This window comes from Ochrobactrum sp. A-1, assembly GCF_022488005.1.
Classification (GTDB): domain Bacteria; phylum Pseudomonadota; class Alphaproteobacteria; order Rhizobiales; family Rhizobiaceae; genus Brucella.
Window position 1 is genome coordinate 1 of record NZ_JAKVQC010000009.1, and the last position, 115,343, is coordinate 115,343.

The following is a 115,343-nucleotide window of genomic DNA, read 5'->3' on the forward strand; positions in this document are numbered from 1 at the left end:
AAAAATGTGCTACATTTTTTTCTGACCAATCGCGAAACACGTCCGTGATTGTCGATTGCTGCGCTGAATTGGAGCTAACAACGCCTATGAATGAAGCAATTTCAGAGGATATAAGGGTCGCAAAACCCAAGCCGCAAACCATTCATAGCCGTGTTTCGGCGGACGAATATGACGCGATCGACGCAGCCGCAAAGGCGGCCGACATGACGATGAGCGCATTTTTCAAGGCCGTTTTGCTGCAAGGCGCCGGGATAAAACCGATCTTCAACGACGAAGACAGGGCGCTTTTGTCTCTCCTGCTTGAGGATATGCGCATGATTGGCATCAATCTCAATCAGGTCGCTCGAGCGCTGAATAGCGGCAAATCGGTTTCAGATGGCGAAATCTGCATGGTGGTGGGTGACGTACAAAAGATGCAGGTTGCGGTTCTCAGTGAACTGAGACGCGTTACCAAGCGGTCAGGGTATAGGAACCGCAGCAAGGACTAGCGACCATGGAATTTTTTCTCGGGGCTTTTGAGAGTGAGTGGGAGCATCGCCGAGCGGCGTTGCTGCATGAGCTTTCACTTGGTTCGAGTGCTGCAGGAAGCGCCGAGGAAGAAATGCGCCGGAGGTTGCGCGAATTACAGATCGCAGGCGGTGGCGCAGCAGCAAGCGGTGTCTCAGTGCCCAAAACGCGGGCGCGAACATCAAGAGCGCTGGCGAGCGTTCATAGTGCGGCAAACAAGCCGATTGCCGCCCCCAGACCGATGGAAACACGTTTGGCCGCAGTCGCAGCGGGTAGTCAACCGGCGGTGGTGAAAATGGCGTCGTACGGTGGCGGTGCGCGGTTCGGTGCGATGGTCAATTACGTTTCGCGAAGCGGGGAAATACGCGTCGAAAAGGAAAACGGTGAGCGCCTTCAGGGTCGCGAGGAACTTGCCCAGTTGCGTGGAGATTGGGAACCATTGTTTCAAAATCGTGCCGAGAGCAGGGATATTGGAACGTTCCGGGTGACGATCGAAGCTGTCGGTTTCGCAACAGAAGAAGCTTTGCACCAACTCGTGCGGGATAGTCTGGCAAGCGCATTCGGTCATCGCAGCTTTGCTTATGCTGTTTCGCAGCCATCGCATGGCGTTTTAGACGTTGACGGGGTGTTGGTGTTGCGCAGCATGGAAGGGGAGCGGTTGACCGGCGACACGAAGGCGGCGGACATTATTCAGAGGCGTTACAACGAAAGCGCAGCGTCCGAGCTCGAGAGGGCGCGGTTCCGTTTTACCGGGTATGGAAATGGCGTTGAATATGGCGCCGCCAAGCTGAGAAGTCTGGTCGAGGATCATAAGGGCGACGTTCGTGATCATAAGGGGCGCGTTGTCTCAGATGCGCGTTCCGCCGGCGACCTGGTGCAAAAGCAGTGGCGTCGGGAATTGCATAGCCGTAAGGGCAGGGATGTGATGCATCTCATCATGTCTGCCAAAGCTGGCACCAATGTTCAGGCTTTCGAATGCGCTGTTCGGGATTTTCTGGCCGCGCAGTTCGAAGGGCATCGCTACATATTTGCGATGCATGATCCGTTCAGCGACCCGAAGGAGATGGGGCAGGGCGGAAAGCGACCGCATATACATGCTCATGCCATTATCGCTATGCGTTCGGATGCCGGTGATCGGGTGGAAACCTCGCCACAGGTTTTTCGTCAGTGGCGCGAGCTTATGGCCGAAAAGGCGCGCGAACACGGTATCGCAATGGAAATGACCGACAGGCGCGAGTTCGCAAATGCTCCAGCCTACACGCGCAATCAGGTTCGGCCGGTTAGTCGGGATGGAAGAACGCAACATGAAGGGACAAGCGAGGCGGCTCAGTCGCGCTATGACGCAAAGCGCTCAGGTCGGCGTAGCATGGCTCGAAGCATCCGAAGCCGTGAATATACCATAAAGGTAACACAGGGATGGGAGAAAGTAGCAATGGCGAGCGGCGATCGTCAGATTGCGGCGTATGCCATGCAACAAAGAGATATAGTTATATCAACCAGTTCGCTTCAATCTGAAGCTAAAACTTCTAACATCGTTCATGCAGATTTCGGGTCACATTACCGCATCAATTTGGTAAAGTTGCAAAACATCATATTGGAGGGTGACAAAGTGCGCGAAATGTCGAGAAGCGATTTTGAGGCATATGAGAAAGAAGTTGAAACAGCTTTGTTCCGGCTTGGCCGCAATCTCGGACCGGAGGAGAAAGCCGATCTGGATCAGGTAGCGCAGTATACGCGCGAGCATGTCAATCTAATGCGCGAGCATATGGAATTGACGGAACAGCGTGGATTGAGCGTCGAAACCCCATCGCGTGAAAGCGAGCAGGATAGCTCGTCGATGCAGATTGCTCGGGAACCCGATTCCGAAATTGCAAAGCCAGCGCATGTTGTCGCGGAAGCAGAGCCGGGTCGGCCATCTGCAGATTTTGCCAACGAACCTCGTTCGAGCATGGATGACGAGGAGAAAGCGGCGGCAGCATCTTATCAGGCCGAAATGGATCGTTCATTCCCGAGTGAAATCACGAGCCGATATTATATTCGTGAGGATCACGGGGGGACGCAGCGAGTCTTTGCCGATTCAAAGGGTGAGCGCGAAGTGTTCCAGGACAATGGAGAGAAGCTGCGCGCAAAATCGTTCGATGCTCAGGGCGTTCGATTGATGATCGAAACAGCAGCGCATCGAGGCTGGACGAGCATCGAGATAACGGGGAGCAAGGAGTTCCGCCGTGAAACTTGGCTGGAGGGCCAGGCGCACGGAATTTCGGTCAAGGGCTATCAGCCGACTGAACTGGATTGGCAAGATTTGGCTCGCCGGGAGCAGTCCTATTTGCGTAATGAAATTGTTCCGATCGAGGGAAGGGCACTTGATGCGGTTCACCGGGATCAGGAGCAATCTGCAGGTTCGGATCAGTCGAGCAAGGTCGATAAAGAGCAACAGAATGCAGATAATTCCGGAACGCCGCACATCAAAACCGTCGACTATAAGGAGGGTGTTCAGGGTATCCTCGTCGAGACAGGCGAGAAACCCTATCAGGATAATGAAAAGAACGAGCCTTCGCCGTTCGTCGTTATTGAAACCGCCAATGGCAATCGCACGGTCTGGGGTGTCGGATTACCCGATGCGTTGCATCGCGCCGGCGCTGATATCGGCGATGAAATTCATTTGCGGTCCACTGGTACGGAACGCGTCATGAAAACCGTCATACAGGAGATCGACGGACAGAAGCATCGCGTCGATCAAATGGTTGATCGCCGGGCATGGGAAGCGAACTTGCTTGAAGAACGGGATCGGACCGACGAGAAAGTTGAAGGTTCCAAACAACTCGATAATCGGGCGAATATGGAAACAAAGGCCGTCGTTCGGGACGGAGAGACTGCCCGTACAGATCCTCCTCAACAACAGGTTCCACGATTGCAGGAACTAGAGCAAGAACAAAAGAAGGAACGCGACGAACACGAGCGTTAGATGACGATGCGACACGATTACATCTATAATTCACCTCCCGATCCGAAGGCCGACGATGCTTTTGCAAAATTCTTTGCGGTTCTGTTCTGGCTCGTCCTGGGACTGGTTGCGATCGTGTACATCGCGACTATCATTCGGGACTGGTTCAACGCGGCCGTCGCATGGGCAACGGATGTGATCGCTTACATTGCGAGCTTTTTGCCGTTTTGAAGGCAATATATATTAAATATCTGTCGGGCGCTTTTGCTGCTCGGAAAGTTTGAAGTGGGATTGAGATTTAAACGGGTATGGGGTCAGTTACAGGAGCAAACTACATTATGGGGCGGGAATAAACGGGCTAAGTCGAATCCGATGCCCGAGTGTAAAACTCAATGTCTTTAATATATCTAATGCATAAATGACGACCCTATAGCTGGCCGCTGTAGGCGGTGGACTGTGGAGCTCCCCTAGCGTTCCTGACGTGGCCTCAACTCGATCGTTAAAGGGTCGATCTCTTTCATAGTCAGGAGGGCATTCACCCGCCGCGCCGCGTCGCCAGCGCGAAACCACTTTGATGCGGCGGCTATATTGAAACGCGGGCGCCGACGGCCCTCCTGAGGCTTAGATGCTTCTGTCACAACCTTAACGATCTCATCGATCCGGTAGAGTCCGCCTGCGACAGGAAGAGGCATTTTTCGTTGCTGGAGCGCCTGCCGCTGCACTTCAAGCTTCTCAGCGACGTCAGCCAGGCTTACCAGGTCAGGTCGAACCTCGTGAAGGGTCGTGCCTTCGGGAAGCGCTTTGATCAGCGCCCGTGCTGCATTAAGAATTACGTTCTCAGCGTCATCGCCTTCCGCTTCTAACTCGACACCGAGCAAGCCGGGTGTACCAGTGCCCACCAGGGCGTCTTCGAAGCCAGCTTCGAAGATGGCATCGGACAACACAAATGGATCGTGTTCCCCGTCAGGGAGCGCGAAAACTAATTCGAATTCGAATTCCTCAGCCATCGACATTTCCTTCGTCATTTTTCTTTAGTTGCACGCAAGCAAGGGCTTTCTGGCGGAGCTTCTTAGCATGTTGCTGAGGGTTTTTGGGTGTCGACCAGACCGACATCTGGCAAAACTCGCCACAGCGACAATCCTGATCATTGGCAGGGCAACGCAGGATACCCCAACAATGCCCTTTTCCCTCGATCAGGTTCCACCCGAGCTTTTCGAGCTCCTGGAGGACGCCTTCTATTTCCTTCGACGTGTGCCTCTTTCTAGGCAAAATATATACTCCGCCATATTAAATTGTCAATTGACAAGTTAGAATGCCGCATACTCTTAACCATAAGAATGAGTATGATGCCATGTCATCCTTCCTCGCGTGTGACTTGGTAAGTTATAGTGGTACACAATTACAAGCGAGAAGTTCAAAGGTCAGATCGCTGTCGCATATCGACGTAGGTTCTAGACGGTCACGGAAAACGCATGGACCGGCCAAAGTCGAGCGACATTCTCTAATTCTGCAATTTCACCACGTTTCGAATGAGTGCTTTCGGCCCTCTAGAGGTCGTTACGAAGGGCTCCGTTCCCACCCGCAACTCGCCGTTCATTCTGGATGAGATGCACGACGGAGTCGGGGCCGAGAACGGCCTGTCTGATTCTGGCGATCGTCAGGCGGTAAGGTGACGTTCTCCGTCCGACCAAATCGCTTGATCGATGAAATGGTTGGGATGATGCTAAACTTCGGCGACTACTTGGCGAGCCACTCAGCATATGCCCGAATGTCAATCATGGGTACGGTACCGCTAAACTGCAGCTGCGCGATCAATTCGAACAGGAATGCCGTCGCCGGCCGGTTCTCCGGCTGAATTTCGTATTCGCCGGGTGTTGGCTGATAGACGAAATTGCCGTGTGCAGCGACGCAACCCATATTGAGCCGCCGGTTTCCCGCGCCTTTATACAAGGCTGCCTGAAGAGGTTCGCCGAGCGGAGGTTTCCAATCGGACTCGAAGGTCAGCAGCCCGCCGATGATGGGCACCGGTGGCTTTGGCGGATACACTCCGCCTGCGTGCGGGATCGGCAGGCTGGTACGATGCAACTTGCGGACCGATTCGACCTTTGTTTGAGCATATTCGACCTGATCCGCATTGATCGATTGCTTCGCTTCGAAGACAGCATAAACCGCCTCTGCTGGAACGATCTTGCTTCCCTCAAATAGGAAGATGAAAGGCGAGTACTGGCGGTCAAAAATAACAATGTCGATCTGCTGGCTGAAGTGATCTGTGCTATCGACGACGAAAGCCGTCTCGGCTTGATACCGCTTCGGTAGATAGTTTTGGAGCATCGTCAGCCAGGCTGTCTCACTAGCGTCACCCTTAGCAACGGGGTGCCCCATCAGATTTCGCGCTTTGTTTAAGCGTTCCTGCATGTCGGTATGTAGACCTTCGAGAAGACGGGGCAATGACCATTCTGTCATGACGTTGCTCCATCTTGAAAAGGTGGTGTCTCGACCATGTGCATTGCGATCTCGATGGCGCGGGCTGGTGCGATTGCGTGTCGCGGATAGGCGTCGAGAACAATCGTCGGCAACAGACGCTGCATGATGTCCGAGAAGGTAAAGCCGTGGGGGCTGTCCTTCCTTGGTCCGGTCGCCTGCACCAATTTGCCGATATCCGAAGCGGAGAAGCCTATCTCCGACAGGGCATGACTGAGCAGCGCCTGACGCTGCTCAGGGTTTGGGCGCGCGAAAGACAGGATATCCGCGGCGCGGCGCTTAATCGCCGGATCGAGCGCACTGAGGCGATTAGTGCACATGATGACGGCGGCGGGGAGCGCAGCGTTTGCGATCCGATCGATACCACGAATGAACGCATTTACGCCGGCGCGATCTTCATGGTGCATCTGGGCGTTCTCGCGCGACTGCGCGAGCGCATCGGCTTCGTCGACCAGCAAGATGACACCTCCACGCGCCCGCCCATTTGCGCCCTTCAGCTTAGTTGCCTCAGAAATCGTGTAGTCGAAGGCGGTCGTCACCAGCTGCGTCATTTCACCCACGCGCCCCTGCCCTCGCGCCGACAAGCTGAGTGGCAACAGCGATATCTCGATATCCTCCTGTCTCGCGACAGCATCACCAACCGTCTCGGCGAGTTCGGTCTTCCCCGAGCCGACGTCACCGGCAAGCACGACGAGCGGCGGCCTCCGCAAGACGGAGGTCAGCAGCGTCTTCATCTGCGGATGATTCTTTTTCGCCCATGTCTCAAGGCTGGTAGGGTTGACCAGCAAACCCAGTACCTTCGTTATCCGAGAGATCTGATCGTCGAGACCGACCAACCGAGCCAGTCGATCGCGTGCGGCAAAATCCGGGTAGCTGATGCGGCGCTCGAAAACGCTTTCGGTCGGTTTCATCGCGTTCATGTCAGGACCTCACAGTAGACCGGTTCAGCGCGCGGCCACCGGCTGAGTACATTTGGTCGCTACTGAAATAGCCCGATACGCCGGGCTCCGGCGCGTCACCGCGCGTGAAGGGCAGCGTCTTGCCGAGCGTATCACGCTCAGCTTGGGTCAGCGCGTAATAGGCGGGAGTATAGGTCATATACGAATAGAAGCTCGCCCCGACTACACTCGCGCCAGGCTTGATCTTTCCGGGATCATCATCGCTATGGCCTGTGCCGGACAATTCCTGCGCAGTGTAGCGCAGGGTCGGTTCGATCCACTGCTCGTTACGCCGGAAACCGTAGGTGACAGTTTCGACGTATTTGCCTTTCAGCATCGCGATCAATTCGCGCTCATAATTGCCGATCCGTTCGTCGGTCGGGTGATTGTAGAAGCGCTGCACGCGCTTCAAATCGGTCGCGACCTTGGCAGCGATATGCTGCGCGTGGGTAACGGTAAAGATGGTGGTGTCGGTGTAGGTAAAGCTCTGAGTCATTAGATCATACCTGAAAAGCTGTGCCGAAGACTTTTTGCCAGTAGTAGACCGTCTCGCCCTTGGTCGGCGCTGCCAGCGCCGCATCAATGGCGTCGCCCGCGTCCAGTGCGGCCTCGACGATCATCTCGATATTCTTCACCGTGTAGAGGCGGCTGACATTGTTCTGCGCGTTAACGGGGTCGATGATTTTCATCGGCTCAGAAAATGTGCCGACGGTATATGCAGGATAGTAGTCAGAAAATAGGATCTGTTCGCGGAAGTTGCTGGTCGCAATGTAGGTGAAAAATTGCTGCAGTGCCTCTGGGTAGTTTGAGAAATCCGCACCTTTATCCTGCAGGTGGGCGAGGATTAACTCGACCATAAAGGACTTGAAGCGGAAGCCGTCGCGCTCGCGCTTCATAACGCGAGTCCAGAATTTGACGAGCCGCACCACCTGGGCAAAATGTGTTTGTTGGGCTGCCTTCCGTTTGCGTGCAAATTCCAGATGCAGTGGGATGCTCGTTTTCAGGAAGCTGCCATCTTCCTGACTAACGAGATTCCCATACCATCGCAGGTCGCCGTCGTAGAGGATCGGTACGACATCGACGTCGAGGCCTGAGCCGCGAAACGAAACTGTCACACTGTAGGTCTGTGGCTGAACCTGATCGGGACTGAAATTCGGAAACGCCTTACGCAGGCGTTCGGCGAGATATTGAAGCAGCGCCTGCACATCCTGCGGCGCGTTGGCGCCACTGATATAGCAGGCCACGTCAATGTCGTTTAGTGACCGCAGGGCGGTTCCTTTGGCAAGACTGCCGGAAAGCAGCATTTTCCGTAGCGTGAAATCCGGGTGTTCTTGTAAGTAGCCTTCCAGCTTTTCGCGTAGTCGGCGCGCTTGGGCGCGATACTCGTCCGCCTGCTCTTTCGGTAGATTCACCTTCTCGGCAGCGAAGCGGACCAGGTCGGCGTGATCGACGTGGAGCAGGCTCATTTGTCAGTTTTCCTTTCCATGTCGAGTTCGCCATGTTATATATGTCGAGATATAAGCGATCAATAAAAGATCGTCAAGTACAACATGCCGGAGTCGACATGGCCGATGCACAGCCGCCCTCAGTGATATTTCAACAGCGATTGCGCCGTGCGCGCGAAATCCGCGGCTGGAGCCAGAGTGACCTCGCCACCGAAGCCGGCATGCCGCCCAGTTCGATCGCGCATTTCGAGACGGGCACGCGCAAGCCGTCCTTCGATACGCTGCGCAGGCTGGCGAACGCGCTCGATATGACCACTGATTTTCTGCTCGGCCGCGTTGAGGAGCCCGGCCTTGCAGAAGCCGGCGATCCGCTTTTCCGGGATGTCGGTAAGCTAAGTGCAAACGATCGCGAGATCGCGCGCGATTTCCTGAAAGTGCTTGCCGATCGCAACGCTAAAAAGGGGAATAGCGGTGGGTAAATTCCGCCTTTTGTTGGCAAAGCAGGGTGCGGAACAGTTTCTGACCGACGAAGGAATCGACACGTTGCCGGTCGACCCATTCGCCATTGCCGAGAGCCGCGACATCATTGTTCAGGGGAAGCCGCCAGAAGTTGAAGGCGTGTCCGGCATGCTGCACCGCTACGGCAACACCTTTGGCATCATGTATGCCACCAGTATCGCGTCGCCAGGCTTTCAGCGCTTTTCCGTCAGCCACGAGCTGGGCCACTACTTTTTGCCCGGACATATCGATCATGTCTTGCCGGTCGATGGCGTGCATGTCTCGCGAGCAGGATTCGTCACGGAGAATTCCTACGAGCTGGAAGCCGACCATTTCGCAGCCGGCCTGTTGATGCCGCGGAAACCATTTAAGAAGGCGCTTGCCGATCGCGTTCCAGACCTTTCTGTTATCAGAGAGATGGCCGAGCTGTGTGACACGTCCCTCACAGCCACTGCAATTCGCGTCGCAGAGTTGAGTGATGCCGCCGTGGCAGTGATCCTGAGTACGGGGACCACAGTTGACTATTGCTTCCGATCTGACGCGATGAAATCGCTGCCTAAGCTCGACTGGGTGCATAAGGATTCACCTGTGCCGGTTGGAACACCCACTTCACGTCTCGCGGCCGATGTCGGTCGCGTTCGTGCGGGTGGGGTGATCGAAGATGAGATCGATATCCGCGATTGGTTTGGTGGCACGCAGAAGGCTTTTGTTTCTGCCGAATCCATCGGTCTGGGTAATTATGGAAAGGTGCTCACCATTCTCAGTTCGCCGCATATCGGCCGGGAAGACGAGCCTTCTGACGAACAGGAAGAAGCGGATCTGATCGACAGCTGGAAGCCTAAGTTTCGTCGGTAGGGAAGTCGACGAATGTAGGAGCTGGAAACAGTTTCTCATTGCGTGCGGAGCGGCGGGTACGCAGATCTTGTGCAGTTAAACGTACACACCGACCTCCCTCGTCGGCACACCTAAGCAAGAACCCGAATTCGGCGAGCACAAGCGCAAAGTGCAACAAATCGACTTGAGAACGCAAGCCGACAAGCACCGAGAAGGTCGGCAACGTCTACTTTCGAACTAGGATAAGGTTTGCGTAAACGGCTGCAATGAAGGCGCAAAGCTGCCGGAATTCGGCGACCTATTGAGTGGCAGCTTTTTCAATTTGGCCGGTCAGAAGCGTCGAGGCAAGTTATACCCAATTGTGCTGCTGAGCTCGGCGCGATTGCTGAGTCTCACTCAACACCTCTTTCGAGTGCCGCAGTTATTTTCACAATGTGACATTGGTTATCAGCCCAATATCTTCCGGGTCTGGCACAGTAGCATTGAATATGTCTAGATAACTTTTCCGCTTTCGAGGCGATGCGCCCGAGGCTTCGACTTTTTCGTTCACAGCCTTCAATAATCGTTCTGCGCTCGGTTTAAGCTGCGCTTCGACTTCTTCAATCCGATCATGGATGTCAGTGGGAGGAGCTGCCGACTTCGTGTCACTCCCTGTTGAAGCTAATTTGACGTTCAGATTGACCGTCCTGCTATTTGTTTTTTTCCTGTCATCAGCGTTAGGAATTGACGGAGAATTGTTTGGGCCCGATTTATGCAGAGGTTCCTCATGCTTTTCAGGACGGGCGGGCAGGGGGCTAATTGTCTGCTCAACGGCCTGTTGCCCATCACTCGCGTATTCGCTCGTCAGTGCTGGAACTGCCCTATGAGGTAGATATTCAATCGTCGGCACATCAGGAACATGCGATTGCGAATAAGCTTCAGCGGCCTTGAAGGGCATGGTGTTGAAAAATCGCAGCTTGTCGCCATAGATCGGTCGTTGTCCTTCAACGAGCAAGATCATCTTGTTTTCTGGCATTTGCCGCACCTCTTGGGCCATCATTAGATCGCGTTCGCGGATTTGCTCAACTTTTGTTCGCCGAGGTAAACCCAGAATCTCGATCGTGCGGGATTCCGACTTGTAGCGGATAGTTCTTTTTCCAAGTGCACGCGATGCATATTCCGCTGTGGCCTGATCGTTGGCACCTAGCACAAGTTGATAACCACAGTTGCCGAGAAGGGAGTGTCGCGAAGTTTCCCCATAAATCTCGTCTAGATTTTTGAGATCCTGAATAATGATAGCTAGCTTGATATTATAACCAGCAACATAGGGAAGCTTCGTCATAATCTCATCCATCTTTTTAAGCTGTCGAAATTCATCCAGCAAAAAATAAACGGGAAGGGAATTGGGATCGTGTTCGAGTGTCAGAATGTTCATGACCTGCTGCACGAACAAAGTGAGAAGTGGGCGCAGGATCGTTATATCGGTAATATTTGGTGCGAGATAAATCGAGATAGACCGCCGTTTCATGGCGCTAATATCCATGTCGGTTATTTCTGTCGCGGCTACAATACGTTCATTTCGGAAGGGTCTAAACGCGTTCTGGATATCCAGTAGCGCAGATGCTGCCGCCCGCTCTGACAAAGCAAGAAATGCGTTAAAGCTTTCGACCGTATATTTTGAAAGGTTAGGCTCTTTTTCCTTGATGAACTTGATCTGCGCCTGAAGATCAACACCACTGTTCACGAAGGAAACGACTTCGCCGAGGTTGCGCCGTCCGTGATAATAGGGGCTCTCCAGAACATAGCTGATAATCCCGGCTACGACTTGTTGTGCCAAGCCCTGCCAGACTGAATTTTCAGAGCCTAGATTCTCAGGCACGAGAATGCTGGCGATATTTTGTATATCCGTGGTGCGATTACCGCGCTCGGGGCGCACAAAATCGAGAGGGTTATATCGATTTGTCGTTTCAGAGCCGGGGGCGAAGAGGAAAACCTGGCTACCGTTCTTCTTGCGATACCCTGCTGTCGCTTTGAAAATTTCGCCCTTCAAGTCGGATACGATCATTGACCCTTCATGCATGAGAGCGTTTGGAATGACATAACCCGCTCCTTTTCCCGATCGTGTAGGGCCGATAATCAGATGATGGCGACTGTCGGCCGCTCGCAGCACATTTCGGCCGAACCGACCGAATATATGCCCTTTCTTGCGGAACCACTTGCCGCGACGAAGGCCCATGACGTCTTGAAAAGCTGCATCGCCCAAGGGGTTTTCGTAGCTTCTGAGACCAAGATAGCCCGCAAAGACCGCGGCTGCGATGGCAGGCAATAGGGCCCCGATGGCAATGCGCTGCAGAGTTGAGTTGGACGCATAGGCCCAGACTTGCTGAAGCGGAGCAAAAGGATTCTCGGTGATGGTAATATTCAAAATTCGGCTGTCTTGATAAATGACTCCGAGTACGACTCCGTAAGCCGAGGTCCAGACCAAGAATGCGATGCCAGCACAGAATATTAGATAAACCGCTTTGTATCCCTTGCTCATGGCTCCTCGTTTCGCGCAAAAAATATCTCCGATACGCCTCGTTTTCCGCCGTCTCGGCGCAACTGGATGACAATGGGGATGACCATTCGAATGTACGACATGAGGTCATGCTTCGAGTAGCCGCCCGATAGCCCGGCTTGTTGCATCATCATGGCGAGCTGTTCGTATGCTCCTTGCGGAGTATCGGCATGAACGGTCGACATAGAACCTGGATGACCGGTGTTGATGGCGCGAAGAAATGAAAACGCTTCAGCACCACGGATCTCGCCAACGAATAACCGGTCAGGACGCATACGAAGGGACGATTCAAGCAAGTGCTGAATTGTAACGTCAGCCGTGCCCTGTCCGCCTTTCGAGGCTACCAGATGAACGCGGTTCTCCTGGGGCGGTAACAGCTCGCGGGTGTCTTCCAGCGTGATAATTCGTTCCTTTGGATGGACAGATTTCAGGCAGGCATTCAGAAAGGTAGTCTTTCCCGATGATGTACCGCCGCTAATCAGGATCGAAACCCGTTGCGTAATGGCCGTGTTGAGAAAATCGAAAATTCTGTTTTGCTTCAGATGCTCGATCAGCAGTCGGTCAATATCACTAAGCCCACCAACAGCCACGGAAACCTTGTCCAGCGAACCGCTATCCCTGTATTCTTCCAAGCTGAAATTGCTAACGACCTGCTTGCGGATCGATATCGAGCCGCCATCCGGTGCAGCAGGTGGAAGAACCACCTGAATGCGCTCGCCAGTCGGAAGCGCTGCGCTCAGGATTGGCGCGGATTTACTGATAAACTGATCAGTCGCACCCGCAACGCGCTCACCGATATTCTGAATCTCCGCCGATGAAAGCGCATGAACCTCGCGGAACTCCATGTGATCGGCACCAAGTCGCTCGATATAGACGTGACCTGGTTTGTTGACGGCTATTTCCACGACCTTTGGATCGTTGAGAAATGGCCGCAGTGGCTCAAGTGCTCGATCTAAAAAGTAATATCTGCTTTGTGTGGCTGCTGCCGCACTATTTGCCCCTGCGTTCACGTTGAATTTCCTTCATCGCTTCTGTTACGGGATCGTCGTACATGGCCGAAAAATCGAGGTCCTGACGCACAAATATGAAAATGCGTTCGCCTTGATGGACGCTGATTGTCGGCTTGATGCGCAAGTTCTCGCTCAGTGCGGTATTTGCCATTTGGGAGAAAGTGTCGGCGATCGTCTCGCGGGCTAGTTCTTCACTCCGTTTCGCATCATCGTTGTTACGACCGAAGGCTTCACCGCTGCCGAAACCTGTCAGATAGCTTGCGCCGGCGCCGACCATGGACAACATGATGGAAGCCCCGAACCGTTCACGCCATTTTTTATCGACGATACCGGTCAGACCCGATCGGCCAAGGCTGTCAGTTCCCATGGAATTCAGTCGTACGCTTACACCATCATCCCTAAGCAAGCGGGTCCAGACTACGAAAACGCGGGTCTGGCCTGTCATGACGTCGCTTTGATATTCACCAATGAGGCGGGTGCCGGTCGGAATCAGAATGCGACGACCATCAAAACTGTAGACGTCTTCAGAGGTGATTGCGCGAACCTGGCCCGGCAGATCGCTTACGATCGATGTTTCGAGGATACCGGGTATCATCGTTCCTTCCGGCACAACTGCATCGATGCGCTTGATTTTCGTAGCCTTGGCATTACGGTCGGCCATTGCCGAGGCCGTCGCCAGAAACTTGCTGTTTCTGTCTTCGCCAGCAACAGTCGGTGTTCCTTCGCCACTATCGCCACCAAGTCCCCCATTTGCTCCGCCTGATCGCGCTTGATCCATCTGAATAAGTTTGGATTTGAACCGGTCTGGAAATTCTTCAACGATCTCCGGCGTGGGTGCCTGATCGGGTTCCTTCACCGCGACTGTCGGCGGGGGCGGGGGAGGGACATTAAATGTCGTGGTGTCGACTTTCTCCGGCTCCGGTGGCGGTGGAGGCGGCGGGATATTGATGATGTTGGGTTCGGGCGCAGCAGGAGGCTGATCCTGGTCGCGCACGAAAGACGGCGGTCTGAACGACGTGGTGCTGAACTCCTCGTCACCGCGCACGAGATCGCGCGGCTTCTGCGAAGGTTGTTTGAGAACAAAATAAGCCATAGCTACACCTGCAAGCAGAAATACCGCCATCGCAGCCGTCTGATTCCGCTTTGCATTCTTGTTGCTGACTCCGGCGTCATCTGCAGACGCCAGTGCTTCCAGTTCGGGAGACTGTTTCATCAGTTGCCGCTCCTTCTCCGCTTGGTTGCCACTTGATCAGGCGCAGGACCCATGATGTCGGGATCGGGTGCGCCAAAATCCAGCTTTCTAAGGTTGAAGATGCAGATCCACTGATCACCGTCGCGGAGGGTGTATTGAGTTGCCGTGCCATCCACGACCAGATATTCGCCTTCCTTGCGGAAGTTACGCAATGTTTCGGAAAAATCGCTGTTCACAGCAAGGCGTCACGACACGAAAGTGGCGAATCTGTCCGACTTTTAAGAACGTATCCGGAACTCAGGTTGGTTTGACCGTGGTTGTCGTTGCTTTTTCGGCCTTGAGAGCTTCGTAGAGGGCGGTTTTCCCTATTTTCACGCGGGCCGCGGCTTCCCGGACGTTCAAACCGGCCGCCAGATGCTGGCGGGCTTTGGCAAGTTTGTCCGGGGTTACGACGACTTGTCGGCCACCGCGTCGGCCGCGTTCCTCTGCGGCTTGCAGACCGGCACGTGTTCGTTCCCGGATCAGATCGCGCTCGAACTGTGCCAGCGCGCCGAACAGGTGGAAGACCAGGCGACCGCCGGATGTCGTGGTGTCGATGTTTTCGGTGATGGATCGGAAGCCGACGCCTTTGGCCTCCAGTTCGGTGATGATCTCGATGAGGTGCTTCATCGACCGGCCGAGGCGGTCGAGCTTCCAGACTGTGAGCGTGTCGCCGTCGCGAACGTAGCGGATCGCCTCAGCCAATCCGGGGCGGTCAGTCTTCACGCCGGATGCCTTATCCTCGAACAGCCTTTCACAACCTGCTTTGCGCAAAGCGTCGAGTTGCAGGGCGGTGTCCTGCTCGCCGGTGGAGACCCTTGCATAGCCGATAGAGGTCATGAGACGTGGTTTGTCCGTTTTTCCGTTGAATTCGGACATTGTCCGATTTGCCGTTTCATGACAAGGTTTGCGGACAAGAACTGTGGATGCCGCGAAACGTTCGTTTGTCGGACACGCATTTTCCGTTTCGCTGCACTCTCCGCGGCGAAACGGGAAGATCAGAGAATGGCGCGAAGAGCATTACTGAGCGAGGCATGGTGGCAACAGGCGACGATCATCCCGGATAACGAAAGGGAGATCGCCAAACATTACACGCTGGATCGATCGGATCTCGACCTGATCATGCGACAGAACAAGGCCTCGAACAGACTGGGCCTCGCCTGTGTTCTGGCCACGCTACGATACCCTGGCCGACCGCTTGCGGATGGCGAGGTCCTGCCGGCTGGCGTCTTACGATTTCTGGCGCGGCAGATCGGCGTCGATCACCATGAGATCGATCGTTATTTCGAGCGCCCACAGACGCGGCGCGAGCATCTGGCCCTGCTTTTCTACAGAATGCAGATGCGTCCGTTTGTGCCTTCGGACGTGCGGGCACTCACAGGCTGGCTGACACCTGCCGCGCAAACCCTGCGCCAGGCCGATGTATTGGCGGATATGGTCGTGGAAGAACTGCGACGCAGGAGAATTCTTTTGCCAGCGCGGCCAGCGCTCGAAGCCATCATTCATGTGGCAATCAGGCGCGGCATTCGTATTGCTCATCGGGCCTTGGCCGGCGGGATCTCAGAAGGCCAAAAGCTCGATCTGGACAAGCTTCTCGATCCGCGTGAGGGGACAAGCGTGACCATTCTTGCCTGGGCGAGAACGCCGGCATTGTCGCCAGCCGCCGTCAACCTCGACAGAATTGCCGAGCGCATTCGTTTTCTCCGGTCTCTGAACCTGCCGACGACGTTGATGGATCGAATTCCGGCCAAGGTCTTTGACGAATTTGCTGCAGAGGGGACGCGAATGAGCGCGCAGCATCTGCGCGACCTTAACACCGAACGCCGACATGCTGTCCTGGCTGCAACAGTGCTCCACCTTTCCCGCCATCTCACCGATTGCGCGATCGACATGTTCAAGAAACTCATGGGCATCCTGACGCGGCGAGCCAATAACCAGGCGGCTGCTCGCGTCACCCGATCCGTTCGGGAAGTGCAGACGCCGTTGAAGGACGTTTCAAAAGTCTGCCATGCGATCATCAAGGCCAGAGAGAAGGGTGAGGACATGGCCAAAGCGCTTGATCTGGTCATCCAATGGCCAGCTTTTGCAACCAGTGTCCAGGCGGTTGATACGCTGATCGCGCCGGATGTTATCGACGGTAAAATCGAAATGCTCCAGCGCTATCCGACGATCAGGAAACTGGCGCCACAGTTTCTCTCCACTCTCGTGTTCCGCGGTCACGCAGTGGCGGCGAACCTCTTGCGGGCGCTATCCGTGGTCGCGGGTCTATATCGTACGGGCAAAAGGACCATACCCGACAAGGCACCGATCTCCTTTGCGCCGAAGGGCTGGATGCCTCTCATACTCAAAGATGGAAAGATTGATCGCAGGGCTTATGAGCTTTGCCTTTTCAGCGAATTGAAGCGCCGGCTCGATGCGGGCGATATCTGGGTGGAAGGAGCCAAACGCTTCCAGTCTTTCGAAAGCTTTCTCATTCCCACGCCGACATTCGAGCTGATGCGTGAGGAAGGAGCGCTTCCAATCGCCGTTGATACCGATGTCGAGACTTATCTTCGCCAACAGCGCCAGCTGCTGAACGATGGACTGGCTGACCTCTCGCGTCTGGCCGCAGCCGGCGAGCTCGACGATGTAGAACTGACCGGGGCGGGGTTTAGCGTCACGCCGCACAAGGCTATGTTTCCGGATATCGCCAAGTCGCTGAAGCTAAAGGTGGAAAGCCGTCTGCCTGCGATCCGCATCACTGACCTTTTGCTCGAGGTTGACGCCCGAACGGAATTTTCGAACGCCTTTACCCATTTGCGCAGCGGTCGGACGGCCGACAACAAGCTTGCGCTCCTCACCGCCATCCTGGCGGACGGCATCAATCTCGGTCTCACGAGAATGGCGGACGTTTCCCCCGGCATTACGATGCGCCAACTCGCCTGGGCGCACGACTGGCATATTCGCGAGGAAGGTTACACGGCCGCGCACGCCATTCTCGTCAACGCCCAGAGGCAATTGCCTCTGGCAAGCTTGTGGGGCGATGGAACAACGTCATCCTCCGATGGCCAGTATTTTCCGGCGGGCGGACACGCCGAGGCGATCGGCGACCTCAACGGCCGCTATGGTCCCAACCCCGGCGCCAAATTCTACCGGTTCACCTCTGACCAGTACGGCGCTTTCTACATCATCGCCATGAATGCCAATGCGAGCGAAGCCATCTATGTCCTCGATGGACTGCTCTATCATGGCAGCGATCTCGCCATCGAAACCCACTATGTCGATACCGGCGGGGTAAGCGATATGAGCTTCGCCCTTTGCCATCTCGTTGGTTTCCAGATTGTGCCTCGGCTGCGCGGTCTCAAGGATCGCAAGCTCTATCTCTTCCCGGGCGACGCGCCTCCCGAAAACCTGGCGCCGCTCGTTGGCGAGCACATCAACGTCGAGCGGATCAAGGCAAACTGGAACGACATCCTGCGGCTGGTCACGACGATCCGTTCCGGGCAGGTTCGGCCTTCGACCCTGTTGGCAAAGCTGTCCGCATTCCCACGCCAGAACGGACTGGCGTTGGCGCTACGCGATCTCGGTCGCATCAATCGGTCCATCTTTCTGCCCCAGTGGTGGCAGAACCCCGAAATGCGCAGGAACGCGACGGCCGGCCTCAACAAGAGCGAATCCCAGAACACCTTGGCCCGCGCACTGTTCTTCAATCGCCTCGGAGAATTGCGCGACCGGACTTTCGAGAGCCAGTTCTACCGAGCATCTGGACTGAACCTGCTAATCAACGCCATCGTCTACTGGAACACACTCTATCTCGAACCGGCGTTCGCCGAGCTCAACCGCGAGGGCATTCCCACGCCGCTTGACATCATCAAACACATTACCCCACTCGGCTGGCAGCACATCAGTCTCACCGGCGATTACATCTGGACCCCAACAGACGGCGTTGATCTCAGGCCATTGCGGCGCGAAACATCTATCCTCGCAGCGTGATCACCATACGTTCTCAAAAGTCGGACAGATCCAACACTTTCGTGTCGTGACGCCCTATCGTATCTAAAGTCTCGGTGCGTTTTTCAATCGAACCTGACGACGAGCTGCTCATTTCGGCAGTCCGTTCTCGTCATATAGTTCATCGTGGTTCGAAGTCTGGTGCGTGTTTGCAGGCCTTCCCTTAAGCGCCAGCGCCCAGACTTCATCCCATGTGCCCTGGCCGTTCTGCGAAATTGGCACGATCGCGGCAATAGGATCGTCAGCTCGACAGATGACAACCTCGTCATCGCGCAAAACGAAGTCAATCAGTTCGTCAAATCGCTCCGCTGCCTCGGCAATGTCCACGAATACCTTCACCACCACTGCCCTTACCAGACGCGCTCATGCAGAATCGCGTCGAACGCCAGATCCGTCGAGATGAAAGTGCAGTGCTCAAGCCGCGCCTGAGCGGCAAGAATCCGGTCCCACGGATCGCGATGTTCCCAATCAAAATTTGCTGCAAGTTCGGCATGCAGATCGGTGATGGCTAGTGTTTGCAGGCCGCTTTCCGTGACGGCTGCCCGCAGTTCCTGGGGCTTGAGATCAAGCTTGTTCAGGCGCATCTTGTTGTCCAGCTCATAGAACGTGACCGCACTGACGAGGATAGCATTTGCCTTGTCCTCGATCAGCGATCGTGCCTTCGTGGACAGGCGATCACTACCGATTGTCCACCAGTAGACGGCGTGGCTGTCGAGCAGGATTTTCATTGCGTGTTTTCGCTATTGTTGGATTTGCCTTGCCAGACGCCGGTATCATCATTCCAGTCTCCGGCATCGATCGCCGCCTGCTCTGCATCAACTGTATCGAACAGGTTGTCGGGCAGGCCACGATGGCGCAACAGGCCAAAAGGGCGCTTGCCACCGTCCGCTGCTGGACCGATGCGGGCGTAAACTTCGTTGCCACGCATGATGACGATCTCTTCGCCCTGGTTGGCGCGATCGAGGACTTCGGCGAAATTCTTGCGGGCTTCGCTGATCTTGTAGCTTGTCTGGGGCATCGGGACCTCCGAAATTGGTCGTACGCCATTGATACCATTGTTTTACAGCGCGTACAAGTGCCTCGTACAAATAACCTCCGATAAGCTGTACTTATCAGATGTTAGAAACCCGTATGGTTAACGTCACAGTAACGAAAGCAAGAGCTATATTCGGTTTCGTATATCGATATTTGTATAATATATTAAATAGGTTAGCTTTTGAAAAGCCTTCCAATGCCGATAGAAATTCCAGGTAAGCGGGGCAGGTATGGTGGCAGTGCCATTTTACCGGGCAATTGCACGCAGTATCGCAATCTATCATAATCCGGTCTTTGACAGAAGATTGCTTACAATTGCATTTTGAAGAAGGCGCGGATGATAGAGCTCGATATTGATAGTTTGGATGAAGACATGTTGACGGCACTGAACCGTCGCATCGTTGAGCGATTGCAGTTTCTCCATCAACAAAAGACAGCCGCTGTGCTGCAGGAGATCAAGCTCGGCAGTGGCGTGATGTTTGAAGGGCCAGATGGTACGATGGTTCGAGGCTTTGTTATTCGTCGCAATCGCAAGACAGTGACGGTGCACACGGATGACGACAAACAGTGGAATGTTTCACCGTCGTTACTGAGCTTAACGGGCGGTCATATTATGGTAAAGCACCAACAAGAGCAGGGCAGGTGGTCCCATTCTCAAAGCCTGGCCGTCGTAAGTAAGTAGGATCAGGCTTTTGCGATAATGAGAGCTGCAAGCTCCGGGGTCGTTGGCCGTTGAGTGGGCACGCCAAGCCGGTCGCCGAGGTAGTGCCAGAAGGAAAGCCCGAGTTTCTTGCAGGTCTTCATAAGACCCAGCATGGTATCGCGGGCGATACGTCCATCCCGGCTCATGGTGCCGCCGGAGATTTTTCGTTTAGTGACGCAGCTGCGCAGATCATTCTCGGAAGCATTGGTGTGCAACGGGATTTCTGGTCGTTCGAGAACTTTCAGCAATTCCTGTTTACGACGCAGTAAGCGTGCCAGAAGCTTATCCAGATCAGTATATCCGGTGCGGATGGAAAAGATCCGATCGAACCTGACTTCAAGGGCCTGAGCTGCACGTCGGCTGGGACTTCGGGCAAAGTCTTTCAAAAGCTTGTAAAAGAGCCAGATGAGTTTGCGCAGCATTTCGACATGTTCCATCTGCTGTGGTTTTGCTGGCATCAGCTTGTGCAACAAGCGTTCAGCATGCACCCAGCACAGGGCATGGTCTCCCACCCGGAACTGCCCCGCATCGTCAGAGACAATCACCGTATTGCCCATAAGCCCGTGATATCGGATAGCTCCCCATAGACCAGCTTCGCTGACAATTCGAAGTACATCTTTGTCGAAGATATCAACGCCGTTGCTGAGCAGATGCTCAAGAAACGGCACCTGATTGGGAAAGTGCTGTGGTTTGCGGGTTCGCAAGAGCGCTATGATTGCAGGATCGGTGTTACGGGCCAGCAAATAATCAAAAGCCGCATCGTTGAGAACATAATCCCGGTAATTACCGCGTAGCAGAGCGAGAAAGTTCAGCCGTGATTTCGTCTTTGTGGTTCGAAAGACGCTAAAATGCGCGTTGCCGATATGAGTAGTATAGAAGCTATCGCGGGCATGTCGGGCACCGGTGTCGTCGACCGTCACATAGGCGGCTGACACCAGACCAGCATATAGAACTGCCGCATCTTCAGCCACAAACCCATCCATCTTCTTTGTCAGCAGACGAACAACCTGTCGTTTCGAGATGTCCACGCCGATATCGTTCAACAGCGTCGATAGTCGTTCCATCGTCACCTGGCCCTGTGCGTGCAGCATGAAACAGAGCCGCCGCAGATTAGGTCCGTAACCTCCGACGATTCCTGTAGGCAGCGGCGCAAGAATTGTTTTACCGTCCGGTGTCACCCAACATTCGCGCCGGTAATGAATAATCTCAGCGCGCAAAACCACATCCCGAACGTAACAGCTTTTGTAACCTTTAAAGCGTGATCCAGCCGGAGCATTGGCATGAAGAACAACATCACGGTCAACGCGTTCGACATCCCGTTTTGGTCCACGTGGTTTCTTTTTGCTTGGCTGTTTATCCTGCGCCTTCGCGTCTGTGGCCTTGTCCATGCCTGACGGTTTGAACGGTGGTCGTGGTGGCAGGTTTTTCAGCCGCGCAATTTCATCGCGAAGCAGTTGATTCTCGACTTTAAGCTGGGTGTTTTCCAGACGAAGCTCGGCATTCTCCTTACGGAGTGCTGCATTCTCAGCTTCCAGTCTCTCAAGCCGAGCCTCTGCATGTTCTGCTTTCTCAACCAGACCTGTGACCAGACTGCGCAACGCATTCAGTGAAAGCGTATCAGCATGCTTGGGCGAGGGAAGCGTTCTCTTCGGCATCTCAACAGAGAATCATGATTTGCCAAAATCAGGAATCCCATAGGCATGAAATATCGATGCGAAACTCGCGATATGCACAGTGTTTGATATTTCTGACTTCGACTCAAAATCAAAAGAACTGCCAACAAATATGCCCCGGTTACAAATTCCAATCGGAGCCACCGAAAGGCTCTGCCGAACCAGAACTGCGCTGCGTTTGCGGATCGGAATCTCATACAGGCCGCTCTGATGGCACGCCGGAAGAATAGCAGGGTGCGCGTCGAGCGAAATGGCGGCGTCAGCTTGTCAACAGATCATCGCACCGCCAAGGCGGACCGGCGAGGGGAGGCGGGAGTTTCCGACGGCGAATGGGGCAGCTGCTTCCCTGTCTGAAGTCCTCAAGGCCTTTGCCCGATCCGGGAATTACTGCTGGAATTTGTTGTTCGTCGCTCGATCAAGCCGGAGCCCCAATGCGAAGGCACGCGGTGCGGCATGGCTTCGTCAGGATCGACGCGGTGTTATTTCCCGCGCATCAAAGCTAGACTGAAGGCGTTTAAAGTTCAGGGAGGAATACCGGTGCCGAAATTTCTTGCCGTGTATACGATGAAGCCTGAAGACCTCGCATCCTTTCGACGCCTGTCAAAAGCGGAGCAGGATGCGGTCGATGCGAAGGGAATAGCACAGTGGATGGCATGGGAAGAACGCCATGCCGCTGTCATCCTTGATCGCGGCGGCATGGTGAGGAAGACAACCCGTGTGACAAAACATGGCATAACGGAAGCCAAGAATCCGTTTTGCGGTTATCTGGTGGTGGAAGCTGCAACAGCGGAGGCTGCGGCAAAGCTGTTTCAAGACCATCCGCATATCACGGTGTTTCCAGGCGACGGCGTCGATATCATGCCCTTTGTGACGTGATTTACTGCGCCCATCCTCGGCGGCCTGGCCGCATTGCCTGCTGCCAACTCTGACCGATCAAGCGGGGCGTTCGGTCACGAGAGCGCTTCATGTTAGGCTGACTCCCTCAAATGACATTTCCATTTGCGGAGAAGACGAAAGTCACAGCACAAAAACCGATGGCTTTTGCTGTGAGGGGATGCGTCTCCGGTCATCCCGACGGATGAGAGTCGAATTCATACTAATCTGTTAAGTGGAGGCAGCGGCGATAACGTATGTCCAAACGCTGTTTGCCATTGATCTGTCGTCTATGTCCAATCGAGCATGCTTAAACAATAAGCAGCTTGACAAAAAACAGTCAAAAACCACAATATCAACACGGAGTTTGACCGGAGTACCGGAGATTTCCGTCTGGCACGGTTCTTGCCTTTGACTGTTTTGACCGTTCTGGCAAACTTCGTATAAAAAAATAAAGGGGAATACCATGAATTCAGAACTTAGCCGTCGTCGCTTTCTGCAAGGGCTGACTGGAGCTGCGGCCCTTGGCTATATGCAGGTCAATCCCGAGTTCTTCATCTCGTCGGCTTATGCCCAGACCGGAAAAGCGATGACTTTTCTGTCCGCTGAAAACATCACGGGAAACTGGGATCCCACTGCTCATACGACGCTGTCACAGAAGAATATCGAAGGCTTTGTCATGGGCTTTCTGACCCGCACACCCATGACGCTCGATAATCCGGGCGAAGTTGTGTATGAACTGGCCACTGACGTTAAGCTGCTGGAACCGACCAAGCTGCAGATCAAACTGCGCGAAGGTATCGTCTTTCACGATGGCAAACCGTTCAAGTCCGAGGACGTCAAGGCCACGTTCGAGTACGGGTCGCATCCTGACCGCCCGGCGCAATGGTATCCCGGCCCGACCGAAACACTGACTATTGAAACACCGGATGATTATACTGTCATCGTCGATACGTCGAAGGGCGGCTATCCGGCCCATCTCTTCATTTTCCTCGCATCCTTCCTGCCTATCATGTCGGCCAAGGATATCGCCGGTGGTCCCGGCGGCGTTCTTTCTCAACGCCTTAACGGTACGGGCCCGTTCAAATTCGTCGAACAGCGTGGCAATGACACGGTACTGGAAGCTTTCGATGGCTACTTCAAAGGCAAGCCGGCCATTCCGGGCATCAACTTTACCTTTACCGGCGATTCCACCACGCGCATGTTGTCGCTCATGAATGGCCAGGCATCGATTGTCGAGCGGCTGGAACCGGAACAGGTGGCTTCCATCAAGGACAATCCCGCGATCTATATCAACGAGGTTGTCTCGGTCGAAAACAAATATCTCTGGTTCCGCTGCTCCAAGGAACCTTTCAGCGATGCGCGCATCCGGCTTGCTGCCTGCCACGCTATCGATCGCGAGATGATCCTTGAAGTGCTGGGTTCTGCCGGTCACGCCTCGTCGAACTTCGTCTCGCCGGTTAAGTTTGGTTATGTCGATCTCGAAAACTATCCGAAGTTCGACCCGGACAAGTGCCAGGCGCTACTGGCCGAAGCCGGCTTTCCGAAGGGCGAAGGCCTGCCGCCGCTCGAATATATCACCTCGGTGGGCTTCTACCCGAAGACCAAGGAGTATGGCGAGATCATTACCGCCATGCTCAACGAACAAGGCTTCAATGTCAGCCTGACCGTTCTCGAACCCGCAGCATGGAACGAGCAGCTCTATCATCGTCCCGGCGGCGGCCCCGGCCACATGGTGGATTGCGGATGGTCAACGGCTTCTCCGGAACCCGATCTTATCCTGCGCACCCATTTCCATTCGTCGTCACACCGAATTTGCGGCATTGAGGATAAGGAAATCGATGCGAGCCTGGATAAGGAACGCAGCGCGCCGTCTCTGGAGGAGCGTCAGAAGATTTTGCAGACAGAAACCATGCCGCTTATTGCATCCAAGATGCCAGCCTTGTCGCTCTTCACCTCGGTAATGATCCATGCAATGCAGAAAGAATTCAAGGGCATGTACATATATCCGGATGGATCGATGGACGCCTCCAAGCCTTCTGCTTGAATCCGATCGTCCGCACGCCGACCGTTGGACGGCGTGCGGTTTCCGAAGTTTCTGAAGCGGAGCGCATGCGATGTTCGCCGTCAATTTCCTGATGCGGCGCCTTGTTCAGGGCGTTGTCATCATTTTTCTCGTATCTCTGTTGATCTTCACCTTGTTGCGGGTCGTGCCGGGCGATCCCGTCCGCCTCATGGCCGGTGGTATGGCGCCGGAAGCCTTGATTGAAAAAATCGCTACCGATATGGGCTTGCGCGATCCGATCCTCGTGCAGTTCGGACGGTATATGACCGGCGTTGTGCAAGGTGACCTCGGCCAGTCCTTCGTGCGTCCCGCAAACGGAGCCGCGACCGGCGGAGCGACGTTCAACGATGCCACGCGCGGCGAACGCGCAAAGGTCTTCGACCTGATCTTCGAAGCTCTGCCCATGACGTTACAACTGGCGGCGGTAACACTGGTCATCGCGCTGGTCTTCTCGGCCGTTGTCGGGATAGCCGGAGGATTGGCACCGGGGCGATGGCCAGACAAGCTTGCCTTCTATATATCGTCGATCTTTATTTCCTTGCCTAATTTCTGGCTGGGCATTGTGCTTGCACTGTTGTTTTCGGTGAAGCTGGGTTGGTTGCCTGCCATCGGCTATCAAGGTTTCGCATATACGATTTTGCCGGCGATTGTGCTCGCAGTGGAACTCTCGCCTGTCCTTATCCGGACGCTTGTCAGTTCGGTTTCTGCACAGATGACAGAATCCTATGTGTCCGTGGGACGCGTTCGCGGATTGAGCCGCGGACGCATCATATCGAACCACGCTCTGCGGAATGCGTCCGTTCCATTGCTCAATCTGCTCGGCGTGCAGTTTTCAAGCCTGCTCGGCGGGGTCATCATCGTCGAATATATCTTCGATTATCCGGGGCTCGGCCTGCTGACGATCAACGCTGTTCTCCAGCGCGACTTTCCGCTCATTCAGGGTATCGCCATTGTCACGAGCGCGATCTTTGTCCTGATCAACATCGCCGTTGATTTCGTCGCCACCACAATTGATCCGAGGCTCGAATACTGATGTCTGTCACTTCCGCATTGGATACACCGGCTCCCGCCAGGATCACGTCCCGATCCATTCCTCGCCGCATCTTCGACCGTGCGGCTGCCGCACCGGGCTTTCGCATCGGATTGGCCATATTTATCATTCTTGTGCTAGCTGCTGCACTCTACCCCGAACTCAGTGGTATCGATCCGACCAAGATGAATGTGCGCGCACGCCTGCTGCCGCCGCTTTTCATGGGTGACAACTGGAGCTGGGGGCATCCGCTTGGCACCGACCAGATCGGCCGCGACATGCTCGTACGCTCGCTTGTGGGTTTGCGCTATTCCTTCCTTATCGGCATTTCATCTGTGGCCGTTACGCTGGTTATCGGTTGCGCGCTGGGCACGATTGCCGGGTATTTCGGCGGTCGAACCGATACGCTGATCATGCGGCTCACCGATGCGCAGCTCTCCATTCCGATGATCATTCTGGCCATTGCGGTATTGGGCGTATCCCGCCCCACCATTCCGGCCATCGTTCTGGTGCTCGGCCTGTCGAGCTGGCCCGTATATGCACGCATCATGCGCAGTATCGTCATGACCGAACGCCAGCGTGAATATGTACGCGCAGCCAAACTTGGTGGCGCGACGGATGTTCGTATCATTCTCACACTATTGCTGCCGTTGTTGCTGCCACCCGTCATCTTCACATCGGTGCTCGATGTGGCGCGCATGATGATTTTCGAGTCCATTCTCGGCTTTCTCGGTCTTGGTGTTCAGCCCCCTACACCGACATTCGGCAATATCATTGCCGATGGTCGCAAGTACCTTCTTAATGCCTGGTGGATTGCCACAATGCCGGGAGTCTTTCTCGGGCTGACACTGACCAGCATCAATCTCATCGGTGCGTCTTTCGAACGTGCCCGCAACACCATTCACGGAGGTTCGGAGTGATGAGCCAGGCGTTACTCGAACTTAAAAACCTGACCGTAACCGCTGGGCGTTCGCAGAAGCCTATTCTCAACGATATTTCCTTCGCTCTGAAACCGCGTGAAATCGTTGGCGTCGTGGGAGCCAGCGGCTCGGGTAAAACGGTTCTGTCCAAGGCCGTCGTCAACTGGCTGGAGCCACCACTTGGTGTTCGCAGCGGCGCGGTGCTGTTCGAGGGCCAGGATATCTACAAGCTCGGCGAAACGCAGATGCGTTCGCTTCGCCGCCGCATTGCCTATGTCGGCGCAAATCCGATGGGTGCCCTTGATCCCACGCTGCCGGTAGGGTTGCAGATCGTCGAAAAATTGCGGGCTGTCGTGCCCGATACATCCAGAGACGACGCCCGCGAACGGGTGATTGAGTTGCTGGAGGCCGTGCGTATTCCCGCACCCCGCAACCGCTTTCACGACTATCCGTCCCAGTTTTCCGGCGGCATGATGCAGCGCGCCTTGATCGTGGATGCGCTTGTCACCAATCCGGCACTGCTGGTCGCCGATAATGTGACCCAGCCTCTGGATGTCACGGTTGCGGCACAGGTCATCCGTCTGATGAAAGAACTGAGCGACAGCTTCAACACCGCTGTTCTTTTTGTGTCTTCGTCCTTGCCGGTCGCGCGCGAAGCTTGCAGCCGCATCTTGGTCATGGAAGAGGGGCGAATAGTCGAGGAGCAGGAAACCGAAAAGCTGATCGCCGCTCCCAATTATCCCTATACGCGTGATCTTGTGGCCCAGACGCCAAAAATCTGGAACGAGAGCGGCGCCGTACCGGTACTCGCGGACAATCGTGACATCGTGCTTAGTCTGCGCGATGCTTCGCAGACATATATGGTCAAGAAGAAGACGGGCTTTGGCGGCTTCACGCCGGTACGAGCTGTGCGGAATGTAACATTCGATGTGCGGCGCGGCGACAGCTTCGCCATTGTCGGTGAATCCGGCTGTGGCAAGTCTACCTTGATGCGCCTGCTCAGCCGTCTTGAATTGCCAAGCTCCGGCCAGGTTCTTTGCTACGATGAGGACATCGCAAAGCTGTCCGGTAAAGCTTTGCTCGATTTCAGGGGCAGATTGCAGATGGTTCTGCAAGATCCGTACGGATCGTTGCCACCCCGGACGTCCATCGGCAAAATGCTTGAGGGTCCGCTTCGCACCCATGGATGGAAGGATGTCCGCAAAATTCGCGCGCGGGTTCTGAAAGTAATGGGAGATGTAGGTCTATCGCGGGATCTCTACGAAGAATTGCCGTTGGGCCTCAGTGCAGGTCAACGCCAGCGTATCAACGTGGCGCGCGCTCTGGTGCTTGAGCCGGAAATCCTGATCATGGACGAGACACTGTCCGCGCTGGATCAGGCCGAGCAGTTCAAGCTCATTGATCTCTTTCAGAAGCTGCAGAAAGAATACGATCTGACTTACATTTTCATTTCGCACGATCTCGCGATGGTACGAAAAGTCTGCAATCGCGTTGCGGTCATGTATCTGGGGGAGGTCTTCGAACTTGCCGACAACGAGCGCTTGTTCTTCGATCCCGGCCATCCCTACACGATGGCACTTCTCAGTGCGATGCCAACCCTTGAAGAACGCCGCTATCAACCGGGAGATTGTTTGCTGGAGGGGGAACCGGCCAGCCCGATCAACATTCCTCCCGGATGCAGCTTCAAGTCCCGTTGTCCGCGCGCAATGGAGCAGTGTGGCAGCCATCATCCCCATTTGACGGTTCGTGGTAATCAGGACTTTGCCGCTTGCCATCTAGTGGAGTCCGCCACCGCACCGTAACGATCTGTGCCGCAGGCCCGATTTATTGCTGTCATCAAGGAAAGCTCATGAGTTTCACGGAACACCGCCTTAAACTGATCCTGGACCGTCTCAAGCAAGAGCAACGCGTCAACGTCAATCAACTGGCGGAGCAATTGCAGGTCAGTCAGGAATCGATCCGTCGTGATCTGAAGGAGCTGGAAAGCCGTGGCCATGCACGCCGGGTGTATGGCGGGGCGGTTCTTGACCAGCAGGAAAGCGATCAGCCATTCGCCGAACGTCTCAGGGTTGGCGGACGGGAGAAGGCGCGGATCGGCGAGGCGGCGGCAGCGCTTGTTCAGGATGGCATGAAAGTGTTCATCGACACAGGCACGACGACCCTTGCTTGCCTCAGACATCTGGAAAATCGCAAGGATTTGACGATTGTCAGCAATTCCATTGCGGTTGCCGCGCATTTCTTCCATGTCCCTGAAGCAAGTGTGCGTGTGCTGGGTGGGCGCATGCGGTCCGATTATCAGGCCACTTACGGCCATGAAACCGTTGCTGCATTGAAGGAGCATTTCTTCGATCTGGCGATCATCGCCATCAGTGCCGTTCATATCGAACGCGGTTTCATGGATTTCGGCGAGGACGAAGCAATCCTGCGCCGGATTGCGCGTGCGCAGGCCAAACGATCGGTCATCGTCGCCGACAGTTCAAAGTTCGGCAGGCTCGGCTCCATCCATACGCTGGGCCTCAACGAGATCGATGCCGTCATTACGACCGATGGCATCGCCAGGGAATTCTCTGACAAATTCATTCAATCCAATGTGGAAATCATTCATGCCTGAAATCTCTTCATCTCCAAAAGCCCCGATTGACGCTCAACGTCTTGAAACGATGATGCAAACTGTGTCCGCTTACGGCGGCGGTCCCGACGGCTCGATGACGCGCCTTACCTTGTCCAGGCAGGATGGCCAGGCGCGCGACTGGCTTGGCAACTGGTTTGCCGAGAACGGTTTCAAACAGGAAGTCGATGCGATTGGGAACCAGTTCGGCAAGATGACGCTGGCCGGTGCGAATGCGCCCGTCATCATGGTCGGTTCCCACATTGACAGTCAGCCGAACGGCGGACGGTTCGATGGCGCGCTTGGTGTCATCTCCGCCTGCGAGGCGATCCTTGCGGTTTCGGAGCGTTTGAAGGCAGAAGGCCGTTTGTCGGCATGCAATTTCCAGGTCGTCAACTGGACCAATGAGGAAGGCGCACGGTTCCAGCCGAGCCTGCTCGGGAGCAGTGTCTTCACCGGTGCGTTGGACCTGGACTGGGCGCTTGAGAGGATTGACGGTGACGGTGTCAGTGTTCGCTCTTCGTTACGGGATATAGGCTATGCCGGAACTGACAAAGTGGGGGTTCCTGACGCATTGATCGAACTCCACATCGAGGGCGACAGCACTCTTTTCAATGCGGATGAAAGGTTTGGTATCTTCACCCGCTTCTGGGGTGCAACCAAGTACCGCCTGGCATTTTTGGGCAGACAGGCACATACCGGACCGACGCCCATGGCGCAGCGCAAGGATGCGTTGCTCGCTGCAGGCTATCTGATCGGCGATCTCAAGGAACTGGCCGGACAATACGGCCTTGATCTCCATACCTCGGTCGGCCGCCTTGAGGTTTTTCCGAATTCTCCCAACACGGTGCCGTCTGAGGCGGTCCTGTTCATAGAATTGCGTTCCGGCTCACCGGAGATTCTGGCCGAGGCCGAACACAAGATGAAAGAGAAGATCGATGAGGCCGCCGCTCGGGCAGATGTCACGTTCGAGATACGCTCGATCGACCGTCGCAAAGCAGGCGATTTTTCCTCTGGCCTGGTCCGGCTGGCGGAGAACGTGGCCGGTAGCTATGGCGAAACGGCACGCCATCTCGATACGGTGGGCGGACACGATGCCGTTGCTTTGTCGGATGTTTGTCCGTCTGTCGTCATGGCTGTGCGCAGCAAGGACGGTGTCATCCATCATCCGACCGAGTTCACAACACCGGAGGATCAGGCACTCGGAACGCAGATTCTCGCCGATATGCTCTACGATATTGCCTGCGAGGGATTGCATGCTGTAGCACTGCGCGAGGCTGCCGAATGAAGACAGCCGGCGTACCGCAAACCCCGCTGGAAATCCGTGTGGAAACTGCGTTGAGAAGCTTCCGCGCATTTCTTCCGAAGCAGCCGACTTATAAACCGGCCACGGCACCGGTTGCCTCGCCATCCTATCACGCGGTTGAATCGGATAATTTCGACATTGTGCTTCAGGATGCGCGTCCTGACTATTTCCTGCGCCTTGGGATCGATGAGGTGTCGGAGTTCGTCGATGACGATGTTGCCTTTGCGGCAGCCGTTCGCTTGCACGCGCTGGGACTATCGCCCGAGCCAGTTGCCCGTGACGCGGCCACGCGCAGTACGCTTTTTACCCGTCTCGGGGAGGGTTGGCGGGCCGCGAAAATCGACGATCTGATGGGAGAAGTACCGGCCGCAAAACTTGTTGAAATGCAGAAACTGATCGCCCGCGGACCTGCATTCAGTCGTTCCTGGTCGGTTTTCGAGGACATTGATGTCCTGTGGAATATCGTCGTCAAAGCTGGAGCTTCCCTGCCTGACGATGCCGAATGGATGCTTGCATGGATGAACTCGATCCGCGAAGCCGTCGAGGCTTCCGGCGTCGATCTTAAACCGGCACATGGCGATCCGCATTCTTCCAACGTCATGCTGGGACCTGATGGGGCCATCCAGTTGGTCGATTTCGATATGGCGGGCGATATGGACCCCTATTATCAACTTGGGGTGCAGATGAATGAGCTTTATCAGTTTGAAGGTCACATGAAGCCTTTGCTGGAAATGCACGACGGAGTGTTCGACGAGAGGATGTTCAATAGATGCCGCGTCTATGCGGCGGCCGACGATCTCTACTGGGCACTGCGCAGCCTGTTGCTCGAAATGCGGTCACCGCGGCGAAGCGTCGAATTCCTCAAATATACCGGATGGCGCTTCCTGCGCTGCCGCATGCTGTTGGGTCATCCCGACTTTGAGGGGCGTCTGCGATCTGTCTAATATGCGTTGCTCAAATAACAATAAGTGGGAACAGCGACATGAACGAAATGGGTATGGCACAATCCGATGCCGAACGGGCGCTCGAAGCGGCTGTGGTTCTGGTGGAACCCTGGAAAGGGCATCGTCTTCGCTACAAGCCGGTTCTGGGTGGCATCAGCAACACCAATTTTCGTATTGAGGTGGAGGGTGATCCTCTCGGTTATTTCCTCAAGATTCCGGGTCGTGGAACTGAAATGTTTATCGACCGCAAGGCTGCAACGGCTGCAAGCAAACAGGCTGAAGCGATTGGCGTGGGGCCGAAGACCTTCGACTATCTCGAACACCTGGACATCGAAATCGCCGAGTTCATCGAAGGGCGGCGTGCTTCGACGCATCGCGATTTTGCCGATCCTGTTATTCGCGCCGAAGCTGTCCGCGTTTATCGCCGTTTCCACGAGGCCGATGCCTTGCCGTTGAACAAGACCGTGTTCGACATGATCGACGAGCATTATCAGCAAGTCCGCGACCTCGGCGGACACTGGCCGGTTGATCATGATTGGCTGTATCGCCAATATCGGCAGGCCCGTGCCGCGCTCGAAGCTTCGGGTCTGGATATTGTTCCGTGTTTCAATGACCCGATGCCCGGCAATTTTCTGATTGGTGAAGACAAGTCCATCAAGCTCATCGACTTCGAATATGCTTCGAACAACGAGCGACTTTACGATCTGGCGATCTGGAGCGGGGAGATGTTTTTTTCCGAGGATATCGACCGGGAAATTATCGAGGAATATTTCGGGTGCTATGACAGCAGGCAACATGCGCGCTTCATCGTGCACAAAGCACTGGCCGATATAAAATGGAGCACCTGGGCCATGGTGCAGAACCGGATTTCGACGCTCGACTTCGATTTCTACAAATACGGCATCTGGAAACACATGCGTGCCCGTTCGATCATTCACGATCCCCGCTGGCCACTCTTTCTGAAAGCACTTTAATGCCCGCGACAGACATAACGGCGTGCGACGCCGACACCTATCTTGCTTTTGCCGGAGAATTGGCCGATGCGGTGAGGCCAATTGCTCTATCCTATTTCCGTACGCCGCTCGACGTCATTTCCAAGCTCGATGAAAGTCCGGTGACCGTTGCCGACCGGACCATCGAGCAGCATTTGCGCGCAATGATCGAAGCGCGGTTTCCCGAACATGGAATCTACGGCGAGGAGATGGGCGTCAAGGAGGGAAACGCCTTTACATGGGTTGTCGATCCGATCGATGGAACGAAAAGCTTCATCACCGGATTCCCGCTTTTCGGGACGTTGATTTCACTAGCTTTCGAGGAAAAGCCCTTCTGCGGACTGATCGATATTCCTGCGACCGGCGAACGATGGCGCGCAAAACCCGGCACAGCTTTCTTTGCAGACAAGCCAGCCAGCACCAGTGGCTGCGATAGTATTGCCGAGGCCCGTTTTTATACGACATCTCCGGATATGTTCATTGGAGATGACAGGGAAAGCTTCGAACGCTTGTCGCAATCGATCAGGCTTCGACGCTTCGGCGGAGATTGTTATATTTATGGGCTGCTCGCATGCGGCCATTGCGATTTAGTGCTTGAAACCGGATTGCAACCATATGACTATATGGCATTGGTGCCTGTGGTGCTGGGAGCTGGAGGCTGCATCACGGACTGGGAGGGAAACGAGCTTTCGATTCACTCGAATGGCCGGGTTTTGGCATCCGCTACGCCACAACTTCACGCAGAGGCGTTGGTCATCCTCAACCGGTAAGGGCATCGCATGTCTTATACGACGACGATTGAGCGAACGACTTTTCGGTTCGCCGATCTCAAGGAGCTTTTGGCCAAGGCGACGCCGGAGCGCTCGGGCGATCAACTCGCCGGAATTGCTGCCGAAGGTCCTGTCGAACGTCTGGCGGCGCAAATGGCGCTTGCCGATCTGCCGCTCAAAGCATTTCTGTCTGAGGAGCTGATCCCTTCGCAAGAAGATGAGGTTTCTCAACTCATTGCCGACCGGCACGATGCTTCTGCTTTTGTGCCCATATCGTCAATGACGGTCGGTGAGTTGCGCGAATGGTTGCTGAAACCGGAAACCGGGCAGCGTCAACTGGAGGCCGTGACTTTCGGCCTGACACCGGAAATGGTCGCCGCCGTTTCCAAACTCATGCGCTTGCAGGACCTCATCTCGGTTGCGGCCAAGCGCGAAGTGGTAACCCGCTTTCGCAATACGATCGGTCTTGCCGGGCGCCTTTCGACCCGCAATCAGCCCAATCATCCCACGGACGACAGTCGTGGTATCGCGGCCTCTGCCATCGATGGCCTCTTGATGGGATCGGGCGATGCCGTGATCGGTGTCAACCCGGCAACCGACAGCACGCAGGACTATATCCGCATTGTCACATTGCTCAACGAATTGCGGGAAAGGCTGGCAATACCGACCCAGACCTGCTGTCTGGGACACGTGACAACAACGATCAAGGCTATCGAGGCGGGCGCGCCGGTCGATCTGGTTTTCCAATCCATTGCGGGATCGCAGAAAGCCAATGAAGGTTTCGGGATCGATCTCAATCTGTTGCGCGAGGCCCATGATGCCGGGCGCTCGTTGCAGCGTGGGATGCCGGGTGCGAATGTCATGTATTTTGAAACCGGACAGGGGGCGGCGCTTTCGGCCGATGCACATTTCGGTGTGGATCAACAGACCATGGAAGTGCGTGCTTATGCGGTCGCTCGCGAATTCAGTCCGCTTCTGGTTAATACGGTCGTCGGTTTCATAGGGCCGGAATATCTCTTCAATGGCAAGCAGATCATTCGCGCCGGTCTGGAAGATCATTTCTGCGGCAAGCTCCTCGGTCTGCCGATGGGCGTCGATGTTTGCTATACCAACCATGCCGATGCGGATCAGGAGGACATGGATGCCCTTTTGACCCTGCTCTGCGCAGCCAATGTCAATTTCGTCATTACCGTTCCCGGTGCCGACGACATCATGCTGAACTATCAGTCGCTATCGCATCATGACGCCGTTTATTGCCGCGAAACGCTGGGCCGCAGGCCCGCGCCCGAATTCGAACGCTGGCTGATGGATATAGGTCTCACCGATGCGACGGGAAAACTGGCAGGTGCGCCAGCAAAGCTGACCGGCTATCTTTCGCGCTCGAATCTGCTTGGAAATGCCGCATGACCGACAATATGATCGAACTTGAGAGCAAGCGCCCGCTCGAGTTGAAAGAAATGACCGATGCACGGGTTGCACTCGGGCGTTTCGGGGCCGGGCAACCGACAAAAGCAGCTCTCACTTTCCTGCTCGACCATGCCCGTGCACGCGAAGCCGTGTGGTCGGAAGTGGACCGTGCTTCCATGGAAACCCGCCTGTCATCCCAAGGATTCGAGACGTTGCGCGTTGATAGCGAGGCGGGGGACCGCAGCACTTATGTGCGGCGCCCCGATCTCGGGCGCCGTTTGTCGGCTATCTCTATGCAGCGATTGCAGGCGCGCGCCGAAATTCAGTCGGCCCCCGACGTGGTTATCGTCATCGCCGACGGCCTTTCGTCAAGTGCGGTCGAAATCAATGCGCCGCGTCTTGTCGAGGAACTGGCTTGGCGATTGCGCGCTCAGGGCCTTTCCATCGGCCCGATAGCGCTTGCCGGACAGGCCCGCGTCGCGTTGGGCGATCCTGTCGGGGAGATTTTGGGCGCGCGGTTGACGATCATGCTGATCGGCGAGCGTCCTGGTCTGTCGGCGGCAGACAGTCTTGGTGCCTACGTCACTTATGGCCCCCGTCGTGGAACGCCGGATTCCAGACGCAATTGCATCTCGAATATCCGGGATGGGGGATTGGACTGTCTTTCGGCTGCGAGTGCGATCAGCGATCTGGTGGCATCTATCTGCAAAATCGGAACAAGCGGCGTCGCGCTGAAGGATGCTTCGGCTCAAGTTGATCGGTTGCGCTTCGGTATGGAATGTCAGTAACAGCCAGGGTTTTTATGGATCAAAGCCCCCCCCTGACAGCGAAAGACGGCATGGCTGTGTCGCAAAATTTTCAGTCAGTTAAAAGCGTGCTGTTCCGTGGGCACACTTATGCTGCGAGGTCCGCAGAGACCTGAAATGGCGAACGATTGTCGTTGGCGAATTGGTTCTTGCGGATCATGTGGGCTACTTCGATCCCTGCGATGGTGGTCGAGGCGGAATGGAATGCCTTGAAGCCCATAGACTGGATCAGCGAGTTGTCTGGTCTCGTATCGAAAGGCGAGATGGATGTTCGCGTCGAGGGCAACACGCATCTCGGTGCAGGCAAGATCGTATCCGAAAGCGGCGATTTGACGCTCGCTACTGGTACGATCACTCTTGAGAATTTCTCCGGCTCGGAAAAATATGAAGGCTTCGATATTCAGGCCAATGTCGCCTGACGCCGAAGAATGTAGACGGCAACAAGCAGCAGCCAGATCAGACGTCCCAGCCGCGAACAACATGGCACGTGTTCGCTCGACAATACACGTCCGGAAATGCGTGCCACCGTTGGGACGGGCGAGATCATCATCCGTGACAAGGACAAACAGACCGAGCTTGAAGCCTGCGGCCAGACCGAAAACTTGCCGCGCTCAGCCGCGATCCTGACAAGGCTTACGAGATCACCAAGGATAGGCCAAAGTTCTTGGCTCGCAATCAAACCTCCCTCCGACCGCTTTGCGTCTTATTGCAGTCATTCACATAGCATACCCGTGCTACCCAAAAACAGTCACTCCAGAGATCATGTCGGCAAGTCCGTGAAGGAGTTGAAAACAGACCGGCAACGAACGGCTCGCTATGCGAAATAGCCGCCGTTCGTGCTTCGACCGGCTTTGCTAACGGATCAGACCTGAGCCATGCCGCCGTCCGCGAACACCTCGCTTCCGGTCATCACGGCGCTATCGTCTGATGCAAGGAAAAGACCGACTGCAGCGATGTCGTCGGGATCGGCGATCCGCCCCAAAGGGGTCTGGGCGATCAACTGCTCATAGATCGCGTCTTTCCCGCCGGCCACCGCAACGCCGTGCAGACCTGGAGTTGCGGTGGCCCCAGGCGACAGGACGTTCACGCGAATGCCCGTGCCTTTTAGGTCCAACGCCCAGCTGCGCGCCAAATTGCGGATCGCGGCTTTCGTTGCGCTGTAGATGCTGAAGGCCGGCGTTCCCATCGTTCCGGTGGTTGAGCCGGTGAGGATGATGGAAGTTCCGTCGCCCATGAGCGGCAGGGCCTTCTGCACGGTGAAAACAACGCCCTTAACGTTCACGCCGAACGTCCGATCAAAGGATGCTTCCGTAATTTGTCCTAGCGGCTCCAGCTCGCCCCCGCCCGCGTTGGCGAACAGCACGTCAATGCGCCCGTGTTGGGCGCGCACCGTCCCGAAAAGGCGATCCAGATCCTCAAGCCGAGACACGTCACCCTGCACCGCCGTCACGTCGGAGCCGATCTCCGCGACCGCTTTGTCGAGGTCCTTCTGCCGGCGACCCGTGATATAGACGTGAGCGCCTTCGGCCACGAACCGCTTGGCAGCAGCGAGGCCGATGCCGCTATTGGCGCCGGTGATGACAGCGATCTTTCCTTCTAGTTTGCCCATGACAACCTCGTTCTCCTTTATTGTGGAGAGCTTGAACTAAGGGCACACCGTCTGTTATTCTAGTATGCACCATTTGGTAAGTACCAAAATTTGATGGAGCGCGTGCGATGACAAGTCCCTTCACCTGCGGTTTGGATGCGGTCCTGTTTGTGATGGGCGGCAAGTGGAAACCGCTGATCCTCTATCACCTCATGCACGGCGCATTGCGCTACGGCGAACTGCGCCGCGCGGTCGGGAAGGTCAGCGACAAGGTGTTGATCCAGCAGCTCAAGGAGTTGCAGGCGGATGGGATCATCGACCGTCTCGACTTTGGCGAGATCCCGCCCAAGGTCGAGTATTCGCTCACCAGCTTCGGCAGCAGCCTCGCACAAGCCCTCGTCCAGCTTTGCGAATGGGGAACCCGACATACGGACGAATTGACGTCGATCGCCAAGCGGCGTGCCGATCCGTCATTGCACTCGAAAGCTTCCGGGGGCGCAGCGCCAGCTCTTGACCGGCATTGATGGGGCGCAAGCCGTCGAGCTGCCGAAAAGTTTGCTGAAAGCGGTCGTTCGCTTTTTATACTACTAACGACCGCGAAGGGGTGGGAAGGCGGATGGCTGCTTTTGAGATGCAATCTCGGAAACCAGACGTTCCTCGCCGCCAAATGTGTAAGCTTCGAGCCGAATCTTTGTCACCGGCCAGTCAGGCATTTGAACAAAGCGGCGCTTAGTCAAGCAACCAAAAACGCTCGAAGTCACTCGACCGTAACGTAGTAGGACGGCATGCCGTAGCTGGCGAAGAGGCGGACCCGCACCGCTCTCCTGGCACTACCATTCCACGTCATACGACCTACCTCAATCTCGTGCAGGTTCCCGGTCGTTCCATCCAGCTGCCGCCAAAGGCATCCCACATGCTCCAGGTAGTGCGGCGGCGGCGCCGCCTCTCTCGGAAAGTCGGTGCGAACGAATTCGGCCACGCGAGGGACGAACACCGACGATCTGAAGTGATGCATGGCGTAAACATGGGCGATTTTGGCGATCAATTGGGCGAAGCGAACCATATCAATCGCTTGAGACGAAAAAGCGTCTAGTGAGTAACGCTGCAGCAATGCCGCATCCGCATTTATGTTGTAGAGACGAAAGTTGAACGGCCCATCTGCGTTGACCGGTCGCCTGCTGTAGGTGGATGCCGGGTAGAGCACAGGCATAACTAGGATCGTCGGATAGTGGACCAACGGGATGTATTCGTGCTCAGTAGTTTCCCGACCAATATCGAGTGGAAAGTTTGACTTCTTCAGAACGCCTTCCTTTCCCACGAGCGCGAAGGCCTTTCGGACGGGGTCGAGCATTTCCTGCGCTACCGAAACCTCAAACTTGGAAGTAGCTTTCTGGCAATCGAAGCAAGAAGCTTCGCGAAGCTCGAGGCCTGCGCCGAGGAACTCAGGTATCACGTGTTCGCCGGTCAGCTTCAGTGCGTTCCCGTCACCGTCATGGCCACGGCCGCAGTATACGCAGTTGCCAAAGCCCGGGAGGTTCTTCCTGGTCTTGACGGCCGAAAACGCCTCCAAGTGCTCGCCAATGAACTTGCCTTCAGCGAACATTCGGAATGCACCCCTGTTCTTTGGCGCGTAATCCACTGCGCCTACGACGGGCAGTGCCGCCAGATCCGCCCAAGCGAACTTCCAGTATCTGCGAACAGGCCCTGGCGAGGGCGGATCTCCAAGCATTTCTCCTCCTTGCTATCGTTGCGACCTTGGCTCGAGACCTCGCTACAGTGTACCGCCGTATGGGATACGACCCGTTGCAATCATGTCATCCAACCGCGCTGCCTTGACCCGCAGGCGCGCGATCACTTCTTCCAGGCCGCGCTTGTAATGCCGGATTTTCGCCCGTTCTTTCTCGCCGGGTGCGGCCATTTCGGCGGCATCGTAGCCGGCGAGGGTAGTTTCCCGGTACCCTAGGCTGCGATCAACACTTGCCTTCCATTTGACCGGATCAAAGTCGAGGTTGATCAGCGCTGCAGGCGCATTGGCGAACGAAGGAAACGGATCAATCGCTGTATACGATCCGTCGCTGGCGGTCATCCGACCGAGCATCAATCGAACGCAGTCGTCCGCCTGTTCATTGGCATAGCGCACCACGGATGGGTCGAATTGGATGAATGGGGTTCCAGCCTCTGAGACGTCTGCCTTCTTAAAAGCGACAGATTTTTCGGCGTGGAACGCTTCCATATATCCAGTGCCGGCAAATTGTCCGGCGGCGTGGACGATGTTACCCATTGTGATCACCCCGCGGCAAAGGCCGCCTTTGGACACCACTCTCGCGGCTGCGGTATGGCAGTGGTGTACAACGGTGATCAAACCCGCTGGAGACACTTCTGCAGACGCGACCATACAGTCCGAGACCTGCGTTACCTCGAAGCGAACGCCTTTTTCGATGTAAGTCGCTTTTGGGCACACAAAATGTCCGTTTATTCGAACTTTCTCTGCATCGGTCGCACTGCCCAGCGCATTTGTCAGCTCAAGTGCCCGGGTCAGATCGCCTCCGCTGGCCTCTGCAGCTTCGACCATGCTAGTGAAACCGACGATATCCACGAAGGCTATGAACTTCTCACTGACTTTCACGTTCAAACTCCGGACGTCAATTGGACTGGGTATCAGGGCTGCGCGCACCTGCTCGAAGACGGCCGATGTCCTGCAGGCCGAAAAACGGATATGCCATATCCCTATATTTTCGAGAACCCCTCTCAAACTTCTTCGAGTAGCACGATGGCTTCGAGCACCGAGATGCTGCAGGCCAAAGACATTGCCGATCACGTAGCCTACATGCTCACCTCGCATGAACTTCACTCATTGGAGTGTAGGCGAATGCTAGCTTTTGGGATTCAACGTTTCAATCACGAACGACCGCAAGGCCGTCGAAAGTTACTGGTCAGTAACGCGCTTTATTTCGGTCGTTACAATCGAAGCTGTTGACCCCAAATGCGGTCATTCGTTCACATAGCCATTCAACACTTCGAATATCGACGGAAGCTAGAGACACGCCGAAAGCGCGCTCTGCAACGATTGCGGCACCCAACGCAACGCATGTGAAGATCGCGCGACGAAACAGTCTTGTAGCGCAACAAACAAGATTGAAATGCGCCAAAAATTAATATATACGCATCATAAGCTCATTATGACGCAACAAGTGCGCAGGGAATCGCTATGGATCATTTTTCAATTGTGCAGGCTCTATGTCGTGCAGCAATAGCTGACGCATCACCAGCAATGCGGAAGCAGATAGAACGGCTAAGAGACGCATTAGCGAAGGACGGAGACCCGAAGCAGGCCGCCGCGTTGACCAGCATCCTTACGAGCGCGGATCGCACAAAAGAGCTTTCACCAAGTCGGATTGAGCGCTCGAAGTCTCAAATCCTCGGGGAGACACTGACGCGGAACACTCCGGTTCCGGTAGATCGGGAAACCGCCGCTGCGCTCGCCGACATCATTTTTCCAAGTGATATCCAGTCGGCGGCTCCCCTATTCAATTCAACGGTTGCTCAAGCGGTCGAAACCATCATTGAAGAATGGGCGAATTTCGATGCCTTGGCAGAAATCGATATCAGGCCATCCAAGACATGTCTGATGTATGGCGCGCCCGGTACCGGCAAAACGCGGTTGGCTCTTTGGATCGCGAAGCAGCTTGATCTGCCTGTCGTACTTGTAAAGCTGGACGGGCTTGTCTCTTCGTTTTTGGGGACCACCGCTCGCAACATCGGTAACCTCTTCTCGTTCGCAAACCGCTATCGTTGCGTCTTGCTGCTGGACGAGTTCGATGCAATTGCCAAAGTTCGAGACGATCCTCAGGAAGTCGGGGAAATCAAACGCGTCGTCAACGCGCTTCTTCAAAATCTCGATATCCGCCGCGATATTGGTTTCACAATCGGAATCACCAATCATCAGAAACTGCTTGATCCAGCCGTCTGGCGGCGGTTTGAAGTTCAGTTGGAAATTCCGAAGCCTGACTTTGGGATGCGTCAGGCGATCGCTTCCCATTTCATGCCGCCCGTCGAAGCGCCTGACGTCCACTTGCGATTGATCGCCTGGTTCACTGAAGGATCGACCGGCGCAGAAATAGAGTCGCTCGTCCGGACCTACAAAAAGGCGACAACCGTCCGCGAGGAAGATAAGCGCGGACTGTTAGATACATTGCGCCAGTTCGCCACCTTGAATGCTGGAAGGGTACAGAGTGACCGTCGCGCCCTGCTGTTTGACGAACCCGCCAATCTCTTTCGAGCGATGCGCGATGATTCCGCTTTGGCCTTTTCTCTCGCCGACATCGGTGAGGTAGCAGGAAAAGACAAATCCACCGTCAGCCGACAGCTCGGCCGCACGCCGAAAACTGGCGAAAACGAGGTCATAAATGGCTAGCCCGATCCAGATCGTTCTGAATACCGATAATTACCAGGAGGCTCGCGAAACCAATCCTGGCGGAAGCCAGAAGGACTTTTTCGCGCATCAAGATTCGGAGTTCGTAGCCCATCAGAAGGCGCTTATAAGTCAGATCGATACGATATCTGGCATCTTGAGCGCCCAGTCACAGGGGGATGTCGGCTTTGTAAAAGTTATCCTTCGTCGTGAGGCCTGGGCGAAAAGCCACCGCCCCGTCGCCAGCCTCTTTCGTCCTGGCCGCACTCCCGTAGTAGGTGGCGGCGATCTCGGTGTCATGATTGTCGAAGCGCGACCAGACACTTTGCGCCAGGTGGCCGGCGAAATCGCACGATGCGAGAGACAGACCACAATTCGCCGGAACGAAAGAACTGGCAAGGATGAGGTTCGACCATCTACCAGGAGGAGCGAGACCGGAGCAGTCGACCGGTTGGAGATTTATGGCCCTTCTGATCGGCGTGATTTCTCCGCAGAGCAGGCGATCGCTTGGCTCTCGAACCCCATGACGGGTGGGGCCTATCAGGTAGAGCTGTTTGATGTTCCGCCACCGCGTGCAGATTGGGACCGCCTCGACGCCGGCCATCGCCGATTGGTCGAAACATTCATCGCAGGTTTCCAAGCTCTCAATCGTGGCCTGTCCGTCGAAAAGCTCAAAGACGGTCAGCATGGCCAACCATTGCTGTCTGTTCGCCTCGACGCATCGAACGATCAGCCAGTGTTGCGCATAAACGAAACGCCGTATGGTGAAGGACGGCGAGATTTGGCAGCTTTCAATCCTGATGTAAAGCGCCATGCTCAATTGCTCGCGTTCCTCGACACACATCCGCTCGTCCGACGAATCGAATTGCCCGGCATAGTGATCAGGGCATCCGGGTCGGCCAAAACATCCGCCCGCTCACGTCCAACCACCGCTGCGATCCCGGTTCGTGACAGCAAGCGTACCTACCCGCGAATGGGTATCATCGACGGGGGCATAAGCGCGGCCTTGTCCGACTGGGTCATCGATCGCTGGGATATTCTTGCTGAGGAAGATACCGATCAGGCCCACGGCACCTTTATTGGTGGTTTGGCTGCTGCAGGATCACTTCTAAATGGTCTCGAAACGTGTGCCGAGCCTGACGGCGTGGAAATGGTGGACGTAGCGGTATTCCCGAGCGAGACGGCGGGGGCATTCGCTTCCTATTACCCAGAAGGCCTTCCGCAATTCTTCGATGAAATGGAAGCGGCTGTCTCCGATGCACGCGCACGACATGATGTGCGGGTATTCAATATGAGCCTCAATATCCTTCAGGCTGCTGCGCCGGATAGATATAGCCCGCACGCGGCTAGGCTCGATCAAATCGCCGAGTCGAATAATGCGGTGATTTTCATCTCTGCTGGCAACATCCAGCCGCAAGACCTTCGCCCAGAATGGCCGACGGATGCGACTACGGCTCTCTCCAATCTTGTGAATGCCCGCAACGATGGTCTCCTGACACCTGCGGAAAGCGCGAGAAACGTCGCAGTAGCTGCTCTCAACCCGCCGGGCCACGATGGATGCACCCCATTTGCTCCAACTCGGTATAGTCGCCGAGGACCGGGATTGCGCGCGGGCGTAAAGCCTGACCTTGCCCATATCGGTGGTTCTGGAACAGTTCATTCCACGCTCGGTCATGGGCTGTTTTCAATTCTCCCTGACGGTACGATCATTGACGGCTGCGGCACCAGCTATGCGTCGCCGCTTGTCGCAAAGACGGCCGCTATGCTGGATCATTTGATTGAAGGAGAAGTGTCGCGGGAGACGCTGATCGGCTTGCTCGTCCACCACGCAGAAATACCGGCGCCATTGCGAGGTAAGCCGTTGGCACCAATAGCAAAGCATATGGTTGGCTTCGGAATGCCGCCTGCGGCTGATCGTATACTCGAAACCGGCGAGCACGCTATCACGCTTGTTTTCGCATCGCGGATCCAGCGGGATCAGCAGATCAGTTTCCGTTTTTCCTGGCCTCCGTCGCTTGTCGGTCCGGGTGGAAAATGCCGCGGGCACGCTAAGGTCACGTTGGTTTCCACTCCACCTCTTGATGCTCGGTTTGGCTCGGAATTTGTCCGCGTTAACATCAACGCCGCGCTTCAGCAGGAAGAGGCGAGCGGATGGAGGCAGCGCTTGGAGCCGTTGTATCTCCCTTCCGTTCGAGGCTCAGGGATCGAGGCCGAGCGTATCGAACACGATCTGAAGTGGAGCCCTGTGAAGGTTCTCGCGAAATCTTTTCCGCAGGGCAAAGGACCGTCTTCCAACTGGCGATTATTTGTGAACTATCTGACGCGCGCCGGAGAGGTTATGCCGGAAGAGGGGGTTCCGTTCACGGCAATTGTCACCATCAGCGATCCTGATGCCGAACAGCCGGTATTCAACGATATGCGTCAGAGCCTTCAAGCTTTGGGTACACAGATCGCGGATATCCGAACCGCAGCTCGCATCACGCCGCGTGTCTGATGACGATCAACTTGTCACCGATGTATGGCCCGTCGCCAGATCGATCCTCCGAGCTACCTTGGGAGGATCATCATGTGATTGCTGAAGAGTCTGCCAACAAACTTGGCGGCCGCATCAAACATTGTCTTCGAAGCGCTTTTGATCACTTGAGGCGATCATGGACACTTCATCCGATCGATAGTGAAATGTCTTTGTTTCGGGCCATCACGGCTGAGGAAGAGGCGGCAACGGCTTTGATGCTCGCGATGAAACAGCGTCAGTATCCTGGATCGGAGAAATTGAACCCATGGGAGCATCGGCATAAAGCAGCGGTATCCCCATTCCTTGATGCTGTCGGCAACCTGCTTGCCGAAACCGGCATGCCACCTCCGCGTCTCTCTATCAACCGCGGAGACCGCCCAATGCTATCGATCAGTCTCGATCTGGGCGCGTTGACAGGCAAGGTAACTGGAGAGTTTGCGGCCGTCGACCATCCGTTCAACTATATGCTCAGAATGAACCATGAAGAAAAAGCATATATGTTCGAAGCCCAGTTACAGCAGCTTGCGTCGTCGCGGGGCGAAGCATCGATCAGACAGCTTGTACAAAACGAAGCCAATCTGAGGAATAGGCTGCTATACGCAACCGACCAAGGCATTGCTGAAGTGAGATTTAATGACAGCGTAATTCTAAGAAAGCGTGACCGTGTTTATCGGTTGGCACTGCTCACCATCGGAATTCTGCAGACCAAACAGCATCAACTTTTTGCGGTTCAATGCCTGCAGGCTTACTGCGCTGTGATCGGGCAAATCGTGCAGGACCTGATCCCGGCCAAGTCCTTGAGCCAGCCGCAAGGCTTCTATATGAGTGTAGCACAACAACCGGACGGAACGTATCTTCAAACGACATTATATCGGATTTCCGCCGATATTAAAATTTCGTCCAGATGGCTCGATGAGATGAGGGTCAATATTCCCGCCCAATCCGTCGAATTCTCTCAGGACCCATAGTTTGGCACATATATTCAGTATGATTCTCTCATCAGCTTGCTCTGATTCTTCGGCCGCCTTGGCAGATCCATTAGAATCACGCCGCAATTCAATACACCTATCCACAGTGGAAACATCTCAGGCGGGATGCCAAAGTTGTCCGTTCCGGATCACCTCTCGCCCAAGAGCCGTCAGTCTTCTTCCGGCCCCATTCCCGTCGTTTGAATTCGATGATTTTCACTTGCAATCAAGTCAGCCGACGACTTTTGTGCGCTAGTATCCTATGGCTGCACCAGCGACGGCTCGACTATCGATTGCGCCATAATAGCGGTTGTCGCCGCCTTTTTCGATGGCTGCCATATCCTTGCCACCGACAAGAATACCGGCTGCCTCACCCCAGACCGGCCAGTCATGGTCCTCACCAACCGTATAGCCCATACCGGTCAGTAGCCTGATCGTATCCGGCGAAAGAGCGTTTGCTTCCATATAGACCCGGTCGGGCAGCCACTGGTGATGGATGCGCGGGGCGTCAATTGCCTCCTGAATGTCCATGCCGTGGTCGATGACATTCATGATCGCCTCGAGCGTGATCGTGATAATGCGCGAACCGCCGGGACTGCCAATAACCATGAACGGTTTGCCATCCTTCGATACAATGGTCGGGCTCATCGACGACAAAGGTGATTTGCGCGGTTCAATGGCATTTGCTTCGCCTTGTATGAGACCATAGAGATTGGCCACGCCCGGTTTGATGGTGAAGTCGTCCATCTCGTTGTTGAGAAGAATGCCGGTGCCTTCGGCCACCTTGGCCGTGCCGAACGATCCATTCAGCGTATAGGTCACCGCAACAGCATTGCCGTCCTTGTCCACGATGGAATAATGCGTGGTTTCGTTGGACTCCTTGAATTCAGCCGGTTTCAGCGACTCGCTGACACCTGCGCGATAAGGATCGATACGACTGCGGATTTCTGCGGCATAGGCCTTGCTGGTGAGTTTCTCGATTGGATTATCGATGAAATCAGGGTCGCCCAATGCCGTGTTGCGGTCCACATAGGCATGGCGCATCGCTTCCACCATCAAACGCGTGGTTTCCGCCGAGCCATAGCCGAGATAGGAAATCGGATAACCCTCCAGCACGTTAAGGATTTCGCAGATGATCAGCCCACCCGAAGACGGCGGTGGCGATGAAACGATGTCATAGCCGCGATAGCTGCACTTGACCGGTTCCAGCTCGCGGACGTTGTATTGCTCGAAATCGGCCTTGGCGAGAATACCGCCTTTTTCCTCGCTCGACTTGACGATCAGATCGGCGATTTCGCCCTGATAGAAGGCTGCCGGACCTTTTTCCGAAATGGCCGAAAGCGACTTTGCCAAATCTGGCTGGACAAGCTTTTCACCCAAGGAAAGCGGTTTTCCGTCTTTCAGGAAGATTCTCGCCGCTGCCGGGTCTTTCGCCAGTCTTTCATTGCCGTCGGCAAAGGAGAGAATATCGCCCAGCTCCAGCGTAAAGCCGTCCTTGGCGAGTTTTAGTGCTGGATCAATCAGCTCCTCGCGCTTGCGGGTGCCATATTTTACGCGTGCCTCCTCGAGGCCAGCCACCGTGCCTGGCACGCCGATGGCGAGATAGGTTTCAGTACTGGCGCCCTCGACCGGCTTGCCATCCTTGTCCAGATACATGGTCTCAGTGGCGGCGAGCGGCGCGCGCTCGCGAAAATCCAGAAAGGTGCTCTTGCCGTCCTTGAAGCGGATCGTCATGAATCCACCCCCGCCGAGATTACCGGCAGTCGGATAGACAACCGCCAGCGCATAGCCGACCGCGACTGCCGCATCGACGGCGTTGCCGCCGTTCTTCAGCACATCGATACCGACTTGCGAGGCAAGATGCTGGGCCGTAACCACCATGCCATTCTGGCCTTCCGCCGGGGCTGGCGATGCCGCTTGAGCCAGAGGTAGATGACTTGCAATGGCGATGACAGCGGCAAGGGAAAGCGATTTCAGTGCGTAATGCTGCATGTCTTTCCTCCCAAGAGTTCTCCCGGATGGGCATCCGGTAATATCGTCCGCAATATCGATTGCAAAAGCAAGCAGGAGAAAATTATCCTGATTGATGTTGTGAACAGGGCGTGGGCGAGCGTGGGCGATACCAACGGGCCAACTTTGCGGAATGACGTGGTGATTTATTGCTTCAGACTTTATTGCAATGTCTGCAATCTTCGGGAACTACGTCGGAGTGATTAGCGCCTTCCGCTCATTGCGTAGCTCTATCAATAGCTTAGAAAGGCCAAAGGCTCAGGTCACGGGTTCTTTTCCCTTCAAGGCGATTAGGGATTTAGACATCATATTCAAGTCGCTGCTTGATGAACCCATTCGGAAAACTGTACGCCGATGGTAGTGGGTTTAATCGACTGATGCCGTAACAGATAGTATGATTTGTCGCTTCTTATCTTCAAATCGGGCAGAGGCGGAATAAGATCACCACGCTGAACGGCGTTCTCAGTCAACTCCAGAGCGCAGAGAGCAATCCCATTGCCTTCGATAGCCGCCTGCTCCAATAAAGCGGTATCGCCAATTATATGTCCGTTTCGGAAGTCCCTGGCCGCCAGATTCAGGCTTCCAGCTAATCTTGTCCATTCGCTGTAATCTCGATCGTGAAGCAAAGGAAAGCGTGCCAAATTTTCTGCCGTTACTTGACCATGCTCGTTCAAAAATGAACGGGAACACATTGGGGTAAAAATCAGATCCATTAGTGGTTCGCAATAAAACCCAGGCCAGCTGTTCTCATGACCCCATTTAATCGCAATCTCTGTATTGCCAGAGAATTCCAGTTTCTTGTCTGAAAGGTTTATCTGAAGTATCAGGTCGGGATGCTCTAACAGAAATGATTTCAGGCGCGGTGCGAGCCACTTCGTTCCGAAAGCCGGTTCGACTTCGATTTCCAGACGCGTGTGGTTGGCATTTTGCCGAATTTTGCCGAATACATTTTCCAATGAGTTCAATGCTGAATGAATATCGCTGTACAGTCTGTCTCCCGCTTCGCTCGCGTTAACGTTACGCGGGGATCTATCAAATAGTACTACGTCAAGCTCGTCCTCGAGGCGTTTTATGCGGTGGCTCACAGCAGATTGAGTCAGATGCAGTTTCTCAGCCGCCGTCGAAAAGTTTCTGCATTGGAATACCGCGATGAACGTCTGAAGCAGCTCTATACTGGGAACTCTAAATGCCGTCATGATGATGTTCCGTCATGTTCATTATGTTGGTATTTCGTTTCCCGTGAGTTTGTGATGCGTCTAATCCTGTCTCCATCGACATTTCCTAGATTACATTTCGTTTGATCAACAGGACAAAGAGACATGACGTTAAACTCGAACTTCGGTAACGAATGGCAAAATAAGGATGAAGCGACTTTGCGAAAAGAGCTCGCTGCAGCGTTCCGTCTTGCGGTGCTGAATGACTGGCATGAAAGTGTGTCTAATCACTTCAGCGTGGCACTCTCTGACGATGGTCGACGATTTCTCATGAACCCTCGTTGGCGTCATTTTTCCAGGGTTAAGTCTTCTGATCTGCTAGTCCTCAACGTCGATGACGAGCAAACGATGGCGCGAAGTGATGCTCCGGATCCTTCGGCCTGGACGATCCATGGCTGCATACATGCCGCTCGCCCTGATGCTCGTTGCATCCTGCACGTTCATTCGACCTATGCGACTGCGCTTGCCGCTCTCGCTGATCCACAAATCAAACCAATCGACCAGAATACGGCACGCTTTTTCAATCGCGTCGCTATCGACAATGAATTCGGTGGAATTGCGGACGATCTCGAAGAGGGCAAGCGGCTTGTTCAGGCGTTGGGGAACAAACGATCGATGATAATGGGCAATCACGGCATATTGGTAACTGCGGCGACGGTCGCCGAAGCCTATGATGAACTTTATTTTCTGGAGAAGTCCTGCAAAACGTTGATCCTGGCTTACTCCACAAATCAGCCGCTTAATATCATGCCTGATGAACTGGCCGAAAAAACCGCCCTGGAATGGGAAGATTACCGGGAAATGCCATTTGCTCATTTCTCCGAGATGTGTCGGCTTCTTGACGAGCGGGATCCATCTTACGCCCATTGAACGGTTCTGACGGGTGTCCATTGGAATTCTGACGCTAGGCATCAGGCAACATTGCTTCAAGCCGACGCGGTTAGTCCAGCCCATCGCTGATACACTGAGCCAGCGATGGGTCGGAGATCTATGAATTCTGTTCATCTCCCAATTCGTTGATGCGAAAGTCGTGCAGTTCCGCACCACGAAGCTGCATCAGCTTGGCGAGCCGCTGTGCGGTGTCACTAATTGCCCGACAATGTTCATCGAAGTCCTCTTCGATGACTGCGCGATATGGTCCTGTTACGCCGACAGCGTAAACCACCGGGGCGCGTGCAAGACGAATAGGAAATGCTATAGTTCCCAGTCCCGCTACATGCTCTGCCAGATCAGTTGCAAAACCGCGTTCACGAATATCGGCATATTCCGCCAAAAGAGCTTCCGGGCCGATTTTCGTTTGATCTGTGAATTGCACCAGATTTCGAGTGAGGAGTTGCTGGATGGTTTCAGGTGACTGAAAGGCCATGATTGCTTTGCCTGATGCGGTCGCATTGATAGGCATAGCCATGCCCGGCATCACATAGGTACGAACTGGGGTGTCCGGCGCGACGCACGTTACCGAACGAATGTCCCTGCCATCGAACTTTGATATAAACGCCGACTGACCGGTTTTCTCAGCTAATATTTGAAGTGGTTTCTGCGCCAGCGTCACAAGCCAGCCCGTATCGGGGGAGGTGTGAAGTAGTTTCAGGAGTCGGTCGCCGAGCTTGAATGTTCGGTTCCGTGAATTCTGTGTACTGATCATTCCGCTTGAAATCAAAGTGTGAAGCAAGCGATTCACCGTTGTTTTGGGAAGATCGAGGGCCGTTTCCAACTCGACGGCTGTGAGCCCCTCGGCAAACGGTGCGACGGTTTCCATAATAGCAATATATCGTTCGAGCGGACTATCTTTTTGCGTAGTATCGGTCATTCGTTCAATCTTCTGTGCCCTGGGTGACGTGTCAATTTCGGTTCCGTTTAAGGCTAGGTAAATTTTGCTGGTGAGCAAAGTGAAGAAGCCCGTAAGATCGATAATACTGTTTAAAGACCGATTCTTGACAACAGGAAATTCATACTTCGGGTGGGATGCCCGCAAACTATGCTGATCAGGTGCTGAAATGTGTTGTCTCATCGAGACGAGAGCGTTTCGTTTTAGAATAAGGTTTCAGCTTTCGGCTGTAAAGGAACGCTCCTGCCAATGTGTATTGGGACCTGCAGCCGCAGAAGGAGCCACAGGTCCCGCTCATCAATATTCTTTGTTGTCGCCCACATCGGCCGCGGAAGTGGGAAGACCGTAACTCGTCAGTACTTCGGCAATAGCGCCAGCTTTGCGATAACTCTCGAGGCTTTCATTCACTGCACTCGCAAAGGGGGCATTGTTGTTGGACATCAAAAACGCAGTCTGAGTAGGTAGGGTGGTTGCCTTTACGCGCGGATCCGGTTGGTAAAGCTTAACTTTGACGTCGGTTCCTTTGGTTAGGTCAGCGGCGGCGCCAAAACCTTCAATGCCAGCATCAATACGCCCGGCCTGAACATCCTGCGCCAGATTGAGCGACGACGGATAGGTCTTTACATTTTCATAAAGCTTTTCCAGATCGCCGACCCAAGAATAGCCTTCTACGGTTCCCACTCTTTTGCCCTTGAGTTGGTCGACCGTCTCGAAACCTTCTTTGGACTCTACCGAAACCTGGTCGAGATAAACCGCGTTACTGAGCGCAACCACCTTTGCGCGAGCAGCGGTGCGGTAGAAACCTCCAATAGCAATGTCGGCGCGGCCTGTCTGCACCGCTGAAACTGCGGCAGGATAGCTGAAGATCTCGTACTCGATCTTCAGGCAATTATCTTTAGCAAATTTCTGAAGAAGGTCGCCGTCGATGCCGGAAACGCCATCCTTTTCTACCGAGTAGGGTGGGGTGTTCGTCAACGCCACAGTTAGGACACCTGCTTTGATCGGTTCGAAGTTGAACTTCGCTTCGCATGTGTCGGCCTTTGCTCCCGTCGAAGCCGTCACTAAGGCGATCGCTGCCGATGCTATCAAATAACGCATAGTTTTCATTACTTTAACCTCTGGATTGTCGTTTTATGAATTGTTGTGCACCTTCGACGGTGAAGTCGATTTTCTGTGAGTAGCTCCCTGTCTCGGAGCTCGTCCTATCCCTCCGATTTGATGTACCGAATATCGGTATTAATCTTCTAAAATGGAACTAATATCGATTATAAAACTTTGTCAAGCGGCTTGAAGTTCCGATAATAAGTTTTAATTTCGTTTAATGGGACTATTGACAATTGGAAATGTTCTACCACAATACGGGAATAATACCAATAAGTGGAACTTAACGATGACTCAGCCATTACCCCGCGTCACCTATTCGAATATCGGCGTCGATTTCTCACCCGTTCATGATCACCTGGATAAAATCCTGCCAATTTTCGAAGCAAACCAGTTGGGTCAGGCATGGTCCACGCCATTTGCGACGGGCGAGGCAAAAAGCGTTGCGAGCCCCATCGATCCCGCAATTACGTTAGGTGTTTTTCCCGTTTCAACGAAAAGCGACGTTAGTGCAGCTGTTGTTGCCGCTCGCAAAGGCGCATTAGTCTGGAATGCGGCCAGCCTGGATGAACGGCTCGCATTCGCTGCACGCTGGAAGGACGTACTCGCCGAAGAGAAATACCAGTTGGGACTAGCCGCTCTCTTCGAGGTCGGAAAGTCGCGTATGGAAGCTATAGGCGAGGCGGAAGAAGCGGTCGATATGCTCGACTATTATCCGTCAGAACTTAGGGCAAACAACGGCTTTGTGCGCCCTATGAACCAACTTGTGGACCACGAGACTGCGACGAGCATTTTGCGTCCCTATGGCGTTTTCGCGGTCGTTGCGCCGTTCAACTTTCCGCTCGCATTGTCTATCGGCATGATTACGGGCGCGTTGCTTGCCGGTAACGCTGTGGTATTTAAACCCTCGCCAGAATGCCAGCTTACCGGTCTTCTTATTGCCGAGTCCATACGTAAGGCAGGTCTGCCTGAAGGCGTTTTCAACGTGGTGCTCGGCGATGGTGATGTCGGTAAAAATCTTATCGAAGATAAGGGTATTGATGGCGTCGCATTTACAGGTTCGCACAAGACCGGAATGAGCATCTTCAGGCACATGGCACTATCGCCGTGGATGAAGCCCGTAATTGCCGAAATGGGCGGCAAGAACCCGGCCTATGTCACGGCAAACGCTGATATCGCTCGTGCTGCTCAAGGCGTTGTGCGCTCGGCTTTTGGTCTCCAAGGTCAGAAATGTTCCGCGTGCTCGGTGGTATATGTCGACAATAGCGTGAAAGACGAATTCATCGCGCGCTGCATCGAGTTTGCGAAGGCACTTGTCGTTGCCGATCCGCGCAAGCGTGATGTCTTCATGGGTCCACTTTACAATGATGCAACAGTCGACCGGTTTATCAATGCGGTTGCACAGGCAAAAGCAGAAGGCACCGTACATTTCGGAGGTGAACATATCGCGGGCTTGCCGAAGAACTACTTTGTTCCCGCTATTGTTGAAACGTCGGGTCCATCCAGTCTTACGCGCGATGAATTGTTTATGCCATTTGTGGTGGTGCGCGGTGTGAATTCCCTTGAAGCCGGTCTGAAGGAAGGCAACGACGTTTCCTATGGTCTTGCAGCAGGTATTTTCACCAACGACCAGAACGAGCTTCAACATTTCCTCAACAATGCAGAGGCGGGCGTATTATACGCTAACCGCGCAAGCGGCGCGACTACCGGCGCCTGGCCAGGCGCACAGCCTTTCTGTGGCTGGAAGGGAACCGGCGTCAGTGGCAAGGGCGGACTAGGTGCATATTTCCTGCCCCAGTTTATGCGCGAACAAAGTCACACGATCATGACACGTTGAGCCATTTGGTGCGGAGCGGAGAACGCTCCGCAGTTCCTCCTTTTCGAAGTTTTAGCCTCATGACACAATATCCAGAATCCTGTTCTCAGTCCCAAGCGCTCTTTGATCGTGCACAAAAGGTAATGCCAGGAGGCAATACGCGCACGACCGTCTACATAAACCCTTTTCCGATCTATGCGCAGAGCGGTGAGGGATGCCGAATGCGTGATGTCGACGGCAATATCTATTACGACTGTATCAACAACTTCACCTCCATGATACATGGCTATGCCCAGCCGGAAGCGATTAACGCGGTAAACGAGCAGCTTCCTCTTGGTACGGCTTTTGGCGCTCCGACGATCAGTGAGATCGAATTGGCCGAACTCTTGGTCGAGCGATTACCCTCTGTCGACCAAATTCGCTTCGCGAATTCCGGTACAGAAGGTGTCATGATGGCGATTAAAGCAGCGCGCGCTTTTACCAACCGTCCGAAGATTGTCAAAATCGAAGGTGCCTATCACGGATCCTATGATTTCGCTGAAGTTAGTCTAGACAGCACACCGGGCAACTGGGGTGATATGCCCGCATCGACCGCTTATGCAAAAGGGACCCCCCAAGGGGTTCTGGATGATGTCATTGCAGTTCCCTTCAATGACATTGAAGCAATAAAGGCTGTTTTCCGCGTGCATGGGCATGAAATTGCTGGTGTACTTATTGATCCGATGCCAAACCGGGCCGGGCTCATTCCGGCGCGAAAAGATTATCTCGAAGCTTTGGTCGAAACGGCACATCAATCGGGATCGCTTGTGATTTTCGACGAAGTGATTTCGTTTCGCCTGGGATACTCCGGCGCTCAAGGGCTTTGGGGCATTACGCCCGACCTGACCTCGCTTGGAAAAATCATCGGTGGTGGCTTTCCGGTGGGTGCCGTTGCCGGCCGCGCAGAGGTGATGGCTGTATTTGATCCGACGAAGGGGAAACCCGCTCTGCCGCACGGCGGCACTTTTACGGCAAATCCCGTGACGATGCGGGCTGGTCTGGCAGCCATGGAAGCACTGACCCCAGAAACTTTCAATCATCTGGATCGACTCGGCGAGATTTTGCGAGACGGAACAAACGAAATTTTCCGAAAATCTGGATTGTCGGGTCGTTGTGTGGGTCTCGGATCATTGTTCAAGATTCACTTCACCGACAATGACATCGTCGATTATCGTTCGGTCTATCCTTCCGCAGGTGACCGTCACAAGCTCAACCTTCTCCATAAGGGTCTCCTCGATAGAGGAGTGTTGTCTGCGAGCTACGGGCTTTTTGCCCTATCCACGCCCATGACTGAGGCCGATGCGTATACGATACTTGTCGCTATCGATGACACTTTCAAACACATCGCCTCGCAGTCCTGACAGGGTGTCACATTACGAAACGCAACCCGTCATATTGAGCGCGGCATGCAGAATGAACAGATCGGGTTCGTAACTTCTAACCCGATATCGGTTCAGCGAAAACAATAGCAGGAATTGAAATGACCACTTCTCCCCATGTCGTCATCATTGGCGCTGGCACTTTAGGAATGTGTTCGGCGGTTAACCTTATCCGGCAAGGCGCCCGCGTGACCGTCATCGATGCAAATGCCATCGCGTCCGGTTCAAGTGGACGATCAGTTGGCGTAATTGGCACCCAGTTTACCGATCCATTCGAGATCCTCCTGCGGCAACATTCAATGCGCCAGTTCCAGGAGTTTGAGCGCCAGGGATTGCGGATCAATCGCATCGGATATTTACGACTTGCCCGAACTGACGAGCAAATGGAACTCTTTCGTCAGTCAGTTGAGATGCAGAAAAAGGCCGGCTTCCGTTCCAAAGTTTATCAAGCTGGCGAACTGAACAATCTTATCCCTCATCTCAACCCGGACGGCCTCGCCGGCGCAATTTTCGGACCTGATGACGGTTTCATCGATCCGCACGAGCTGTGCACACTGCTGGCTGAGAAAGTGCGCGAAGCCGGTGGTGCGGTCAGGCAGTTCTGCAAGCTTGAAGGCGTAGCGAGGATCGCCGGAGGATATCGGCTCGAAACCACTAAAGGCCAGATTGAGTGCGATATGGTGATCAATGCAGCAGGCGCCTGGGCATCCCAGGTAGCGGCACTCTTCGGGCAGACGCTTCAGGTCAAACCTGAGCGGCACGAAGCCATTACCATCCTTCTAGACCAGCCGCTCGATTACACGATGCCCATGGTGATGGATCTCGTTAACGGGGAGGGCACCGGGCTTAACTTCAGGCACGAGAAAGCAGGCGAGCTGATCGCTGAAGTTCACAAAGTGACAAATTCGGAGCCGGAAAATCCAGATCTTTATAATGATCAGTGCGAAGAACAATCGCGTATCGAGCTCGCGGAACTCCTCTTGGAACGAGTTCCCGATCTGCCCGGTGCACGCCTTGGACGGGGCTGGGCTGGGCTTTATCCTATGACCTACGACAAGCGTCCATTAGTCGGTCCTGTTGATCCGTCCGAGCCGACTCTCGTCACGGCAGCTGGCGCAGGCGGTTACGGCATCCAGCTTTCGCCCGTGATCGGTCAGATTGCCACCGATTGGGCGCTTCATGGTGCACCGGTATCTGCTCGGGGAACCGAACAATTGCGGCCGACAGCTGCGCGATATGCTCCGGCGGCATAAAACTTGGGAAAGGTGCTGTCTTTCCCTGAGGGGAACGCCGGGTAGTCAAGAACAGAACACCGTCATCAACACGGGGTGAAAGATGTCTCAGAATAAGCCAATTGTCCGCTTGCAGGACGTGAATGTTCGTTACGGTAATTATCATGCTGTCAGGAACGTCACGCTTGACATTAAAAAGGGTGAGGTTGTTGCCATTGTTGGCCCGAGTGGCGCGGGGAAAAGTACTTTCCTGCGCACGATCAATATGCTCGAACAACCAGTATCTGGCACACTGCAAGTGGGGGCGTTTCAATTTGACCTCGACAGCAAGCTGACGAATGATCAATTGCTGAAGCTGCGACGTTCGACCGGCATGGTTTTCCAGTCATTCAATCTCTTTCCCCATATGTCGGTGCGTAAGAATATTACTTTGCCTCAGATGCGCGTGTTGGGACGAAGCAAAAATGACGCCGATGCCCGCACTACACAGTTGCTAGAGCGGGTGCATCTGGCAGACAAGGGCGATGCCTATCCTGCTCGGCTTTCGGGCGGTCAACAACAACGTATCGCGATAGCACGAGCTTTGGCGCTTGATCCCGAAGTTATGCTTTTCGATGAGCCTACCTCAGCGCTTGATCCTGAACTCGGTCTGGAGGTTCTCGCTGTGATGCGCGAGCTGGCTCAGGACGGTATGACAATGATCGTTGTCACGCATGAAATTGCCTTCGCTACGGAAGTCGCTGATCGGCTCATCGTGATGGCGGACGGTCAGATCATTGAAGAAGGAAAACCGTCGGAAGTTATCCGTCATCCGTCTTCTCCGCGGACGCAAAAATTCTTCCGAGCCATTGTGGATCGACACTGATGACGGATTTACTTCTCAATCTGCTCAAAGGTCTTCCCGCAACAATTGCTTTAACGGTTGGCGGCTTTGCCGTGGGAGCGGTACTCGGAATGCCGTTGGTATTGTTACGTCGTTCAAAATCTCGACTGGTTAGCGGTCTGGCGCGGATTTTTATCGACGTTGCTCGCGGAATTCCACCTGTTGTCTGGCTCTTCATAATATTTTTTGGTTTGGGAACCGGCATCATCCGGCTGACATCGCTACAGGCCGGTATTATCGGACTGGGTTTGGTATCTTCAGCCTATCTGGCCGAGATTTATCGTGGGGGTTTTCTTTCGTTGCCAAGCGGGCAGACGGAAGCAGCAACTGCTCTCGGAATGCGGGGTAGTGACATTCTAAGGTTTGTATCCGCACCCCAAGTTTTGCGCGTATCAATACCTGCAATGGCCACGTTCTTTGTGAGCCTACTCAAAGATAGCACGGTGGCCTCAACAATCGGCGTCCGTGACATTATGATGTATACATCCCAGGCGGCACAAGCTCAGTCGGGAGGCTTTGCTCCCTTCCTTGTTGCTGCGCTCATCTACATTCTCTTGTCCATTCCTATCGCCTTTATGTCTCGTTTATTGGACGAAAGGCTTCGCAGGAGGCTCTCGCGATGAAGGAAACCCTCGCAAATTTTGTCGAATGGGCGCCTCAGCTCTTCGCGGGCCTCGTTGTAAGCCTGCAGCTAACTGGATTGGCCCTCCTCATGGGGCTTCCTCTTGGATTGCTGCTTGCCCTCCTTTCGATGACGAAAATGCGTTTGCCGCGTTATATGGCGATACTGCTAGTCGAGATTGGCCGCGGTGCTCCGGCACTGGTTGTGCTCCAAATGGTCTATTATGGACTGCCTTCGGCAGGCATCAACACCAGTGCCTTTATCGCAGCAGCTGTTGCTCTTGCCTTAACTACTGCCGCCTATACAAGTGAAATTCTGCGTGCAGGTTTGAACGCAGTTCCTCAAAGGGAATTCGAAGCGGGTCTAGCACTCGGCATGACAAACTCAGACATTATGCGATTTGTGGTAATCCCACAGGGCGTGCTTTTTGCTGTACCCGCACTTATGGGGTTTGCTATTCTGATCTTTCAGGCAAGTGCACTTGCATTTACCATCTCCGTGCCGGAACTCCTCGCGAGAGCCTATCGCGTTGGCGCCGCGACCTATCTTTACCTTGATGTGCTGATCCTCGCGGGTTTGTTTTATCTGGTCGTGACAATTCCATTTGGCTGGCTTGTGGCCGGAACAGAGCGGAGGCTTGGCAAACATCTTGGGTAAGACGCTTGCAAAACTGATTTACGTAAATTGCATATGAGAGAAATGATGAACAAAGTCCTTGTCGCAGTAAAACGTGTCGTCGATTACAATGTTAAGATCCGGGTTAAGGGCGACGGATCAGGCGTTGAGCTTTCGAATGTGAAGATGTCGATGAACCCGTTCGACGAGATTGCGGTTGAAGAGGCGATCCGTCTGAAGGAAGCTGGCAAGGTAACGGAGATTGTGGCTGTTTCGGTTGGCCCGGCACAGGCGCAGGAAACGCTGCGCACGGCGCTCGCCATGGGTGCGGACCGCGCCATTCTGGTCAAGACCGACGAGACGGTCGAGCCACTCGGCGTCGCCAAGGTGTTGAAGGGTGTGGTCGAGGCTGAACAGCCGGACCTCGTCTTCCTCGGCAAGCAGGCGATCGACGACGATGCCAACCAGACCGGTCAGATGCTGTCGGCGCTCCTCAACTGGAGCCAGGCAACCTTTGCCTCCAAGGTGGAACTGGCTGATGGTTCGGCCAAGGTCACGCGCGAAGTGGATGGCGGTCTGCAGACCATCGATGTGAAGCTTCCGGCGATTGTCACGGTTGATCTTCGTTTGAACCAGCCGCGTTATGCGTCGCTGCCCAATATCATGAAGGCGAAGAAGAAGCCGCTGGACGAGAAATCGCCTGCCGATTTCGGCGCCGACATTGCGCCGCGTCTCAAGGTGCTGAAGACCGAAGAGCCGGGTGGCCGCAAGGCTGGCGTCAAGGTTGGCTCGGTTGCCGAGCTGGTTGAGAAGCTCAAGGCTGACGGCATCATCTAAGAAATCGGAAGGGACGAGAAAAATGGCTATTCTTCTTATTGCCGAACACGACAATGCAACCCTTTCGGACCAGACGGCAAAGGCGCTGACGGCAGCTGCCCAGATCGGCGGCGATGTCGATATTCTGGTTGCAGGCAAGGGTGCAAAATCTGCAGCCGATGCAGCCGCCAAGCTCAAAGGCGTGCGCAAGGTTCTGCTGGCTGAAAGCGATGCGCTGGAAAACCGTCTGGCCGAGCCAACGGCAGCGCTCATCGTGGAACTCGCCGCCAATTACGACACGATCATCGCCCCGGCGACGACCTCGGCCAAGAACATCCTGCCGCGCGTTGCAGCGTTTCTCGATGTGATGCAGTTGTCCGACATCATGGAAGTGGTGTCAGCGGATAAGTTCAAGCGTCCGATCTATGCGGGCAATGCGATCCAGACAGTGCAGTCTACTGACGCCAAGAAGGTGATCACCGTTCGCACGGCCTCCTTCTCCGCAACGGGCGAGGGCGGTTCGGCTGCGGTTGAAAGTGCAACGGTGCCTGCCGATCCGGCGCTGTCGAGCTTTGTTGGCAATGCGCTGTCGGCTTCGGATCGTCCGGAACTGACCTCGGCCAAGATCATCATCTCAGGCGGTCGTGCACTTGGTTCGGCTGAAAAGTTCCAGGAAGTGATCCTTCCGGTTGCCGACAAGCTCGGTGCTGCCGTTGGCGCCAGCCGTGCGGCAGTCGATGCGGGCTATGCGCCAAACGACTGGCAGGTTGGCCAGACGGGCAAGGTGGTTGCACCGGAGCTTTACATCGCTGTCGGCATCTCCGGCGCGATCCAGCATCTGGCTGGCATGAAGGACAGCCGCGTCATCGTCGCCATCAACAAGGATGAAGAAGCGCCGATCTTCCAGGTTGCCGATTATGGGCTCGTCGGCGATCTATTTACGATCCTGCCGGAACTGCAAAAGGCTCTCTGATACGTTAGAAAATCATCTTTATCGCCTCAGTTATCCAGGCGATAACGATGATTTATTATTGCCAATCGAAGGAACAAAGCCACGGCGGCGATTCTTGACTGGCAATCAGATTAGCGATGCATGATAGATAGACTTACGTGCCGTTTTCGTCACTTTGGTGAGCGTATGCCAACATCGGTTCCCAACACGTCGAAATATCTTCCTCATTGAACCTTCTGTCAATGAATGGCCCTGAAACTGTTTAGCGCTTCCTATCACTTAGCATAGGATGTTTTCTCCGTTTAGAAGATAGTCCCCCATAGCCAATAGTGCGAAAATTATCTCTCTATTTTGTTTCTGAAAACAAAATCGCCAGGAGGACTGAAACGTGATCTTGCCGCTGCCGCGCGCGGCACTTCATAACAACCGGAGTAGCATACCAATCTCGGCATTGGTAATGGCCTTCCTGTTATTCGGGCTTGTTGCGTGTAGCTCCAAGCTAGAACGAAGCGCTACGAATTTGTCGTTTTCTCGAACCGACTGCAAACGCGTGACAGTATATGTTTCTACTGTCAGAGCCCCAGCAGATGATTCCGGGACAACGTTTACGAGTGGCTACTCACCGCACCTGAGATTCGTAAAGCATGTAATATCAATCCCACCTACTCACAAGGCTAACTTGGTTGAGTGGCCCAGTGCACCACCAGATCCGGCCAAGGAATTTGTTACACTGACATCCCGGAGCCTCACTGCAGACGAGTTTTATTCGGCTATAGTTTCTGCCAATCGTATCCCTTCTGTCAGACTATTTGTACATGGATATAACAACACTTATCAGGAATCGGTCTATCGGCTCGCGCAACTTACAGCAGATTCCCCAGATGGCCAAACCCCAGTGTTATTTGCCTGGCCGTCCCAGGGTAACGCGCTAAGCTACAGCACGGACAGGCGCGCTGCGCTAGCTTCGACCGACGGTCTTGCCGAGACAATTGAGATCCTCGTCCAGGGAGGAAAGATCAAGGTCGGCCTCCTTGCACATAGCATGGGAGCGTGGCTTGCGATGGGAACCCTAGCCGGGTTGAGCCGAACCTCTCGATTTCAGGTGGCTAGGCGTTTGGATAATATAGTATTAGCCGCCCCAGATATCGATACTAATGATATGATCCGTAAACTAAATGCGATCGGGCGACTTGCGCACCCATTGAATCTGCTGGTATCTGGTGACGATAAAGCGCTGGCAGTGTCCCGGATTATTACCGGTGGCCATCGAGTAGGGGCTGACGACGTTTATGATCCATGGGTCAAGACGGCCGCTATGCGATATGGGGCGCGGGTTATTGATATTTCCGAACTCAGCGCTTCTGACAGTTTTCGGCATTCTCGGTTCACCGCGATGGTATCACTCTATTCAAAGTTTCACGGTCAAATAGACGATCAATCTGCCGCGAAATATGCTGGACCGGGTACTTATGTTTTTCATGTTGCGACGGCTCAGTTGGAGCCCACTGATCAATGAGTACATGTTGCGTCCACCATGGGTGTGAAGTTCGTTAACTATTGTACATCACAATTTACGTTGACATTCGAGCATTACTTCGCCATCAAACCGGGCGCAAACTCGAAACCAATCTAGATAATTATCACAAGCCAGTTGGCAAATTTATAATGAACTTCGCTCCTTTCGGCTGGTTGGGTTCTGCCGTTAATCGTCCACCATGCCCTTCGACTATGGAACGGCAAATGGCAAGTCCCATGCCCATTCCGTTAATCTTCGCGGATACAAATGGTTCAAAGATGTTTTCAAACTCGGTGAGACCAATACCAAGATCGCTGATTTCGATGCGAACTCCTGCGTTTGTCGGTACCCCGTTTATTCTGAGGACCCTCCCATATTGAGAGCCTTCCATGGCTTCTATCGCGTTACGCATTAAATTCACTAGCACTTGGAGTATTTGTGTTCGATCTACCATCAACTGTGGCAAGCCAAACTCTCCTTCGACGAGTATTTCAACTCGGTGTCGTAATGCATCTCCAGCCAGCAGGGCTCGCGCTTCAGATATTATGTTTCCAATATCGGTGAGAATGCGCTCATCTGCTGAGTGTTTAAATAATGCTTTGATTCGATTAACTATATCACTGGCGGTGTTAGCATCTCGTATGAGGCGTTCAGCCGTTTGTTTTGCCCGCTCTAGATTCACCGGTGTTGCTGACAACCAACGATGACATGCATATGAATTTGCTACGACAGCAGCGAGTGGCTGATTAACCTCATGCGCAATTGACGCCGATAGCTCGGCGAGACTTGCTGTTTGGCTAGCGCGAAAAAGCCTTTCCTGAGCCAAGCGCAGGGCTTCCTGAGCCCGCACTTCGCTATCGATGTCAATGCATATAACGTTCCATTGTACTATTTCACTAGCAGTATTATGCATTGGCACTGCGCGAGTTTCGACCCAACGGTATTCGCCGTCGAAGCGCTGCAAACGGTGCTTATGCGCGTAGGGTTCGCCTGACGAAAGGCATTGCGAATATCTCTTCTTAACTACTGCTAAGTCATCAGGATGAACACTTGTATCAAGCGTGGCCGCAAGCCGTGATTTTCCTGAACTATCCAACTCCTCGAGCTCATATCCAAGAAATTCCCGAAGCTGTTGACTCCGGTAAACTGGCTCACCATTCGGCGCAGCACAGTCAACCATTGCCGGTAACGTCTCAACCAAGCGCGAAAGGAAACGTTCTTTTTCTCGCAATTCATTTTGAGAAACTTCTTGGTCATGAATGTCAATGTTGGCGCCATACCAACGGATTATATTGCCCTCCTCATCGCGAAGCGGGTTAGCATAACCCTGCGTCCATCGATATTCACCATCCCAGCGGCGATTTCGAAACTTGTGTTCAAATTTTTCGCCGGTTTCGACCGAATTGGTTATCTTGTCCAAGTAAAGCAGTCTGTCATTCGGGTGTACGCTGCTTTTCAACGTCTCTGCGAGTCCTGGCTCGTCACCGTTTTTTCTCGGGTGAAGCCCCATATAGTCCTTCATCGTCTTATTGATATATGCGGCGTGGCCTTCTGCCGAAACAGACCAGAGTTGGACAGGTACCGTATCTACTAGTTGTTCAAGTTCCCTCTCACGTTTGCGCAGTTCCAACTCTGCATGCTTACGTTCAGTTAAATCGAGGATATAGGCTACACCTTGTCTACGCTGACCTTCGAAACAAGCAGCACCAATCAGTACGGGTACTCGACCCCCGTCCTTCCTGAAAAACTCTTTCTCCCTTGGTTGCATTAGACCTGTATTGGCAAGTTCCTGAGCTTCTTGAAGTGCGTGCGCCTCCTGCCACTCCGGAGGAGTTAAATCTAGCCAGCTGAATCCTTTTTCAAATTCGTCACGACTATACTGGACCATGTTAAGAAAGGCGTCGTTCGCATCCAAAAGTTGTCCATTTAGATCCCAAGTGACAATTCCGATAATGTTGGAATCGACCAGCCGACGAAGCTGACTTTCGCTGCGTCTTAGCGCTTCTTCCATTATCACTTGATCATGTATGTCATGACATAAACCGTACCATTGGATTATACGTCCGTCCCGATCACGCATGGGCTCGGCCCGACTAGACATCCAATGAAAAGCCCCATCCGCCCGGCGTATGCGATAACGCATCGCGAATACCTCGCCAGTAGCGATACACCGGCGAAGCGTCGAACCGAATTCCTTGGCGTCATCTTCGTGTATACAGTCAATGAGCACGTCCAACTTTGAGCGGCCAGGGCTTTCTAGGTCATCAGCGCTGAAACCAATGAAATCGACCATACGCTTATTGAAAAAACTAGGTTCGCCTTCATCCGTTAAACGCCACAAATGACTTGGAACCATATCTACTAATAATGAAAGTTCTTCCTCACGCGACCAAAGTGCCCCGTTATCCACGGCGTCATTTTCTAAAGAGGTCCGATCTGCCATCGCCAATCTCCTGCCAATCTGTTAGATGCAGAAAACTCCCTTTGGCTATCATACCATATTTGAAATAAATCTGCCTTGTCCTCATCAAGCGCAGCGCAAACGTCTAGGAATAACAAAGGCCCATCACGAATACTATGCCTCATGATGGGCAAATTATCGTAGATAGTAACTTGTCGAATCGTCGTTTATCGACTGATAAATCTCAGTAAATCTTCATTTATAGTTTCGGCGTGGGTGGTTGCCATGCCATGCGGAAAACCTTTGTAGATTTTAAGTTCGGCATTCCTAAGCAGCTTCGCGGAGAGCAACGCCGAATTGGCATACGGAACCACTTGGTCGTCATCACCATGTAGCACCAGCGTGGGAACGGTTACGGCCTTCAGATCCTCGGTAAAATCTGTTTCCGAAAACGCTTTGATGCCTAGGTAATGCGCATTTGCCGCCCCCGTCATACCTTGCCGCCACCAGTTCTGGATCAAGGCTTCCGAGGGCACGGCGTTCTGTCGATTGAAGCCATAGAATGGTCCGCTCGCGACATCCTTATAAAACTGTGATCGATTAGCCGCCAAGGCGGTTCGGAATCCGTCAAACACTTCAATGGGTAATCCATCCGGATTCGATGATGTTTTTACCATAATCGGTGGGACGGCACCGATCAGTACTAGTTTGGCAACGCGTCCGTCGCCATATTTGGCTGTATAGCGGGTTGCTTCTCCACCGCCGGTAGAGTGTCCTACATGGATAGCATTTTGAAGATCAAGATGCGTGATGACCGCTGCGACGTCGGCCGCATAGTGGTCCATGTCATGCCCATCACTGACTTGGCTCGAGCGACCATGACCTCTGCGATCATGCGCTATTACGCGATATCCCTTCGCCAGGAAGAAGAGCATCTGGTTGTCCCAATCATCTCCGCTCAATGGCCATCCGTGATGGAAGACAATCGGTTGGGCGTCCTTTGGACCCCAGTCCTTGTAAAAAATCGCCACGCCGTCTTTTGTGACGACATATCCATGTCGGTCACTGAATTCCGTTCCGGAAGATTTCTCAGCTGAATTTGCGGGAGCTGGACCAAATGTGGCGCCGGCAGCTGCAAGACCAAGGGTACCGGACATGACTGCACGGCGGGTGGCCGTGATTGATAGCTGTTCCATATTATACTCCTATGAGCAGTCGAGACTGCATTTTCTGAATTTCATGAGCTGATCGGCTCACATGGGAACGCTAACAAAGTTGGCAGACGAAATGACCTATCCCCGGGCTTAGTTCCGCTCCATCTTTGGGAGCAATGTATCTGTCGCTTTGTTGAATGCGCAAAACCGCTTCCGCCCTGGCGACGAGCGGAGGTCTCCGATATGAAGTTGTGCCCAAGCAGACGGCGAAAGCTGAAGGACGAAGATTTCACCGGCCTTCGATCTAGTGATCAAATTGCTGCAATCATCGAACCCGCCGGGAGCGAGGCTTCATCGCAGGTGCAGCATGGTACATGCTTACCGATTACGAACATAGCTCAGGGAATAGAAATGTATCTACCATCGCATGAAACAATCAAAGCCTGGGGTGAATAGCGTCATGGGACAATGCTGTTCATGTTCTTCTGACGGCCTCAACAAAGGACGGTGAAGAATAACCCGGAAGGAAAGAACATGACAAATCATGTACCAAACAGAGGACTCGAATGGGCGAGTCTGACACTGGGTCTGGCCCTGGCTTATTGTATGTTTCCGTATATTGATCGACCGTTGGTTGCGTGGAATGCAGGCTTTGTGGGTACGATCATTATTTGTTGTTCGATTATGGCAATCTGCCATTATCGTAGCTGGACCGAATGGGTCAATTTTGTACTTGGCTGCTGGACAGTGATTTCACCTTATGCACTCGGTTTCGAGGCACTCCCCTCGGCTACTTTGGTTCATATAGCGCTCGGTATCTGCATCGCCGCGAATGCTGCTATTCAATTGATTTGCGAGCCAGGAACAAAGACCTCGGAGCAGCCACAAAACGAACCCTTTTGAAGAAAGGAAACCGGAAGGCAGCCAGGAGCTTGATTCAGTTCCAACATGACCGGATTGGGAGATTTTGTTGGATGCGCTGTGCGTTGCGTGTGGTCCTGCTGTAACGTTATTACCGCGATCGCACGCCATTGAGAAACAAAGTTACGGCGGAGGCCACCGTGGCCCGTGCCTCCCCTTCGGTGGGGGGAGGTCGTAATCCGAGCACAACCTGTAAATGAAGATTATCCCGGATCATTCCGACGAAATGCCCGGCAACAAGCAAAGGATCGCCTATCTGAATTTCTTTGCGGTCGGCTGCAGCCTGGAGAACTTTGGCGAGATGAGCCGTGGTGCGGCCCGGGCCCTTCTCATAAAACACGCGCGCAAGATCGGGAAACCGCCCGGCTTCAGTGATGATGATACGATAAATGCCCAGGACCGAAGGGCTCATGTAAACGTCCAGTAGGTGGTTACCAAAAGTCGTCAGCATATCGGGCAAGTCACTTTGGGTAGTGTAGTCCAGAGAGAGTGCAGAGATCGCGCGATCCGCATTATCGGCAACCAGAGCCAGGAACAATCCCTCCTTGCTGCCAAACTCACTATAGATCGTTCGCTTCGAGCCACCGGTACGCTCTATGATCGCATCGATGCTGGTGGTTGCGTAGCCCTGCTCGAAGAAAAGCTCCGCTGCAGCACGAAGAATAGTTTTCCGTCGAAGTTTTGTCCGTTCGCTTTTCGTATCGGTCACTTTATCGGCCTTCTTCAATAACTTCCGCTTGACCGGTAACCTACATTACCATAACCGTCAACGGTAACGACAATTACCCTTTGGTGCACAAGATGATGACCTGGAAGAAGAAAAAAATCGTTGGTCTGGTGTTTTGTCTCAGCGCGATTGCAACCGCTGCGGGAGGCTGGGCGTGGGCGCGCTCGAGCGAGCGGACGACAACGGACAATGCCTATGTTCGCGGTAATACGACTGCAATCGCATCGAAGGTGACCGGATATGTCACCGTGGTTGATGTAGCCGACAACCAGACTGTACGAGCAAATGATGTTCTGTTCAGAATCGATGACAGGGATTTCCGCGCACGTCTGGCGCAGGCTGAAGCAAATGTGCAGGCGGCACAGGCACATATCGAAAATGTTGAGGCGGAGATCCAGCTTCAGCATATTCTGGTCAAGCAGGCGACGGCACAGAAACGGGCAGCAGGGGCAGATCTTGCTCTCGCGGTCAAAGCGTCTCAGCGACAGCGTGAACTTGTTCGCACAAATTCGGTCAGCAGAGCTCAGGTCGATGAAAGTGACGCTGCGAGGTCAAAAGCAGAGGCTGGCTTATTAGGCGCTCAAGCCGCGCTGGAGGCACAAGAAACACGTATCAAGGTTCTCACCACACAAAAGGAAGCAGCCCTGGCTGCTGTGCTTCAAGCCAGGGCTGCGCGTGACCTGGCCCGAATTGATCTCGACAATACAGTCGTCCGTGCTCCCTTTGACGGCGTTATTGGTAACCGTCAGGTTCGCGTCGGACGCCTGGTATCCCCTGGAGCTTCACTGATCGATCTGGTCCCAATCAAGGACGTATGGATTGTCGCAAATTTCAAGGAAACACAGATTGAGAATATTCAACCCGGTCAGTGGGCCCAGGTAACGGTCGACGCCTATCCAGGAACAATTATCGAGGGAAAAGTTGACAGCTTTGCACCGGGTAGCGGATCGGCCTTCAGTCTCCTGCCCGCTGATAATGCTACTGGCAATTTCGTCCGCGTCGTGCAACGTGTTCCAGTCAAGATCAAACTTGTTCAGAATCCACTTCCCGGCCGTCTGGTTCCTGGACTTTCCGCGCGGGTCAAGATCGATTTGGGGAGTGAGAATTGATGCTCTCTCCCCCAAGCGTCTCGAGCCAAACCAGGCAGAATACAGGATGCCTCCTCCTCGCGGGCATTGTGATTGCCACTTTGACTGAGGCGATTGCGGGTACCGCTTTGACGCTTGGCAAAGGTCATATAATCGGTGATGTATACGCTACTCCCGACGAATTCGCCTGGCTCGACATCGGATATACGACACTGAAGATGATCGCGTTCCTTATGGCATCTTGGATTGCGACGACCGTTAATTTGCGGATTATCGTTGTTGCGGCGACTGTGATGATAACATTGGCAAGTGCGGCCACTGCCTTGACGACCCGATTGGATTTGCTGATTGTTCTGCGCGCATTTCAGGGGTTTTCGGGAGGTCTCCTACTGGTAATCGGACAAACCGTTATCTTTCGAGACTTTTCGCCTTCTCGCCAGCCTGTTCTACAAGCCTTGTTTGCAACAGGGGCTGTGGTTGCACCGGCGACCCTCGTACCGGCACTGCAAGGATGGCTATTGGACAGCTATTCTTGGAAGTGGATTTTTTTCTCAGTAGTTCCTATCGGATTGCTGGCAGCCGGGCTTGTTCTCCTATCAGAAGAAACCATCGGCACCTATATTCCCTATAGGCGCTTTGACTGGAGTGGCCTTCTACTGGCATCAATCACGCTTTTCTGCCTCGTCTATGTGCTCAACCAGGGCGACCGCTGGAACTGGTTCGATGAAGGTCGCATCCGGTGGCTGACCGGAATAGGTGTGGTGACGCTTTGCCTGTTTATTAGTCACCAAGCGAGCCGGCCTGAGGATGAAGGACTGCTCGAGCTCAGTGTTTTCAGGTCCGTCGATTTTACGTTCGCATTCATAGTAAGTTTTGTAGCTGGTGCGGCATTGTTTGGAAGCACTTATTTGATTCCGAGTTTTGCAATCTCGGTCCTGGCTTTCACGCCAACGGATACCGGTATTCTTTTGCTCGCCAGTAGTATACCTTTTGTATTTTCGCTTTTCTTGTCTGCCTTCGTATTCCAGGGCCTGGGCGTCTCTCCAATTGTCACCGTACCCTTCGGGATCGTGATGATCATGATCGCTATGTGGCTCCTGTCAGGCTCCGCAGGCGACAGCGGAATGGACGACATGTTGAACGCCGTTCTCCTGCGGGGCTTGAGCCTTGGCTTTCTATTTCTGTCTATTACGTTGATCGCATTCAGTAGGATGAGTGCACGTAGTCTCCCTGCCGCAATCGGCATCTTCAATACTGGCCGCCAGTTTGGCGGTCTTCTGGGAATAGCTTGTCTTCAGTCTCTTATGACGCGGAATATCGCAGGCAATGTATCTGTGCTCGCCAGCCATATCACAGCTGGATATTCTGCTGTAGGCGATCGGTTAGGAACAAGTGTGGCAGTTCTCGAGGCCCGCGGGATGACTACGGCTGCTGCAAATCAGGCGTCCAAGGCGTTATTGAGCAAGGCTGTCGCGTACCAGTCTACGGTAATCGCTTTCGATACGGCATTTTTCACGATTGCATTGCTTTTCGTTTTTGCTGCGCCGACACTGATCGTTACCAAGATTATCTTGACGCGAATGGCGAGCGCCAAAAAGGGCTCGCATTCAACTTCTGTGGATTATCAAGACAAGGACATATCCACCGCTAGCCCTGTCCAAGGTTACAAGAGCGCCACAAGCGTTGACAATTAGTGCGAGGGCAGGTTAAGCGCTCAATGAGCAAGCACGACCGCCACTATTCATAGCCCCGGCTGTTAACCGTTGTTACGTCTCAGGAGTAATTGTCAGTATTATCGCTGACGCATGGTCGGTGCAGTAAATTACTGAAATTACCTTTGCTCTATTGCCAAAGCAATCTTGCGCTTGGAGCGCCAAGTCGTTGCATCGGGCTGGATCGCCAAGCGGATTCGATACCGGTAACCGATGCGCGGCTTGATAGTCGAATTTCTTGAATAGCTCGTGTCGCGCTATTCTATTCGTTCGTTGTAATATTCTCCAGGCAACCGGCTGGAACATAACTCCTATACCTAGGTGTGGCGAGTATTAGACATAAAGTGTGTAATCGAGACACTTCCGATCAATAGCCATTCGTCGCCGTTCTCGTACATCATGGCCATGCAAGCGATAAGCACTCGATCGCTTTCGGAGGAAGATCGCATGCATGTTGATGCAGAATTGTATCGGCGGTCCTACGGCAAATTGCCATTGCAAGTGATCCTTGAACTGGCGAGATCGTGAATCTGTTCCAACATACAATGGCATATATGAGTGCACCTTTTCCAACAACGCCCGTCAAATGGGTGAAAACGGAGACACCTTATGAAACACGAAACCAACTTGAGCAAATCAGGACCCGACGAACTGGTGCCCTCCCGCTATGCATTGCGCATCGGTGAGATTGACGTTCTGGTCATCAGCGATGGTGTGCTGCCTCTTCCAACCGAAATGTTGGGGCACAACATTGACCCGGACGTACGAGCAGAATGGTTTGACGATATGTATCTGCCACCGGATTCGTTTGATTGGTCGCTGAACGTGGTCGTAGTGCGTAGCGGTAATCAGACGATCCTCGTCGACGCTGGATTGGGTCTCGATCCTGACCTCAACTTGCCGCGCGCGGGACAGTTGGTCAAGCGACTGGCCGGTGCCGGTATTGATCTTGCTTCGGTCACTGACGTGGTTCTCACCCATATGCATATGGATCATATCGGTGGTCTTCTTGTCGAGGGCGTAAAGGAAAGATTGCGTCCTGATCTGCGGATTCATGTGGCGGCCGCAGAAGTTGAGTTCTGGGAAGCACCGGATTTTACATACGCTCACATGCCCGATGGCTTTCCGGATGCGCTCAGGGCAACTGCCAAACGATTTGTCGAGCAGTATCGGGATCAACTGTGCCTGTTTGATGAGCAATGCGAAGTGGCAGCGGGTGTGATGGCCTATCGCACTGGTGGACATACCCCAGGACACTGTGTGGTTCGTCTTGCATCGGGTGAAGATCGACTGACCTTTGCTGGCGATGCCATCTTTGCTGTCGGATTTGACCACCCAGACTGGTATAACGGTTTTGAACATGACCCCGAGGAAGCAGCCCGCGTTCGTGTACGTCTTTTAACCGAGCTCGCCGAAACCGGTGAACAACTGGTGGCGACCCATCTACCGTTTCCATCCGTGGGACGCGTTGCGGTCGACGGTGACGCTTATCGTTGGGTCCCCGTTTTCTGGGATTACTGATTGCTTTTATGATGAGGATTTTCCGGGCACACTCTCGCCAGTGTGCCCGGTATTTTTTTATCGTGTCGGATATCAGCACATCTCGTGAAAGAAAATCTTCCTGGACACAACCAGCGACCTATCCAATGTATGGATAGGGGTTGCTCTGTGCTCAGTCGTTCAGGAGCCTGTTTGTCAAAGAACGGATGGTTTCCATTCATTCCAATATAGATAACGACCGCCAAGCTTTCGACGAAGTCCCTGCTCCTCAGCTTCCGGGGAGGATCCGGATTTGATCTGTGCCTGATATGCTGTCTGCTTATCTTTCCAAACGGCAAAACGACTTTCATGACCTGAAGAGTACGTGGATTATCGGTCAGCTGGGTAAGGGGACAATGCCTGCCGGAGGCATTGAGAGATAAATTAATCAGACAGAACACCAGCGCTTACCGGATGGATTATCTGTACATCTTGAATGCCGACGCTGATGGGCTCTCAGCCGTGATACAACGGAATGCGGATCGCTGCGCGGGAGGGACGCAGCGATCCGCCAATTGAGCGACAAACGTGGGAGGATATACGTTCCAGGCCCGACAGATAGTGTCAGGTAGTCGCTCAGACTGACGGCTGGGTGACCTGAACCGCGCGAGCGGCGATTTGCAGGCGGATCCACAGATTGATAGCACCAACCATCACCGTCAGATTGACAATTTCGTAATCCTTCAATTGCGTTTTGATCAGTTCTTGATCGCCTCGCAGTTCTTCACGTTTTTCACCATTGATGAGTGCTTCGGTCAATGCGAGGGCTGCTCGCTCCTTGACACTATAGAGAATTGATTTTCGCCAAGCGCTGACCATGAATAAACGCATCTCTGCTTCACCATTCGCGCGGGCTTCCACCACACTCGTTTTCACGCAGGATGCGCAGCCACTCATCTGTGAGACCCGCAACCGCACCAATCCGCTCAACGGATGCTGCCACACACTCACATTGATCATTCTTTCAACCACCAGCAGACCTTTAATCGCTTCTGGCCTGGTAGTGTATGAGGGAATAGGCGACATCGTATTTGCCTCCCTTTCTGGCTGAAGATGGCCTACTATGTTCAAAACCGGCATTCAGTTCCATTGTGCTGGGTAACGGGAACAGCAATACTTTGGTGCAATCACATGTGTACGGACGGTGGGTGTAACCTTTCTAAAAGCCAGATATGAATACTGATTTTGTTAAGTAGAAACGACTGCGTTTTAACGGATTTAGCGTATTAATTGAAACCGTTCTGTGAGGTCATGCTGAAGCGCGACTTTTACAGTTTGAGTTTACGTAGAACGATGTCTGTTTGCGATGAGTTTTTGTCGAAAGACTTCTGCTGGCGTTTTGTACCCCAAACATTTGCGCGGCGTATTGTTGAGGCGATGACAGATGAATACGAGATCTCGGTCACTCAACGTTAGTGGATCAAGGTCTCTGGGGAGCCATCGTCTTGTTCGCCTGTTGGTGTTTTCGACCGTTCCCTTTTGCCAGGGCGACTGCGGATCACAGAACCAAGTTTGTGATCCGATCCCGGCCTGCAGGTAAGCCCATTCCGTGAACTCAGTGCCGCGATCAAAAGTGATCGAGCGCCGGGCCATTTGGGGCAGGGGTTGCAGTACGCTAATCACCCCCTCCATCACCGCAAGTGACCGACGATCATTGTTGCGCAACAAAACTGTGAAACGGCTTACCCGCTCGACCAGAGACGTCACATTGGCTTTGCCGAACGTCTTGCGAAACTGGATCGTGTCGCATTCCCAATGTCCAAACTGCTTGCGCCTGGCGACCATGTCCGGGCGATGTAAGATGCTCAGTTCCGGCGGAAATCGACGTCCATGACGGCGCCGGGCATGACGTGGACGTCGTCTGGCACGACGTTCAGGCAGATATTTCCAAAGCCCTTCGTTTCGACCGTCGTCGGAATAAACAAACTGATACATCGTTTCATGACTGACAGAGATGGGGTGGCGCTCCAGTTGCATTCTCCCGGCAATTTGCTGCGGCGACCATCCATCGCTGATGTGCTTGATCACGGATTGACGCAAATGATCAAACCGGATGAGCTTGCGTCGTTTCGAGCGACGTTCACGTGCTTTCTGATCGGCAACCGTGCAGTAATAGCCAGTCAGGTCCGTGATCTGATCGTCGACAAATCCATTGCGTTTCAACTCGCGGAAAACGGTTGAGCGATGTCGTCCAAGCTTCTCGGCAATAACGTCAACGGAGAGGTTTGCAGCGCGCCAGCGGGCGATCTTGCGGCGTTCATCCAGATCAATATGCGCGTAGGTGCGTTCCATGACGGGTTCCTTGCTTAGGATAACTCATTGTTATCGTTTGCAAGTCGCACTTCAAGCTTGAACCCACCTTCCCAAAATGCAATACGGCGTAATCGCACCGTGCATATGATCGAGACTACGAAGTTAATAAATATAGGGTTCTCGACCACCCAGCTTTCCTACGGAATGATTTTGCGGCTCACCTCGTCCGGTTCTACAGCTTCAATCAGAAATCTGGTCATTTCCATTTCCAGGGACAACTCCAGTGGCGCTCGGCATTACTTGTTGTCGAAGTTGGAAGGGACGTGAATGTGTCAAACGAAACTGGTTTGGATCTACCAGTAATGTAGCTATTTCTAACAGCGCATCAGTTGCGGTAGGTCCGATCGTTCTTCAAGAAATGGTGGCGCTAGTTGCTTAGCCTTATTGATAAAAATTAGGATCGGCAATGCCGATCCTCAGTCTAATTATATTTTGTTGTTTTATCATTGGCCCCACAGCAACCGACCTGGTTCCTGGGTGGAGCTGATTGGTTTGTATACGGTCTTGGGAGCATCTGGGCCGTGGCCAGCACGCGCCTGCTTTACAGATGACGTTGGACGGCTATCGGTTCTCGTTGATGGATATTGCCAATCCGATCCGATATGGTCACTTTGGGCAAAGACACTTCCACTCGAAAGAAGAAGTGCTGCAGCGGTTAGAATTATCGCTTTCATTGTGGTTCTCCAATGTTTCCGTTGTGCGATCTGCACAATTCGACGGTAGGAGCTTATTAATCACTTGACGATCATCTAATCGAAAGGGTTGATCTATCATGATGCATAGTAACCAATCGGCGATTGAATAGCCGAGACAGTTCGTTACGGCATTAATCCATATGGTGTATGGTATTATCAAGGCTCGAAGCCGTACCGGATCTCTTGGAGTGGCCACAATTAATCGGATGATCATCGCAACGATGTGCTGAACCTAGACCTTGGTACAATCGGACAGATCCTACTGTTCGATAGGAGATGCTGGGAAGATGGAACATAGTTGACAACAACTTGTAAGAAGAAGTTGTTGGAGAAAGAGATGAAGAAACTGACAAAAATCCTGACCTTTGCAGTAATGTTTTTTTCTGTAACTATTGCACAGCCAGCGTTTGCCCAATCCAAACCCACCATAGTTCTTGTTCATGGTGCCTTTGCAGAGTCCTCGAGCTGGAACGAAGTTATCTCTCGGCTCAAGCGCGACGGTTATAAGGCGATAGCAGCCGCAAATCCGCTTCGGGGCGTCATGGCAGATGCGGCAACTGTCTCCGCAGTTATTCGATCAATATCGGGGCCGGTTGTCCTCGTCGGACATTCCTATGGTGGTCCCGTTATCACAGAAGCCGCTAACGGTAATCCCAACGTGACTGCGCTCGTCTATGTTTCTGCGTTCGCACCAGATCGAGGTGAAACTAGCCTTGGCCTTTCAAAAAAGTTTCCCGGCAGTACATTAGCGGATGCGATTTTTTCAGTAGAGCAGGAGCGGGGTGAACGTGATCTCTTCATTCGGTCGGACCGTTTCCATGATCAGTTTGCAGCGGATCTATCCGAAGATCGGTCCGTTTTGATGGCGGCCACCCAACGTCCGGTCGCACAAGCGGCACTGGAGGAGAAATCTGGTTTCCCCTCGTGGAAGAGGTTGCCGTCCTATTCGATCTATGGAACGCAGGATCGAAACATACCGCCGGCCGCAATGGAATTCATGGCCAAACGTGCGGGCACAGTAAAAACTGTTGTCGTAGATGGAGCTTCCCACGTGGTAATGATCTCGCATCCGGAAGAAGTCGCTGCGCTGATAGAGGAAGCAGCTTCCGTACATTAGGCGCTCGGGCAACTACCGCCGTAAATAAATCTCCTACAAGGAACTATGACCCTGGGACACGTTTGGCAGGCGGGGCCGGTTTGCGTGTCACTCCATTTCTTGCAGACATGACAGGAGCCCACCATGATCAAGACGTTTATCCGCATTGCGTTGGCAACCACTATTCCGATTTCGACGGGGTTTGCCCATGAACAGGCCAGTGAAACATCCACAGTAACGGTCATTTACGACCAGGTGCTTCCGAATGTGCCGGGAAAGAGCATGAAGGGCGTGCTCGTGGAATATGAACCGGGCGGTACTTCGCCTGCTCATACCCATCCTGCTTCTGCCTTCATTTACGCGACGGTTCTGGAAGGAGCTATCCGTAGCCAGGTCAATGATGGTCCGGTTATTACCTATCACGCAGGTCAGAGTTTCTCGGAATTTCCGGGTGATCGACACAATGTTAGTGAAAACGTTAGTCCGACCAAGCGTGCCCGCCTTTTGGCGATCTTCATCGTTGACACTGATGAAACCAACCTCACCACCAATGATTAGCGACTCTGACCTTAAGAGGAGGAGGAAGAATATGTATATCCCAGCAAAATCTTTCATGACTTCATCCAGGCAGCAGATGAAGGAGAGCGAGCAGTCCTCACGTCCCGGGGAAACTCGCTCCCGAATTCAATCGTCCTGCAGGGAAGGTGGTGTCATTGAAACGGCTCAAGAACGAACGGGTTGCCCACGCGGACTTAATCCAAGCTGCCCGTTCGCCTTGACTTGCAAGTCGGAAGGCCAAGTTTGCACTACTAAGACAAGGCGCTCCTTTGTATTTTGACCTCTTGCATTTTGATGTGTCAGGTTCTGGTTTCGATCGCAGGTTGCCAAACCGAATTGAAGAGGACGAAGAAGCACTTTCCCTCTTGGGGGCTATGTCAAAAAGGCAATGTTGCCCCGAGCTGGTACCAAGCCTTGTTATCGAAGATCTTGCCTGGTGTTCCAGGCGCTGCCTTAGTAGAAGTATCCGGTCAGCCTCACGCTTTCGGCCCACAATGCCTCTGCGATATCGGGATCGATTGCAAAAGGTCGAACGCCAAAACGCTCTTGTCTTTCTACCCGTGCGATATCGCAGTTTTCGCAATAAACCCCCCCAATACCCGCCAACTCGGGCGTGGTAGCGCACCAGATTGTCGTGGCAGCGCCTTGCTGTGGTGTCTTCATATCGCGATCCGGATCTATGACTGGTTGTCCGTTATTATCGATTGCGCCGAAGGAGTCGATTTCCTCCCGACTGAGGTGACGCGCTAATGGACCGAGTATCGAGCCGGGATGTACCGAAAATGCCCTCACACCATGATTGATACCACGTGCATCAACTGCAACGGCGAAGAGCGCATTGGCTGTCTTGGCTTGACCGTAGGCGAGCCATTTGTCGTAGGGGCGTTGCACGAAATCAAGATCTTCGAGCGCAAGTCCGCCCAACTGATGTCCCCGTGAGGACAGTACGATGACGCGCGCATTTTTGGCCGCGCAAAGAGCAGGCCACAAGGCCGCGGTCAGGCGAAAGTGACCAAGATGATTAGTCGCAAACTGGCCTTCATGGCCTTCTGCATCGCGAAATAGAGGAGTGGCCATCACTCCCGCGCTGAGGATCAGAATGTCCAGGGAGCCATGCTCAATGACAAACTTATCCGCAAAGCTGCGAACAGAGGCGGGATCAAGGAGATCCATCGTGAATAGTTCAACATTTGGAATATTGCATAGCATCTTGCCGGCGGTGCCAATGTCGCGCACCGGAACGATCACACGGGCCCCTCTCCATGCCAGAATACGCACCGTTTCAAGGCCGAGATTTGACGCGCCGCCTGTCACAACGGCAGTCTTACCTGTGAGGTCGATATCGCGAATAACCTCTTGGGCAGTAGTACATGGGCCGAATGGGGTGCCGAGCGGCGTTTGACCGTGCTGCATATTCTTCTCCTGATTGTGCCTTGAAAAGGTAGAAATCGATGACAGGAAAATCTATAGTCAAATGGCTTGTTTAATGTAGATATTGGCCGGTTGTGATGTTCAACGATCCCCTTTCCCAGCTGCTGAATTTGATTGAAGCCAGCGCGACTATGTCCGTCGGACTTGAGGCTTGCGGGCGTTGGGCAATCGACGTGCCTCCTGTAAGTGCCTTGAAATGCAACATCATCAGGCAAGGTAGTTGTTTTCTGGAAGTGCAAGGTGAGCGATTGATGCTTGCTGCAGGAGACTGTTTCCTGATCGGCCCGGATATCCCCTTTGTCATCGGGAGTGATCTGAATTGTCCGCCCATTCCAGCGGCTGAAGTCTTTTCGCAGAAAGCCTACAAGAACCATGCAAAGCTGGACGGTGGCGCGGGGCCGGGGTTCCTTTGCCATAGTGGTCGCATGGATCTGCCTTTAAACAGCGAACTTCTGCGAGAAATCTTACCATCGATCGTCGTGATTCGAGCGGAAAGCATTGTAGCGGAACGTCTTCACTGGCTCACCAACAGACTGGAAGAAGAGCTCGCCGGCGATGTTCCAGGTGGTGCAGCGATGGCTATTCCGATCATGCAGATGATTTTTATTGAACTGATACGTAGTCTGCCCGTTATGACTGATCGCAGTTGGCTCTCTGCCCTCTCAGATCCCAGAATTGGCGGTGCATTGATGGCGATCCATCGGGACCCAGGGCACAATTGGCGGCTGGATGAACTTGCAGGCATCAGCCATCTTTCACGGTCCCAGTTCTCGGCACGGTTCCGTGCCGCAGTCGGAAATAGTCCGATGGAGTATATTTTGCGCTGGCGTATGATGCAGGCGCACAAACTGCTGGCGCGACCGAATATGACAATTGCGTCTGTGGCTGCCCAACTGGGGTACGGCTCTGAAAGCGCCTTTATTTATGCTTTTCGTCGCATCCTTGGTACGACGCCACGCCGAATGCAGCAACAAATACGCTCTTCCGAGAATCCAGAAAAAGACAACAAATACAAAAAGTTGTAATAAATATACTAGCGTTACTGCATAGAATAAACACTCCATCGGAGTTCACTAGCCGGTCGATCGGCGATAAGGAGATTGCCTTGCCAATGTTTGGCAACCCTTAACCCGTCGGGTCAGTTCCATCAAAAATAAGTCAAGCTCCTATAGATTTCCATAGCATGCAGATCGAGAGAGTTCAGGTTAAACTGAGCATGATGATCATCGGTGAATGCTGAAAAGGCTGCGGCAAATGACGTTTACTTCTATATCGGATGAAGACGATCATATTTACGCTATTGAAGCTGCGCAAATTGTTGAACGTGTGGTGGGGATCGCCTGGGCGACCGATAAAGATGGCGCGGTTATTTATCTGACCGAAGAGCTGCTTTCCCTTGTCCAGTCTTCATTGGAGCAATCCAATAAACCGATTGGTAGGGCTTTATATGGCTGGTCAAAACTTATCCATCCCGATGACCTTGATGGTTTTGCGGCAATATGGCTTAGGTCATTGCGTACCGGTGAAAAATATAGTTACGAACATCGGCTTTTAAGTTCGAGCGGCGCTTATCGATGGTGTCGCAGTTCCGGACAAGCTTTGCGGGATAAGCAGGGTAAAATCCGTGGCTGGTATGGAACCATAATCAATGCCGATGTCCCATCAATTGACAGCGAGCGCTTCAACCTTGTAACGAACTTGGCGTTGGACAGAAAAGCGCGTTCCGATCAACCAGAAACACTTGATCTTACCCATCCGGACGACAGGATATCCGCATCTCATGCCGCCGCTCGTGCATTCTGGACCGGTGTTCCGCAAATCACCCGACACCGCCAACGCCAGGCCGATGGGACGTATCGCAGGATCGAGACCCGGTCGGAGCCAAGCTATAGCGTCAGCGTGGATATCGGAGACCTGGTCACCGAGCAAGACCCTCCTAAACAAACAGCGGCCGAGTTGCTTGGAAATGATGAGACAGAGCCGATGCGTTCGGCCAAGGTTGTGGAGAGCATTTTCGGCAATGGTTGGGCGTTTGACGCAGCAGGAAGATGGATATTCCTCCATCCATTCGCACAGAGTTCTCTCGGTGTCACCCTGGATTATCTTAATGCTGCTGTAGATGAAGGCCATACTGCGTGGAAACGAGTACTACATCCTGATGATTATGAAGAAGTTGCGGAAAAATGGCGTCACTGCCTGGCGACCGGAGATGACTTTAACGTAGAATTCCGCTTTCGACGGGCCAACGATGTGTATGTCTGGGCAAGAACCGCCGCCAGGCCCGTACGCGACGGCAATGGGCAAATCTCAGGCTGGTACGGTATTGCACTCGATAATGATCTATATAAGAAAACCGTAACTGCGTTACGCGAGCGGGAACAAAGCCTGCAACAGCTGATAGACACAGTCCCTGCACTCGTCTGGACGATTTCGGAAAAGGGGTCGCCAACTTATGTCAACAAGCGGTTTACCGAAGTAACAGGCGCGACGCTCGAGGATATCACCGCAGTCGACAAGTCTCCCAATCTCAGTGTCATCCATCCAGATGATATTCACAAGGCAAGAGATGCCATTCATCGTTCCCTGACGACGCATGAACCGTATGTTCAAAGATACCGACAGTTGCGTTCTGACGGCAATTATCGCTGGACCGAAACCCGCGCCGAACCGTTGCGAGACGAAACCGGCGCGATCGTCCAGTGGTATGGTGTCTGCGTCGATATCGACGATCTGGTAACTGCCCAAAAATCCCTGTCTGATCGGGAGCGCGAGCTTTCAATGCTCGTCGATATGGTGCCGAGCTTTATCTGGCGCCTTACCCCGGAAGGAGAGCCGAATTACTTCAACAGGCGTTTGATTGATTTCTTCGGTATGGATGTGGAGGACGCGGAAAAGATGGGGCCAAAACGTCTGGCAGCCATCATGGAAAGCACGACACACCCCGACGACGTGGGGCGGGTATCCCAGGCGCTCAACCACAGCATTGCCACTGGCGAACGCTTTTCGATGAGATACCGACTTCGCCGGGCTGACGGCGTATATCGCTGGGTTGCCGGACAGGCAGATCCACTGCGAGACGATGATGGACGCATAATCCAATGGTATGGTCTATCTACCGACATTGATGATCAGGTTAAAGCCGAGGACGCCCTCAGACACAGCGAGCGCCGTTATCGCGATCTTTTTCAGTACATGCCGATCGGCCTCACCCAGGTCGACGCCAAAAAACTTGTTCTTCTGTTCAATGAATTGCGGGCGCAAGGGGTGAACGACTTGCGCGACTATATAGACGAGCATCCAGAATTTCTAACACGGGCTGTCGAGGCTCTGGAAGTCGAAGAGGTTAATCAGCATATTCTCGAAATGTTTGGGGCCCAAAATGCCGACGAAATGCGTGGTTCCGCCACCCGTTATTGGCAGCCCGGCATGGACACGATTCGCCGTTCGATAGAGGCGCGCTATCGTGGAGAAGAGGTTTTTCAGGAAGAAACAAAAGTAATGCGCCTGGACGGTCGCGTCATCGATGTCCTCTTTACGACTGCACGACCTGATGCAGTGGCTGATAAAAGTCTGGTTGGATTCATCGATATAACCCAGAGGAAGCGCGCGGAGGAAGCATTACGGGAAAGGGAACGTTCACTTTGGCGTCTGGTGGAAGCCTTACCCGTCATGATCGACTGCGCTGATCCGAACGGCGAACCGGTCTATCGGAGCGACCGATTGAGCCAATTTCTCGGCTATGGTCTCGACAGGCTCGACGAAGACGGCAAGCTCAATGCAACGCTTGATGCAGGAGTGCATCCTGACGATTTGGCTGGAGTGAAAGAACATTACGCACATTCACTCGCTACAGGGGAGCCATATGCACGTAGACATCGTTTACGGCGTTTCGATGGGCAATATCGCTGGGTTGAGACACGGGCAGAAGCAATGCGCGACGGACAGGGTAATATCGTTCAGTGGAACGTTATATGTCTGGATATTGATCGCGAAGTCCGAGCGCAGGATGAACTTCGTCTCACACATGAGAAATTAGCTCGAGCGAGCCAGGCCTCAAGCCTTGCAGAGCTCTCGGCGTCGATCGCACACGAGGTCAACCAGCCTTTGGCGGCTATTGTAGCCAATTCCCATGCCTGTCGGCGCTGGCTCACCGCCGAACCGCCAAACACCGAACGAGCCCTTAAGACTGTTGAACGCATCACACGGGATGCCACATCTGCCGCCGACGTTGTCGGTCGAATTCGAGCTCTATTCAGGCAGTCGGCTGACGCAAAAAAGAAAATCACGCTGAACGACGTCATCGCGGAGGTGCGCGGGCTCATGACGGAGGAGCTGCTGCGCTGGCGTGTCCGCACCGTCGTCGAAATAGAGGCAGATTTACCGTATGTGATGGCGGATAGGGTCCAGATCCAGCAAGTCCTTTTGAATCTCATTCGAAATGCCATTGAAGCGATGGAAGCCATCACACGTGATCGCCACTTGACGATAAGGGTGGTTCGCGACGGAGGTTTCATTCAGACAAAGATCAGCGACCAGGGCGTGGGAATTACATCCCCGGAAAGAATATTCGAACCGTTTATTACGACGAAAGAACAGGGAATGGGCATGGGACTCGCGATTTCCCGTTCGATTGTCGAGGCACATGGTGGTTGCCTGTGGGCGGAAAAGAATGAGCCGTACGGAACGGCGCTAATTTTTACTCTCCCCGTGGAGGCGAAGGCGACAAGTGATGAGCATTAGCCAGTTGGTATTCATTGTAGACGACGACGAGCGCATCCGCGAAGCCCTGGAGGAACTTTTGGCTTCGTATGGCATGCGCACTATGTCATTTGGATCGGCAAGAGATTACGTCAATGCTCACAAGCCTGATGTTCCGTCTTGCCTCGTGCTCGATGTCGAACTTCCCGATATTAACGGTCTGGAACTGCAGAAACAGATTTCGGTGCAGGAACATCCGCCCATCGTCTTCATCACTGGACATGGCGATATTCCCAGTTCTGTTCGCGCAATGAAGCGGGGCGCTGTCGATTTTCTGACCAAGCCTTTCAGTGACGCAAAACTCCTTGCGGCAATCAATGCGGCAATCGAACAAGATCAACAGCTACGCAATAGTCGGGCGGAAATCGAATTGCTGAGACAGCGCTATGGAGAACTCACATCCCGAGAACGAGAGGTGATGCCGTTAGTCGTGAGCGGTCTCCTCAATAAGCAGGCAGCTGCCGAACTCGGCATAAGCGAAGTGACGTTGCAACTCCACAGAAGGAATGTCATGCAAAAAATGGCGGCAGCGTCGCTCCCTGATCTCGTACGCATCGCGGAGAGGTTGAAAATACCGATCACCCACTCGCGCAGATCAAAAGGGGAGGAACTATGATCGAGAGCAAGCTCGTAATTGCAGTTGTTGACGACGATTCACGGTTACTGGAATCAATGGAAGATCTGTTGGAGTCGACAGGGTACATGGCTCGCTGTTTTTCTTCTCCCGTCTCACTGTTAACGCGGGGGCTTGGAGGCATAGACCTCGTTATAACGGACATCGGCATGCCGGACATCAATGGCTTCGAATTGCGAGAAATAGTTCAGGAGGTTCGTCCTGATATTCCTGTATTTCTCATTACAGGAAGGCACGAAATAGCGGACCAGGAGCGAGCTCAGGGAATAACAGGTTTCTTCAGGAAGCCGTTCGATGGACAGGAATTGCTTGCAGCAATTGGTGAAGCATTAGACAAGCGTCGAATGGAGGGTGGACATGAGAACTGAACAGCAGTCACACAATTTGAAACCAGGGCAATCGTCAAAACGCGCAACGGATGCGGAGCAGCCATTCGTTGTGATCGTAGATGACGATGAGGCCATACGAGAGGCACTCTTCGAGTTGATCTTATCGGCAGGGCTCAGGCCCATAGCTTTTGCCTCTACACGCGAGTTGATTGGAACAGACCTGCTGGAAGCACCGGGTTGTCTAATCCTCGATGTGCGCATGCCGGGCACAAGTGGGTTGGATTTACAGCGGCAATTGGCACAAAGCGGCAATCCCAAACCGATCATTTTCCTGACGGGTCATGGTGATATTCCGATGACTGTCGAGGCAATGAAAGCTGGCGCAGTCGATTTCCTGACCAAGCCGGTGCGAGATCAAACATTGCTTGATGCGGTTACGTCAGCAATAGAAATGGATGCGCAGCGACGTTCCCACGCAGTCATCGTCAAACGCAATATCGAGCATCATGAGACATTGACCCCCAGAGAGCGAGAGGTCTTGCGAGAAGTGGCACGCGGGCGACTTAACAAGCAGATTGCTTTTGACTTGGGGATCAGTGAGGTAACTGTCAAGCTTCACCGGGGAAATGTCATGCGGAAGATGGAGGCATCTTCCATAGGGGAGTTGATCAGGATTTGGGAAACACTGCCATCGCAGATTCAGAATGCATGACACAAACCCTGCTGGAGATTGATCGTTTCAATTGGCGGAGTTCGGAAAAAAGAGCGCGACATCAATCCAAGGCTGGTTTGATGAAGAATCTGTCCTGATTGTCTGAAAACCTAAATATGGCCTCACGATGAAGCCAATGATTTTGCTCGGCTTTCGACCATATCGCAAAGAACGCGCACACGCATGGGAACCAGGCGCTTATAGGCATGCACAGCGTGAAACGGCATAGACGGAAGTGGTACCATTTTCGAAATTTCGACCAGAGTTCCTTTTTCGAGGTCGTCCTTAACCACACAACGCATCACAACAGCTGCACCGAGACCATGTCTGGCAGCGGCTTTCAATGCCTGGCCTGAATCGCAATCGACACGTCCTTGTGGGACGAAGTGAGTACCATCATCCAGCTTTACGTCGTTCGGGTATCCATTGCCCATATACCTTGCAAAGGGCAACCTGGCGGCTTCCTTTATCGTGCCAGGCAAACCATGATTGTTCGCAAAATCCGGAGAACCGACCATAATCATTTCAAAATCGGCCAGTCGGCGAATGATCAAATCACCATTCTCGATTGCTCCAACTCGAAATGCCACGTCATAGTCTTCGCGAATAATATCGACGTGACGATCGGTCAGGCCGATTTCAAGATGAATTCCCGGGTAACGCTTAGCAAAGCCGGACAATATGGTGTCAAGGAACAGCGGGGCAAGTTCGCTAGACATGGAGAAGCGGACACGACCTGATATCTCCTTGCGTGCATTGATTTCATCATCGGCAATATCGAGTTCGCGAAGCAGGGGAGACAAGCGCTCGAATAGCAAATGCCCGTCTGCGGTCAGTACGAGAGCACGCGTCGATCTTAGAAAGAGACGCGCTTCGATGAGCCTTTCAAGTCGTCCGACACTTCTGGAAACAACTGAAGGAGATGTCTTGAGCAGCCGAGCTGCTGCACTGAAGGAACCTGCTTCCACAGTGCGCACAAATGCCAGAAGGCCTGCGGTTTCATTCAAAAGGTTTGGCATTCGAACTCCGGAAGCAAAAGTGAAATACCCAGCCAAGGGCTAATGGAACACAGATCAAATCCATATTTTACCTTTAGATCAATATGGAGAAAGTATATGGGTCTTCTCAAAGGCAAGGTGGCCGTCATCACAGGCGGCAACAGTGGTATCGGAAAAGCAACTGCTAAACTATTCGTGGAGAACGGAGCACAGGTCGTCATAACTGCTCGCCGACAGGACACTTTAAACGCAGCACTGAAAGACATCGGCGGAAATGCCATTGGCATTTGCGGCGATGTCTCCGATCTTTCCCACCATAAACGGGTGGCAGATGAGATCTCCGATCGCTTCGGCGCTTTCGATATCTATTTTGCAAATGCCGGTGTCATTGACCTTAAAGCGTCTGAGGCAGTAACTGAAGATATTTATGATCGACATTTCAACATCAATACAAAAGGTGTCTTCTTCGGTGTCCAGACACTATCGCCACTCATAAATGACGATGGCACTATTATTGTCACCAGTTCTCTGGCGGCAACCAAGGTCCTTCCTGATCATACAGTCTATGCCGGTTCGAAGGCGGCTGCGGTGGCATTTGTGAAGAATTGGGCTCTCGAATTCAAGCACAGGCGTATCAGGGCAAATGTTATCAGCCCAGGACCCACAGATACTGAAATCCTGGGCAAACTAGGAATCTCAGATGTCGAACGCGAACCGTTTCTCAAATTGATGGCCGAAACCATTCCCGCAGGCAGACTGGGAACAACTGATGAACTGGCACGAGCCGCTCTGTTCCTGGCTTCACAGGCGAGCAGCTTCATCAATGGCATTGATCTCCACGTCGATGGCGGAATGTCGCTTGTTTGAAGGATCTGGCTTTATGACACAGAATAATTCTGAAATTGCTGCTTTTGTTGAAAAACTGGCAGAAGTGGGCAGCCATTATCGCATGGACGAAATGGAAGAGTTGTATTCGGAAGATCTGGCTTTCCTGGTGTTGACGCCAGATGGCGAAATCTCCCGCTTTTCGAAAGCGGGAATATTCGAGGAGTTCCGGTCACGACGAGACGCAGGGGAACTTCCTCTTCTTACCACAAAACGATTTCTTCATATTGAAGCGCAGGGAGATGAAGCCACTGTCATTCTCTTTCGCCAGATGAGTGAGAAAGCGACCCCTGCATTTTATGAACTACGCCTTAGAAAGCAGGAGGGCAACTGGAAGGTTTGCGGTGAAACAGTATTGCCGTGGCCTGACCTTTCTCAAGCTGGCAGCTTTCTTCCTCCGCGAGAAAAGCAATTACCAGATCAGACCGGAACTTGCGTGGAAGCGTTAGCTCTCAAGCGGGAATAGTCGTGCTTGAACGACCGTAGATATATGAAACCTCGGTGGCGAACAGTTGCCACCGGGATCATTCGAATCCTGTCAACAAGCATAGATTGCTCAGTAAATTGAACTCTGCAAAACTTCATGAGTCTTAATATGCGGGTCAGACGTTGTTCTCGTAACAAATTTCTCTCTGACACGTTTGCAAGTTGAATTTTTCAAAGGTGATCATTGTGACTGGGATGCAAAAAGCTGAAGCATTGAATGGTGTACGTTTCCAGAGGCGGGTCTGGAACTGGGTGATTGAGTGTTTCGGAAGAGATCTGGCGAACAATAGAGCGGAAAGAAATCGGCGGTTTCTCGAAGAAACTGTGGAACTGGCCCAGTCTCTGGGGTGTGATAAGGCTACCATACTTCAAATCGTTGAATATGTTTACGCTCGGGACCCTGGTATTCCTGAACAGGAAGTCGGCGGCGTTATGGTAACTTTTGCAGCGTTATGCGAGGCAAACAACATCGAAATGGCTGCTGCCGGACGAAACGAACTCTCGCGCATATCGTCAGCCGAGGTGATAAGAAAAATCCGGGCGAAGCATTCTTTGAAACCAGAACTTTGAGCCAAACCAGACATCAGGGATACGGCCGGCTCCGGAAGTTGGATGTGAATGTGGTTCCCGACCTTACACCAATACTTAGGACGTAAGTTTCCTCGTATGTCGTACAGGATGCTTCATTCCATCAGCCAATCGCCCCGCGTTGTCTGCCGAGATATTTTTAAAAGCGGTCTGGTAAAGCGGATCGAAAACAGAAACAGCGATCGCGGCTTCGGCATACTGTATCGAGTTGGGATATCGGGATCTCTTGAAAAAGGCACGAGATCGCGCATCAAGCAGGTGGGTTACATGTCTGTCTACCGTGTTCATTGTCTCGATACTGGAAACTAGCCAGCACGTCCGACACTCAGACGAGTGTCCAGGCCGAAATGCCCACCATTACCGGCATCTCGTAAACAGGAGAAATCATCATGTCCAAGCATATCCTCATTGTTGGCGCCGGTTTTGCCGGTGTTATGGCAGCATTGGCTGCCTCTCGGCTGAGGCACGAAAAGAGTGTGTCAGCTGAGGATTTGAAAATCACCGTCGTGTCCCCTGAACCTGAGCTGGTCATCCGCCCGAGACTCTATGAACCCGAGCCCGATAAGATGACAGCTCCTCTTGGGGATCTCTTCTCCGCTACTGAGATCAATTTCATTGCTGGTACAGTAGAAAAGATCGACGTTGCTGGTAGCCAAGTTGCGATCATTGATGGCAACGGTCGAAGCGTCCTACAATCCTATGACAGACTCGTGCTTGCTGCTGGCAGTCGCGGCTTTCAGCCACCAATCCCCGGGCTTGAGGAATACGGCTTTGCCTCCAACCATCTTGAAGAAGCTGTAATACTGGACCAGCATCTGCACAGGCTTGCTGATCATCCGGCAAGCCCCGCACGAGACACAGTTGTGGTAGGCGGAGCGGGTTTCACAGGATTGGAAGTCGCTACCGAACTCGAAACGCGTCTGCGTGGTATTCTGGGCTCCAAGACTCGTCCGCGCATCATCATTGTGGATCGGAATCCGCATGTCGCTCCGGCAATGGGAGAAAATCCACGTCCATATATTGAGCAGCGTCTCAAAGAACTTGGTATAGAGACCCGATTAAACACGGGAATTGCAAGACTCGACGAGAATTCAGTAACGCTTGATAACGGAGAACGGATCGAGACTGCGACAGTGATCTGGTCGGGAGGCATGCGCGCCTCTCCGCTCACAAGTCAGCTGGAGGCAGAAAGAGACCAGCTCGGACGTATAATAGTGGAACCGGATCTTCGCGTACCTGGTCACGCTCAGATTTTCGCGACTGGAGATACCGCAAAGGCGGCAACCGACAATGAGGGAAATTTTTCGCTGATGTCCTGTCAGCATGCACGTCGACTTGGCGCATTTGCAGGCCATAATGCAGCAGCGGAACTCTTAGGCGAGCCAACCTTGGCGTATAATCAGCCCGCATATGTTGTTTGCCTTGATCTCGGTGCTGACGCTGCAATTTTTACACGTGGATGGTCCGGCAAAGTTGAAATCACCGGCACCGACGCGAAGAAGGTGAAACAGGAGATCAATACGGTCTGGATTTATCCGCCAGCTCCAGACCGGGCCACGGCATATGAGAATGTTCATATAGCGCGGACCGTCGACTTCTAGTCCTTCCAATCAACTTGGTCAGTTATAAACTCAAACTTATTTGAAACTGGTCGTGCATGAGAAACGCACGACCAGCCTGAGACTTATTTGGCTCTGTTGCAAAAAAAATTGCCGATGTCCGAAAGAGTGCCGACAGTTTTCCGCGAGATTTTCGATGAGCGATTTCAAGTGGTTATGTCGCAAATTTATCATGATGTTAGAAGCGGCCAGATCTTCAGACGCAATTATGCTGCGAGCTCCGCAAAGACTTTAAATGGCGAGCGGTGTCATTTGCGAACTGCTTCTTACGGATCATATGCGCCACTTCTATGCCCGCGATTGTCGCTGCGGCTGAATGAAACGCCTTAAAGCCCATCATCGGTTTGGTAATTCGCTTGATAAACCGGTGATCCTGCTCAAGGATGTTGTTGAGATATTTAACCTGCAGGATTTCAATCATTTTGCTGTGACCGGTGATTTTCAGGATTGTGTTTACAGCTTGTGCTCCGGCCAGATTGGCTCCGCTTTTATCAATGACAATTTTGTCTGGAACACCGTTGGCTGCGATGGCTTTCTTGAAGAAACGCCGTGCTGCAGCCAGATTCCGGCGTTCGGAGAGCATGAAATCCAGTGTTTGGCCATCTCGGTCAACGGCTCGGTACAGATAGGTCCATTGACCACGAACCTTGATATAGGTCTCGTCAACACGCCAGGAACGGGCCGTGGGTCGCTTGCGCGATTGCGCCTGGGCAGCGATCAGCGGTGAGTACCGGACAACCCATCGGTTCAAGGTCGCATGATCCACAGCAATGCCGCGTTCTGCCAGAATTTCCTGAAGGTCACGATAGGAAACCGGGTAACGCACGTAAAAGAAGACTGCATGCAGGATGATACTTTTTGGAAAATGGGTACCTTTGAAAGCGACCGTCATTCGCATTCGCCTCACTCAATTATGCGCACTGACGCTCACATAGCTCAGCAGAAGTGTAAATTTTGCGACACAGCCGTTGCCGACTTCGTGTCACTGCCTGGTGAAGGTAATTTGACGCTCAGATCAACCGTCCTGCTATTTGTTTTTTTTCTGTCATCAGCGTTAGGAATTGACGGAGCATTGTTTGCACCCGCTTGATGCGGAGTTTCCTCATGCTTTTGAGATCGGGAGGGTAGAGGGAGTATGGTCTGCTCAACGGGCTGTTGCCCGCCATTCGCATATTCGTCTGTCAGAGCCGGAACCGGCTGATTGGGCAGATACTCGATCATCGGCACGTCAGGAACATGCGCTTGTGAATAAGCTTCAGCGGCTTTGAAGGGTTGGGTATTGAAAAATCGCAGCTTGTCGCCATAGATCGGTCGTTGTCCTTCAACGAGCAAGATCATCTTGTTTTCTGGCATTTGCCGCACTTCTTGCGGCATCATCAAATCGCGTTCCCGGATTTGCTCTACTTTTGTGCGCCGAGGTAAACCGAGAATCTCGATGGTGCGGGATTCCGACTTGTAGCGAATGGTTCTTTTTCCGAGTGCACGGGATGCATATTCCGCTGTGGCCTGATCGTTGGCACCTAACACCAGCTGATAACCACAGTTGCCGAGAAGGGAGTGACGCGAAGTCTCGCCATAAATCTCGTCGAGATTCTTGAGATCCTGAATGATGATAGCAAGCTTGATATTATAACCAGCCACATAGGGAAGCTTCGTCATAATCTCATCCATCTTTTTAAGCTGTCGAAATTCATCCAGCAAAAAATAAACGGGAAGGGAATTGGGATCGTGTTCCAGAGTCAGAATGTTCATGACCTGCTGCACGAACAAAGTGAGAAGTGGGCGCAGGATCGTTATATCGGTAATATTTGGTGCGAGATAAATCGAGATAGACCGCCGTTTCATGGCGCTAATATCCATGTCGGTTATTTCTGTCGCGGCTACAATACGTTCATTTCGGAAGGGTCTAAGCGCGTTCTGGATATCCAGTAGCGCGGATGCCGCCGCCCGCTCTGACAATGCCAGAAATGCGTTAAAGCTTTCGACCGTATATTTTGAAAGGTTCGGCTCTTTTTCCTTGATGAACTTGATCTGCGCCTGAAGATCAACACCACTGTTCACGAAGGAAACGACTTCGCCGAGGTTGCGCCGTCCGTGATAATAGGGGCTCTCCAGAACATAGCTGATAATCCCGGCTACGACTTGTTGTGCCAAGCCCTGCCAGACTGAATTTTCAGAGCCTAGATTCTCAGGGACGAGAATGCTGGCGATATTTTGTATATCCGTGGTGCGATTACCGCGCTCGGGGCGCACAAAATCGAGAGGATTATAACGATTTGTCGTTTCAGAGCCGGGGGCGAAGAGGAAAACCTGGCTACCGTTCTTCTTGCGATACCCTGCTGTCGCTTTGAAAATTTCGCCCTTCAAGTCGGATACGATCATTGACCCTTCATGCATGAGAGCGTTTGGAATGACATAACCCGCTCCTTTTCCCGATCGTGTAGGGCCGATAATCAGATGATGGCGACTGTCGGCCGCTCGCAGCACATTTCGGCCGAAACGACCGAATATATGCCCTTTCTTGCGGAACCACTTGCCGCGACGAAGGCCCATGACGTCCTGAAAAGCTGCATCACCCAAGGGGTTATCGTAGCTTCTGAGACCAAGATAGCCTGCAAAGATGGCGGCTGCGATGGCAGGCAACAGGGCCCCGATGGCAACGCGCTGCAGGGTAGAGTTCGATGCATAGGCCCAGACTTGCTGAAACGGAGCAAAAGGATTCTCGGTGATGGTAATATTCAAAATTCGGCTGTCTTTATAAATGACTCCGAGTACGACCCCATAAGCCAAGGTCCAGACCAAGAATGCGATGCCGGCACAGAATATCAGATATACCGCTTTGTATCCCTTGCTCATGGCTCCTCGTTTCGCGCAAAAAATATCTCCGATACGCCTCGTTTTCCGCCGTCACGACGCAACTGGATGACGATGGGGATGACCATCCGGATATACGACATGAGATCATGCTTCGAGTAGCCGCCCGATAGCCCGGCTTGTTGCATCATCATGGCGAGCTGTTCGTATGCTCCTTGCGGAGTATCGGCATGAACGGTCGACATAGAACCTGGATGACCGGTGTTGATGGCGCGAAGAAATGAAAACGCTTCAGCACCACGGATCTCGCCAACGAATAACCGGTCAGGACGCATACGTAACGAGGATTCAAGTAAGTGTTGAATTGTGACGTCAGCGGTGCCCTGTCCGCCTTTCGAAGCTAAAAGATGAACGCGGTTTTCTTGGGGTGGTAACAGCTCGCGGGTGTCTTCCAGCGTGATAATTCGCTCCTTTGGATGGACAGATTTCAGGCAGGCATTCAGAAAAGTTGTCTTTCCCGATGATGTGCCGCCGCTAATCAGGATCGAAACCCGTTGCGTAATGGCCGTGTTGATGAAATCGAAAATTCTGTTTTGCTTCAGATGCTCGATCAGCAGTCGGTCAATATCACTAAGCCCACCAACAGCCACGGAAACCTTGTCCAGCGAACCGCTATCCCTGTATTCTTCCAAGCTGAAATTGCTAACGACCTGCCTGCGGATCGATATCGAGCCGCCATCCGGTGCAGCAGGTGGAAGAACCACCTGAATGCGCTCGCCAGTCGGAAGCGCTGCGCTCAGGATTGGCGCGGATTTACTGATGAACTGATCAGTCGCACCCGCAACGCGCTCACCGATATTCTGAATCTCCGCTGATGAAAGCGCATGAACCTCGTGGAACTCCATGTGATCGGCACCAAGTCGCTCGATATAGACGTGACCTGGTTTGTTGACGGCTATTTCCACGACCTTTGGATCGTTGAGAAATGGCCGCAGTGGCTCAAGTGCTCGATCTAAAAAGTAATATCTGCTTTGTGTGGCTGTTGCCGCACTATTTGTCCCTGCGTTCACGTTGAATTTCCTTCATCGCTTCTGTTACGGGATCGTCGTACATGGCCGAAAAATCGAGGTCCTGACGCACGAATATGAAGATATGTTCGCCTTGATGGACGCTGATTGTTGGTTTGATACGCAAGTTCTCGCTCAGAGCGGTATTTGCCATTTGAGAGAATGTTTCGGCGATTGTTTCGCGGGCTAGTTCTTCACCCCGTTTCGCATCATCGTTGTTACGACCGAAGGCTTCCCCGCTGCCGAAACCAGTCAGATAGCTAGCGCCCGCGCCCACCACAGACAACATGATGGACGCGCCGAACCTTTCACGCCATTTTTTGTCGACGATGCCGGTCAGGCCGGAACGGCCAAGGCTGTCAGTTCCCACGGAGTTCAGGCGCACGCTTACACCATCATCCCTAAGCAAGCGGGTCCAGACTACGAAAACGCGGGTCTGGCCCGTCATGACGTCGCTTTGATATTCACCAATGAGGCGGGTGCCGGTCGGAATCAGAATGCGACGACCATCAAAACTGTAGACGTCTTCTGACGTGATGGCGCGAACCTGGCCTGGCAGATCGCTTACAATCGAGGTTTCGAGAATACCGGGTATCATCGTTCCTTCCGGCACAACCGCGTCGATGCGCTTGATTTTCGTAGCCTTGGCATTACGGTCGGCCATTGCCGAGGCCGTCGCCAGAAACTTGCTGTTTCTGTCTTCGCCAGCAACAGTCGGTGTTCTTTCGCCACTATCGCCACCAAGTCCCCCATTTGCTCCGCCTGATCGCGCTTGATCCATCTCAATCAGTTTTGATTTGAACCGGTCTGGAAATTCTTCAACGATCTCCGGCGTGGGTGCCTGATCGGGTTCCTTCACCGCGACTGTCGGCGGAGGCGGGGGAGGGACATTAAATGTCGTGGTGTCGACTTTCTCCGGCTCCGGTGGCGGTGGCGGCGGCGGGATATTGATGATGTTGGGCTCGATTGCTGTAGGAGGCTGACCCTGGTCGCGCACGAAAGACGGCGGTCTGAACGATGTGGTGCTGAACTCCTCGTCACCGCGCACGAGATCGCGCGGTTTCTCCGAAGGTTGTTTGAGAACAAAATAAGCCATAGCTACACCTGCAAGCAGAAATACCGCCATAGCGGCCGTCTGATTCCGCTTTGCATTCTTGTTGCTGACCCCGGGGTTATCGGCAGACGCCAGTGCTTCCAGTTCGGGAGACTGTTTCATCAGTTGCCGCTCCTTCTTCTCTTGGTTGCCGCTTCATCAGGCGCGGGACCCATGATGTCGGGATCGGATGCGCCAAAATCTGGCTTTCTAAGGTTGAAGATGCAGATCCACTGATCACCGTCGCGCAGCGTGTATTGAGTTGCCGTTCCATCCACGACCAGATATTCGCCTTCCTTGCGGAAGTTACGCAGTGTTTCTGAAAAATCGCTGTTTACTGCAAAGATTGCTGGCGTCCGACCAGTGAATTTGAAGAAGGTTTTCTTGCCGTCATCGAAAACCATTGACGGCTTCAGTTTCGTATCTCCCGTAAAGGAATAGTCGATATTGACGTTTGCCTTGTCGATTTTAGAGATATTCGGGTTGGCAGCGCGCATTTCGCTCTCCATATTCCCTTTTCCCGCGAAGCTGTCTTGCTCTTGCCCATGGGGCAGGAGCCCCGCTCCTGCTCCTGCTCCTGCGGCGTCGCAAGTCAGACCGGGAGAGAGGGGGCAAGCAGCGGCGAAGAGCGGGCAAAGCCCGCCCCGCCTGATGGTGCGCAACGCGGTTGCACCTGAAATGGTGCGACCGACTTGCTGCATCGAAAGGTCGAGGCGATGCTTGTAGGGAGAGAGGGCAGAGCCCTTTCTTCCCTCTATAAACAATGAACTCGAATGAGATCAGAATCGGATCGATTCTGTGAGACCACTGGCGACGTCTGTATCTAACAAAAAGATGTTTTGGCAAGTTAGGGATGCGACGTTTTTAGCAAGTTAGAGATGCGACAGGTGCTGACGTTCAGCCCCCATGCCGAGTGGCTGGTCAGGGTTGCAAGCGAGGAATGGGGGCGGGTCGATAGGTGCCCTTCGGCTTTAGCTTTCTTAGTAACAATCATTCCGTCGCTTTGGGTCATGCACGACATCACCCGCCAGCTGAAGCTTCTTCGCCGCTCTGGGCAGCTTGCCTGCAGCTGGAATCGGATACCCAAAGCGACATTGAGGTGCATTGACGATCATTATTCGGCTGCTGTCCGCCTCATCAGTGCCTTCTCCCGGCGCGCGATAACGTCAGGATCGTTCATGTAAGCGGTGCGCGATTTGCGCTCACGCTTCTGATACCCGTTCCCGACACTGCCATCAGGCACGCCAAACAGATGGTTCGTCTGACCTGTGCGACGGGGACCGCTCTTGCTGCGTTGCAATTCCCGGCCCGCCTGCATCTCGGCCACAATCGAAAGCATGTCATCCAGTCGCTTGTTCTCGACAACAGGCGACCGGTGAACAGAACGAAGCTTGTCGAACGTTGTATAGGGCAGGGTGTCCGTACCATGCATGATCTCCAGACGACCATCGGGATAGTCGCAGACAATCACCTTTTGTCGAGCCAGCCGCTTTGCAAGCTCCGTCGGCTCCAGGATGAACAGCACCTTGTCGTAACGCAGCGTCAGTGTTTGCGACAGTGTCCGCACTTCCTTCCGGCACATCGCACCATCGATGTTCTCATGTGCGGCCAGCGGTCGGTGCATATCTTTGGGATTGCGCGGATCCTTTCCAAAACGGGCATTGAAGTCTGCAATATATTCCGGCGCATAAGCATTGGCTGCTTCGATCGTATCAATGCCGCGCAGTCGCAATTCCTTGACCAAACGATCCTGCAAAGTTCTGTTTGCCCGCTCGACACGGCCTTTGGCCTGCGGGGTATTGGCACAGATAATGTCGATGTTGAGTTCATAAAGCGCCCGGCCAAACTGGGTCAGACCGATCGTGCGATCTTTCTGCGAACCATGGGTCGTGCGAAACACACCATGTTTGTCACTGTAAAAGGCCAGCGGCTTGCCCCATTGCTGCAGGTAGGCCTTCGTCGCATGAAAATAATCAAACGTGTTCTCTGATCCAGCGAAGCGCAAATGCAGGAGCTTGCCCGTGGCATCGTCAATATAAACGAGGAGGGCGCATTTGGGACCCCGCTCCTCAAACCACCAATGATGCGAACCATCGATCTGTACCAGCTCACCAAAGCAATCACGCCGACCGCGCGGCTGATGCAGTTGTCGCTTGCGTTCGCGCCGTGACGTCCACAAACCCGCCACCGTCATCCATTGCCGCAGCGTCTCCTTGCTGACCGAAAGCCGGTGGCGTTCGGCAAGCTTCTCACAGGCCAGTGTCGGTCCAAAATCCCGATAATAAGCCCGTACCAGATCCAGCACCGCATTCCGGAAATCCTCGCTGTAACGACGATTGCTCGGGCGTCCGCGTCGTCCCGAAATCAGACCCGAATGCCCAAGCTTGTCGTAAGCCTGTAAAAGACGATGGATCTGGCTGCGGCTGAGATCCAGCAATGCAGTCGCCTGGATAACCGTCAGACGACGATCTCGAATCTTCTGAATGACTTCCAATCTATTGAGTTCTTTCTGCGACATCGTAATCAAACAAGACATGGCAACTCTCTAAACGGATACGTGTGAAGAGCCGCCCAGTCTTCCTTTCCTCGTTCGATCTGAACAGGGCACGCGACCTAAAAATGTCGCATCTCTATCTTGCCCATCTGTCGCATCTGTATGTTGCTGTTATAAAAGAAAATCGCATAAGTTCTATTATGGAACTAAGTTATTGATATTTAACATTAATATATCATTTCACCATGAGCAATACGACTTCTCAGTTTGATAAACCTGATAACCGAGCCATAGTGCTCCGCCTATGGCGATGAGCGGGCCAAAGAAGAAATGTCCTGCAAGGGTGCCCACGACGAATTGTAACAGGAACATTAGCGAGCCGATAAAGATGGCTGTTTTCAGTGGAGAGTTCATTTTCCGCTCCTATTCATCTGAATGATAATGGATGCTTTTTTTCGCTCTGTGGCATCGCCACGGTCAGAAAATTGGGTCCGGTTTGTGGTCGCGACATGTCGCAAATATCTACAAAGCTTTGACTTTCGCACACGAATTTTGCGACAAGATCGGCCTTATTTTCCCGAAAGATAGTTTGAAAGCAATAAACGGGTGGCTGCGCCGTCTGCCCCTTCGCTAGACAGCCATGACGCAATGTTTAGGAGCGACACGTCATGGAACTGGAAAGTAAGACTATCATTGTCACCGGGGCGAGCAGCGGGATTGGTGCGGCGGCGGCACTGCTGTTCGCGTCCGAAGGGGCCAATGTGGTTCTCGGTGCGCGCCGATCCGGGGAGCTTGAAGCACTCGCGAAAACGATCAAGCAAGCCAATGGCAGAGCCGTGCTCTTAGTCGGCGACGTCAAGGATGAGGGCTACGCCGACGCCCTTGTCGATCTCGCCACAAAGGAGTTCGGCCGGTTGGACGGCGCGTTCAACAATGCCGGCATCGTGGGAACTATGGGTCCGGTCCCCGATATGGAAATCGGCAACTGGAATGATGTCATGGAGGTCAACTTGACGGCCGCCTTCTTCGCAGCGAAAGCTCAAATACCGGCCGTAAAGAAGCAGGGAGGTGGCTCGATCGTCTTCACCTCGTCCTTCGTCGGTTACAGCAATGGCGGTATGCCGGGCATGGGGGCCTATGCAGCATCCAAGGCCGGGTTGATCGGACTAGTGCAGTCGCTGGCGTCCGACCATGCGGTGGAAGGCATTCGTGTCAACGCGCTGTTGCCGGGAGGCACGATCACGCCGGCGGGAGGCGAAGGAAATCCGGGAGTCATGGAATTTATCGCGAACCTGCATCCCATGAAGCGAATGGCGAGCGCGAAGGAAATTGCTCAGGCTGCCCTTTTTCTGCTTTCCGATAGGTCAAGCTTCATGACGGGAAGCCCGATGATTGCGGATGGTGGTATCTCCGTTCGGTTGACCTAACGACGAATGGCCTCCGAATGGTCATGACCGCCATTCGGAGGCCAGCATAGAGCGCACATTATGCCGGTTATGTCGCAAATTTATCATGATGTTAGAAGCGGCCAGATCTTCAGACGCAATTATGCTGCGAGCTCCGCAAAGACTTTAAATGGCGAGCGGTGTCATTTGCGAACTGCTTCTTACGGATCATATGCGCCACTTCTATGCCCGCGATTGTCGCTGCGGCTGAATGAAACGCCTTAAAGCCCATCATCGGTTTGGTAATTCGCTTGATAAACCGGTGATCCTGCTCAAGGATGTTGTTGAGATATTTAACCTGCAGGATTTCAATCATTTTGCTGTGACCGGTGATTTTCAGGATTGTGTTTACAGCTTGTGCTCCGGCCAGATTGGCTCCGCTTTTATCAATGACAATTTTGTCTGGAACACCGTTGGCTGCGACGGCTTTCTTGAAGAAACGCCGTGCTGCAGCCAGATTCCGGCGTTCGGAGAGCATGAAATCCAGTGTTTGGCCATCTCGGTCAACGGCTCGGTACAGATAGGTCCATTGACCACGAACCTTGATATAGGTCTCGTCAACACGCCAGGAACGGGCCGTGGGTCGCTTGCGCGATTGCGCCTGGGCAGCGATCAGCGGTGAGTACCGGACAACCCATCGGTTCAAGGTCGCATGATCCACAGCAATGCCGCGTTCTGCCAGAATTTCCTGAAGGTCACGATAGGAAACCGGGTAACGCACGTAAAAGAAGACTGCATGCAGGATGATACTTTTTGGAAAATGGGTACCTTTGAAAGCGACCGTCATTCGCATTCGCCTCACTCAATTATGCGCACTGACGCTCACATAGCTCAGCAGAAGTGAAAATTTTGCGACACAGCCCTGCGAACTGCAAGGGCTTGTCGGCCTTTAACGACCTGTCGGATCGCTACGGCGACATTCTCCCCGGCAATCCCGATGACCTGTTCGACTGGCTGCGCGAGCAGCCGCAGAACATGCTTCTTTCGCTTCTGGCTTTTGCCGCCGCTCATTCGGTCAATGCGGTTATGCCGAAGTTCTGCCCGTGTAAGAATGATGTTGGACAGGCCGATCAATTGGCACGGGCGCTTGGCGTCGATATGTCGGAATGGTTCGAGGCGACCGGCGACAACTAGGCCGTAGACTCATTACGACTGACACCAGATGCGTGCCGCGACGAGTTTGACGGCGGCGAGATAGTTGGCGGGGTCTTTATCGTATCGTGTGGCGATACCCCTGAAGTGTTTGATGCGGTTGAAGAAACGCTCGACGAGGTTGCGCTGGCGATAGAGCCACGCCGAGAAGGCGAACGTGCCCTTGCGGTTTGCCTTGGGTGGGATGTTAGCCCAGGCCTTTCGCTCCCTTGCCTTGGCGCGGATGGCGTCGCTGTCGTAGCCCTTGTCGGCCAGAAGAATGTCGCCCTCGCCGAGAGCGTCGATCAGGGCTTCGGCCTCCCTGCAGTCGGCAACCTGCCCAGCCGTCAGGCGCAGGGTTACGGGGCGGCCTTCGGCATCGACGAGAGCATGGATCTTGCTGGTCAGGCCACCACGGGAACGTCCCATGCAGCCATCGTTTCCATCCCCCTTTTTGCCGTGGCTGCGTGCTGGTGGACACGGACACAGGAGGAATCGATCATGACGATGTCGCCGTCATAAGCCTCTGAAACCGCTGCAAGCAGGCGATCCCAGACCCCTGCCTTTCGCCAGCGAACGAAGCGATTGTAACAGGTGGTCGGCGGGCCGTAGCGTTCGGGAACCTCGGCCCACGGCGATCCCGTGCGAAATCGCCACAGGATGCCGTTCAAAACCCGCCGATCATCAACACGTGGCACACCACGAGGCTTGTTCGGCAACAGCGGCGCGATGATCAACCACTCACGATCAGTCAATTCGTAACGGCGACGAGACATCAAAAGCCTCCCTTTCGAGAGGCCTTTGAATCATCAGCTCATTCAAATGCCAAGCAGTTTTATGAGTTTACGGCCTAGTTCAATCACGTCAACAGGACGACGATTGAACTGGCAGTAGCCGAAGCCAAGGGCAAGGAGGCGGAATTGTCAGTCTGTGCGGCCAAGAAGAAAGCGAAGCGGTATCAATCGCAGAGCGCCTTGTTTTCGGTAGCAGATGGCTCCCTGTCCCCGTTCGGATCGCAGATGAAGCCGCAGCCGAAACCATGGATGACGAAGCCGACGAAGATACCGAAAGCGAGGACAACGCAGCGGAGTTTTCCCAAGCGGCTGAATAAGCCGCAGGCCGGTCGTGCGTTTCTCCCGCACGACCGGTTCCCCGTTGCGAATGTAGAGAAAAGTATCTACATTAAAGTGAAGAAGTATCTACATGGAGTGCCAGCCATGGCAATCAATGTCACAAACGAAACCGCCGACCAGTTGACGCGCAAGTTCGCAAAGATCGCGAAAGTAAGCATTTCCGACGCGATCGTCATTGCCATGCGCGAAGCGATCGAGCGCCGTCTGAACGTCGAAACTCCGGCCCAGACCGCAGCGCGTCTGCGAGAAAAATATCACGTTTCAGGCAAGGAAGCAGCAAAAAAGCCGTTACCGAAGGAAGCCTATGACGAAATGTGGGAATCGTGAGCGGCATGTTTATTGACGCTTGCGCCCTCGTCGCTGTTTTGTCCGACGAACCAGAAGCCGAACGCGTTTCCACCGCGATCATGAATGCTAAAAAGCGCTTTACATCACCGCTTGCCGTTCTGGAAACCGCCCTCGCCTTATCCCGGCCAGACAAGTTCGACCTTACAATCGATCAGGTTGAGCCAATTATCATGGAGTTTCTGGACGCACGCGCCATCGAACTTTGCGACCTGCCGCCAGCAAGGCGAACCACAACGCTTTCGCTCCACGCGGCCAATACCTACAGGAAAGGCCGTCATGGTCTGAATCTGGCAGATTGCGTTCATTACGCGTGCGCGAAGTATTATCGTGTGCCGATCCTGGCGACGGATAACGAGTTTCACGAAACGGATCTCGAAACAATCCCGTAGATAAGGGTGATCAACACTGCAGATCTTGGAGCTGATCGCCACCGGACACAAAATCAAACGCGCCCGTCAACGGTTCGCTTAATCCTTGGCGCTCTCGCGACCATATCTTCTACTTCTCAGATGCGTCTACTTTATCACGAGCGCCAGCCTCATAAAAGACGGTAGCGCCCCCTTTCCACACGAACGAAAAGAGCTTCTTCCTCAGGCAACTTGTCTGAACAATTGTAGGCTAGAAATGAGTGATAGCAGGTGTAGGTCCACCCTCGTGCAAAGCGACGAATGTCCTTGGCAGAAAACGGTTCGCTAAGGGTCTTTTCGATAAGAACCGCATAACGTATCCGCTGAAATACGGTGAATTTATCGTCACTACGGATCATTGTACCCACCCCCTGTTAGTACTGAACCCCCTAATGAGAAATTATTGAAGATAACAAACAGCGATGACAAAGGAAAGGAATAAATCGTCTGTTACTTCGCTTGCGGAATTTGATGAAATACTTACGATATTGTCTGGATCAACTATATTTTCCAATGAACGAAATTAATATCCATTCCGTGGAAGTTTGTAGGCGGCATTACAGGTTTCAAGCTCAGCCTGAAGGACGGCAATCGCGATGTCGATTGCCTTCGATCGATTGCCAATTGGTCCTTCTGCTCCCGACTGATGTCCAACTATGGGGAGTGCTTCGAACGGGACAGCTGAAAATCTCCCCACAAAGCGCACGGCCTGCGCTCCGCCTTTCTCACCGAAGCAGCCAATCGCGCCATCGCTCCGTGCCTAATATTTTTGCCGGATCGCCGAGCCTCAGAGCCTGTTCCAAAAAGGGTTGAGCGATTACAGTAGGTTATGATCCAATCGGATTGCTTACATTCGATGGAGATCACAATGGCCTGGACAGTAACCGCTCGCTGCCACTATGTACGTCGCAATTCGCGCTATGCAACTGATTTAACGGATGCGGAATGGTCAGTGATCGAACCGCTGATGCCTTCGCCCAGATACCTTGGTCGCCCTCGCAAAACGGATCTGCGTGAGGTGGTAAACGCGCTTCTTTATATCGCATCATCTGGCGGTGCGTGGCGGCTTCTGCCAACCGATTTCCCACCATTCTCGACGGTACAGAAATACTTCTACCGCTGGCGCGATGAAGGCTTGCTGCGTACCATCAACAACACGCTTGTGATGCTGGCGCGTGAGCAGGCTGACAGGCAGCCCAGTCCAACGGCTGGCGTCATCGACAGCCAGTCAGTTAGAACCACGGAAAGTGGCGGAATACGGGGCTTTGACGCGGGAAAGAAGATTAGCGGACGTAAGCGTCACATTGTCGTTGATACCCTTGGCTTGATGGTTGGTCTGGTGATCCATTCTGCGGGTATTCAGGATCGCGATGGCGCACCGGACGTCTTGAAAACCATACTCAAACGATGGCCGTGGCTGCGACATATCTTTGCTGACGGCGGATATGCAGGCCCCAAGCTCAGAGGCAGGCTGGAAAAGGTCGGAAAGTTTACACTGGAAATCGTCAAGCGCTCCGATCAGGCCAACGGTTTCGAAGCCCTGCCACGCCGATGGGTGGTCGAGCGAACATTTGCATGGCTGGGAAGGTGTCGCAGACTGGCCAAAGACTTCGAGAAAACTATCGCTTCTTCCGAAGCGTGGATATACATCGCAAATATCCGCTTCCTCACACGGCGTATCGCAAGAGCCTGATATCATTACATTCATTATGATTCAGGCTCTCAGTAATTCCAGTTTATTCTCTGGAATATCAGCGTCAGCAAGAACTCCCAAAGCTCAAATTGCGGCATGATGCGTGATTACGTCAATATCTCTGGTCATCAACGAAGCCCCGCAGACGTTCCCACTAATATTTCAATCACAAGTAGTCGATCTTGTCTAATTATATGGCTCATGAATTATGCTTAGCGGTTGAAACAGAGTGATACCGTGATAAGGTCAGTTTGACTGAAATGTTGTCCGGCGCGCCTTCGACCAGATACAGCATCGGATATTTTATATGGGTGACGATGGCCGCCTATTCCGGATTTTGTTGTTTGACGTCCATTTCGCACGAGTTTATTACAAACAAATGGAAAACTTCAAGAAGTTGCGCGGCTACCAAAGAATTGCAACGCGATGCCCGATCCGGTGTGAATATTTTGCATCCTAACGATACCTACACAGCGCTGCCTGTCTAACCGTGGGCAGTGTCAAATCTTGGAGTTGCCCCTTAAAAACCGGACATTTTCAGGTTTGAGCATTTCGGCTCAGGAACTCTCGTGGAGATTGATATCCTAAAGCCTTGTGCGGGTGAAGATTGTTATAGTGCTCGAACCATAATGGCAGTTGAGCCATGACGGTTTCGGCGTCCGGCGTCGGATTTATTCGGACATAATCGCGCTTGAATGTTTTAACGAAAGCCTCAGCCATTCCATTTGACTGCGGGCTGCGCACTGGTGTTCTGCACTGTTCCATACCGATATCCCGGAGCAGAGACGCGGTGTTTTTCGCAATGAAGCATGAACCATAGCACCTACGGAAGGAAGAGTTGGAGCCACCTCAAACGGTGCGCGCAGCTTTTTTGCTGCAAGCGCGCACCGTTTGAGGTGGCCATGGCCAGTCGAAGTAGCTCTAGAATGTGAGTGTTCACAACTCATTCCGGAGAGACCGACCATGACCAGTCAGAATTCTATACCTGCCGATGCCGTGTTGGTAGCCATCGACATCGCCAAGGTTCGCAATGAAGTGTTGATCGAAGCACCCGGCCATAAACGCCGCCGTCGGTTGTCTGTTCTCAATACGCGTGCAGAACATGACCATCTGATCGCGATTTTGCAATCATATGACCGACCGGTGGTCTGCGCCTTTGAGGCAACGGGTAACTATCATCGTCCGATTGCCTGGCGGTTGGTGGAAGCCGGCTTCGAAACGCGGTTAGTGTCGTCGCTAGCGCTTGCCCGCACGCGAGAAGCCTTGCACAACAGTTGGGACAAAAACGATCCCAAGGATGCCCAGGTGATCCTGCACATGTTGAGGATCCACTCGACTCAGGTCTACCATGATCCCTTGCGTGCTGGCATCAACGACGTTCAAGAATTGTCGAAGACACACGAAGCCATTGCTAACGCCAAGACCGAGATCCAACATCGCATCCTGACGCATTACCTGCCGCTGTATTTTCCAGAGATCGAGCGTTTCCGGGGTAACAGTCGGAGCGACTGGTTCTTCGCGTTCTTCGACGCCTTCCCCACACCATCGAGCATCACGACACTGACGAAGGAGAAGTTCGTCGAAGCGGCATGGGATGTTGTCGGCAGGAAAGTGAGCAAGTCACAGATTTTAATGGATATTTATGAGACTGCCCGCACCTCGATTGGCTTGCCATTGCCGCTGGATGCGCCTGCAATTCGCATGTTTCGGATGGTTGTCGCCGAAGCCCGCAGCCTGATCCGCCAACGCAACGAGATCGAAGCACAGGCCGATGATTTGCTGCGAAACAGCCGTGATTATCAGATCCTGCGGCAGATTCCTGGGATCGGTCCGATCAACGCGCTAACGATAATTGCGGAGGCTGGGGACCTGCGCCGCTTTCATCATCACCGTCAGTTTCTCAAATTCTGCGGGCTGGACCTGTCGACACAGCAATCGGGCCAGTATCGCGGCCAGACCCGACTTTCCAAATTCGGCAACGCGCGGCTGCGACGAACCCTGTGGATTGCTGGGCAAGTTGCCATCCGCCAGCGTGAGAACGGCTTCCGACATAAATTCGAACGCTACATCGCGAGAGATCGTGACAATCCTGATCTGCGCCGCAAGGCAATGACCGCTATTACCGCCAAGATGGCGCGTGTCGTACACGCCGTCGTCAAAAGCGGTTCAGACTACCGGCCCTTCGTTGAAGGACGGGTACCAGGTGGAAGAACCTCTGTCAGTTAGAGCCGTGAGGGCATCCTTCGGATGATCCTGTAGACAATGCTTGGGTCTTCCACCTGGATCAGAAGCTCGTGTTAAGGACGGTGAGGGCCAAAAGGATGGACCCTGTGTTTGCTATGGACGAGACCTTTTCCCATGCCAGTGGAAGCCGCCTGGTTCGACGATGTGACTTGACGAGCGTCATGCAGCGTGAGCATGCTGACGAGCAGAGAAACTTTGTCTGCCAAGCCCATTTTCTTCCGCACTTAGGACGTTGTCGGTAAGCCACTGGATGGGCTCTGCCAGCATATTGATGCGCCCGAAGCGGTTTTCTACCGCCGTGATGACAAGATCCTGCACATCTTCGCTCTTGATGCCTTCTGTCGTGGCCACATGAGCGATTGCTTCCCGATCACAGCAGTCGAGCGCAAATGCAACGCGGACCTTTTCCTTGTTGTCGCACGTGATCTCGAAGCCATCGGAACACCATCTGGTATTGGAGCGCTCGACGGTGACTTGCCCGTCGTGTCTGCGTTCACCGGCAGCTCCGGTATGGCGCTGAAGGAGCAGATCATGCCGCTTCATCACGCGATAAACACGTTTGGCGTTCGGCCATGAACGCCCCTGTTCACGGGCTTTGCGCCGCAGAATGGCATGAACGCGCCGATAGCCATAGGTCGACATTTCTTCAATGACCGCCTTGATCTGAGCAACCAGATCAGCGTCGGGAAGCGGAGGTCTCCCTCGGGCTCTGGAAAGGGTGCCTGTGGCGCGTGCAGCGATGTTCGACCGGGCAACGCCTAACGTCTCGCATAGCGCCTTCATCGCAAAACGTCCTTCGGCAGCGAGATTGAGTGCAGCAGTCGTTTTTTTGGGCCGTTGGCGATTTCGAGGGCCTCCTTGAGAATTTCCCCTTCCATTGTCTTCTTGCCCAGCAGGCGCTGTAATTCCTTCACCTGAGCCTGAAGCGCCCGGTATTCCGAGGCAGGGACAACCTCCTCTTCGGCTGCGGTGGCAACCAAGGCACCCTGCGATGCAAGTTTGCGCCACGCGAACAACTGGTTAGGCGCAATGCCATGACGACGGGCGACCAGACTGACTGTCGCGTCCGCCTCGTAGGTTTCGTGGACGATCGCAAGCTTCTCCGCTGTACTCCAACGTCGACGCCGCTCAGGGCCGGAAAGAATTTCCATCTTAATGCTATTACCAGTCATAATGTGAACAGTAGTCCTATCACTTATTTAAGTGTGAGCGCAACGAATAGCCCACGTCTTTCGTGATTGACGGAATGGGTTTCCGGCTGGCAGTCAAAACTTTTGCTTTGCCCGCTTCGGCATAAAATAGGTTCGGATATTGACGAGTGCTTCAGCGACGTCAGCGGCATCCTGGCGGGTGGCTTTGCGTTTTGTCTCGCCGAGCTTGCGAATTGGCGCAATGATATCGCCGGTGACGGCATGACCGCGAAGAACCGGCTGCCAAAGTCTCGGCGCGTATCCTGTTGCCAGCAAAAAGCAGAGGTCCCAATCGAACGGATCAAAGGTTTGATCATCGATCCTGGTGAACCTGGGCCGGTAGTCTTTCGGGGTTTCAGAGAGGCTCCCCGAGATACGGTTATATTCCGCAACGATCGTCTGCACGGCCCGATGTTCGGTTGTTTCCATCGGCAGGTTCAGGGCGTCCGGGCCAGTCAGTTCCGGGATCCATTTGCGTGGGTCGATGAACTTTGGGCCAATGATCAGAGCCGTAAGATAACCATCGAGACCGCTCATTGACCAGATTGGCGATGCCGGACGGCGTCCCCTGATAAAGGCTTCGAACGCCGCGTCATCAAGCTTCGGTCGATCCGTCGTCCCCTGGCTGTTGTGCATCATGCCGCCCGTCGCTCCTGCTGCGTCATCGCTTCACGCTCAGCCTTCCAGGCCCACGGCAGGAGACTTTCCATTTCGTTGGCTTTCACTTTGCCGGAGATGATGCGCTCCAGCACATCGGCAAGCCAGACCTCGGGGTCCACACCATTCAGTTTACAGGTGTTGACGAGCGATGCGAGGACAGCGAAAGTCTTTCCACCCCGCTCGTTGCCCACGAACAGCGAATTCTTCCTCGTCAGGGCCACGGATTTCATTGAACGCTCGACCACATTGGAATCGATCTCGACCCGGCCATCATCAAGGCAGGCTGTCAACCCGCTCCAATGGTTGAGCGTGTAGCTGACGGCCTTGCCAAGCGCCGATTTCGCCGACACCTCGTCGCGCAGTTCGGTGAGGTGGACTTTCAGCTCTCTCATGACTGGAGCAGCCTCGCGACGTCTCACGACGAGCCGGGTATCGGCGCTTTCGCCGCGCAGTTTTGCTTCGACCCGATAGACTTCCGCAATCCTGGCAAGGATCGACAAAGCCTCCGAAGAACCCGTCAGCTTGACGACATCGACGAACTTGCGCCGCGCATGAGCAAGGCAGAAGGCCAGCCGCATGGGTGCGACATTGCTCTTGCCCCGACGTTTGACCATGGTTTTATAGGCTTGGTATCCATCGACTTGAAGCACGCCGGTAAACGACGACAATTGCCCCTCGATCTCGCGGGCGCTGCGGCTTTCGGCAAAGATATAGGCCACGGCCGGCGGTGCCGGACCATTCCAGGGACGGTCGTCAACCGCCTGCGCCCATAACTGGCAGACCTTGGTTCGTTTGCGCCCCGGCTCGAGCCGCGGCAACGGCGTCTCGTCACAGAACACTCTCGGCTGCGAGCGGATAAAGGCGGTAAGCGCGTCATAGAGAAGCTCCAGCCACCAGGCGACCCGCATCACCCAGGCGCCAAGCGTACCGCGATCGATGATGACACCGCAGGAGGCCAGCATTTGCGCCTGTCGATTGAGCGGGAGATGCCAGGCAAACTTCGAAACAGCGACATGCGCGGCAAACGCCGTGGTCACCATGCCACCGTCCATCACGCGCGCCGGTGCAGGTGCTTGCACGATGGCACTCTCACAGGCCCGGCATGCATAGCGCGGCCGGATCGTCCGTTTGACCCGGACAACAGCAGGTACGATGTCGAGCGCCTCGCTGACGTCCGTGCCGATGCAATGCAGTTCGAACGAACAGCAGGGGCAAATCTTGCTCTCCGGCTCAATGATCTCTTCATAGCGCGGAAGATGCTTGGGCAAGCGGCCGATATTGCGGGCAGACGATCGCCGTGCCTGTGTTTTGTCTTCACCGGCCGGTGCGGCATCGTCATTGGCTGCAACGGGAATATCGCTTAGATCGCCCAGGTCGAGCGTTGCCTGGGCTGGATCGATGATCGTCATCTTCTCCGATTTCGTCCCGAAGAGCTGGCGCTCAAGGAAGGCAATACGCGCTTTGAGATCGGCATTCTCTTCGTCGAGTAAGAGAATGATCCGGGTCAATTGCGCAGCATCCTGGGGCAAGGGATCGGGTCGAAGCAGCATGACCGACCCTATCATATTAGCCTGAATCTTCAAGCAAAACCAATAGGATCAGCCTACTTTTGAGGGTCGTCTCACCGCGTTTCGCTTGACCCGCGTCCAGTCAATGCCAGCTAGCAAAAGCGAGAACTCCTGGGCACTCATCTGCATCGCACCATCGCGGATCGGGGGCCAAACAAACTTTCCGCTCTCCAACCACTTTGTCGCCAGGATCATGCCTGACCCATCCCAGTAAATGCAGCGAAGTCGATCCAGACGCTTGGCGCGGAAAACGAACACGTCGCCACAATAGGGATCGGCCGCGAGCGCTGACGCCACCAAAGCCACAAGGCCATTCATGCCGCGCCGGAAGTCGACCGGTTGCGTAGCCACCATGATCTTCACGCCACTCGGCGAAACTCCGATCACCGGCGACCTCGCAAGGCCGCCACCATCGCTTGCGCCAGTTCAGGTGCTACCGGGCCGATAACCGTCATGCGCGCGCCAGCAATCTCGATCTCAATTCGACCCGCGGCAAAGTGGGCGACATCTGACGGCGAGCCTGGAGCCGGCGTTCGATCGCCAACTACCGTCACCGGCACGAACATCGCCTGCTGCGCACTGGACCTCGCAGATCGTTGAGAGGTCAGCCCAGCGTCCCGGCGCCAGACGTTCAGCAAGCCGCGATTGACGCCCCAGCGCCGGGCAACGGCCGAGATGTTAACATCAGGTTCCGCGCTTTCCGCAAGGATCCGCGCCTTCTCCTCGTCAGTCCAATTCCGCCGCTGCCGCCGGCCGGTAATCACCTCGATCCGACGATACTTTCCCTCATGCCTGGCTTCATCCATGTCTTCAAGCATGGCATCAGCGCGATCTCCAATCATCCCGGTCCGCTCCTATCAATGAAGGAGCTTATCTCGCGGCATCATTCACAAAAGAAAAGGTGGGATGTTCGTCGCGCTCACATTTAAGTGGCAGAAAATGTCCGGGCAATTAGGGGGCTATTCCAAATCTAACGCAGATGCGGGCCGAAGAAATTGCGACCGTCATGAAACTTTTTGGCCAGAACAGCGCTCCGATTTGTCGGCTCAGATGTTATCTTAGATGGCACTCTCGCAGGGAATTGCGATGCCCACACCTTTGGTCTTGCTCGTTGAAGATGGACCTTTACTGGTGTTCAGCTTGAGGGGTTTCTGCACGAACGAGGCTTTGATGTGTTATTGGCGACTGATGGACAATTGGCAACCCCAGAGATCGATGCCGACATATTCCGATTTTGTGCACTGGTTACCGATACTCGACATGGACGTCGCCCGGACGGGTGGCAATTGGCGTGGCGAGCCAGAGAACTTGCGACGATAATACTAGTCATTTATATCACGGAGGCTCGCGCAACCGAGCGGTCGTTACATTGCGTTCCCGGCAGAGCTATCATTGCAAAACCATTTGTTCACGCACAAGTTTATTCGGCGCTCAACTCAGTTTTCAAACATGCGTTGGGCGAACCGTGGCAAGCGTCTACAGTTCCTGTCGGATATACTGGTTCATTGAGCTTATTGGGCAAGCCGCCGTTCTAACGGCACTACAAACAATGATATAAGTCAGAAAGAAGGAAAAATGTTTCCGGAGCGTTTGGTCGAAGGTTATAAAGCTTTCCTGGATAAGCGATTCAGTAACGAGCACGAGCGTTACAAGGATTTGGCCGAGAAAGGTCAACATCCAGAAATCATGGTCATTGGATGCGTTGACTCTCGCGTGTCTCCGGAGGTCATCTTCGATGCAGCCCCCGGCGAATTGTTGGTCGCTCGAAACGTTGCCAACATCGTTCCTCCTTTTGAGCCTCACGGCGGAACGCAGCACGGCACAAGCGCGGCACTGGAGTTCGGCGTGCAAGCCTTGCACGTAAAACACATCGTGGTGCTCGGTCACGCACAATGCGGTGGTATTCGTGCTTTCGCTGACAAACAGGCGCCGCTGTCTCCTGGCGATTTTATTGGTCGATGGATGTCCCAAATCGCCCCAGCCGCTGACACGCTTGGCGAAAAGCATCATCATGACCACGGTGAGTATCTTCGCAGACTTGAATTCGCCTCGGTCGAACTGAGCTTGCGGAATCTGATGACTTTTCCATGGGTGAAAAGACGCGTGGACGAAGACAAACTGAAACTACATGGCGCATTTTTCGGCGTTGCCGAAGGTCGTTTGCTCGTCCGTGACATTGCGTCAGGAGCCTTCGAGCCGATTATCGGGACAATTAAATCGGCGTTTAACTGCACCGGTTAATAAGCGAGAATGGTTTATCTGGAAGATTAGGAAATGTCATAAAGTTCGAGGCGGAGGTTGCCCCGGTGTTCACCATGTTTCCTGGTTAATAGCCCGTTGAGTAGCCAATCAGTCAACGCACGGGATATAGATGAGCGATCGAACCCCTTGAATGCATAACGACCAATTGTGGCGCCTTGGTTAAAGTTGCAAGCACAAGAATGAAATGGAAAGCAGATCGGATGAGCGAGCGTAATGCAAAAACTATTGCCGCAGCACACGGCGTAGCGTCAGATACCAGTTTTGGCGCTGTGACGCCGCCGCTTTATCTCAGTAGCACTTTTGCATTTACGGGCTTTGATGCGCATCGAGGTTATGAGTATAGCCGCACGGCCAACCCCGGACGGGATTTGCTCGCAGATACAATCGCAAAGCTGGAGAAAGGGGCCGGAGCGATTGTTGTGAGTTCGGGAATGGCGGCTGTCAATCTGATTTTATCCACTGTTGCTCCTGGCGATCTCGTTGTTGCGCCCCATGATTGTTACGGGGGCACATACAGATTGCTTACTATGCTGCGCGATAAAGGCTATTTCAAACTGGAACTTGTCGACCAGTCAGATGCACAGGCTGTGGCATCGACGCTTTCGCATCGACCAAAGTTGCTGATCGTTGAAACTCCCTCCAACCCGTTGATGCGAGTTGTTGATGTTGCGGCAATCGCAGATCAGGCAAAGAAGGTCGGTGCAAGAGTAGCCGTCGATAATACCTTTCTGTCACCTGCCTTGCAGAATCCGATTTCTCTAGGTGCGGATTTTGTCATCCATTCCACGACCAAATATCTCAACGGACATTCAGACGTGGTTGGCGGGGCAGTTGTCTGCGCGACATTGGCCGATACGGAGCAGCTACGGTTCTGGGCAAATCTGACCGGCGTGACTGCGTCTCCCTTTGATGCCTATCTTACATTGCGAGGTATTCGTACCCTTTTCCCTCGCATTGAACATCAGGTGAGAAACGCTATGGCTATTGCCGCGTTTCTCGCCGGGCATCCGGCTGTCAAGGAAGTGTATTATCCAGGCCTGGAACAACATCCTGGACATGAAATAGCGACACGCCAGCAAAAGGGTTATGGCGCGATGCTCAGTTTTGAACTGCACGGTGGCTTAACACGTGTCCGGTCTTTCCTGGAAGCGGTTCAGATTTTTACGCTTGCTGAATCATTAGGCGGCGTTGAGAGCCTGGTTGCGCATCCAGCAACCATGACCCATGCGGGAATGGGACAAGAAGCGAGATTGGCTGCAGGTATCCGTGATAATCTTGTGCGGGTGTCAGTTGGTATTGAAGCAGAATCTGATCTAATCGCGGATTTGAAGCAGGCGTTAGCCATCAGCCTATCCGACTAACTCGCTGTCAAGTTCCTCGATCCTTCTTGATGAAGCTCGCGAACATTTGTCGGCGAGCGGATAGGTAATGCTCGCTTGCCGACCGTTCGGAATAATACCTCTTACGCCACAGTTCGCACGGTTTGCGTCGCGGTGGTGCTCCAAGCGCATACCGCAAGCTTCTTTCAATTCCTGCATTCATATCGAGGCAGGTGCTGTTGTTGTGGCACAAAATTGAGGGACTATGGCCTGACGCCTTAATAGCTATCGCCAGCTTCATAACGACAATATTGGTTCACACGATTTTGATGATAGTTCTGCCGTCGAGATTATTAATCGACGCAAATTTCTTGCGTGCCTCCGCTCAAGCATATAGATGCATATTAGATACATGATTTTATTATGTAACGCGCATTCCGGCGACCTTACCGTCGAAATGCGCAACAAGGCCGGAGAATGATCGGGCCGCCTGACATGCATTTGATACGGAGACACACATGTCGCAGACACTGAAGGAAAACACGGTTGCTATCGTCAAGGCTACCGTTCCCGCGCTTAACGCCCATGGACTTGATATTGTTCATGAGATGTATTCGCGCATGTTCCAGAACTCTGAGATCAGGGATTTGTTCAACCAGTCTCACCATGGCGACGCCTCATCGCAGCCCAGGGCGCTGGCGGGAGCCATTCTTGCATATGCCGGTAATATCGACAATCTGGGTGCGCTGGCTCCGGCAGTGGAGCGGATCGCACAAAAGCATGTCGGCCTTCAGATCCTGCCGGAACACTACCCGCATGTGGGCGAGGCGCTGCTGGGTGCGATCAAAGCTGTTTTAGGCGACGCTGCAACGGATGAAGTTCTGGAAGCCTGGGGAGAAGCTTATTGGTTCCTGGCGAACATATTGATGGCGCGGGAAAATCGTATCTATGACGAGCAGAAAGTCGCCGATGGCGGTTGGAATGGTTGGCGGGATTTTCGTATCGAAGAAATTATTCGTGAGAGCAGCACCATATCGTCGTTCGTTCTCCGCCCCGTGGATGGCGGGCCGGTCATGGAGCACAAGCCGGGCCAGTATCTGACTTTCTGGTTTGAAATCGACAATCAGGCGCCAATCAAGCGAAACTACTCCATTTCAAGTGCAACCAACGGCAAGACCTATCGCATCTCGGTCAAGAAGGAGCCGGGTGGTGCAGCCTCGAGCTGGCTTCACGATCAGGCAAGCGTTGGTACCGTCATCAAGGTGGCAGCGCCAGCAGGTGAATTCTTCCTCGCCGAACAGCCGACCCGCCCGGTTGTCCTGTTATCTGGCGGCGTGGGGCTTACGCCAATGGTCGCTATGCTCGAAACCATTGCCGATCAACATCCCGCACTTCCAACGCAATATATTCACGGGACACATAACCGTGAGACCCACGCGATGCGCGATCATGTACGTGCGCTTGCGGCTAAGGGCAGCGATATTCGTGTGAGCGATTTTCATCAGACGCCACTTGCCGGTGAAAATGCGGGCGATGACTACGATTACGCGGGACTGATAACCGATGAATGGCTCATCAACCACACGCCAGTGACAAACGCCGACTACTATATTTGTGGACCGCGACTGTTTATGCGTGCCGCCGTGTCAGCGCTCTCGCTTGCTGGTGTGCCTTCCGAGCGAATTCACTATGAATTTTTCGGACCTGCCGACGAACTCCTGGCAGCGTGAGGTCGCCCTCGAACGTTGTGCGACGACAAAGTATGGAACGGGTGAAAGCCCGTTCCCCGGACTATTCCACCAGGTCAAAGCCCAGCGGCGGCTTGCGTTCAGTTAATCGGCGCATGACTATCTTGTCCGTCAGCAGGTCTTCAACCGTATAGCTATCGAAGACACGAAGCATCGCTTCAACCCCCTGAGCGAGCACGCCTGTGAGGCCGCAAGCGGGTGAAAGTGCGCATTCCGGGCAATCTGCCAGTTGATGGAGCCCTTCTTCAGTATGTCGGACAACGGCGCCGACCGATATCATCTTCGCAGCACGCGCCAGACGCAGGCCTCCGCTTCGGCCGCGAACAGTTTCAATGAAACCGCCGCTCACAAGACCATTGACGACTTTCATCAAATGGTTGTGGGAAATCGAATATGCGTTTGCAATTTCTCCAATCGAGCACAGGCGATCCTCGTGAAGTGCCAGATGGATCAAGACGCGAAGCGAAAAGTCCGTATAAAGCGTCAAGCGCATATGGTTAATCCGTCATCCTGTAATTTCTACGGTGGCGAGAGAATCCGATACTATTCACCAGGAAAATGAATATGCGGAACCCTGGAAGCGTCAGTGCCAAAAGAGTCAAGCCGAACATGATTTCGATACATATCTCATAAAGCGGCAAGATAATTGGATTAATTGCCGACGAAGCAGTGATCTATCACAATCTGAACAGTGAAGGTGTTCCAAAATCGTTCTGCCGATCTCGTCCGGTGCCAACTTTAAATGGTTAAATGTCGCCCCTTATCCACTTTGGATACGGCACAGATAATAAACGGAAATAACGAAATCAATGAATTTGCAAGATTTGCGAAGGGTTGATTTTCAAGGCTTCTGGTCCAGATTCAATTATAAGCAGTCGCAAGCATAGGTGCCTTGAGGGAAAGCCATGTCAAAATTTGCCGTTGGAGATCATGTGGGCTGGAACTCAGAAGCCGGTCGCGTGAGTGGGCATATTATTAAGGTCCATGTGGCGGATTTCAATTTTAAAGGTCATCGTCATCGCGCGTCGGAAGATGATCCGCAATATGAGATCAGGAGCGATAAGACTGATCATATCGCCGCTCACAAGGGAAACGCTTTGTCGAGACTGGAAGAATGATCGCACAATATACGACCATTGGACACTCGAACCGCAGCCTTTGTGTATTTCTCGATATGTTGAGCGAGAGCGGCACCGAGATCCTTGTCGACGTGAGATCATTTCCGCGTTCACGCACAAATCCAGTGTATAATATTGGCAATCTTCCGGGAGAGCTGCAGAAAATTGGCATTGAGTATGTCCACTGCGCTGCGTTAGGTGGACGAAGATCCAAGCAAACCAATGTCGATGAACAAGTAAACGCGTTCTGGCGGGTGCAAAGCTTTCACAATTATGCCGATTATGCATTGGGAGAAGAGTTTGACTTGGCATTTAAGAAGTTAACTCACCTCGGCAACAATCGTCGTTTGACACTAATGTGTTCAGAAGCGGTGTGGTGGCGGTGTCATCGGCGTATTATTACTGACTATTTGCTTCTAAAAGGTCATCCCGTCGATCATTTAATGGCTCCTGGGCATTTGGAACATGCAGTGCCAACGATTGGCGCAACCAGGAATTCCCTGGGCAAGGTAATTTACTCTGGCACACCGTAATCCGATTTCTGATAGATGGCGGTCTGCAGTGTCTGTTCGGACACGCAACAAATAGTTGGCTCACGAAATTGATATTAAACATGAATAAATTGGGAATGTTTAATCCTGTGGTGAAACTCCGGCTTAAGAGCCTGTTCCAAAAAGGGTTGAGCGATTACAGTAGGTTATGATCCAATCGGATTGCTTACATTCGATGGAGATCACAATGGCCTGGACAGTAACCGCTCGCCGCCACTATGTACGTCGCAATTCGCGCTATGCAACTGATTTAACGGATGCGGAATGGTCAGTGATCGAACCGCTGATGCCTTCGCCCAGATACCTTGGTCGCCCTCGCAAAACGGATCTGCGTGAGGTGGTAAACGCGCTTCTTTATATCGCATCATCTGGCGGTGCGTGGCGGCTTCTGCCAACCGATTTCCCACCATTCTCGACGGTACAGAAATACTTCTACCGCTGGCGCGATGAAGGCTTGCTGCGTACCATCAACAACACGCTTGTGATGCTGGCGCGTGAGCAGGCTGACAGGCAGCCCAGTCCAACGGCTGGCGTCATCGACAGCCAGTCAGTTAGAACCACGGAAAGTGGCGGAATACGGGGCTTTGACGCGGCAAAGAAGATTAGCGGACGTAAGCGTCACATTGTCGTTGATACCTGAACTGATGGGGTGGATGCCCCCTCCGGTCGGCATCGGAGTATGATGCCTGCCCAGCGCCATGGTGGCGCTCATGGAGGAAAGGCAGATGACACAGGTGCATATCCTTGCGATCGACCTCGCGAAGCGGAGCTTCCAAGTCTGTGGAACGGATCGCGGCGGGGCGTGTGTGGATGCCCCCGGTTTGGCAAGAAGATTTTTTGACGGTAGTCCGCGAAACGAGGAATTCTATCGGTCGTGTGTCAGGCCTCTCGATGTGGCCTGATTAGCCACGGGCCGGGATGCAGTTCGAAGAACAGGGACCACATCGGTTCAGAGAGCTTTGTGCTCGAGCGCCGGGACTGGTTTACCCCATTCTGAACATTGAAGTCCTTTCCGCATCGTTCCGTCAGTCGATCTTCCCACCGGAGCTTTTGGCCCCAGGCATCACCGCATCACCTTTCGAGAAAGGCAGCGGATTACGCCATTCTGTAATTCTGCTCCTTGGTCATCATTGCCCATATGATACGCGCCATCTTGTTGGCGAGCGCGACAGCCGCCACCATCCGAGGCTTTCGTCCAAGAATTGCTCCAAGCCAGTTGTCCGGTAACACGCCCTTGCGCACTATCCAGCGGATCAGGCTCATGGCTCCGACGATGAGGAGCTTTCGGATATCGGCCTGCCCCATCTTGCTGACACCGCCCAGTCTTGTCTTGCCACCCGTTGAGTGCTGCCTGGGCACAAGG

99 protein-coding genes and 12 pseudogenes (1 of these 111 running past the window's edge) are annotated in these 115,343 nt (G+C 53.5%); 61 read left to right on the plus strand and 50 right to left on the minus strand.

The annotated features are described in order from the left end of the window. Positions 1 to 86 precede the first annotated feature (86 nt). Genes MKS82_RS27320 through MKS82_RS27330 form a run of 3 tightly spaced genes read left to right on the plus strand, consistent with a single transcriptional unit; the run spans position 87 to position 3,682 of the window. Entirely contained in the window at positions 87 to 488 is a 402-nt protein-coding gene (locus MKS82_RS27320) for a plasmid mobilization protein (RefSeq protein ID WP_181394333.1), read from the plus strand. 5 nt (positions 489 to 493) lie between these two features. Continuing rightward, positions 494 to 3,472: an LPD7 domain-containing protein gene (locus tag MKS82_RS27325; protein ID WP_240578219.1), complete on the plus strand. Its 2,979-nt coding sequence runs from the start codon at positions 494 to 496 to the stop codon at positions 3,470 to 3,472. Further along, a complete protein-coding gene (locus tag MKS82_RS27330) occupies positions 3,473 to 3,682 on the plus strand; it encodes a hypothetical protein (protein ID WP_240578218.1) in 210 nt (69 codons plus the stop codon). 236 nt (positions 3,683 to 3,918) lie between these two features. On the opposite strand, the gene MKS82_RS27335 is transcribed toward MKS82_RS27330, so the two are convergent. From MKS82_RS27335 to MKS82_RS27355, 5 genes are all read right to left on the minus strand, one after another. After that, positions 3,919 to 4,458: a hypothetical protein gene (locus MKS82_RS27335; RefSeq protein ID WP_240578217.1), complete on the minus strand. Its 540-nt coding sequence runs from the start codon at positions 4,456 to 4,458 to the stop codon at positions 3,919 to 3,921. A 730-nt stretch (positions 4,459 to 5,188) separates the two neighbouring features. Continuing rightward, entirely contained in the window at positions 5,189 to 5,914 is a 726-nt protein-coding gene (locus MKS82_RS27340) for a DUF6602 domain-containing protein (RefSeq protein WP_140905777.1), read from the minus strand. Then, positions 5,911 to 6,852, minus strand: a complete 942-nt coding sequence (locus MKS82_RS27345) for an AAA family ATPase (protein WP_140905778.1) — start codon at positions 6,850 to 6,852, stop codon at positions 5,911 to 5,913. The genes MKS82_RS27340 and MKS82_RS27345 overlap by 4 nt, the downstream gene beginning before the upstream one ends. 1 nt (position 6,853) lies before the next feature. Next, the gene (locus MKS82_RS27350) at positions 6,854 to 7,366 is read right to left on the minus strand and encodes an HORMA-1 domain-containing protein (RefSeq protein WP_140905779.1); all 513 of its coding nucleotides are present in this window, start codon (positions 7,364 to 7,366) and stop codon (positions 6,854 to 6,856) included. A 4-nt stretch (positions 7,367 to 7,370) separates the two neighbouring features. Beyond that, on the minus strand, positions 7,371 to 8,336 hold the full coding sequence (locus MKS82_RS27355) for a CBASS oligonucleotide cyclase (protein WP_140905780.1): 966 nt from the start codon (positions 8,334 to 8,336) through the stop codon (positions 7,371 to 7,373). A gap of 98 nt (positions 8,337 to 8,434) precedes the next feature. On the opposite strand from MKS82_RS27355, the gene MKS82_RS27360 reads away from it, so the two are divergent. Continuing rightward, the gene (locus tag MKS82_RS27360; protein ID WP_240578216.1) at positions 8,435 to 8,794 is read left to right on the plus strand and encodes a helix-turn-helix domain-containing protein; all 360 of its coding nucleotides are present in this window, start codon (positions 8,435 to 8,437) and stop codon (positions 8,792 to 8,794) included. Continuing rightward, positions 8,787 to 9,668: an ImmA/IrrE family metallo-endopeptidase gene (locus tag MKS82_RS27365; protein ID WP_240578215.1), complete on the plus strand. Its 882-nt coding sequence runs from the start codon at positions 8,787 to 8,789 to the stop codon at positions 9,666 to 9,668. The genes MKS82_RS27360 and MKS82_RS27365 overlap by 8 nt, the downstream gene beginning before the upstream one ends. Positions 9,669 to 10,074: 406 nt before the next feature. Here MKS82_RS27365 and MKS82_RS27370 read toward each other — a convergent pair whose 3' ends face one another. The 5 genes and pseudogenes from MKS82_RS27370 to MKS82_RS27390 all read right to left on the minus strand — a co-directional run bounded on the left by MKS82_RS27370 (position 10,075) and on the right by MKS82_RS27390 (position 15,264). After that, positions 10,075 to 12,165, minus strand: a complete 2,091-nt coding sequence (locus tag MKS82_RS27370; protein ID WP_240578214.1) for a type IV secretory system conjugative DNA transfer family protein — start codon at positions 12,163 to 12,165, stop codon at positions 10,075 to 10,077. Further along, positions 12,162 to 13,193 (minus strand): P-type DNA transfer ATPase VirB11, encoded by a 1,032-nt coding sequence (gene virB11 / locus MKS82_RS27375; protein WP_240578213.1) that lies wholly within the window; start codon positions 13,191 to 13,193, stop codon positions 12,162 to 12,164. The genes MKS82_RS27370 and virB11 (MKS82_RS27375) overlap by 4 nt, the downstream gene beginning before the upstream one ends. Further along, the gene (virB10, locus tag MKS82_RS27380) at positions 13,174 to 14,406 is read right to left on the minus strand and encodes a type IV secretion system protein VirB10 (RefSeq protein ID WP_240578212.1); all 1,233 of its coding nucleotides are present in this window, start codon (positions 14,404 to 14,406) and stop codon (positions 13,174 to 13,176) included. The genes virB11 (MKS82_RS27375) and virB10 (MKS82_RS27380) overlap by 20 nt, the downstream gene beginning before the upstream one ends. Further along, positions 14,406 to 14,624 (minus strand): annotated as a pseudogene (locus MKS82_RS27385) (conjugal transfer protein TrbG); the annotation flags it as partial. The pseudogene MKS82_RS27385 and the gene virB10 (MKS82_RS27380), both read right to left, overlap by 1 nt. 58 nt (positions 14,625 to 14,682) lie before the next feature. Then, positions 14,683 to 15,264 (minus strand): recombinase family protein, encoded by a 582-nt coding sequence (locus MKS82_RS27390; RefSeq protein WP_109614887.1) that lies wholly within the window; start codon positions 15,262 to 15,264, stop codon positions 14,683 to 14,685. Positions 15,265 to 15,429: 165 nt separating this feature from the next. Between MKS82_RS27390 and MKS82_RS27395 the strand changes: the two genes are divergently transcribed. Next, positions 15,430 to 18,396: a Tn3 family transposase gene (locus tag MKS82_RS27395; protein ID WP_109614870.1), complete on the plus strand. Its 2,967-nt coding sequence runs from the start codon at positions 15,430 to 15,432 to the stop codon at positions 18,394 to 18,396. Positions 18,397 to 18,504: 108 nt separating this feature from the next. Here the strand turns inward: MKS82_RS27395 and MKS82_RS27400 are convergent, their stop codons facing one another. From MKS82_RS27400 to MKS82_RS27410, 3 genes are read right to left on the minus strand one after another with little or no spacing between them, the layout of a single operon-like run. Then, positions 18,505 to 18,753 carry a type II toxin-antitoxin system Phd/YefM family antitoxin gene (locus MKS82_RS27400; protein ID WP_235894976.1) on the minus strand — a complete coding sequence of 83 codons (249 nt, stop codon included), beginning with the start codon at positions 18,751 to 18,753 and terminating at the stop codon, positions 18,505 to 18,507. Between the two features lie 11 nt (positions 18,754 to 18,764). After that, complete coding sequence (locus MKS82_RS27405) at positions 18,765 to 19,142, minus strand: type II toxin-antitoxin system VapC family toxin (protein WP_006469785.1); 378 nt, start codon at positions 19,140 to 19,142, stop codon at positions 18,765 to 18,767. Next, entirely contained in the window at positions 19,139 to 19,432 is a 294-nt protein-coding gene (locus MKS82_RS27410) for a type II toxin-antitoxin system Phd/YefM family antitoxin (RefSeq protein WP_024897005.1), read from the minus strand. The genes MKS82_RS27405 and MKS82_RS27410 overlap by 4 nt, the downstream gene beginning before the upstream one ends. Before the next feature lie 354 nt (positions 19,433 to 19,786). Between MKS82_RS27410 and MKS82_RS27415 the strand changes: the two are divergent. Beyond that, positions 19,787 to 20,127 (plus strand): annotated as a pseudogene (locus MKS82_RS27415) (hypothetical protein). A gap of 6 nt (positions 20,128 to 20,133) precedes the next feature. On the opposite strand, the gene MKS82_RS27420 reads toward MKS82_RS27415, so the two are convergent. Then, on the minus strand, positions 20,134 to 21,807 hold the full coding sequence (locus MKS82_RS27420) for an IS66 family transposase (RefSeq protein WP_240578209.1): 1,674 nt from the start codon (positions 21,805 to 21,807) through the stop codon (positions 20,134 to 20,136). Between the two features lie 555 nt (positions 21,808 to 22,362). On the opposite strand from MKS82_RS27420, the gene MKS82_RS27425 reads away from it, so the two are divergent. The 12 genes from MKS82_RS27425 to eutC all read left to right on the plus strand — a co-directional run bounded on the left by MKS82_RS27425 (position 22,363) and on the right by eutC (position 35,528). Beyond that, positions 22,363 to 22,701, plus strand: coding sequence for a hypothetical protein (locus tag MKS82_RS27425; RefSeq protein WP_240579524.1), 339 nt, complete (start codon positions 22,363 to 22,365; stop codon positions 22,699 to 22,701). A gap of 463 nt (positions 22,702 to 23,164) precedes the next feature. Then, the gene (locus MKS82_RS27430) at positions 23,165 to 24,745 is read left to right on the plus strand and encodes an ABC transporter substrate-binding protein (protein ID WP_240579525.1); all 1,581 of its coding nucleotides are present in this window, start codon (positions 23,165 to 23,167) and stop codon (positions 24,743 to 24,745) included. A 70-nt stretch (positions 24,746 to 24,815) separates the two neighbouring features. Continuing rightward, a complete protein-coding gene (locus tag MKS82_RS27435; RefSeq protein ID WP_240579526.1) occupies positions 24,816 to 25,796 on the plus strand; it encodes an ABC transporter permease in 981 nt (326 codons plus the stop codon). Further along, positions 25,796 to 26,713 (plus strand): ABC transporter permease, encoded by a 918-nt coding sequence (locus MKS82_RS27440; RefSeq protein ID WP_240579527.1) that lies wholly within the window; start codon positions 25,796 to 25,798, stop codon positions 26,711 to 26,713. The genes MKS82_RS27435 and MKS82_RS27440 overlap by 1 nt, the downstream gene beginning before the upstream one ends. Beyond that, complete coding sequence (locus tag MKS82_RS27445) at positions 26,713 to 28,515, plus strand: ABC transporter ATP-binding protein (RefSeq protein ID WP_240579528.1); 1,803 nt, start codon at positions 26,713 to 26,715, stop codon at positions 28,513 to 28,515. Before MKS82_RS27440 ends, MKS82_RS27445 begins: the two co-directional genes overlap by 1 nt. A gap of 47 nt (positions 28,516 to 28,562) precedes the next feature. Next, complete coding sequence (locus tag MKS82_RS27450; RefSeq protein ID WP_240579529.1) at positions 28,563 to 29,324, plus strand: DeoR/GlpR family DNA-binding transcription regulator; 762 nt, start codon at positions 28,563 to 28,565, stop codon at positions 29,322 to 29,324. Next, positions 29,317 to 30,609: a Zn-dependent hydrolase gene (locus tag MKS82_RS27455; RefSeq protein ID WP_240579530.1), complete on the plus strand. Its 1,293-nt coding sequence runs from the start codon at positions 29,317 to 29,319 to the stop codon at positions 30,607 to 30,609. Before MKS82_RS27450 ends, MKS82_RS27455 begins: the two co-directional genes overlap by 8 nt. Next, complete coding sequence (locus tag MKS82_RS27460; protein WP_240579531.1) at positions 30,606 to 31,571, plus strand: phosphotransferase; 966 nt, start codon at positions 30,606 to 30,608, stop codon at positions 31,569 to 31,571. The genes MKS82_RS27455 and MKS82_RS27460 overlap by 4 nt, the downstream gene beginning before the upstream one ends. Before the next feature lie 38 nt (positions 31,572 to 31,609). Further along, entirely contained in the window at positions 31,610 to 32,545 is a 936-nt protein-coding gene (locus MKS82_RS27465) for a choline/ethanolamine kinase family protein (RefSeq protein WP_240579532.1), read from the plus strand. Next, entirely contained in the window at positions 32,545 to 33,333 is a 789-nt protein-coding gene (gene hisN / locus MKS82_RS27470; RefSeq protein ID WP_240579533.1) for a histidinol-phosphatase, read from the plus strand. Before MKS82_RS27465 ends, hisN begins: the two co-directional genes overlap by 1 nt. Before the next feature lie 9 nt (positions 33,334 to 33,342). Continuing rightward, entirely contained in the window at positions 33,343 to 34,740 is a 1,398-nt protein-coding gene (locus tag MKS82_RS27475; protein WP_240579534.1) for an ethanolamine ammonia-lyase subunit EutB, read from the plus strand. After that, a complete protein-coding gene (gene eutC, locus MKS82_RS27480) occupies positions 34,737 to 35,528 on the plus strand; it encodes an ethanolamine ammonia-lyase subunit EutC (RefSeq protein ID WP_240579535.1) in 792 nt (263 codons plus the stop codon). The genes MKS82_RS27475 and eutC overlap by 4 nt, the downstream gene beginning before the upstream one ends. 106 nt (positions 35,529 to 35,634) lie before the next feature. On the opposite strand, the pseudogene MKS82_RS27485 reads toward eutC, so the two are convergent. Further along, positions 35,635 to 35,766 (minus strand): annotated as a pseudogene (locus MKS82_RS27485) (IS6 family transposase); the annotation flags it as partial. On the opposite strand from MKS82_RS27485, the gene MKS82_RS27490 reads away from it, so the two are divergent. Beyond that, positions 35,756 to 35,965: a hypothetical protein gene (locus MKS82_RS27490; RefSeq protein WP_240579536.1), complete on the plus strand. Its 210-nt coding sequence runs from the start codon at positions 35,756 to 35,758 to the stop codon at positions 35,963 to 35,965. The pseudogene MKS82_RS27485 and the gene MKS82_RS27490 sit on opposite strands and share 11 nt — an antisense overlap. On the opposite strand, the gene MKS82_RS27495 is transcribed toward MKS82_RS27490, so the two are convergent. Beyond that, on the minus strand, positions 35,947 to 36,225 hold the full coding sequence (locus tag MKS82_RS27495; RefSeq protein ID WP_240579537.1) for a hypothetical protein: 279 nt from the start codon (positions 36,223 to 36,225) through the stop codon (positions 35,947 to 35,949). The two genes, MKS82_RS27490 and MKS82_RS27495, sit on opposite strands and share 19 nt — an antisense overlap. A 183-nt stretch (positions 36,226 to 36,408) precedes the next feature. Then, a complete protein-coding gene (locus MKS82_RS27500) occupies positions 36,409 to 37,155 on the minus strand; it encodes an SDR family oxidoreductase (protein ID WP_240579538.1) in 747 nt (248 codons plus the stop codon). A 107-nt stretch (positions 37,156 to 37,262) separates the two neighbouring features. Here MKS82_RS27500 and MKS82_RS27505 point away from each other — a divergent pair, with 107 nt between their 5' ends. Continuing rightward, the gene (locus MKS82_RS27505; RefSeq protein ID WP_240579539.1) at positions 37,263 to 37,658 is read left to right on the plus strand and encodes a winged helix-turn-helix transcriptional regulator; all 396 of its coding nucleotides are present in this window, start codon (positions 37,263 to 37,265) and stop codon (positions 37,656 to 37,658) included. A gap of 233 nt (positions 37,659 to 37,891) precedes the next feature. Here MKS82_RS27505 and MKS82_RS27510 read toward each other — a convergent pair whose 3' ends face one another. Together MKS82_RS27510 and MKS82_RS27515 are read right to left on the minus strand one after the other, a co-directional pair. Further along, positions 37,892 to 38,863 (minus strand): hypothetical protein, encoded by a 972-nt coding sequence (locus MKS82_RS27510; protein ID WP_240579540.1) that lies wholly within the window; start codon positions 38,861 to 38,863, stop codon positions 37,892 to 37,894. Between the two features lie 42 nt (positions 38,864 to 38,905). Then, positions 38,906 to 39,760: a hypothetical protein gene (locus MKS82_RS27515; RefSeq protein WP_240579541.1), complete on the minus strand. Its 855-nt coding sequence runs from the start codon at positions 39,758 to 39,760 to the stop codon at positions 38,906 to 38,908. 582 nt (positions 39,761 to 40,342) lie between these two features. On the opposite strand from MKS82_RS27515, the gene MKS82_RS27520 reads away from it, so the two are divergent. The 3 genes from MKS82_RS27520 to MKS82_RS27530 all read left to right on the plus strand — a co-directional run bounded on the left by MKS82_RS27520 (position 40,343) and on the right by MKS82_RS27530 (position 45,028). Then, a complete protein-coding gene (locus MKS82_RS27520) occupies positions 40,343 to 41,548 on the plus strand; it encodes an AAA family ATPase (RefSeq protein ID WP_445558103.1) in 1,206 nt (401 codons plus the stop codon). Further along, positions 41,541 to 44,039: a S8 family serine peptidase gene (locus tag MKS82_RS27525; protein WP_240579543.1), complete on the plus strand. Its 2,499-nt coding sequence runs from the start codon at positions 41,541 to 41,543 to the stop codon at positions 44,037 to 44,039. Before MKS82_RS27520 ends, MKS82_RS27525 begins: the two co-directional genes overlap by 8 nt. Before the next feature lie 74 nt (positions 44,040 to 44,113). Further along, positions 44,114 to 45,028 (plus strand): hypothetical protein, encoded by a 915-nt coding sequence (locus MKS82_RS27530; RefSeq protein ID WP_240579544.1) that lies wholly within the window; start codon positions 44,114 to 44,116, stop codon positions 45,026 to 45,028. A 252-nt stretch (positions 45,029 to 45,280) separates the two neighbouring features. On the opposite strand, the gene ggt is transcribed toward MKS82_RS27530, so the two are convergent. Together ggt and MKS82_RS27540 are read right to left on the minus strand one after the other, a co-directional pair. After that, positions 45,281 to 47,020 carry a gamma-glutamyltransferase gene (gene ggt / locus MKS82_RS27535; RefSeq protein ID WP_240579545.1) on the minus strand — a complete coding sequence of 580 codons (1,740 nt, stop codon included), beginning with the start codon at positions 47,018 to 47,020 and terminating at the stop codon, positions 45,281 to 45,283. 329 nt (positions 47,021 to 47,349) lie between these two features. After that, the gene (locus MKS82_RS27540; protein ID WP_240579546.1) at positions 47,350 to 48,234 is read right to left on the minus strand and encodes a LysR family transcriptional regulator; all 885 of its coding nucleotides are present in this window, start codon (positions 48,232 to 48,234) and stop codon (positions 47,350 to 47,352) included. 123 nt (positions 48,235 to 48,357) lie between these two features. On the opposite strand from MKS82_RS27540, the gene MKS82_RS27545 reads away from it, so the two are divergent. After that, positions 48,358 to 49,122: a class II aldolase/adducin family protein gene (locus MKS82_RS27545; RefSeq protein WP_240579547.1), complete on the plus strand. Its 765-nt coding sequence runs from the start codon at positions 48,358 to 48,360 to the stop codon at positions 49,120 to 49,122. Positions 49,123 to 49,240: 118 nt separating this feature from the next. Here the strand turns inward: MKS82_RS27545 and MKS82_RS27550 are convergent, their stop codons facing one another. Both MKS82_RS27550 and MKS82_RS27555 read right to left on the minus strand, forming a co-directional pair. Further along, positions 49,241 to 50,062 carry an IclR family transcriptional regulator gene (locus tag MKS82_RS27550; RefSeq protein WP_240579548.1) on the minus strand — a complete coding sequence of 274 codons (822 nt, stop codon included), beginning with the start codon at positions 50,060 to 50,062 and terminating at the stop codon, positions 49,241 to 49,243. Positions 50,063 to 50,377: 315 nt separating this feature from the next. Beyond that, positions 50,378 to 51,187 carry a substrate-binding periplasmic protein gene (locus MKS82_RS27555; protein WP_240579549.1) on the minus strand — a complete coding sequence of 270 codons (810 nt, stop codon included), beginning with the start codon at positions 51,185 to 51,187 and terminating at the stop codon, positions 50,378 to 50,380. A gap of 283 nt (positions 51,188 to 51,470) precedes the next feature. Here MKS82_RS27555 and MKS82_RS27560 point away from each other — a divergent pair, with 283 nt between their 5' ends. The 9 genes from MKS82_RS27560 (at position 51,471) to MKS82_RS27600 (ending at position 61,051) form a co-directional block, all read left to right on the plus strand. After that, the gene (locus MKS82_RS27560) at positions 51,471 to 53,018 is read left to right on the plus strand and encodes an aldehyde dehydrogenase family protein (protein WP_112701144.1); all 1,548 of its coding nucleotides are present in this window, start codon (positions 51,471 to 51,473) and stop codon (positions 53,016 to 53,018) included. Between the two features lie 122 nt (positions 53,019 to 53,140). Then, positions 53,141 to 54,397, plus strand: a complete 1,257-nt coding sequence (locus MKS82_RS27565) for an aspartate aminotransferase family protein (protein ID WP_445558107.1) — start codon at positions 53,141 to 53,143, stop codon at positions 54,395 to 54,397. Between the two features lie 119 nt (positions 54,398 to 54,516). Continuing rightward, entirely contained in the window at positions 54,517 to 55,668 is a 1,152-nt protein-coding gene (locus MKS82_RS27570; RefSeq protein WP_240579551.1) for an NAD(P)/FAD-dependent oxidoreductase, read from the plus strand. A 118-nt stretch (positions 55,669 to 55,786) separates the two neighbouring features. Next, on the plus strand, positions 55,787 to 56,512 hold the full coding sequence (locus MKS82_RS27575; protein ID WP_445558108.1) for an amino acid ABC transporter ATP-binding protein: 726 nt from the start codon (positions 55,787 to 55,789) through the stop codon (positions 56,510 to 56,512). Continuing rightward, positions 56,512 to 57,153, plus strand: a complete 642-nt coding sequence (locus MKS82_RS27580; protein ID WP_240579552.1) for an amino acid ABC transporter permease — start codon at positions 56,512 to 56,514, stop codon at positions 57,151 to 57,153. Before MKS82_RS27575 ends, MKS82_RS27580 begins: the two co-directional genes overlap by 1 nt. Beyond that, positions 57,150 to 57,809, plus strand: coding sequence for an amino acid ABC transporter permease (locus tag MKS82_RS27585; protein WP_112701139.1), 660 nt, complete (start codon positions 57,150 to 57,152; stop codon positions 57,807 to 57,809). The genes MKS82_RS27580 and MKS82_RS27585 overlap by 4 nt, the downstream gene beginning before the upstream one ends. Before the next feature lie 45 nt (positions 57,810 to 57,854). Continuing rightward, positions 57,855 to 58,604 carry an electron transfer flavoprotein subunit beta/FixA family protein gene (locus MKS82_RS27590; RefSeq protein WP_240579653.1) on the plus strand — a complete coding sequence of 250 codons (750 nt, stop codon included), beginning with the start codon at positions 57,855 to 57,857 and terminating at the stop codon, positions 58,602 to 58,604. Between the two features lie 22 nt (positions 58,605 to 58,626). Next, on the plus strand, positions 58,627 to 59,556 hold the full coding sequence (locus tag MKS82_RS27595) for an electron transfer flavoprotein subunit alpha/FixB family protein (RefSeq protein WP_240579553.1): 930 nt from the start codon (positions 58,627 to 58,629) through the stop codon (positions 59,554 to 59,556). Positions 59,557 to 59,992: 436 nt separating this feature from the next. Further along, the gene (locus MKS82_RS27600) at positions 59,993 to 61,051 is read left to right on the plus strand and encodes an alpha/beta hydrolase (protein ID WP_235994224.1); all 1,059 of its coding nucleotides are present in this window, start codon (positions 59,993 to 59,995) and stop codon (positions 61,049 to 61,051) included. Between the two features lie 124 nt (positions 61,052 to 61,175). Here the strand turns inward: MKS82_RS27600 and MKS82_RS29715 are convergent, their stop codons facing one another. From MKS82_RS29715 to MKS82_RS27610, 4 genes and pseudogenes are all read right to left on the minus strand, one after another. Next, on the minus strand, positions 61,176 to 62,282 hold the full coding sequence (locus MKS82_RS29715) for an ATP-binding protein (protein WP_445558109.1): 1,107 nt from the start codon (positions 62,280 to 62,282) through the stop codon (positions 61,176 to 61,178). Continuing rightward, positions 62,271 to 62,681, minus strand: a pseudogene (locus MKS82_RS29720) (PAS domain-containing protein); the annotation flags it as partial. The gene MKS82_RS29715 and the pseudogene MKS82_RS29720, both read right to left, overlap by 12 nt. 3 nt (positions 62,682 to 62,684) lie before the next feature. Then, positions 62,685 to 63,494, minus strand: a pseudogene (locus MKS82_RS29725) (PAS domain-containing protein); the annotation flags it as partial. A gap of 185 nt (positions 63,495 to 63,679) precedes the next feature. After that, complete coding sequence (locus tag MKS82_RS27610) at positions 63,680 to 64,648, minus strand: alpha/beta fold hydrolase (RefSeq protein WP_036588350.1); 969 nt, start codon at positions 64,646 to 64,648, stop codon at positions 63,680 to 63,682. 492 nt (positions 64,649 to 65,140) lie between these two features. Between MKS82_RS27610 and MKS82_RS27615 the strand changes: the two genes are divergently transcribed. Beyond that, positions 65,141 to 65,509, plus strand: a complete 369-nt coding sequence (locus tag MKS82_RS27615) for an SPW repeat protein (protein ID WP_080692093.1) — start codon at positions 65,141 to 65,143, stop codon at positions 65,507 to 65,509. A gap of 109 nt (positions 65,510 to 65,618) precedes the next feature. Here the strand turns inward: MKS82_RS27615 and MKS82_RS27620 are convergent, their stop codons facing one another. Continuing rightward, positions 65,619 to 66,254 (minus strand): TetR/AcrR family transcriptional regulator, encoded by a 636-nt coding sequence (locus MKS82_RS27620; RefSeq protein ID WP_240579555.1) that lies wholly within the window; start codon positions 66,252 to 66,254, stop codon positions 65,619 to 65,621. Between the two features lie 77 nt (positions 66,255 to 66,331). Between MKS82_RS27620 and MKS82_RS27625 the strand changes: the two genes are divergently transcribed. From MKS82_RS27625 to MKS82_RS27635, 3 genes are all read left to right on the plus strand, one after another. Beyond that, entirely contained in the window at positions 66,332 to 67,363 is a 1,032-nt protein-coding gene (locus MKS82_RS27625; protein WP_080692095.1) for an HlyD family secretion protein, read from the plus strand. Continuing rightward, a complete protein-coding gene (locus tag MKS82_RS27630) occupies positions 67,363 to 69,036 on the plus strand; it encodes a DHA2 family efflux MFS transporter permease subunit (RefSeq protein ID WP_151557839.1) in 1,674 nt (557 codons plus the stop codon). The genes MKS82_RS27625 and MKS82_RS27630 overlap by 1 nt, the downstream gene beginning before the upstream one ends. A 627-nt stretch (positions 69,037 to 69,663) precedes the next feature. Then, the gene (locus tag MKS82_RS27635; RefSeq protein ID WP_151557821.1) at positions 69,664 to 70,575 is read left to right on the plus strand and encodes an MBL fold metallo-hydrolase; all 912 of its coding nucleotides are present in this window, start codon (positions 69,664 to 69,666) and stop codon (positions 70,573 to 70,575) included. Between the two features lie 594 nt (positions 70,576 to 71,169). On the opposite strand, the gene MKS82_RS27640 is transcribed toward MKS82_RS27635, so the two are convergent. Together MKS82_RS27640 and MKS82_RS27645 are read right to left on the minus strand one after the other, a co-directional pair. Further along, the gene (locus MKS82_RS27640; RefSeq protein WP_036588363.1) at positions 71,170 to 71,619 is read right to left on the minus strand and encodes a carboxymuconolactone decarboxylase family protein; all 450 of its coding nucleotides are present in this window, start codon (positions 71,617 to 71,619) and stop codon (positions 71,170 to 71,172) included. Between the two features lie 255 nt (positions 71,620 to 71,874). Next, the gene (locus MKS82_RS27645; RefSeq protein WP_240579556.1) at positions 71,875 to 72,885 is read right to left on the minus strand and encodes an IS30 family transposase; all 1,011 of its coding nucleotides are present in this window, start codon (positions 72,883 to 72,885) and stop codon (positions 71,875 to 71,877) included. Between the two features lie 1,053 nt (positions 72,886 to 73,938). On the opposite strand from MKS82_RS27645, the gene MKS82_RS27650 reads away from it, so the two are divergent. Further along, positions 73,939 to 74,718 (plus strand): alpha/beta fold hydrolase, encoded by a 780-nt coding sequence (locus tag MKS82_RS27650; RefSeq protein ID WP_240579557.1) that lies wholly within the window; start codon positions 73,939 to 73,941, stop codon positions 74,716 to 74,718. Positions 74,719 to 74,841: 123 nt separating this feature from the next. Next, positions 74,842 to 75,255 carry a cupin domain-containing protein gene (locus tag MKS82_RS27655; protein ID WP_151557813.1) on the plus strand — a complete coding sequence of 138 codons (414 nt, stop codon included), beginning with the start codon at positions 74,842 to 74,844 and terminating at the stop codon, positions 75,253 to 75,255. Positions 75,256 to 75,708: 453 nt separating this feature from the next. Here MKS82_RS27655 and MKS82_RS27660 read toward each other — a convergent pair whose 3' ends face one another. Then, on the minus strand, positions 75,709 to 76,668 hold the full coding sequence (locus tag MKS82_RS27660; protein WP_240579558.1) for an SDR family NAD(P)-dependent oxidoreductase: 960 nt from the start codon (positions 76,666 to 76,668) through the stop codon (positions 75,709 to 75,711). 95 nt (positions 76,669 to 76,763) lie between these two features. Between MKS82_RS27660 and MKS82_RS27665 the strand changes: the two genes are divergently transcribed. The 5 genes from MKS82_RS27665 to MKS82_RS27685 all read left to right on the plus strand — a co-directional run bounded on the left by MKS82_RS27665 (position 76,764) and on the right by MKS82_RS27685 (position 83,119). Further along, entirely contained in the window at positions 76,764 to 77,711 is a 948-nt protein-coding gene (locus MKS82_RS27665) for an AraC family transcriptional regulator (protein ID WP_080692097.1), read from the plus strand. Positions 77,712 to 77,940: 229 nt separating this feature from the next. Further along, entirely contained in the window at positions 77,941 to 81,426 is a 3,486-nt protein-coding gene (locus MKS82_RS27670; RefSeq protein ID WP_151557811.1) for a PAS domain-containing protein, read from the plus strand. Next, on the plus strand, positions 81,416 to 82,060 hold the full coding sequence (locus MKS82_RS27675) for a response regulator transcription factor (protein ID WP_036588374.1): 645 nt from the start codon (positions 81,416 to 81,418) through the stop codon (positions 82,058 to 82,060). Before MKS82_RS27670 ends, MKS82_RS27675 begins: the two co-directional genes overlap by 11 nt. Then, the gene (locus MKS82_RS27680; RefSeq protein ID WP_151557809.1) at positions 82,057 to 82,446 is read left to right on the plus strand and encodes a response regulator; all 390 of its coding nucleotides are present in this window, start codon (positions 82,057 to 82,059) and stop codon (positions 82,444 to 82,446) included. The genes MKS82_RS27675 and MKS82_RS27680 overlap by 4 nt, the downstream gene beginning before the upstream one ends. Continuing rightward, positions 82,436 to 83,119, plus strand: a complete 684-nt coding sequence (locus MKS82_RS27685) for a response regulator transcription factor (RefSeq protein ID WP_036588380.1) — start codon at positions 82,436 to 82,438, stop codon at positions 83,117 to 83,119. The genes MKS82_RS27680 and MKS82_RS27685 overlap by 11 nt, the downstream gene beginning before the upstream one ends. Before the next feature lie 122 nt (positions 83,120 to 83,241). Here MKS82_RS27685 and MKS82_RS27690 read toward each other — a convergent pair whose 3' ends face one another. Beyond that, positions 83,242 to 84,138 (minus strand): LysR family transcriptional regulator, encoded by an 897-nt coding sequence (locus MKS82_RS27690; protein WP_151557807.1) that lies wholly within the window; start codon positions 84,136 to 84,138, stop codon positions 83,242 to 83,244. A 96-nt stretch (positions 84,139 to 84,234) separates the two neighbouring features. Here MKS82_RS27690 and MKS82_RS27695 point away from each other — a divergent pair, with 96 nt between their 5' ends. The 4 genes from MKS82_RS27695 to MKS82_RS27710 all read left to right on the plus strand — a co-directional run bounded on the left by MKS82_RS27695 (position 84,235) and on the right by MKS82_RS27710 (position 87,677). Beyond that, positions 84,235 to 84,984, plus strand: coding sequence for an SDR family oxidoreductase (locus MKS82_RS27695; RefSeq protein ID WP_151557805.1), 750 nt, complete (start codon positions 84,235 to 84,237; stop codon positions 84,982 to 84,984). A 13-nt stretch (positions 84,985 to 84,997) separates the two neighbouring features. Then, positions 84,998 to 85,468 (plus strand): hypothetical protein, encoded by a 471-nt coding sequence (locus MKS82_RS27700; protein ID WP_036588390.1) that lies wholly within the window; start codon positions 84,998 to 85,000, stop codon positions 85,466 to 85,468. A 215-nt stretch (positions 85,469 to 85,683) separates the two neighbouring features. Then, a complete protein-coding gene (locus tag MKS82_RS27705) occupies positions 85,684 to 86,058 on the plus strand; it encodes a hypothetical protein (protein ID WP_036588392.1) in 375 nt (124 codons plus the stop codon). Between the two features lie 407 nt (positions 86,059 to 86,465). Then, the gene (locus MKS82_RS27710; RefSeq protein ID WP_151557803.1) at positions 86,466 to 87,677 is read left to right on the plus strand and encodes an NAD(P)/FAD-dependent oxidoreductase; all 1,212 of its coding nucleotides are present in this window, start codon (positions 86,466 to 86,468) and stop codon (positions 87,675 to 87,677) included. A gap of 224 nt (positions 87,678 to 87,901) precedes the next feature. On the opposite strand, the pseudogene MKS82_RS27715 reads toward MKS82_RS27710, so the two are convergent. From MKS82_RS27715 to MKS82_RS27745, 7 genes and pseudogenes are all read right to left on the minus strand, one after another. Continuing rightward, positions 87,902 to 88,587: pseudogene (locus MKS82_RS27715) on the minus strand (IS6 family transposase). A gap of 44 nt (positions 88,588 to 88,631) precedes the next feature. Next, positions 88,632 to 90,551 carry a type IV secretory system conjugative DNA transfer family protein gene (locus MKS82_RS27720; protein WP_240579559.1) on the minus strand — a complete coding sequence of 640 codons (1,920 nt, stop codon included), beginning with the start codon at positions 90,549 to 90,551 and terminating at the stop codon, positions 88,632 to 88,634. Continuing rightward, a complete protein-coding gene (gene virB11, locus MKS82_RS27725) occupies positions 90,548 to 91,579 on the minus strand; it encodes a P-type DNA transfer ATPase VirB11 (RefSeq protein WP_240579560.1) in 1,032 nt (343 codons plus the stop codon). The genes MKS82_RS27720 and virB11 (MKS82_RS27725) overlap by 4 nt, the downstream gene beginning before the upstream one ends. Further along, positions 91,560 to 92,792, minus strand: a complete 1,233-nt coding sequence (virB10, locus tag MKS82_RS27730; protein WP_240579561.1) for a type IV secretion system protein VirB10 — start codon at positions 92,790 to 92,792, stop codon at positions 91,560 to 91,562. The genes virB11 (MKS82_RS27725) and virB10 (MKS82_RS27730) overlap by 20 nt, the downstream gene beginning before the upstream one ends. Then, positions 92,792 to 93,175, minus strand: a pseudogene (locus MKS82_RS27735) (TrbG/VirB9 family P-type conjugative transfer protein); the annotation flags it as partial. The gene virB10 (MKS82_RS27730) and the pseudogene MKS82_RS27735, both read right to left, overlap by 1 nt. 608 nt (positions 93,176 to 93,783) lie before the next feature. Further along, on the minus strand, positions 93,784 to 95,205 hold the full coding sequence (locus MKS82_RS27740) for an ISNCY family transposase (RefSeq protein ID WP_240578367.1): 1,422 nt from the start codon (positions 95,203 to 95,205) through the stop codon (positions 93,784 to 93,786). 198 nt (positions 95,206 to 95,403) lie between these two features. Beyond that, complete coding sequence (locus MKS82_RS27745) at positions 95,404 to 95,577, minus strand: hypothetical protein (RefSeq protein WP_161662561.1); 174 nt, start codon at positions 95,575 to 95,577, stop codon at positions 95,404 to 95,406. 254 nt (positions 95,578 to 95,831) lie between these two features. On the opposite strand from MKS82_RS27745, the gene MKS82_RS27750 reads away from it, so the two are divergent. Further along, a complete protein-coding gene (locus tag MKS82_RS27750; protein ID WP_151558853.1) occupies positions 95,832 to 96,590 on the plus strand; it encodes an SDR family oxidoreductase in 759 nt (252 codons plus the stop codon). Between the two features lie 119 nt (positions 96,591 to 96,709). Here the strand turns inward: MKS82_RS27750 and MKS82_RS27755 are convergent. Further along, positions 96,710 to 97,395 (minus strand): annotated as a pseudogene (locus MKS82_RS27755) (IS6 family transposase). A 62-nt stretch (positions 97,396 to 97,457) separates the two neighbouring features. Between MKS82_RS27755 and MKS82_RS27760 the strand changes: the two are divergent. Continuing rightward, positions 97,458 to 97,742: a hypothetical protein gene (locus MKS82_RS27760; protein ID WP_192799350.1), complete on the plus strand. Its 285-nt coding sequence runs from the start codon at positions 97,458 to 97,460 to the stop codon at positions 97,740 to 97,742. A gap of 12 nt (positions 97,743 to 97,754) precedes the next feature. On the opposite strand, the gene MKS82_RS27765 is transcribed toward MKS82_RS27760, so the two are convergent. Then, positions 97,755 to 98,515, minus strand: a protein-coding gene (locus MKS82_RS27765) for an IS5 family transposase (RefSeq protein ID WP_119038246.1) whose coding sequence is annotated in 2 segments (ribosomal slippage) — positions 97,755 to 98,200 and positions 98,200 to 98,515 — 762 coding nt in all. Because the reading frame shifts where the segments join, the coding sequence is not laid out codon by codon here. A 441-nt stretch (positions 98,516 to 98,956) separates the two neighbouring features. Between MKS82_RS27765 and MKS82_RS27770 the strand changes: the two genes are divergently transcribed. Together MKS82_RS27770 and MKS82_RS27775 are read left to right on the plus strand one after the other, a co-directional pair. Then, entirely contained in the window at positions 98,957 to 99,199 is a 243-nt protein-coding gene (locus MKS82_RS27770; protein WP_024899204.1) for a type II toxin-antitoxin system VapB family antitoxin, read from the plus strand. A 5-nt stretch (positions 99,200 to 99,204) separates the two neighbouring features. Then, entirely contained in the window at positions 99,205 to 99,609 is a 405-nt protein-coding gene (locus MKS82_RS27775; protein WP_151558905.1) for a type II toxin-antitoxin system VapC family toxin, read from the plus strand. A 149-nt stretch (positions 99,610 to 99,758) separates the two neighbouring features. Here the strand turns inward: MKS82_RS27775 and MKS82_RS27780 are convergent, their stop codons facing one another. Beyond that, positions 99,759 to 99,986, minus strand: coding sequence for a hypothetical protein (locus tag MKS82_RS27780; protein ID WP_084486910.1), 228 nt, complete (start codon positions 99,984 to 99,986; stop codon positions 99,759 to 99,761). A gap of 509 nt (positions 99,987 to 100,495) precedes the next feature. On the opposite strand from MKS82_RS27780, the gene MKS82_RS27785 reads away from it, so the two are divergent. Next, on the plus strand, positions 100,496 to 101,320 hold the full coding sequence (locus MKS82_RS27785) for an IS5 family transposase (RefSeq protein WP_024899206.1): 825 nt from the start codon (positions 100,496 to 100,498) through the stop codon (positions 101,318 to 101,320). Positions 101,321 to 101,857: 537 nt separating this feature from the next. Here MKS82_RS27785 and MKS82_RS27790 read toward each other — a convergent pair. Beyond that, positions 101,858 to 102,136: pseudogene (locus MKS82_RS27790) on the minus strand (integrase core domain-containing protein); the annotation flags it as partial. A gap of 147 nt (positions 102,137 to 102,283) precedes the next feature. On the opposite strand from MKS82_RS27790, the pseudogene MKS82_RS27795 reads away from it, so the two are divergent. Beyond that, positions 102,284 to 103,571: pseudogene (locus MKS82_RS27795) on the plus strand (IS110 family transposase). 224 nt (positions 103,572 to 103,795) lie between these two features. Here the strand turns inward: MKS82_RS27795 and MKS82_RS27800 are convergent. The 5 genes and pseudogenes from MKS82_RS27800 to tnpA form a co-directional block, all read right to left on the minus strand. Beyond that, positions 103,796 to 104,736, minus strand: a pseudogene (locus tag MKS82_RS27800) (IS3 family transposase); the annotation flags it as partial. Positions 104,737 to 104,829: 93 nt separating this feature from the next. Then, positions 104,830 to 105,393 (minus strand): UPF0149 family protein, encoded by a 564-nt coding sequence (locus MKS82_RS27805; protein WP_105528924.1) that lies wholly within the window; start codon positions 105,391 to 105,393, stop codon positions 104,830 to 104,832. Beyond that, a complete protein-coding gene (gene tnpC / locus MKS82_RS27810; RefSeq protein ID WP_240578979.1) occupies positions 105,390 to 106,964 on the minus strand; it encodes an IS66 family transposase in 1,575 nt (524 codons plus the stop codon). Before tnpC ends, MKS82_RS27805 begins: the two co-directional genes overlap by 4 nt. A gap of 48 nt (positions 106,965 to 107,012) precedes the next feature. After that, a complete protein-coding gene (tnpB, locus tag MKS82_RS27815; protein ID WP_105528926.1) occupies positions 107,013 to 107,369 on the minus strand; it encodes an IS66 family insertion sequence element accessory protein TnpB in 357 nt (118 codons plus the stop codon). Further along, positions 107,366 to 107,824: an IS66-like element accessory protein TnpA gene (gene tnpA / locus MKS82_RS27820; protein ID WP_168436537.1), complete on the minus strand. Its 459-nt coding sequence runs from the start codon at positions 107,822 to 107,824 to the stop codon at positions 107,366 to 107,368. The genes tnpB and tnpA overlap by 4 nt, the downstream gene beginning before the upstream one ends. A 733-nt stretch (positions 107,825 to 108,557) precedes the next feature. Between tnpA and MKS82_RS27825 the strand changes: the two genes are divergently transcribed. The 3 genes from MKS82_RS27825 (at position 108,558) to hmpA (ending at position 112,293) form a co-directional block, all read left to right on the plus strand. Then, a complete protein-coding gene (locus MKS82_RS27825; protein WP_151558799.1) occupies positions 108,558 to 109,223 on the plus strand; it encodes a carbonic anhydrase in 666 nt (221 codons plus the stop codon). A gap of 221 nt (positions 109,224 to 109,444) precedes the next feature. Continuing rightward, positions 109,445 to 110,605, plus strand: coding sequence for a cystathionine gamma-synthase (gene metB, locus MKS82_RS27830; protein ID WP_151558797.1), 1,161 nt, complete (start codon positions 109,445 to 109,447; stop codon positions 110,603 to 110,605). A 476-nt stretch (positions 110,606 to 111,081) separates the two neighbouring features. Beyond that, positions 111,082 to 112,293: an NO-inducible flavohemoprotein gene (hmpA, locus tag MKS82_RS27835; RefSeq protein ID WP_151558785.1), complete on the plus strand. Its 1,212-nt coding sequence runs from the start codon at positions 111,082 to 111,084 to the stop codon at positions 112,291 to 112,293. A 61-nt stretch (positions 112,294 to 112,354) separates the two neighbouring features. Here the strand turns inward: hmpA and MKS82_RS27840 are convergent, their stop codons facing one another. Further along, on the minus strand, positions 112,355 to 112,804 hold the full coding sequence (locus MKS82_RS27840; protein ID WP_151558783.1) for an Rrf2 family transcriptional regulator: 450 nt from the start codon (positions 112,802 to 112,804) through the stop codon (positions 112,355 to 112,357). A 412-nt stretch (positions 112,805 to 113,216) separates the two neighbouring features. Between MKS82_RS27840 and MKS82_RS27845 the strand changes: the two genes are divergently transcribed. The 3 genes and pseudogenes from MKS82_RS27845 to MKS82_RS27855 all read left to right on the plus strand — a co-directional run. After that, positions 113,217 to 113,429: a hypervirulence associated TUDOR domain-containing protein gene (locus MKS82_RS27845; RefSeq protein ID WP_176038484.1), complete on the plus strand. Its 213-nt coding sequence runs from the start codon at positions 113,217 to 113,219 to the stop codon at positions 113,427 to 113,429. Continuing rightward, a complete protein-coding gene (locus MKS82_RS27850) occupies positions 113,426 to 113,962 on the plus strand; it encodes a DUF488 domain-containing protein (protein WP_240579563.1) in 537 nt (178 codons plus the stop codon). The genes MKS82_RS27845 and MKS82_RS27850 overlap by 4 nt, the downstream gene beginning before the upstream one ends. Positions 113,963 to 114,167: 205 nt before the next feature. Next, positions 114,168 to 114,617 (plus strand): annotated as a pseudogene (locus MKS82_RS27855) (IS5 family transposase); the annotation flags it as partial. A gap of 458 nt (positions 114,618 to 115,075) precedes the next feature. On the opposite strand, the gene MKS82_RS27860 reads toward MKS82_RS27855, so the two are convergent. Beyond that, positions 115,076 to 115,343: the 3' end of an IS110 family transposase gene (locus MKS82_RS27860; RefSeq protein ID WP_151616072.1), read on the minus strand. 746 nt of this gene lie beyond the right edge of the window; 268 of the gene's 1,014 nt are visible here — the last part of the coding sequence; the start codon falls outside the window, past its right edge; its stop codon occupies positions 115,076 to 115,078.

Excerpts from the sequence above, each read along its gene's own strand:
- MKS82_RS27320 (WP_181394333.1), top strand. The coding sequence starts at position 87 with ATGAATGAAGCAATTTCAGAGGATATAAGGGTCGCAAAACCCAAGCCG.
- MKS82_RS27325 (WP_240578219.1), top strand. The coding sequence starts at position 494 with ATGGAATTTTTTCTCGGGGCTTTTGAGAGTGAGTGGGAGCATCGCCGA.
- MKS82_RS27330 (WP_240578218.1), top strand. The coding sequence starts at position 3,473 with ATGACGATGCGACACGATTACATCTATAATTCACCTCCCGATCCGAAG.
- MKS82_RS27335 (WP_240578217.1), bottom strand. The coding sequence starts at position 4,458 with ATGGCTGAGGAATTCGAATTCGAATTAGTTTTCGCGCTCCCTGACGGG.
- MKS82_RS27340 (WP_140905777.1), bottom strand. The coding sequence starts at position 5,914 with ATGACAGAATGGTCATTGCCCCGTCTTCTCGAAGGTCTACATACCGAC.
- MKS82_RS27345 (WP_140905778.1), bottom strand. The coding sequence starts at position 6,852 with ATGAACGCGATGAAACCGACCGAAAGCGTTTTCGAGCGCCGCATCAGC.
- MKS82_RS27350 (WP_140905779.1), bottom strand. The coding sequence starts at position 7,366 with ATGACTCAGAGCTTTACCTACACCGACACCACCATCTTTACCGTTACC.
- MKS82_RS27355 (WP_140905780.1), bottom strand. The coding sequence starts at position 8,336 with ATGAGCCTGCTCCACGTCGATCACGCCGACCTGGTCCGCTTCGCTGCC.
- MKS82_RS27360 (WP_240578216.1), top strand. The coding sequence starts at position 8,435 with ATGGCCGATGCACAGCCGCCCTCAGTGATATTTCAACAGCGATTGCGC.
- MKS82_RS27370 (WP_240578214.1), bottom strand. The coding sequence starts at position 12,165 with ATGAGCAAGGGATACAAAGCGGTTTATCTAATATTCTGTGCTGGCATC.
- virB10 (WP_240578212.1), bottom strand. The coding sequence starts at position 14,406 with ATGAAACAGTCTCCCGAACTGGAAGCACTGGCGTCTGCAGATGACGCC.
- MKS82_RS27390 (WP_109614887.1), bottom strand. The coding sequence starts at position 15,264 with ATGACCTCTATCGGCTATGCAAGGGTCTCCACCGGCGAGCAGGACACC.
- MKS82_RS27395 (WP_109614870.1), top strand. The coding sequence starts at position 15,430 with ATGGCGCGAAGAGCATTACTGAGCGAGGCATGGTGGCAACAGGCGACG.
- MKS82_RS27405 (WP_006469785.1), bottom strand. The coding sequence starts at position 19,142 with ATGAAAATCCTGCTCGACAGCCACGCCGTCTACTGGTGGACAATCGGT.
- MKS82_RS27410 (WP_024897005.1), bottom strand. The coding sequence starts at position 19,432 with ATGCCCCAGACAAGCTACAAGATCAGCGAAGCCCGCAAGAATTTCGCC.
- MKS82_RS27420 (WP_240578209.1), bottom strand. The coding sequence starts at position 21,807 with ATGCCGAAGAGAACGCTTCCCTCGCCCAAGCATGCTGATACGCTTTCA.
- MKS82_RS27430 (WP_240579525.1), top strand. The coding sequence starts at position 23,165 with ATGAATTCAGAACTTAGCCGTCGTCGCTTTCTGCAAGGGCTGACTGGA.
- MKS82_RS27435 (WP_240579526.1), top strand. The coding sequence starts at position 24,816 with ATGTTCGCCGTCAATTTCCTGATGCGGCGCCTTGTTCAGGGCGTTGTC.
- MKS82_RS27440 (WP_240579527.1), top strand. The coding sequence starts at position 25,796 with ATGTCTGTCACTTCCGCATTGGATACACCGGCTCCCGCCAGGATCACG.
- MKS82_RS27445 (WP_240579528.1), top strand. The coding sequence starts at position 26,713 with ATGAGCCAGGCGTTACTCGAACTTAAAAACCTGACCGTAACCGCTGGG.
- MKS82_RS27450 (WP_240579529.1), top strand. The coding sequence starts at position 28,563 with ATGAGTTTCACGGAACACCGCCTTAAACTGATCCTGGACCGTCTCAAG.
- MKS82_RS27455 (WP_240579530.1), top strand. The coding sequence starts at position 29,317 with ATGCCTGAAATCTCTTCATCTCCAAAAGCCCCGATTGACGCTCAACGT.
- MKS82_RS27460 (WP_240579531.1), top strand. The coding sequence starts at position 30,606 with ATGAAGACAGCCGGCGTACCGCAAACCCCGCTGGAAATCCGTGTGGAA.
- MKS82_RS27465 (WP_240579532.1), top strand. The coding sequence starts at position 31,610 with ATGAACGAAATGGGTATGGCACAATCCGATGCCGAACGGGCGCTCGAA.
- hisN (WP_240579533.1), top strand. The coding sequence starts at position 32,545 with ATGCCCGCGACAGACATAACGGCGTGCGACGCCGACACCTATCTTGCT.
- MKS82_RS27475 (WP_240579534.1), top strand. The coding sequence starts at position 33,343 with ATGTCTTATACGACGACGATTGAGCGAACGACTTTTCGGTTCGCCGAT.
- eutC (WP_240579535.1), top strand. The coding sequence starts at position 34,737 with ATGACCGACAATATGATCGAACTTGAGAGCAAGCGCCCGCTCGAGTTG.
- MKS82_RS27500 (WP_240579538.1), bottom strand. The coding sequence starts at position 37,155 with ATGGGCAAACTAGAAGGAAAGATCGCTGTCATCACCGGCGCCAATAGC.
- MKS82_RS27505 (WP_240579539.1), top strand. The coding sequence starts at position 37,263 with ATGACAAGTCCCTTCACCTGCGGTTTGGATGCGGTCCTGTTTGTGATG.
- MKS82_RS27510 (WP_240579540.1), bottom strand. The coding sequence starts at position 38,863 with ATGCTTGGAGATCCGCCCTCGCCAGGGCCTGTTCGCAGATACTGGAAG.
- MKS82_RS27520 (WP_445558103.1), top strand. The coding sequence starts at position 40,343 with ATGGATCATTTTTCAATTGTGCAGGCTCTATGTCGTGCAGCAATAGCT.
- MKS82_RS27525 (WP_240579543.1), top strand. The coding sequence starts at position 41,541 with ATGGCTAGCCCGATCCAGATCGTTCTGAATACCGATAATTACCAGGAG.
- ggt (WP_240579545.1), bottom strand. The coding sequence starts at position 47,020 with ATGCAGCATTACGCACTGAAATCGCTTTCCCTTGCCGCTGTCATCGCC.
- MKS82_RS27540 (WP_240579546.1), bottom strand. The coding sequence starts at position 48,234 with ATGACGGCATTTAGAGTTCCCAGTATAGAGCTGCTTCAGACGTTCATC.
- MKS82_RS27545 (WP_240579547.1), top strand. The coding sequence starts at position 48,358 with ATGACGTTAAACTCGAACTTCGGTAACGAATGGCAAAATAAGGATGAA.
- MKS82_RS27550 (WP_240579548.1), bottom strand. The coding sequence starts at position 50,062 with ATGACCGATACTACGCAAAAAGATAGTCCGCTCGAACGATATATTGCT.
- MKS82_RS27555 (WP_240579549.1), bottom strand. The coding sequence starts at position 51,187 with ATGAAAACTATGCGTTATTTGATAGCATCGGCAGCGATCGCCTTAGTG.
- MKS82_RS27560 (WP_112701144.1), top strand. The coding sequence starts at position 51,471 with ATGACTCAGCCATTACCCCGCGTCACCTATTCGAATATCGGCGTCGAT.
- MKS82_RS27565 (WP_445558107.1), top strand. The coding sequence starts at position 53,141 with ATGCCAGGAGGCAATACGCGCACGACCGTCTACATAAACCCTTTTCCG.
- MKS82_RS27570 (WP_240579551.1), top strand. The coding sequence starts at position 54,517 with ATGACCACTTCTCCCCATGTCGTCATCATTGGCGCTGGCACTTTAGGA.
- MKS82_RS27580 (WP_240579552.1), top strand. The coding sequence starts at position 56,512 with ATGACGGATTTACTTCTCAATCTGCTCAAAGGTCTTCCCGCAACAATT.
- MKS82_RS27585 (WP_112701139.1), top strand. The coding sequence starts at position 57,150 with ATGAAGGAAACCCTCGCAAATTTTGTCGAATGGGCGCCTCAGCTCTTC.
- MKS82_RS27590 (WP_240579653.1), top strand. The coding sequence starts at position 57,855 with ATGAACAAAGTCCTTGTCGCAGTAAAACGTGTCGTCGATTACAATGTT.
- MKS82_RS27595 (WP_240579553.1), top strand. The coding sequence starts at position 58,627 with ATGGCTATTCTTCTTATTGCCGAACACGACAATGCAACCCTTTCGGAC.
- MKS82_RS27600 (WP_235994224.1), top strand. The coding sequence starts at position 59,993 with ATGGCCTTCCTGTTATTCGGGCTTGTTGCGTGTAGCTCCAAGCTAGAA.
- MKS82_RS27610 (WP_036588350.1), bottom strand. The coding sequence starts at position 64,648 with ATGGAACAGCTATCAATCACGGCCACCCGCCGTGCAGTCATGTCCGGT.
- MKS82_RS27615 (WP_080692093.1), top strand. The coding sequence starts at position 65,141 with ATGACAAATCATGTACCAAACAGAGGACTCGAATGGGCGAGTCTGACA.
- MKS82_RS27625 (WP_080692095.1), top strand. The coding sequence starts at position 66,332 with ATGACCTGGAAGAAGAAAAAAATCGTTGGTCTGGTGTTTTGTCTCAGC.
- MKS82_RS27630 (WP_151557839.1), top strand. The coding sequence starts at position 67,363 with ATGCTCTCTCCCCCAAGCGTCTCGAGCCAAACCAGGCAGAATACAGGA.
- MKS82_RS27635 (WP_151557821.1), top strand. The coding sequence starts at position 69,664 with ATGAAACACGAAACCAACTTGAGCAAATCAGGACCCGACGAACTGGTG.
- MKS82_RS27640 (WP_036588363.1), bottom strand. The coding sequence starts at position 71,619 with ATGTCGCCTATTCCCTCATACACTACCAGGCCAGAAGCGATTAAAGGT.
- MKS82_RS27645 (WP_240579556.1), bottom strand. The coding sequence starts at position 72,885 with ATGGAACGCACCTACGCGCATATTGATCTGGATGAACGCCGCAAGATC.
- MKS82_RS27650 (WP_240579557.1), top strand. The coding sequence starts at position 73,939 with ATGAAGAAACTGACAAAAATCCTGACCTTTGCAGTAATGTTTTTTTCT.
- MKS82_RS27655 (WP_151557813.1), top strand. The coding sequence starts at position 74,842 with ATGATCAAGACGTTTATCCGCATTGCGTTGGCAACCACTATTCCGATT.
- MKS82_RS27660 (WP_240579558.1), bottom strand. The coding sequence starts at position 76,668 with ATGCAGCACGGTCAAACGCCGCTCGGCACCCCATTCGGCCCATGTACT.
- MKS82_RS27665 (WP_080692097.1), top strand. The coding sequence starts at position 76,764 with ATGTTCAACGATCCCCTTTCCCAGCTGCTGAATTTGATTGAAGCCAGC.
- MKS82_RS27670 (WP_151557811.1), top strand. The coding sequence starts at position 77,941 with ATGACGTTTACTTCTATATCGGATGAAGACGATCATATTTACGCTATT.
- MKS82_RS27675 (WP_036588374.1), top strand. The coding sequence starts at position 81,416 with ATGAGCATTAGCCAGTTGGTATTCATTGTAGACGACGACGAGCGCATC.
- MKS82_RS27680 (WP_151557809.1), top strand. The coding sequence starts at position 82,057 with ATGATCGAGAGCAAGCTCGTAATTGCAGTTGTTGACGACGATTCACGG.
- MKS82_RS27685 (WP_036588380.1), top strand. The coding sequence starts at position 82,436 with ATGAGAACTGAACAGCAGTCACACAATTTGAAACCAGGGCAATCGTCA.
- MKS82_RS27690 (WP_151557807.1), bottom strand. The coding sequence starts at position 84,138 with ATGCCAAACCTTTTGAATGAAACCGCAGGCCTTCTGGCATTTGTGCGC.
- MKS82_RS27695 (WP_151557805.1), top strand. The coding sequence starts at position 84,235 with ATGGGTCTTCTCAAAGGCAAGGTGGCCGTCATCACAGGCGGCAACAGT.
- MKS82_RS27700 (WP_036588390.1), top strand. The coding sequence starts at position 84,998 with ATGACACAGAATAATTCTGAAATTGCTGCTTTTGTTGAAAAACTGGCA.
- MKS82_RS27705 (WP_036588392.1), top strand. The coding sequence starts at position 85,684 with ATGCAAAAAGCTGAAGCATTGAATGGTGTACGTTTCCAGAGGCGGGTC.
- MKS82_RS27710 (WP_151557803.1), top strand. The coding sequence starts at position 86,466 with ATGTCCAAGCATATCCTCATTGTTGGCGCCGGTTTTGCCGGTGTTATG.
- MKS82_RS27720 (WP_240579559.1), bottom strand. The coding sequence starts at position 90,551 with ATGAGCAAGGGATACAAAGCGGTATATCTGATATTCTGTGCCGGCATC.
- virB10 (WP_240579561.1), bottom strand. The coding sequence starts at position 92,792 with ATGAAACAGTCTCCCGAACTGGAAGCACTGGCGTCTGCCGATAACCCC.
- MKS82_RS27740 (WP_240578367.1), bottom strand. The coding sequence starts at position 95,205 with ATGTCTTGTTTGATTACGATGTCGCAGAAAGAACTCAATAGATTGGAA.
- MKS82_RS27745 (WP_161662561.1), bottom strand. The coding sequence starts at position 95,577 with ATGAACTCTCCACTGAAAACAGCCATCTTTATCGGCTCGCTAATGTTC.
- MKS82_RS27750 (WP_151558853.1), top strand. The coding sequence starts at position 95,832 with ATGGAACTGGAAAGTAAGACTATCATTGTCACCGGGGCGAGCAGCGGG.
- MKS82_RS27770 (WP_024899204.1), top strand. The coding sequence starts at position 98,957 with ATGGCAATCAATGTCACAAACGAAACCGCCGACCAGTTGACGCGCAAG.
- MKS82_RS27775 (WP_151558905.1), top strand. The coding sequence starts at position 99,205 with ATGTTTATTGACGCTTGCGCCCTCGTCGCTGTTTTGTCCGACGAACCA.
- MKS82_RS27780 (WP_084486910.1), bottom strand. The coding sequence starts at position 99,986 with ATGATCCGTAGTGACGATAAATTCACCGTATTTCAGCGGATACGTTAT.
- MKS82_RS27785 (WP_024899206.1), top strand. The coding sequence starts at position 100,496 with ATGGCCTGGACAGTAACCGCTCGCTGCCACTATGTACGTCGCAATTCG.
- MKS82_RS27805 (WP_105528924.1), bottom strand. The coding sequence starts at position 105,393 with ATGATGCACAACAGCCAGGGGACGACGGATCGACCGAAGCTTGATGAC.
- tnpC (WP_240578979.1), bottom strand. The coding sequence starts at position 106,964 with ATGCTGCTTCGACCCGATCCCTTGCCCCAGGATGCTGCGCAATTGACC.
- tnpA (WP_168436537.1), bottom strand. The coding sequence starts at position 107,824 with ATGATTGGAGATCGCGCTGATGCCATGCTTGAAGACATGGATGAAGCC.
- MKS82_RS27825 (WP_151558799.1), top strand. The coding sequence starts at position 108,558 with ATGTTTCCGGAGCGTTTGGTCGAAGGTTATAAAGCTTTCCTGGATAAG.
- metB (WP_151558797.1), top strand. The coding sequence starts at position 109,445 with ATGAGCGAGCGTAATGCAAAAACTATTGCCGCAGCACACGGCGTAGCG.
- hmpA (WP_151558785.1), top strand. The coding sequence starts at position 111,082 with ATGTCGCAGACACTGAAGGAAAACACGGTTGCTATCGTCAAGGCTACC.
- MKS82_RS27840 (WP_151558783.1), bottom strand. The coding sequence starts at position 112,804 with ATGCGCTTGACGCTTTATACGGACTTTTCGCTTCGCGTCTTGATCCAT.
- MKS82_RS27845 (WP_176038484.1), top strand. The coding sequence starts at position 113,217 with ATGTCAAAATTTGCCGTTGGAGATCATGTGGGCTGGAACTCAGAAGCC.
- MKS82_RS27850 (WP_240579563.1), top strand. The coding sequence starts at position 113,426 with ATGATCGCACAATATACGACCATTGGACACTCGAACCGCAGCCTTTGT.